Raw genomic sequence first — 115,343 nt, 5'->3', positions numbered from 1 at the left:
CGGCCCGCTCAAGCATTTGAATCACGTTACCGGGAGCCCATGCGGTAGCGACCAAACGCTCTTTTGCCTCAGCTCCGCTGGGCGACTGTTTGATCAACTCGATCACCGGATCGATATTCGCCAGCGCCACAGCCAAGCCTTCCAGTATGTGGCCCTTTTCTCTTGCCTTACGCAGCTCGAACACCGTGCGGCGGGTGACCACTTCGCGGCGATGACGAACAAACGCCTCAATCATTTCCTTCAGATTAAGGGTGCGCGGCTGACCATCTACCAGCGCCACCATGTTGATGCCGAACACGCTTTCCATCTGCGTTTGCGAGTACAGATTGTTCAGCACCACATCGGTATTTTCACCACGCCGCAACTCGATCACGATGCGCATGCCGTCCTTATCGGATTCGTCGCGCAGCTCAGTGATACCTTCGAGTTTTTTGTCCTTGACCAGTTCGGCGATCTTTTCAATCAGGCGAGCCTTGTTCACCTGATAGGGAATCTCGGTGACGATGATGGCCTGCTTGCCAGACTTATCGGTGTCTTCAATATGAGCTCGGGCGCGCATGTAAATGCGGCCGCGGCCGGTACGGTAAGCCTGAACAATACCGGCGCGCCCGTTGATAATGCCCCAAGTGGGGAAATCCGGGCCTTTGACATGCTCCATCAAGTCGTCAACGGTGAGTTCGCTGTCGTCGATCAGAGCCAGACAGGCATCAACCACTTCAGCCAGATTATGCGGCGGAATATTGGTGGCCATCCCCACGGCAATGCCTGAGGAGCCATTCACCAGAAGGTTAGGCACGCGGGTAGGCATCACCGCAGGGATCATCTCGGTGCCGTCGTAGTTGGGCACGTAATCGACGGTTTCTTTCTCCAGATCGGCCAGCAATTCATGGGCGATCTTGGACATGCGTACTTCGGTGTATCGCATGGCGGCGGCGCTATCGCCATCGATGGAGCCAAAGTTACCCTGACCATCAACCAGCATGTGGCGCAGAGAGAATGGCTGAGCCATACGGACAATAGTGTCGTAAACAGCAGAGTCCCCATGGGGGTGATACTTACCGATTACGTCACCGACCACGCGGGCGGACTTCTTGTAGGCCTTGTTCCAGTCATTACCCAGCTCGTGCATGGCGAACAGGACGCGGCGGTGTACCGGCTTGAGGCCGTCGCGCACATCCGGCAGTGCCCGACCGACGATAACGCTCATGGCGTAGTCGAGGTAGGACTGCTTTAGCTCGTCTTCGATATTGACCGGGGTGACTTCTTTAGCGAGATCCGTCATTGCTCTTTTATATCCCCTGAACAGCGTCGGCCAGGCCGGCCGGAAAGCGCAGAATCATACCACACTGCTGCCGCTGTAGGAGCGGCTTGAGCGGCGAAAACCTTTTGCCCTTGCCACCCCCCTTGCATGCCCCTGAAACATCGTCGGCAGTGACCTTCTCCGGCCCTGCCGCGCTGCTCGGGTGTGACGCCGCTTCACCCCTGACCCTCATTGGCTCGGTGCCTCCCTTAGGCGTGAACGCCACCATAATCCGCAGGGTGACTCAGCGTAGCGGGCACCCCGGAGGATTATGGCGGCGGTTGCGCCCGGGCACGGTGGCGCCGGTGGCAGGGGGTGGTTCGGCAAAAGATTTCGCCTCTGAAGCAGCCTGCTACGGGACAAAACCTCGCGACTGAAGCCTCTCCTACATATACTGCGCCCTCTACTGCCCCAACCGGAGCCACCATGACCGCCGCTGACCTGATCATCCATGCCCGCTGGATCATTCCGGTAGAAGGCACCGGCACCCTGAATAACCATGCCATCGTGGTCCGCGATGGCCTTATCGCTGATATTCTGCCCTCTGATCAGGTAGAAGGCCGCTGGCAGGCAGCTAAAGTGCTGCATCTGGGCCAGCATGCCCTGACCCCCGGCTTTGTTAACGCCCATACCCACAGTGCCATGAACCTGTTCCGCGGACTGGCCGATGATCTGCCACTGATGACCTGGCTGGAACAGCACATCTGGCCCGCTGAAGGCAAATGGATCAGCGATGAATTCGTCCACGACGGTAGCCGCTTCGCCTGTGCCGAAATGATTCGCAGCGGCACCACCTGCTTTGCCGACATGTACTTCTTTCCCGAGGCCATCGCCCGGGCAGCCAAGGAAGCCGGCCTGCGGGCGGTGCTTTTCTCGCCCCTGCTGGACTTCCCCACCCCTATGGCACAGGGACCGGATGACTATCTGCGACTGGCGCTGGCAGCGCACGACAACTGGCGCCATGAGCCACTGATCCAGATCGGCTTTGGCCCCCACGCACCCTATACCGTGTCGGACGCACCATTGCAGAAGCTGCTCACCTACGCCGAAGAGCTGGATCTGCCCATCATGATGCATATCCACGAAACCGCCGGCGAGATCATGATGGCCACCGCAGATGGGGGCGCCCGACCGCTGGATCGCCTGCATGGCCTGGGACTACTTGGCCCGCGCCTGTTAGCGGTGCACATGACCCAGCTGACCGATGACGAGATCTCCCTTCTCGCACAGACCGGCACGTCGGTGGTGCACTGCCCCGAGTCCAACCTGAAGCTGGCCAGCGGGTTCTGCCCGGTAGAGAAACTGCGCAACGCCGGCGTCAATGTGGCGCTGGGCACTGACGGCGCTGCCAGCAACAACGATCTGGATATGCAGGGCGAAATGAAGACCGCCGCCCTGCTAGCCAAAGCCGTGGCTCAGGACGCAGCCGCCCTGCCCGCCGCAGCCGCGTTGGAAATGGCCACTCTGGCAGGCGCCCGCGCGCTGGGCATTGATAGCCAGACGGGTTCACTGGTTATTGGCAAGCAAGCGGACATCATTGCCTTTGACTTGGGCGCGGTGGAGACCCAGCCACTGTATGACCCGGTGGCACAGATTGTTTACTCCGCCAGCCGCGCGCAGATCAGTCACACCTTTGTGGCCGGCCGGGCGTTGATGGAAAATCGCGTCCTCACCACCCTGAATGAAGCCCGGGTACTGCGCGACGCGCGCGCCTGGGGCGACCGTATCCGTGGAGAATCCGCATGAACCATAGCGCCCGCAACGTCGATGCCGCTGAGATTGCCAAATTTGAAGCGCTGGCAGAGCGCTGGTGGGACCCGAAGTCCGAGTTCCGTCCACTGCACGACATCAACCCCCTGCGCCTGAACTACATCGACGAGCGCGTCAGCCTGAAAGGTAAAAAAGTCATCGATATCGGCTGCGGCGGTGGTCTGGTGTCAGAAGGCATGGCCCGGCTGGGTGCCACCGTAACCGGCATTGATCTGGGCGAAGCCCCCTTGGCTGTGGCACGCCTGCATGCACAAAAGGACGGCATCGATGTTGAGTATCTGAATATCACCGCGGAAGAAGTTGCCGCCGAACGCGCCGGCCAGTACGACGCTGTTACATGCCTGGAAATGCTCGAACACGTGCCGGACCCCGGCGCAGTTGTTGCTGCCTGTGCCAAGTTAGTCAAACCCGGTGGACAGGTATTTTTCTCGACCATCAATCGCAATCCGAAGGCATTTGCACTGGCCATTGTGGGAGCCGAATACATCCTGCGCCTGCTGCCGCGTGGCACCCATGAATACGCCAAATTGATCAAGCCGTCGGAACTGGCGGGATGGGCTCGCGACGCTGGCCTGCAACTGAAAGACACCTGCGGCATGCAGTACAACCCGTTCACGGCCAACGCCAGCCTGAACCGCGATGTGTCGGTGAATTATCTGGTGCATTGCATCAAGGCAGAGGCGTAATGGTTGACGCCGTTTTCTTTGATCTGGACGGCACGCTGGTCGATACCGCGCCGGATTTTCACACCGTGCTGAATGCCATGCTGGGCGAAGCTGGCAAGCCCGCTCTTGGCTATGACAAAGTTCGTGCCCAAGTATCCAATGGTGCCCGTGCCGTGCTGCAAGCCGGCTTCGGCGGCAATCCCGGGGAGGCAGCGTTCGACAGCCTGCTAGCCGAGTTTCTGGATCGCTATGTGGATCATCTGACAGTGGGAAGCCAACTGTTTGCCGGCATGGACGAAGTGCTGGACAAGCTGGAAGCAAGCCATATTCCCTGGGGCATTGTCACCAACAAGCCGGAACGTTTCACCACCCCTTTGCTGGCAGGCCTGAAGCTGGCCAGCCGAGTTGGCCCCGTGATCTGCCCGGATAATGTGGCCGAGCGTAAGCCGCAACCGGAAGGGCTGCTAAAGGCTGCGTCAATGGTAGGAGTTCAGCCAGAGCGCTGCATTTATGTGGGCGATCACGAGCGCGATATCGCTGCAGGCCGGAATGCCGGCATGAGAACCATTGGCGTCCTGTTTGGCTATATTGGCGAAGACGAAGACCCGCAAGCATGGCGAGCAGATATGTATGCGGCGGATACCGCAGAGCTTGCTCAGTTACTGAACCTTTAATTCCCGGAAGAGCCATGACCGATATTCAGCAAGCGGCCACCAGCTACCAGTGCCCTGACAATGCCTTCAACGACCGCATCATCATGGTCACTGGCGCCGGTGACGGCATCGGCCGCGCCGCCGCATTGGCCCTGGCTAAACACGGTGCCACTGTAATTTTGTTGGGACGCACTCAGGAAAAGCTGGAGGCCGTGTATGACGAAATCGTCGCCATAGGAGCACCTGAGCCAGCACTGGCGCCGGTCAACCTGGAGGTAGCTCGCCCTGCGGACTACGAGGAACTGGCCGGTATGCTCGGCAACGCCTTCGGCCGATTGGACGGCATTTTGCACAACGCCTCGATTCTCGGTGAAATCACGCCTCTGGATCAGTACGGCTATGGCACCTGGGAGTCGGTAATGCAGGTCAACATCAATGCGCCGTTCTTTCTCACCCGCGCCTTGCTGCCCCTGCTAAAAGACTCCGCCGACGCCTCAGTACTATTCACCACTTCCAGTGTGGGCCGTAAGGGTCGGGCTTTCTGGGGTGCCTATGCGGTAAGCAAGTTCGCCACCGAGGGACTGATGCAGGTGCTGGCCGACGAACTGGAGAACGTGGCACCGATCCGGGTCAACTGCATCAACCCCGGTGCCACGGCCACCAAAATGCGCGCCATGGCCTACCCGGCGGAAGATGCCAGCAAGCTGAAGCGCCCGGAGGACATTCTCGCCCCATACCTGTACCTGCTCGGCCCAGCAGCAAAAGGCATCACTGGCCAATCCCTCAACGCCCAAATCTAGCAGAGGCCTCACCCCTACCCCCCGTTGCCTCGGTGTCTCACTTAGGCGTGAACGCCACCATAATCCGCAGGGTGACTAAGCGTAGCGGTCATCCCGGAGGATTATGGCGGCGGTTGCGCCCAGGCACGGTGGTGAAAGTGGGGCAGCAACCCAGAGACTAGCCAGCCGGCCATAGTGCCAAGGCTCAGCGACTCACCGGTCAATCGCCTGTATGCTGTGTTCACCTAGTGTATCGGGCTCAGCCCGAACGACCGGAGAGAATAATAATGAAGCACCTATCCGCGCTACTGCTGACCTTTGCTCTGCTGATCCCCGGAATCGTCACTGCCGAAAAGCAGCCTGCCTCATCGCTCACCCCAGAGCAGCTGGCCGAGTTCCAGCGCCTGTTGCCCGGCGTGGAGCTGACTCCAGAGCTGGTTCGTATGATGACCGACATTAGCCTGAACGCCGATATGCCGGTGAACGAGAGGCTCAAGGCGATTGCCAAACTGTCTGGCATCGACAAGCTGCCCGAGGGCCAGCGTCTGCGCCGAGTCATCTGCATCTGGGATATTGTCGGCCGGGCCGGGCCCATATTCGGGGCCGCCATGGAAGCCCGTGCTCAGGCGCTGGAGTTTGGCGTTGAGCTTGAGATGGTGCCCTACACTAACGAAACCGTAATGGTCGAAGAGTTCAAGGCTGGCCGCTGTGATGCAGCGTTGATGAGCGGCCTGCGCGCCCGTCAGTTTAATAAATACACCGGCTCTATTGATGCCATCGGCGCACTGCCGGATCGCGACCACCTGCATACCCTGTTTCAGGTAATCACTAATCCCCGCACCGCCAATAAAATGGTGCAAGGCGAGTACGTGGTGCTTGGTGTATTCCCCGCCGGCGCTGCCTATGTATTCGTAAACGACCGCTCCATCAACACACTGTCAAAAGCTGCCGGCAAGAAAGTTGCTGTGCTCGAGTATGACCCCATGCAGGCGAAGATGATTGCCGGCGTTGGCGCCACCCCCGTGAGCACGGATATCACCCGCGCCCCGGGAATGTTCAACAATGGCGTAGTGGACATTCTGCCGGCACCGTTGCTGGCGTACGAAATACTGGAGCTCTACAAGGGCATGACACCAAATGGCGGCATCATCAATTACCCGCTGGCGCAAATCACTATGCAGCTGATTGGTCGGCTGGATAAATTCCCCAATGAAGCCGCCCAGTTGATTCGTGAAGCTGCCTTTGAGCAATACCCCCGAGTGATTGAGTTGATCTCACGGGAAGAAGTGAAAATTCCGGAAAAATGGTGGATCGCGATTCCCAAAGAGGACATGCAGGAATACAGCAACATGATGCAGCAAGCTCGTATAAGCCTGCGCGACATGGACTATTACGATGCAGAAATGCTCACTCTGCAAAGACGCATCCGCTGCAAGTATTCGCCCGAGCGTGGCGAGTGCGTCAATCCCGTGGAATAACCACAGCTCGATCGAATTACCAAGGAAAGCAATCATGCTGAACAGACTGACCGCTCTGCTGTCACTTTTCATTCTAGCTGCAGCCACACATGCCGCGCCGACGGAAGAGCAGCTACGCGCCAAAGCCTATGACCAGACCCTGACCCTTGATGAGCGCATTACTGCAATTCGTCAGCTGTATGGTTACCCGAAAGAAAAACTGATCAAGCGCAAGATCTGCATCTGGGATATTGCCGGGCGTTCAGGCCCAATTTATGCGGCGGCGCAGGATCAACGTGGCCAGATCATGCAATACGGCGTAGATGTAGAAATGGTCCCCTACACCAATGAAACAGTGGTCGCCGAGGATCTAAAAAGTGGCATCTGTGATGCAGCGCTGATGACCGGCCTTCGTGCCCGCTTGTTTCATCGCTATAGCGGAACCATTGATGCGGTAGGAGCAGTGCCGGATGACAAGCACATGCACGTGCTGCTACAGGCAGTTAATTCTACGCGCAATGCGGACAACATGGTCAGTGGAGAATATGTGGTACTGGGTATTGCTCCCGCCGGGGCTGTCTATGTTTTTGTTAATGACCGCTCGATCAGCAGCCTCGCCAAGGCTGCCGGCAAAAAAGTCGCCGTACTTGATTACGACAAGGTACAGGCAGAAATGGTATCGCAGATTGGTGCCACACCGATTCTGTCTGACATCGTTTCCGCACCAAACAAGTTTAACAACGGTGTTGTGGACGTATTACCGGCTCCACTGGTGGCCTACGAAGTATTGGAACTGTACAAAGGCATGTCCCCGAATGGTGGCATCGTGCGCTTCCCGCTGACCCAGATGACCATGCAGATTATTGGCCGTACGGACAAATTTCCCAACGAGCTAGCCCAGTTGGTGCGCGAAGTTTTTCTGCAGAATTACGGTCTGATCATGGAGAGGCTCGGGGAAGAAACCGCCAAGGTTCCGGCCCATTGGTGGATTGATATCCCGGAGCGAGATCAGCGCGAATACGAAATCATGATGCAACAGGCGAGGCTGCATTTGCGGGAACGAGAATACTATGACCCTGAGATGCTGACCCTGCAGCGCAAGGTGCGCTGCAAGTTTGATGCGACACGATCAGAGTGTGTCAATCCAGTAGAGTAATAAAGAGCGGCTAAAGCCGCTCCTGACGAGTTTCCCGGCGGATTAGTGGAGCAGGTTTATCTCGTCCAGCCCGCCCCACATATCAACGCGGGAGTCGGAGAACAGATCCATCTCCGGCGCCAGCGCCTGAACATAACGATCGAAATAGAGGAACTGCTTCAGCAACAAGGCAAACTCCCGCGGAAAACGAATGCCGTGTTCTTCGCCAATGCGGATCAAGTCCATCAGCAGGCGATTCACTTCGCGGTCATTGCGGTCGCCTTGCACTAGAGTGGCCGGGTCAACGTTCATCAGCCGGTCCTGAAGTTTCTCGATATCGATGGTGAGCGCATCCACATCAACCGCTTCGCGGGTCATGCCCACCACCGCCATGGCCTCGGCAATCACCCGGTTGTCTCCTCGACCAATCCCATCGAACAGCTTGGCCATGGCCTCCCAGGTGGTTTTGCGCACCTTGCCGACGATGCCGAAATCGATAAAACCCACCCGACCATCTTCCAGCAACATCAGATTGCCGGCATGCACATCGGCATGGAAAAAGTCACATAGCATCAGACTGGAGAACCAGGTATTGAGCGCACCTATGAGAGCCTGAGCGGGATCCGGGGTGTATTTGCGCAGCACCTCGATATCGGTCAGAGGCACACCGAAGAAGCGCTCCATGGTCAGCACCCGACGGCTGGACAGCTCCGGGTAAGGTCGTGGTGCCACCGCCTGAGTGTTGCCGGTGGCATGAAGAAACTCGTTAAACTTGGTCAAGTGCTCGGCTTCCAGCTCGAAGTTGCACTCCTCCAGCATGGATGCCTGTAGCTCCTCAATAACCCCGGAGACTGCGGAGTGTGACAAGCCTGGTGCCAGTCGCTCAAGCATACGTGCGCCGAAATAGATGAAATTGAAGTCGGTCAACAACACGTTTTCCACATTGGGCCGCTGTACCTTGATAACCACCTCATCGCCATTGTGCAGTCGCGCTGCATGCACCTGCGCGATGGACGCCGAGGCAAGCGGCTTCGGATCTACCCAGGCGTAGAGGCTTTCCAGTGGTTTGCCGAGTTCCGCTTCCACAGTACGACGGATGTAGTGAAACGGCAGCCCCGGGGTGCGATCCAGGCATTTCTGGAACTCTTCCACATACTCATCTGGGAACAGCGACGGGGAGCTGGCGACAAACTGACCCAGCTTAATATAGGTAGTACCAAGGGATTCGCAGGTCTCCCGCAGCAGGCGTGGCAATGGCGGCCGCTCACCAAGCAGCCAGCCACCGCCGGTGCGGGCCAGCACCGACACGGTCTGCAGCATGCGCAGTCCACCACGGGCCGCCGTCAGTGCCAGACCGAAACCGGTACGGCCCTCCTCCAGCATGGTCTGGGTTTCACGTTGCCCGTTGGTCTTGCTCATCTTGTCCTCGCAGGTGGCACATCATAGGGGCGCAATTGTTACTGATACGTAACCGGCGTGCTATCGGACAACCGTCGCATATCGCTACCACCGTAACAGCCACGTTGCGTTTTGTAACCGCCGGCTTGTACCGACGCGGGCCATTGGGTAGTTTAGGCGACCTTAGTCTCGCCAGAACCACGAATAACAATAACCCGGAGAAGTCCCGATGACCCCGACCGCCTTTATGCCCTCCCCGATGGCAGCTACCCGCGCTGTGTTGCTGGGAGCCGCCCTGCTCGTTCTACAAGGCTGTGGAATCGTCTACAAATCCACGGGTGATGTCCTGATGGGCTTCGGCCGCTCAGAAATGCTGCCGCACATGATGGCAGACGATGACACCCGTATCGCCTGCGCTGCCGGCGAAGCCCAAACCCCGCTGCTTATGGCATTTGAGAGGGTTGGCTCTAATCCGGACAAGCTTGCCGTATTGATGTATGTGACCGCTGCCAGCTGCACTGACGAACTGTCACTGGAGCAGGAAATGCGTTACCTGCGTGCTGTTAAACAAGGCAACGTGGCGGAAGCACAGGATGCACGCATTCTGCAGAAACGTTACGCCGCTATATCTGCCAAGCGTCAGCTGGAATCATATAACCGCCTGATGTCCGCATTTAAGTACCCGAAAGATGGCGAGTGCCCGAAACTGAAGAAGGAGTTTGACCAGCTGGTATGGATGATCGGCATGGTAGGCGGCCTGCAGGCGCTGATGAACGACGGCATTGCCGATGGCTCCGTGGGTGTGCCGCGAGATATCGCTGCCAAGGTTGAGCGCGGCGTGTCCTGTTTGGACAATGACGAGTGGTGGGGCGCTCCGCGCGGCATCCGTGCATCTGTCTGGAGCATCCTGCCGATGCTGGCCCCCGCTAACGCTCAGCCATGGGAAGAGCTGCAAAAGGCCGCCGACGCTGGCTTCCGTAATGGTGTTCGTCTGGGCAGCGCCATGTATGCCATGGCCGCCTACAGCAAGGGTGACGATGAGCACCTGCGCAAAGCAATCCGTGACTTCGCCAAAAGCGACACGGTCAATGCGGAATACCGCATGATCGACACCATGGCTGCCACCATGATCAGCTCAATCTCTGATCGCCTTTGGACCGAAGCCACTGGCCGCCGCACTCCATTGGGAGGCTTGGGCACTTTCTGGGACGACGCAGCGAAAAGCCAGCCTTCCATCAATATTGACGACCTTCTTTGATTATTGTCGTCCTGTAATAGAGAGAACTGAACTATGCGTCACCGGAAATTTGTAGCCCTTGCTGCCGCCGCTGTACTCGGCTTGGCGTCACTGCCAGCCAGTGCCATGGAAAAGCGCACCCTGTGTATCTTCGATATCGTTGGCCAGTCCGGCGATACCTTTAACATGATGCGCGACTACCGCACTGCCGCGCTGGCCTGGGGTGTGGATTTCGACCTCAAGGTTCATACGGAAGAAAAGGTCGCCATGGAGGACCTGAAAGCGGGTCAGTGCGATGCCGCCGCCATCACAGGCATCCGGGCACGCTCTTTGAACGCCTATACCGGCAGTCTGGATTCGATCGCCACCCTGCCCACCTATCGGCATGTTCAGGAAGTGATCAAGATCCTTGCCAGTGGTCACCCGAAGATCAATGAGAAGCTGGTTAACGGCCCATTCGAGGTAGTCGGCATTGCCCCGATGGGAGCGGCTTACCTGTTCGTTAAGGACCGCACCATCAACAACGTCAACAAATTGGCAGGCAAGTCCATTTCGGTAATGGAATACGACACAGCCCAGGCAAAGATGGCTTCAAGGGTGGGCATGTCGCCGGTGCTGTCCGATATCACTAACTTTGCCGGTCGCTTCAACAACGGCAACGTGGATATCTGCTTTGCTCCCATGATGGCCTACTCGGCACTGGAACTGTACAAGGGCATGCAGCCCAATGGCGGTATTGTTGACTATGTATTGGGCCAGCTGACCCTGCAGGTTCTGACTCGTCACGAACTGTTCCCTGCGGGTTTTGGTCAGAAATCGCGGGAATACATTGCCGCCCAGTTCGATCAGGCCATGCGTATTGTTGAAAATGCCGAGAAGGAAGTGGATCAGAAATGGTGGATCCGCATCCCGGAGGCTGATCGCGTCCGTTACGACGAAATGATGCGCGAGTCCCGTATCGCCCTGCGCGATGAAGGCGTGTATGACGCCGACATGATGCGTCTGCTAATCGGTATTCGTTGCAAGCTCGACGCCTCGCGAGCCGAATGTGTAAACCGGCAGGAGTAAACACCTGCTGGCAATATACAGGCAATACGAAACGGGGCCCTTGGCCCCGTTTCTATTTGTACCTTCTGGTCAATGCCTGACTGCCTGTTTTTTAGCCATATTTGTCCTTTTCAGCCAGTTTTCGCGGTAGGCAAGCACAGCCGCGTGGCATAGAATCCGATTCACTGTGTCGCGTACATGCCGGACGTCCGGAAGTCGCGTCAATCCACCGCCGATATCCGGCCCCATAACAACAACCGGGAAGACCATGCATAAAAGCACTATTACCGTGGCCAACCGCTCTGCGGGTGAGTGGCTATCATCGCTCCCCACCATTGTCATCCTGCTGCTGACCATCTTTCTGGCGTCTGGCGAGATCATCCACTCCCAGCTACTAAAGATTGGTGAGACCTCATGGCAGGGTTATTTCGAACTGCGCAGTGCCGGCCTGGTCAGTGAGCCGACCTGTAATCGTGACCCGGATATCGAATCTGAAGTAGCGCGTGCTGTACGAGAGCAGACCGCTGCCATGGCTGATGACCCGCTGGCTGGTATTTTTGGCAGCGAAGTCGATGAAGGCGCCATCCGCCAGTCCCTGGAAAGCTCGCGTGAAATCTGCCGCGAGCGCTGGGAGTCTTATCAGCGGGTGCAGGAACGCGTTACCCCCGGGGTGATTGCATTCCGCAATCTGGAAACCGGCGTTGCCGCGGTTGTCACCGGTTTGGGCAACTACAAGCGCCTGCTGCTGTGCGTGCTGCTGCTGATCTGTGCGGCCACCACCACCCTGCAACGCCATCACATTTCTCTACGCCCGGTGCGTACCGCCAAGGATCACTACGTTGGCACTTCTGCACAACTACTAGCCAACCTGATGCTGCTGATGTCTGCCACCGTTTACCGTGGCCAGGAGCAGATAAGCATGGACCAGGGGGTGCAGGTTCATGACTTCTATCTGCACGTATTCTGGATCATGGGCTTCTCTCTGCTGTCAGTGATCAACCTGTATCAGTTGATCAAGCCGCCCAAGGATCTGGAGCAAGGTGGCGGCTGGGGCCATGCTTTCCTGACTATCCCGCTATACAGCTTTATGTGTTTGTCGGCTGGCGCTCAGTTCATGTCACAGGGGTATTACCACGGTATAAGCGTGTATCTGGGCATGATGATGGAACTCTCCACCATGTTCCTTAATCTGGCGCTATATATCTGGATCGGCATGATGCTGAAGCAGACGCGCATGGCTCAGCTGGCCTTCGATGTGCTGCGCCCCTGGAATATGTCGCCCGAGCTGATGTGTTTTGTTGTGCTGGCTCTGGCAGCCTTCCCCACCGCTTTCACTGGCGCTTCAGGTATCTTTATTATTGCCGCCGGTGCAGTGATCTATCAGGAACTGATTCGCGCCGGTGCCCGCAAGCAGCTGGCTCTGGCGGCCACCGCCATGTCCGGCTCCATGGGTGTGGTGCTGCGCCCCTGCCTGCTTGTAGTAATCATTGCGGCCCTGAACCGCAGCGTAACCACAAACGAGCTGTTCGATTCCGGCTTCAAGGTTTACGTGCTCAGCATTATCCTGTTCTTTATTGTTTCCCAGTTCTTCCGCACCCAGCCATCACGTATCGCGCCGTTCTCTGAAGCAGTACCGAAGAGCATCCGGGCGCTTGCTCCACTGGCTCCCTACGCGCTGATGATCATTGTAGTGGCTGTATTCTTCCGTGATGTTCTGGATCGCCGGACCGACGAATTCTCAGCCCCGATTATTCTGCCGCTGATGCTGATTGGCGTGTTGCTTTACGAAAAACTAAGCAAGCACGTTGTTCACATTGCCTCTTTGGCACTGCTGGCACTGATCGGCATCTCGTTTATGCGCATTTTCAACGGCACAGTTGAAGAGGCTGATGTAACCGGACTGGTAGTACGCAACCTGCTAATCCTCGGCATTCTGGCAAGCAACTACCTGTTCGACACCAAGCCACTAACCGAGAAGGTGGTTGGCGTCAATGACAGTGAAATTGGCAAGGGCATGGAAAGCTCACTGCGCCTGGCTACCAATGAAACCACCGGGCATATTGGCGCCCTGCTAATGCTGATGGCTCTGTCGGTGAGCACCGGCGGTATCATCGAGCGATCCGGTCTGATGGAAATGCTGCCGGAAACATTTGCCAACATCTGGATAGCGACCACTATTCTGGTTGTCACTATGGTAATCATCGGCATGATCATGGATCCCTACGGCGCCGTGATTCTGGTGAACGCAACCATCGCGCAGGTGGCATTTGCTAACGGCATTGATCCCCTGCACTTCTGGATGATTACTCTGGTGGCCTTTGAGCTTGGCTATCTCACCCCACCGGTGGCCCTGAACCACTTGCTGGCCAGGCAAGTGGTCGGTGATGATGAGGTTGAAAGCGCCAAAATCCCGCCGGGACAGGCCAGCTTCCTGCGCCGTCACGAGAAATACGCGCTACCGATCATTATCATGTTGTCTGCACTGCTAATTGTGTCTTATGCCCCACTCATGTCTGAAGACCTGCATGGTTGGATGTTCCAGAAGGCCACCTTCAGTGGTGGCCTGTAATTGACGGAGAGAAAGATGAGCGACACTTCAGGTAGAAAGCCGCAGCGCCCCACCGAGCCGCTGCCAACTCTGAAACCGTTCCTGAAGTTTGTCGCTTTTCTGGCGGTAGTGGTGCTTGTTATCGCCGCATCCGCCGCAGTCGTTGACCGAATGATCTACGGATAAGTCGATGAGTGATGAGCATAAAGACAAACGCCGCCACCCGCGTCTGATGCGCGAGGAGACACTAGCTGTGCGCCCTGTCAGTGACCCACTGGCAACATTGCAGCTCGAGGCACTGTACTGCTCAACCGTTGATATGTCCGCGTCTGGCCTGCAAGTTCGGCTTGACGAGCCATTGGACGAAGGCCAGCTGGTGGATATCTGGATCGCCCTGCTTGACGACCTCGGCACTTATCATCTCGATGGCCGGGTCAATTGGCTGCGTGATGGCAAAGAAGGACTGGTCGCGGGCATAGAAATCCTGCCAAGCAGCGAGAACCTGCGCGGCTGGGAAGACCTGTTTAACTGACCTCAAGCTGCTCGCGCAAAGCGGCAGCAAGACGGTTCAGCCGTTCTCGGCGAGAGCGCAGGTTAAATCGTTGCAAAAATCGGGTTGTCCAGCTCAGCACTGTCTTGGCATTGTCGCCGTGGCGGCGCGGAATGACGTGCAGATGAACGTGCGGGACATGCTGATTGGCAACCTTGCCGTCATTTACCAGAAGATTATGGGCGGCGACTGAGCTGTCCAGTTTTTTCTGAGCTGCCATCAAGTTTTCAGCTAGCATCAACAGATGCGCCGAAACACCCTCATCAAGCCCGCTGAGCTGCGCCGCATGCTGCCTGGCAATCACCAAAGCATGGCCATCACTAACCGGAAACAAATCAAGAATAATCATCGCCAACTCATCCTGATAGATGACACTGGCGGGCTCACTACCGTCAATGATGTTGCAAAATAAACAGTCACTCACTGCGGCTCTACCTGATCAGGTTGCTTTCGCTGAATCCGCGCCGCCAGCAGAACGGGCAGCAGGCTAACCGCTGCAGCTAACACCACCCACTTGCCAGCCCGCCAGAAAGAGCCGTCGTCCTGCACCAAACCATCGAACAACGCGACGATCCAGGCCGGCGCCAGCGATTCGTGCAATGGTGAAACTGGGGCCGGCACCAAAGCTACCAGCACAGGCAACATGGTGATTAACGTTCGCCATACCGGAGGAAGAAAACGGCTACCACGCCACAACACCCAGGCAGCGACCAGCAACGCCACCAGATACCAACTCCAAGCCACAATAAAACCCTGAGATGCCACGTTTACCTCACCCAGTTAATCAAGTGGTTTTCATAATCGTCGGGGTCGACCAGTACTTCTGAAATCAACTCTCCGCGCATGGAAATACCCAGTGCAACGACCGTATCCCTGTCGCCACTAATCAACGGATGCCAGGGCTCTAGCGGCCTGCCCTCATACAGTTGTCGATAGGCACAGGTTTCTGGCAGCCAACGCGAACGCTCCGCCAGAAACGCAGGCGTAACACGAAGGCAATCCGGCACCTTAACGCTGCGGTTTTCATAGTCGGTACAGCGACAGCGGTCACAATCCAGATAGCGGCAGGCCACGTCAGTATAGTGCAGCTCGCCAGTTTCTTCGTCTTCGAGCTTGATCACACAACAACGGCCACAGCCGTCGCACAGGGATTCCCATTCCTGAGCAGACATCTCCGCCAGAGGAATGCTCTCCCAGAAACGCTCACGCATCACGATTTTTCCGTGCCAACGGCAATGGCTCTTCATGGTCCTGCGGAGGCATTTGCAGAAAGAACCCCTGCTCACGAATCTGGGCGATAACTTTTGCCGCCTCAACGCGGGCCAATTTCTTTTCGGCACTGAGCAACAGGTCCATGCTGTGAACAGGGACTCCGAAGACTTTCAGCAGAGCTTCCGGCAGTTCACGCAAATCTTGATCACGGCGCACATACAGGTACATCCCCTCCCGTTTTGGGCTGCGAAAAATACTGCATAGCAAACGATGATCATCGATCACATCAAGTCTCCCAGACTGCTACCGATCAGGCTGGCACGCCAGCCCTCGAAGGGTTCGGGCAGACGCTCCGGATCCCGGGCCAGAGCTTCGATCCAGCGGCGTCGCGCTAACACTTCAGGGGCGAGCTGGTGAGCTTCCGCCAGCTTGTTGAAATAAGTCCGCAGCCGCTTGATCCGCTCACGAATGTGCGGCTCTGGCATGCCGGGCAAGGGCTCCGGCACCTCTCCCTGCTCTGCCTGCGCCAGCACCTCCAGTAAGGCGTCAGCAAAACGACGTAATGCCGACGGGTGCATGCCAGTCTCTGCCAGCTGGCCACGATGACTGGCACCGCGACTTGCCAGAGCAAGCATTTCCGCATCCTTGAGGATAAAGCTGCGCGGAATATCACGCTGCCGAGCGCTGGCATCGCGCCAGATGGCCAATTTACGCAAACGTCGACGCCCCTCGCCATCCAGCGAGGCCGCACCTTTCACCTGACGCCACAGATCTTCTTGATCGATACTGCGCTGGCAGTCGGCCACGAGGCGACCACATTCCTCTCGCCACCACTCCAGTCGCCCCTGAGCCTCAAGCCGATCATAAAGAATCTGATAGATACCGGGCAGGTACTCCACATCATGGGCAGCATATTCAAGCTGCTCGGCGCTAAGCGGACGCTGCAGCCAGTCAGTACGGGTGGCGGTTTTCGGCAGGCTAACACCCAATAGGGTTTCCACCAGCTTTTGGTAGCTGGTCTGCATATCATGACCACACAGGGCTGCACCGATCTGAGTATCAATTACCTCCGCTGGCTTGACGTTACAGCCAATACGCAGCGCCTCGAGGTCTTCCGAACATGCGTGCATAACCAGAGGCCGCAAAGCCAACAGGTCATGCATTGGCTGGGGACTGGTGGTGGTCGGGTCGATCAGGTGGCAACCGCGGCCGTCATTCACCTGCAGCAATGCCAGACGCGGCCAGAACGTGCGCTCACGCATAAATTCGGTGTCAATAAACAACCGCTCGCCAGCCTGCTGCTGGCTGGTGAGCTGCGTCAGCGCTGTGTCGTCTGCGATCCAGTGATACTTGCTCAAGGGGATACCCGCTTTACTCAGTCAGGGGCGCATTATACGCATATCCGATGACGCTGCGCCGACTCACAACCCCCTGACGGAGCCGGGATTCTCTGCTAACCTTGCGCCCCTGTCGACATCGCCCAAGGACACCCCATGACAATCAAACTGGTACTGGTCCGCCATGGCCAGAGCGCCTGGAACAAGGAAAACCGCTTTACCGGCTGGAAAGACGTTGATCTGACCGAGCAGGGTGTTGGTGAAGCACGCCGTGCCGGGGAGCTGCTTAAAGAGGCCGGGTTCGAGTTTGAGGTGGCCTACACCTCAGTATTGAAGCGCGCCATCCGCACCCTGTGGACCATCCTCGACGGCATGGATCAGATGTGGATTCCGGTAATTCGCAACTGGCGCCTGAACGAGCGCCACTACGGTGCCCTGCAGGGCCTGAACAAAGCCGAAACCGCAAAGGAGTTCGGTGAAGAGCAGGTGCTAATCTGGCGCCGTAGCTACGACATCCCGCCGCCGGCAATGGAAAAGAGCGACGAGCGTTATGCTGGCAACCAGCGTGTCTACCGGGACAATCTGAAAGAAGAAGAAATCCCGCTGACCGAAAGCCTGAAAGAAACTGTGGCCCGCTTTGTTCCTTACTATCAGAGCGAAATCGAGCCACAGATCAAAGCCGGCAAACAGGTTCTAATCGTTGCCCATGGCAATAGCCTTCGAGCTCTGGTCAAGCATCTGGATCAGATCTCTGAGCAAGACATCCTCAAACTCAATATCCCCACCGGCATTCCTCTCGTCTACGAGTTGGATGACAACCTCAAGCCATTACGCAGCTACTATCTGGGTGACGCAGAAGAAGCGGCAAAAGCCGCGGCGGCGGTTGCCAGCCAAGGTAAGGCCTGAACAACCAGGTACTTTGTAATGCGCTAAATGCGGGGCCTTTGCGGGCCCCGTTCCGTTTCAGGGAACTGGTCACTGACCCGGGTGGTCACAGAAACAGCCGCCAAGGTCAATTATGCCCTCGCCTCCCAAGGGCTCTGACGGTATTCTCTGCGCCAGAATAACAACAGGAACCCGACCATGAAAAAATCCGCTATTGCACTTATCTCCGCCATCCTGCCTCTGGCTCTGCTGACTTCCAGTCCGGCTAGCGCCGAGCCGATCAAACGCAAAATCTGCGTTTTCGATATTATCGGTAATGTTGGTCCGGTAATGGGAGCCATGCGCGACTGGAGTACAGCAGCCATCTCGTGGGGCCTGGAAGCTGAACTGGTGCCGTTTACCAACGAAGCAATCGCCGCCGAAGATCTCAAGGCGGGCAAGTGCGATGCGGCCTTGATTACCGGTATACGCGGCCGTGATTTCAACCAGTATTCCGGCACTCTGGACTCCATCGGCGGTATTCCGACCATGGACCATATGCGCATTCTACTGCAGGTAATGGCCCACCCGTCCTCAGCAGACAAAGTCACTACCAGCACTTATGGGCTAATGGGCATTGCCCCAGCTGGAGCTGCCTATCTTTTTGTAAACGATCGCGAGATCAATACCCTTGCCAGGGCTGCCGGCAAGAAGGTCGCCGTTCTGGAATATGACAAGACTCAATCAATTCTGGTGTCACAGATCGGCGCAACCCCGGTAGCTTCTGACGTCAGCAACTTTTCCGGCAAGTTTAACAACGGTGTGGTGGATGTGGTTGCTGCGCCGCTGGTGGCCTATACCCCACTGGAACTTTACAAGGGCATGACACCCAATGGCGGGATTATCAATTACCCGCTGGCACAGATCACCATGCAGCTTATTGCCCGCACGGATCGCTTCCCTGCGGAAATGATGCAGACGTCGCGTGAGTATTTCTTTAAGAATCTGGATGCCGTACTGGAAGGCCTGGCGAAGGAAGAAAAAAGTGTGGACCCGAAATGGTGGGTAGAAATTCCAGATGCGGACAAAGCGGGCTACGAAATTATGATGCAGGAAGCCCGTATCCAGATGCGCGATCTGGGGTACTACAGTAGTGAAATGCTGAGCTTACAACGTCGCATCCGCTGCAAATTGGAAAGCAGCCATGCCGAGTGCGTCAATCCGGTAGAGTAAGGCTGAGTTTCAGGAATGACTTGAGCCGCGAATGGTCTGAACGATCATTCGCGGCTCCGGCCTCCACTTATAGCCCCATCTGTTTGGCGATCACCTCGTTCATGATTTCGTAAGTGCCTCCGCCGATGGCTAAAATGCGATTATCCCGATATAGCCTCTCCACCACGGTGCCACGCATAAAACCACTGCCACCAAAGATTTGCACTGCATCGTAAGTCACACGATCAGACACTGTGGTGGCGAAGTTCTTTGCCATCGACACCTCCTTGATACAGTTCTGTCCCGCTGCCATTTTCGCCGCAACCCGATAGGTAAATTCGCGACTGGCTTCTAGTTGCGTGGCCATCTCCGCCAATTTGTGGCGAGTAACCTGAAACTGTGCCAATCTGCGACCAAACGCCTCACGCTCCTTAACGTAGCGGAGACATTCCTCCAGTGCGATCTGTGAGGTCATGTTGGCCATCACACAGAGCATCAATCTCTCAGCCTGAAAGTTGGTCATGATGCAGAAAAAGCCGCCGTTCTCCGGACCAATCAGGTTGGTCGCAGGCACTCGGCAATCTTCAAAGAAAAGCTCTGCGGTATCGCTGGCCCACCAGCCTGTCTTTTTCAGAGTGCGGCCCACGGTGAATCCTGGCATGCCCTTTTCAATCAGCAACAGACTGACCCCGCCAAAACCAGGCTCGCCAGTGCGCACCGCAACAGTATAGTAATCCGCGCGCACGCCGCTGGTGATGAAGGTTTTGCTGCCGTTAACGATGTAGTGGTCGCCATCCTTTACCGCGCGAGTGCGAAGGTTAGCCACATCGGAGCCGCCGCCCGGTTCCGTAATCGCCAGACAAGCAATCTTGTCGCCGCTGAGCACCTGCGGTACCACCCGAGCTTTCAGCTCTTCGCTGCCCCATTTGACCACTGGCGGCAAGCCGATATCGACGGAGCCAAGACTGGCTACAAGACCGCCGGAAGTGGAGCGCATCAGCTCTTCTGAGGCAACGATCTTCATGAAAACATCTTCGCCGCTGCCGCCATACTGTTCCGGATAACCGATGCCGGAAATACCCGCCTCTGCAGCTTTCTTGTACAGCTCACGGGGAAAGCTTCCGGCCTCTTCCCAGTCATCGATATGGGGCAGAATATCGCGCTCGACAAAGCGGCGAACGCTGTCGCGGAGCATCTGGTGGGTATCATTAAAGTAATCAAGCGTGGTGCTCATGGAGGTCTCCGTATACAGATTCTGCGACGGTACCAAGCGCTTGCTTGGTAAACAACCCCTGATGTGATTGTGGTCAGAGCTGTTGTGGGAGCAGGTTCAGTTGCGAGACCTTTTAACTGCCCTCACCTTCACCACCGTGCCCGGGCGCAACCGCCGCCATAATCCTCCGGGGTGCCCGCTACGCTGAGTCACCCTCCGGATTATGGTGGCGTTCACGCCTAAGGGTGATACCGAGCCAATTCTGGTCAGGGGTGAAGCGGAGAGGCTCACTACCTGACTAGAGGTTTTGCGATTGAAGCCGCTACTACAACTTACGTCGTGACTTCATCGCCTGAGCGAGAGTGGCGCCGTCGACGTATTCGAGGTCCCCTCCCATAGGCACGCCTTGGGCAATACGGCTGACACTGATCGAGGTGCCACGCACCATTTCCTGAATATAGTGAGAAGTGGCCTCACCCTCGACGGTGGTGCCAGTGGCCAGGATCAGCTCGCTAACCTCAGAAAGCTGCCGCTCCAGCAGGTTCAGACCGATCTCTTCCGGGCCAATTCCGTCAATCGGCGACAAGTGCCCGATCAAAACAAAGTAACGGCCACGATATTCGCCCGACTGCTCAATCGCCAAAACATCCGCCGGCGACTCCACAATACATACCTGAGCCTGATCACGACGCGGATCAGAGCACACAGGACATAAATCGTCCTCAGCAAAGTTTCTGCAGCGGGCGCAATGCTTCACACCCTGCATGGCCGCTTCCAGCGCCAGCGCAAGACGGCTTCCACCCTCGCGATTGCGCTCCAGCAACCAGTAAGTCATACGCTGGGCGGAGCGCGGCCCAACACCGGGCAGCACGGTAAAACCTTCAATCAGTCGCTGAACCAGCGGGCTGTGCTTCATCCATCAAACCCCGGTCAGAACAGCTTGAAGCCGGGAGGCAGAGGCATGCCGGCGGTCATGCCGGCCATCTTTTCCTGCTGCTGACGCTCGACCTTGCGCACTGCATCGTTCACTGCGGCAGCCAGCAAGTCCTCCAGCATTTCCTTGTCTTCGCTCATTAGCGATGGATCGATTTCTACCCGTCGCACATCATGACGGCCATTCATAGTGACTTTTACCAAACCTGCGCCGGCCTCACCGCTTACTTCCGCCTTGGCAATGTCATCCTGCATTTGCTTCATTTTTTCCTGCATGGCCTGAGCCTGCTGCAGAAGGTTGTTCATATCGAAATCCATGGAATATCTCCAGATCAAATAGCTGTCGGCTCGTCCGGCTGGATCGAATCCATATCAAGTTGTCCGCCAAACTCACGGACCAGAGCCACCACCACCGGGTCCTGACTGATCAACTGCCGGGTTTTAACCAGCTTTGCCTGCCGCGCTGCAGCAATTTGCTGAGCAGGTGTCTGACTGACACTACCCTGCCAGTCGGCCTGCAGCCTTACCCGGTTGCCCAGGGTTTGGCTAATTACCGCTGACAATTGTTCAAGCCGCTCAGCGGTGGCCAACGTCTGATGCCCCGGCTCCAGCACCAAAGTCCAGTTAAGGCCATCACGCTCCCCCAGAGCAGCGTGCTCGGCGAGGCTGCGCAGCATGCCCTCAATTGGCAAACCAGCCACCAGTTTGGCCCACCAGACGGCACCGTCAGTTTCGCCCTGCCGCGTTGCCGGTGCAGGCACCGCTGCCAGTTCGGGCTTTGCCGCCTGTTGCGGCGAGGACTGCTGCTGTGGCTGCGCTTGCAGGGCTGGTTGAGCCGGTACCGCCCGCAGTTCAGAGCGACCCGACTCAACCGGCTTTTTTGTCCCGCCGCCGCCTCCTGCGGGCACAACACCATCAGGGCGGAATAGCACCATGCGTAACAGCACCATCTCCAGGCCGGCACGAGGATTGGGTGCATCGGCAAGATCCCGGCGACCGCGCAAGGCGATGTCATAACCAAGCTGAACCTGCTCGGCAGTAAAACGAGATGCCAGAGCTGTAATGCGTTCGTCAGCCTGCCGCCCGGGCACTGCCTGAGACACGGCCAGTGCATGCAGCCCGCTGATAAGTTCATCCAGCAAGGCAAGCTCGTCGGGGGCCTGCTCTGCCACCTGATCGAGTGCCGCTAGCACCTGCTCCGCACCACCTTCAGCAAGTGACTCCAGCAGCGCCAGCACATGAGCACGGTCAACGCTGCCAAGCATGGAGCGCACCGCAGCCTCGGTAAGGGGGTTACCACTAAAGGCAATCGCCTGATCTGTCAGGCTCAGGGCATCACGCATGGAACCGCGGGCGGCCTGACCGATCAGCGCCAATGCTGGCGCTTCGAAACCTATCATTTCGCGTTGCAACAAATCCTGCAGATGGGCGGCAATGCGATCCGCCGCCAGCGCCTTGAGGTTGAACTGCAGACAGCGGGACAGGATGGTCACCGGCAGTTTTTGCGGATCCGTAGTGGCAAGCAGAAACTTCACATGCGGCGGTGGCTCTTCCAGAGTTTTCAGCAACGCATTGAAGGAATGCGCGGACAGCATGTGCACCTCATCGATCAGGTACACCTTGTAACGGCCCCGGGTAGGCGCGTACTGGACGTTATCCAGTAGCTCACGGGTATCCTCCACTTTGGTGCGGCTGGCCGCATCAACTTCAATCAAGTCGACAAACCGGCCCTCGTTGATCTCCACACAGGTGTCACAGACACCACAGGGCTGGGAGCTGACGCCTTGCTCACAGTTCAGACAACGGGACAGAATCCGCGCAATGGTGGTTTTGCCAACACCGCGGGTGCCGGTAAACAGATAGGCATGGTGAAGACGGTCATGGTCGAGCGCATTAACCAGCGCCCGAGAGACATGCTCCTGCCCAACTAACTCATGGAATGTGCGTGGCCGATACTTACGCGCCAGAACCTGATAACTCATCGCCGCCCCAAAGCCAGCATGAAAGGCCGTATCGTACCAGAATTCCGCACAGCAGAAATGGAGACAGCCCTGCCAGCCACACCCCGGCACACGACGTCACTGCTACCGTTGCTTCCTTCCGGACCTGGCGGAGTTCACAGCTGGTCATTGCGGGGGGACCGACAGGGCTGCCATAGAGCTCCCTTTCGGAGAGGGCGGCATTGTCGCGAAACGATGCCACCATTGCAAGACACCGATCAAAAAGCTCGGACCAGCTCCTCCCAGTCAGACAGGGCACGCTGACAAAAGTCCTGCGCTGACATGGGCCGACCGATCAAGTAGCCCTGAGCCTCATCGCAACCCAGCGAATCAAGGATGTCCAGCTGCTCTAGCGTCTCGACTCCCTCGGCCAACACCCGCATACCGAGGTGCCCCGTCAACTCGATAATCCCTGCTACAAGAACTCGCTGCTGACGATCAGACACCAGATTTTGAACAAACGACCGATCAATCTTGATGGTATCCACGGGCAATTGTCGCATATGCGACAACGATGAGTAGCCGGTACCGAAATCATCCAACGACAACCCGTAACCGCGGGCCCGCAGCCTACCCAGCACCCGCAGCGCATAATCAATATCCTGCATTGCCAGACTCTCGGTGATTTCGAACTCGAGCTGGGCCGGGGCTAATCCATAACTGGTGCGCACCGATTCAATACGATCGACCAGGTTTTCATCAAACAACTGCCTCGCGGACAGATTGATGGACAACACCATCGAATCACGAAGGTGTCCCCAGCCGGCCAAATGGCGACAGGCGTTTTCCAGCACCCAATAACCCAGCCGCAGAATCTGCCCGGTTTCTTCCGCCACAGGAATAAACTGATCCGGGGGAATCTGTTCGCCTTCCGGCGTACGCCAACGCAGCAAAACTTCCGCACCTGCCAACTGGCGACCATCAAGCTCCATGCGCGGCTGGAACACCAACGACAACTCCTCGTCCATGTTCATGCGCTTCAAGCGCGCGGCCAACTCGGCCACCCGATTGAATTCTGCCAACATGGACTCATGAAAAAAGCTATAGCGGTTTTTGCCGCTGCGCTTAGCTTGATACATGGCAAGATCTGCCTCACGCACCAATGTCTCCACATCAACACTGCTATCAACACAGGGGGCCAGACCAACGCTGCAGGACAGAGCAAATTCGATCTGGTCAAAACTGACTGGGCTACGCACCCTCGCCACCAGCTCCTCAGCCCAGTCGCGCATTTGCGCCGTTTCAATCATGGCTGGCATAAACAGCACAAACTCGTCACCACTTTGCCGCGCCACCACAGCATCCTCACCCGCCAGGCTTACCAGCCTTCTGGCAATAGCCACCAACGCAGTATCGCCGGCCTTATGCCCAAGAGTGTCGTTAACCAGCTTGAAATCATCCAGGTCGACAAACGCCAACATGCCAGTCTGGCCATTGGCCAACCGGGAACTGACCAGCTCGGAAAAGCAGCGCCGATTAGGAAGGCCCGTCAAAGCATCGTGACGAGCCATAAAATGTAACTGCTCGCGCTGTCGTTTGCGCTCGGAAACATCACGGATAATAGCCACCATCTGCTCTGCGTCACTTAGCGCCATGGGCGACACGACCATCTCAAGCTCAAGGGTGGTACCATCTTGAAACCGACCAATGCCCTCAGTCGGCTCTCGAAAGCGATGATGAAAATCCCGCAGCATGTCAGTGAGACTGATGTCCGTAGGGCGGATATGCTCCGGCATCAATTCAGTAACAGGCTGCCCCAGCAGCTCCGCCGCCCGCCTACCAAAAATTTTCTCGGCGCCGCGATTAAACCCAGTGATTATGCCGTTCATATCAGTGACCACCACACCATCGGAAATCTGGTGTAGCAGGACATCGGTCCACTCACGTAATTGCACTACCCGGCGACGACTGCGCAATACACGCAACAACGCCTTATGCTGACCTTCGCTGGCAAAATCGGCGCGCAGACGTTCACTCTGATACAAGGCCATAATCAGGCCACCACTGATCATCAGATAGAGCATCTGGAACGAAGAAAAGTGCCATACCCCCCAGTCGCTCTGCAGAGCCAAGGGCTGTGCAAGACAAAGCACCGCGAGCAACAAAGAGCCGGTGGCGGCTAACAAGAACCCTAACGGCTGGTTACGATCACGCGCTCTCCAGAAAAACATCGCTAAGAGAACATAAGCCGAACTAAGAAAAATGGTACCGGGCAGATCACGCCACTGGGACTCGCCCGGCTGGAAAACATGACTCCACACCAACCAGCCAAGCACCACAGGTAATAACCAGCGCAACGTAGCTGGCAGCACCCCGCCGCCAAGCAAGCGGACACCGCTAAACAGCAGGAAAGCTCGCACCAGCAGGTCGAATTCCACGTAAAGGGTCAACGGCATGGATGGCGGCAGGAAAATCATCAGTAGATGACGCAAGCCATCAAGGGTAAAGGCTGCAGATAGCCACAGGTAGCCTCGCCCTGCCCCGCCCCGGCCATAGCCATAGCAGACCAGCGCCAGCAACAACGCGCTGACTACCAGCCCATAGCGAATCACATCATGGAGCAGATCGGAGGGATACATCATCTACCTGATTATTGTTATGCCTCTAATAGTACATTCTTAGTCGCCTGCGACGCGACCCGCATTGCAGGGTTACACTGGTGGATAAAGTCACTCATTGCAGGGGAGCACATATGATCCGTATCGCCATCAACGGCTATGGCCGTATCGGCCGCTGTCTGGTTCGCGCCATTCACGAGCTGGGACTTCAAGAACAGATTTGTGTGGTGGCCATCAATGACCTCACCGACTTTGGCGTACTCGCTCACCTCACCCGCCATGACACTACCCACGGCCATTTCTCCGTTGCCGTTAAGCTGGATGGCGAACAGATGCATATCGGCGGTTGGACCGTGCAGATGTGCAAGGAGAAAGATCCGGCCAAGCTGCCATGGCAGCAACTTGGCGTTGATATCGCGGTGGAGTGCTCAGGAAAATTCAAAACCCGCGCTGCCCTGCAGGGCCATCTGGATGCCGGAGCCCGCAGGGTTTTGGCCAGCTTCCCGGTGGAAGATGCGGACCGTACCGTGGTCTGCGGCGTCAACGACAACACTTTACTGGCAAGCGACCTGGTTGTTTCCAATGCCAGCTGTACCACCAACTGTCTGGCGCCGTTGGTCAAGGTGCTGGATGACGCCTTTGGTCTAGAGCAGGGCCAGATGACCACCATCCACTCCTACACCAACGACCAGAACCTGATCGACAAGGCGCACAATGACTATTACCGGGCGCGCTCGGCCACCATGTCGATGATTCCCACCAAGACCGGAGCAGCCAAAGCAGTCGGCCTGGTATTGCCCCATCTGAAAGGCAAGCTGGACGGCATGGCTATCCGCGTACCCACGATCAATGTGTCGATGGTGGATTTGCATTGCCTGCTAAATCAGGAAGTCTCCGCGGAGGACATCAATCAGGCCATGCGTCAGGCGGCCGATGGACCGCTAAAAGGTATTCTGGGGGTCAATGAAGAGCCGCTGGTGTCATGGGACTTTAACCACAATCCGCTGTCCAGCATTGTCGACCTGGCCCAGACCCGGGTGATGGGCCGACAGGCCAAGCTTATGAGCTGGTATGACAACGAGTGGGGGTTTACCTCAAGGATGGTTGAACTGCTAATTAAAATGGCCTGAATCTGGCATGCCCCCCACACTGGCTGTCGGAGCGGGGGCAAAGGCACCTAGAAAAAGGGACTGTAATGATCCTCTTGGCCCGCTTGCCGGGCCTCCTGATGACGGAGCTGCATAACCTTTTCGATGGCACTCATCTGGCGGGCGTCATCCGCATCAATCATTACAAGATAGTTTCCCTCTGACTGAACAGCGTGCAGGTAGGGTTGGATATGATGGTTACCGGTTGAAATGCCCTGTATGCCCCCCAGCCATGCGCCAAAACAGGCACCGAAGGCAGTTGCGGCAATAATTGAACTGCTCCCCAGCTCGACACCCCATGGATCAATCGCGACCAGCGTCAAGCCGACAAACAGCCCGGCGAGCAGGCCATATATTGCGCCCAGAAAACCAAAATGGAGGATATCGGTCTCCTCGAACATGGTCGTGGTATGCACTCGAGCCTGCTCCAGAACGCCGCTATTGCGCCCCATCACATGAATACGGCCCTCACCTATGCCGGCCTCCTGCAGGTCCCGGCTGATGCCAAGCACACTGGCGAGCGAGCGGGTCGTGTAGTAGAAACGCTTCATTGCTGTACTCCCTGTTCAGCCATGATCTGGACTTTGATTCTGCGCCCGTAGCCGAGTGAATGAGAATCTTCGAGCCAGATTAATTAGCTATATTGGGAGAGTGCTGATAGCCGGTGGTTATTTATCAGAAGGAAGGGCCACATAAAAAAGGGCCCCATCAGGGACCCTTTTTACATATGGCGCACCCGGAAGGATTCGAACCTCCGACCCCCAAGTTCGTAGCCTGGTGCTCTATCCAGCTGAGCTACGGGTGCGTTTCTCGTCGACTGGCCAAGGCCATCGCAAGAGGCGCGCATTATTTCGAAAGCCCCTCACTGAGTCAAGCCGCAGCCGCGCTAAAAATGAGCGATCAGTCAGCGGTTTCCATCTGTTTTTGCAAATAGCTTTCAATTCCCACCAAATCAATCAGGCCAAGCTGGGTTTCCAGCCAATCCACATGATCTTCTTCGGAGCCCAGAATATCCTGCAGCAGATCCCGGGACACATAGTCCTTGACCTGCTCGCACCAGGCGATAGCCTCGCGCAGCAACGGGATCGCCTGGTGTTCCAGCTTCAGGTCGCACTCAAGCATTTCCCGGGTGTTTTCCCCGATCAGCAGCTTGCCAAGATCCTGCAGGTTGGGCAGGCCTTCGAGAAAAAGGATTCTTTCAACCAGCTGATCCGCATGCTTCATCTCGTCGATGGACTCTTCATACTCCTTGTCAGCCAACTTTTTCAGCCCCCAGTCCTTGTACATGCGGGCATGCAGGAAGTACTGGTTAATAGCCACAAGCTCATTGGCCAATGCCTTGTTCAAATACTCGATAACTTTCGTTTCACCGCGCATGGGCTGTCTCCCTGAATAATCCAGAGTGCATTGTGTCGGGTAGCTGGTGGAGGTTCAATTCAGGCCGGTTGCGGCCAGTAATGAACCGGACCTGCAAGTACGGCTCGTGTTGCCGGTGTGTGGCTGACAGATCGCTGCTCACGCAGCACCGCAGCCGCATGGACCAAGCATCTGCCACACTGGGCCCCGACCGCGAGCTGGTCGCGCAGCTCCTTCAGGGTATCGCAGCCGGACGCAGCCGCGGCGCGTATCTGGTGATCGGTAATTCCGCTGCACAGGCAAACAAACATGGGAAGTTCCCCGGCTTGGTGACAGGGGAATGATGATGGTAATGGGAATGATTTGCAATGCCTTTTATCGATCTGCTGGCCAAACAAGAGCCACTCCCTCTCACCGCCAGACATAAAAAAAGCCCCGCATTGCGAGGCTTTTTTTATGTCTGGCGGTGAGAGAGGGATTCGAACCCTCGATACGCTATTAACGTATACTCCCTTAGCAGGGGAGCGCCTTCAGCCACTCGGCCATCTCACCGGAAACTTGCTTACTTTCCTTAAAGATCCTGACAATTCGCTTTAAGAAAAGGCGGCAGCCTAAGCTGCCGCCGGCATAATACCATCTGGAAAAAAAATTCCCAGCGTTGATATCAGCTCTGATCACCATCTGCTGCTTTTTCGTTCTGAATACGCAGATAAATCTCTTCGCGGTGCACCGCGACTTCCTTGGGCGCGTTAACTCCCAAGCGTACCTGGTTACCTTTTACTCCCAATACGGTGACGGTAACTTCATCACCGACCATCAGGGTTTCGCCAACACGGCGGGTCAGAATCAGCATGGTTGGTCCCTCCGGGGTCCGTAGTCAATCGAGCGCAAACCCCACCTGCAAGGCCCGGTTCTCCGTGAATCCTTGGTACGGGACAACAACCCGCCCGAGCAAATGGGGCCCCGGATTATGGCAGAATTTGTTCGTAGTGTCTGCGGAACGTCAGACCGACGGCTTATCCAACTCGAATGCCGAGTGCAGTGCGCGCACTGCCAATTCCAGATACTTCTCGGCAATCACCACGGAGACCTTAATCTCAGAAGTGGAGATCATTTCGATGTTGACCCCTTCTGCCGCCAGCGTCTGGAACATACGGCTGGCCACGCCCGCATGGGAACGCATACCAACACCAACCAATGCAACCTTGGCAATCTTGTCGTCCGCCAGCACCTCACGAGCGTCCAGCTCTGCGGCAACTTGCTCAAGAATCTTCTTGGCCCGCACCATATCGTTGCGGTGCACCGTGAAGGTAAAGTCAGTAGCACCATCCGCCCCGATATTCTGGACGATCATGTCGATCTCAATATTGGCATCACCAATGGGGCCGAGGATCTTGTACGCAATTCCCGGGGTATCGGGCACGCCACGCAGGGTCAGTTTGGCCTCGTCACGGGTAAACGCGATTCCGGAAATAACCGGCTTCTCCATATCAACCTCTTCGTCGACGGTGATCAGGGTCCCTGGACCCTCCTGAAAACTGTGCAGCACGCGCAGCGGTACATTGTACTTACCAGCAAATTCTACCGAGCGGATTTGCAGGACTTTTGAGCCCTGGCTGGCCATCTCGAGCATTTCTTCGAAAGTAATGCGGTCAAGACGACGGGCACTATCCACCACCCGCGGGTCAGTGGTGTAGACACCATCCACATCGGTATAGATCTGACATTCGTCGGCATTCAGCGCTGCGGCAAGAGCCACGGCCGTAGTATCTGAGCCACCACGGCCCAGCGTGGTGATATTGCCGTGCGGGTCCACACCCTGGAAACCCGCTACCACAACCACCCTGCCCTGACTCAAATCAGCACGCATGGACTTGTCGTCAATATGCTCAATACGCGCCTTCATAAAGGAGCTATCTGTGGTGATCGAGACCTGTGAGCCGGTATAGCTGCGCGCGCCCAGACCAAGCTTGTGCAGTGCCATGGATAACAGGGCAATGGTCACCTGCTCACCGGTAGACACCAGCACATCCATCTCACGAGGAGTGGGCTCATCATGAATCTGCTTCGCCATACCGATCAGACGGTTGGTTTCGCCGCTCATGGCAGACACAACTACAACGATCTGGTTGCCATCGTCGACGAACCGTTTGATTTTTTCGGCCACTGCCTGAATACGTTCGACGGTACCGACCGAGGTGCCGCCGTATTTCTGAACTATCAGCGCCATAAGGTTCCACTTGGGGTCAGAAAAATGCGGCGCCACTCTACCATCAGTTGCACCCCGTTTGTAGGAGCTACAACTACGACTTGGAGGCAATCCAACCAGGAATATCCTCCAGCGCCTTGGGCAAGGCGGCCAGATCCGTGCCACCACCCTGCGCCATATCTGCCCGGCCACCACCTTTACCGCCTAGCTGCTCAGAGACATGCCGAACCAGCTCCCCGGCATTAAAGCGGTCCGTCAAATCCTTGGTGACACCAGCGACAATACTGATCTTGTCTCCTTCCGGTGCGGCCAGCAGGATTACTGCCGAGCCCAGCTTATCCTTGAGCTTATCCATGGCGGTTCGCAGGGTTTTGCCGTCCGCGCCATCCAGTTGGGCGGCCAGCACCTTCACACCATTGACCTGTTGCACCTGAGCGCTGAGGTCATTACCTGTACCAGAGGCAAGCTTCTGCTTGAGACGATCGACTTCCTTCTCCAGCTCACGACTACGGCCAACTAACTGCTCAAGACGCTGCGGCAATTGGTCAGGAGCTGCTTTCAGCAAGGCCGCACTGTCGCTGACCAATTGTGACAGACGCTGCACTTCCGCCAGCGCACGCTCACCAGCCACCGCCTCGATACGTCGCACACCAGCACTGCTGGCGCCTTCGGAAATAATGCGAAACAAACCGATATCTCCAGTACGTGCCACGTGAGTGCCGCCACACAATTCTTTGGAGAAACCATTTGCCCCCATTGTCAGCACGCGCACCTGATCATCATATTTCTCACCGAACAGGGCCATAGCCCCGGCCTTGCGGGCAGAGTCAATATCCATTAAATCCGTCGCAACAGCGGCATTCGCAAGAATCTGCCGATTAACAATCATTTCGATTTCGGCAATCTGCCCGGTAGTTACTGCCGCACCGTGGGAAAAATCGAAACGCAGATAATCAGCATTGACCAGCGAACCTTTCTGGCTTACATGCTCACCGAGCACCTGACGTAGTGCTGCATGCATCAGGTGAGTTGCCGAGTGGTTACGCATGATGGCATGGCGACGCTGCTCATCCACATGTGCTGCCAGACGATCGCCTAGCTTGATAACTCCCTGCTCAACAACGCCAATATGCAAATGGGCCTGCTGGCGCTTGCGGGTGTCGGCAACAACAAATCGACTGCCATCATTGGTGAGCACACCGGTATCACCAACCTGACCACCGGACTCCGCATAAAAAGGAGTCTTGGCCAGCACTACCATACCATCTTCCCCGGCACTCAATGCCTGCACTGCCTCACCATTACGGTACAAGGCAACAACTTCTGCCATATCAGCAAGACGATCGTAACCAGAGAAATCACTGACCGCTTCAACTTGCAGACGATCATTGTAGGTATTGGCAAATGCATCTGCCCCACGAGAGCGGCTACGCTGCTGCTCCATGCAAGCTTCGAACCCTTGCATATCCAAAGTCAGACCACGCTCCCGGGCAACATCGTTAGTCAAGTCCACCGGAAAACCATGGGTATCGTAAAGCGCAAAGACCACATCACCGGGAATCACTTTACCGGATAGATTAGCCACCGCAGCCTCAAAAACTTTCATACCTTCCGCCAGTGTCCGTGCGAACTGCTCTTCTTCCGCGAGCAATGCTTTTTCAATACGCGCCTGCGCATCTGCCAACTCGGGGTAAGCCTTCCCCATCTCAGCCACGAGAGCTTTACTCAACGTGTAAAAGAACGGTTTGTCCTGACCGAGTTTATGTCCGTGACGCAAAGCACGACGAATAATGCGACGCAGCACATAGCCGCGACCTTCATTGGACGGGATCACACCATCGCAAATCAGGAAGCAGGCGGAACGGATATGGTCAGCAATAACGCGTAAGGATTTTTCCTCCATATCCTTACAACCAGTAGCCTGTGCAGCCGCTTTGAGAAGCGCCTGAAAAAGATCAATTTCATAATTGGAATGAACGTGCTGCATTACCGCAGCAATCCGCTCAAGGCCCATACCGGTATCCACACTGGGCTTGGGCAACGGATTCATCTCACCATCGGGCTGGCGATCAAACTGCATAAACACCAGATTCCAGATTTCGATAAAGCGGTCGCCATCTTCCTCTGGCGAGCCCGGCGGGCCACCCCAGATTTCCTCACCGTGGTCGTAGAAAATTTCCGTGCATGGACCACAGGGGCCTGTGTCACCCATGGTCCAGAAATTGTCTGACGCATAGGGCGCACCTTTGTTGTCACCGATACGCACAATACGTTCGTGCGGTACCCCCATGTCGTTAGCCCAAATGTTGAAGGCTTCGTCATCACTGGCGTAAACGGTAACCATGAGCTTCTCTTTTGGGATATTCATCCACTCAGGCGCGGTAAGAAACTCCCAGGCGAAGCGAATAGCATCCTGCTTAAAGTAGTCGCCAAAACTAAAGTTGCCCAGCATCTCGAAAAAGGTGTGGTGGCGGGCGGTATAGCCAACATTCTCCAGATCGTTATGCTTGCCACCCGCGCGGACACAGCGCTGGCTGCTGGCTGCGCGGACATAGTCACGCTTGTCACGACCAAGGAAAAGATCCTTGAACTGATTCATGCCAGCATTGGTGAACAGCAGGGTCGGGTCGTCATGGGGAACCAGCGAGCTGCTGGCAACGACGGTGTGACCGTGTTTGGCGAAGTAGTCGAGAAAGGCCTGGCGGATGTCAGCACTTTTCATGGGATCAGGGGGTCCGGGCTGGCGAATTTAGAGGCGAGAGTATACCTGCCCGGGGGTTTTGCCTGCCAGTTCAAAGGCATATGGCCTTCAGATATCCTCCTCAGCCACATCAAGTGCATAAAAACACTGCTCGCCAGTGAACCCCCGGTATTGCAGGTAGCGGAGTTGGCGGGCTTTTTCCTTCTGATCGGCAACCGGCTTCAGACCGAAACGACGGGCTCGCAGGTTACGGGCCAGCTCGAACCAGTCGACCTCCAGGCTAGCGAGAGCCTGATCGATCAGTGCCGGAGTAATGCCGCGCTGCTTGAGGTCCTGGCGTAAACGCAACAGGCCATGGCCCCGCTCTATGGCGGACCGAATAAGTATGTCGAGATAACGGGATTCATCGAGAAAACGGTGCTCTTCGAGCCAGCTGAACAGTTCGGCGAAGTCGGCCTCAGCCTCCTCGCCGAACTTGCGTTTCAGTTTGCGGGTGAGCTCAGTGCGGGAGTAATCGCGCCGCCCTAACCAATCAAGGGCGGCACGGCGCAGATTAGACTGAAGCTCAGTCATCTGCCTCTACGACTTCTTCCGGAGCCCCCGCAGCGACCGGCACGGCCAATAACTGGGTCCGAATAGCTGTCTCGATTTCATCGCGCACAGCCTGATTTTCCTTAAGGTAATCACAGGCATTGGACTTGCCCTGCCCGATCTTGTCGCCTTTATAGGCATACCAGGCACCGGACTTATCAATCAGACCAAGCTGGACGCCCATATCGACGATCTCGCCCAGCACATTGATGCCGTGGCCGTACAGAATCTGGAACTCTGCCTGCCGGAACGGCGGCGCCACCTTGTTCTTGACCACCTTGACCCGGGTTTCATTGCCCGTGACTTCGTCGCCCTGCTTAACCGCACCGATACGACGGATATCCAAACGCACCGAAGCATAGAACTTGAGCGCGTTGCCGCCGGTTGTGGTTTCCGGGTTACCGAACATGACGCCGATCTTCATGCGGATCTGGTTGATAAAGATGACCAGACAATTGGCGTTTTTCACCGAACCGGTGATTTTGCGCAACGCCTGACTCATCAGACGGGCCTGCAGGCCGACATGGGAGTCGCCCATCTCGCCTTCGATTTCAGCCTTCGGCACCAACGCTGCCACCGAATCGACAATGATCACGTCAACCGCACCGGAACGCACCAGCATGTCGGTAATTTCCAGCGCCTGCTCGCCCGTATCCGGCTGGGAAACGATCAGATCATCGAGTTTTACGCCCAATTTCTCGGCATAGTCAGGGTCCAGTGCATGCTCAGCATCAACGAAGGCACAGTTGGCGCCCTGCTTCTGAGCCTGAGCAATAACCGACAGGGTCAGCGTGGTTTTGCCTGAAGACTCCGGGCCATAGATCTCAACAATCCGGCCCTTGGGCAGACCGCCAATACCCAAAGCCACATCCAGACCCAGCGAGCCGGTGGAGATAGCCGGGATGCGCTCACGCTTCTGGTCGCCCATACGCATGACCGAGCCCTTGCCGAACTGACGTTCAATCTGTGCCAATGCGGCAGTCAGGGCCTTGCCTTTGTTCTGATCCATGATGGAGTCCTTCTGCTGGTCGCAGTATTCCGATGAATGATGCGGATGAATAATGGCTGACAGCCATGACTACTGTCAATATGGACAGTATTATCCAAATCCGGAGGAAGATGGCAAGGGCTATCCGCCCATTCGCGCTATCAGCCCCTGCAGGGCACGGACGACAGTCTGCTCCCGCACTGCCTGTCGGTCACCGCTGAACAGAAATGACTCCGCTTCCGCATGACCCAGCTTTTGCCCCCAAGCTATCCACACGGTACCTACCGGCTTGTCCGCCGTGCCACCATCCGGCCCGGCAATACCAGACACCGCCACTGAGATATGCCCTTTGGAGCGCTGTATGGCGCCACGGGCCATTTCCAGCACTACCTCCTGGCTAACTGCGCCGCAACGATTGAGCAGATCTGAGGACACCCCAAGCATGTCCTGCTTGGCCTGATTCGAATAACTGACAAAACCCCGTTCAAACCAGGCAGAACTGCCTGCCACGGCGGTAATCGCTTCAGCGATCCAGCCTCCTGTGCAGGATTCGGCAGTCACTAACAAAATTTTGTGGCGTGCCAACAGGCGTCCGGCTCGCTCGGCGAGAACATAAATCTGGTTTTCCATGAAGCTCCCTTGCCAAGACTGAGATAACGAAGCTGGATCTTAAGAGCATCCTATGATGGATGTCTGACGCTCAAAGTTGTAGACCCTCAACCAAATGGCCCCACACCAAACAGCATCCGGTGCAAATGGAAGCTGAACAGGGCCCAGAGTACGACGCCCATAACTACGGCAAGAATATCGCGGCCAATGCCGGCCACCGGGTAATGCTTGCCACTGGCACGGTCACGCTTGCGATAAACGATGAAGCCGAACACTGCCCAGATGAGGAAACTGCCAAACAAAACCACTTCATGGACGGCGCCATTGGCGAAAAGGTGTGCCAACGCCCAGACTTTTGTGGCAAGCAGCATCGGATGGCCAATGCGTGCCTTGATACGTGTACCCGGAACATAGGTCGCAGCCAGCAGAATCATCACTGGCAGCATCAGCAGCGCAGCAAGGTGACGAGTCCACACCGGGCTGCTCCACAGCCAGGTTGGTTGCATGCGTGCTTCGCCATAACCAAGCACGATAAGCACCAAACCAACAATGGACACTAACCCGTAAAAGCCCTTCCACGGCAGTACGCCGATGCGGGCAACGGCGCCGGCACGCAAACCCGGAGCCAGCATGTTGGCGGAGTGCATGCCGAGAAACAGAATCAGACCAATGATTAGCAGCAACATGGCAACCTCATGGAGTAAAGGATAGCGCGCAGATTAGCAGGGGCCAGAGCACTCAGATACCCTCAGATGTACCCTTGGGGAAATTGTTTAGGGCCTGCCCCTCTACAGGATAGACTGGCGCTGCTTTAACAGCTCCCGCAATGCAGGCGGCTGATAGCTACGTTGCACAGTGATCGCGTAAAAGTTTTCCGTCACCGTAGGCAACGCCATGTATTCGGTTAACTCCAGACGTCTGATCTCATCGCGCACTACTACACGCGGCAGAATTGCCAGAGCACCACTATCCCGGGCCAGCAGACGCAGCATGGCCATATCATCTACCTCCGCCTGAATATCTGGCTCGAACTGATGACTGCTGCAGAACGCATCAAATCCGGCACGAATTTCGGAAGGTGGCCGGGGTAAGATCCAGCGCATATTTTCATAGCCTCTGGGGAAGCGGCCACGCGGCTTTTTACCTGCCGGCCCGACCACCGAGATTGGCTGGCGGGCAAGTACCTGACTCTGCCATATGCGCTTTGGGTTTACTGTGACGTTGATATTCGACAACACCACATCAAGGGTGTGGCTGGCGAGGCTGTCCAGCAGCTCGGCAATTCCCTGTGACTGCAACACCAAACGCACGCTCGGGTCTGGTAACAGGGGAGTCAGAAAAGCATCAACAAAATTTCGCGACATCGTGGACAATACGCCAACCCGGATGACCTGAACCTCTGGTGCCGTCCCACGCTGAACCAACGAGGCCAGCTCTTCCCCTTTGCTAAAAATGTCCTGCGCATAAGTCAGCACGCGCTGGCCCCACTCCGTCAAACGGAGGTTGCGCCCGTTACGGTCAAACAAAGGCTGCCCCATGGACTCCTCCAGCTGACGTATCTGCGAGGACAGGGCTGACTGCGATACATGTAGCTCTTGAGCTACCCGAGTCAGATTGCCCACGGTGGCCACGCGCCAGAAGTAATGCAGATGATGATAATTCAGACGACTCATAAAAGAACCCAATGTTCTTATTAATAGAACGATACATAAATTTATATCTATTTTACTAAAATAGCCATGAGCTCTAATCTAGCTCCGTCCGATCACGGAGTTAGTCATGATATCCAGCACACTCGTTTTACTGCTGCCGGTCCTGCTTTACCTGCTCGGCGCCGCCGGTGGCCGCCTATACGGCTGGCCGGTGTCCGCTGTCTGCGCCCTGCTGGCCTTGCTGGCATCGGCGGTAGCAGCGTTGCTGGCAGTGTCACAGCCTCTGTCGCCTTTACCGTGGCTGGCTGCGACCCCACTGAATCTGGTAATGAGTTTGCTGGTGAGCCTGATCGGCTTCATTGTCGTGCGCTTCTCCGTGGCCTATCTGGCAGGTGACGCGGTGGAGGCTCGCTACCGTAGCTGGCTGCAGATCTGCCTGGCGAGCGTCAGTCTGGTAGTGGTAACCAACCATCTGCTGCTGCTGGCACTGGCATGGAGCACCATCAGCATCAGTTTGCACCAACTGCTGGTGAGCTACCCGGACCGCTTTCGCGCCGTGCTGGCAGCACACAAAAAATTCATCTTTGCCCGGTTGGCAGAAATCTGTCTTATGGCGGCGGCCGTGCTGCTTTGGAAATACCACGACACTTTCCTGATCAGTGAAATACTATCCAGCTATGCAGGCACCGAGCCGCTGGCATGGCAGCAGCAGACCGCTGCGCTACTGCTGGCCATGGCGGCGCTAATCAAATGCGCCCAGCTGCCCGTGCATGGCTGGCTAATGCAGGTAGTGGAGGCGCCGACACCGGTTTCTGCTCTGCTCCACGCCGGCATCATTAATCTGGGCGGCTACTTGATGATCCTGATGGCCCCCCTGATCAGTGCCTCAACACCTGCCCGTTGGCTGCTATTGATTGTTGCCGGCCTGACCGCAGTGTTAGCAGCACTGATAATGATGACTCGTATCAGCATCAAGGTACGGCTGGCCTGGTCCACCAGCGCCCAAATGGGCCTAATGCTGGTGGAGTGCGCCCTTGGCCTGCATGAACTCGCATTGCTGCATCTGGTCGCCCACTCTTGCTACAAAGCCAACGCTTTTCTGGGCAGCGGCAATGCGGTACTGAACCACCTCGACCGAAAGCTTGCCGACAAAGCAACAGAACGCCTGGCTCTGTGGCTACGCAATCTGATAGTCAGCACTGCTCTCACCATCGCCCTGCTGTGGCTGCTTCCGGGGACGCTGTCTCCTGCAGAATGGAGCGCCTGGCTGCTGGTAATTATTGCCTTGAGCCTGTGGCTACCGGCGCAAACCGGCGGTCGGACACTGATCCGCAACACGGTTATCGCCGCCGCCTTGCTGCTTGCCTACCTTGCCCAGAAAGCCCTGTTTGCCAGCCTGCTACCGGCCAGCGCGGATGCCGGCTGGCCCGCTGCGATATGGACCATGACACTTTTTGTTCTGCTACTGGCCGGCTACGGCCTGCTCATCATGCAGCGCACGGCTATGTCATATCGCTGGCGTCAGTGGCTATTCGCGGGCCTATATCTGGATGAGTGGGTTACCCGAACCACCCTGAAACTATGGCCCATGAAACTGCCTGTTAACGCAGCTCGCAAGCCCGGCCACCTGAATTCGTCATGGAGTGAATAGCATGAGCGCCATAGCTGATAACAGCATCACCCCCATGGACGCACTGACCCAGGCCTGCGCTCGCATAGCGCCAAACTGGCCTCTGGAGCAACTGATCGCCGTCAACCCATACTGGAACTGGCGTGATCATTGCTATGCCGAGGCCAGCGCCCGGCTTGCCGCACTGGGGCATGTTCACTGTCTGATGCCGGCAGATTACTACCGCGCCTTGTGGCAGAAACCAGTGCAGGCACACCACCTGACACAAGCGGCCGGGGAGCTAGGTCTGGATCTGAGTGCGCAGCAGCTGCTGGACGCCCCAACCCCACCAGCGACACGCCACTGGTACAACATCAGTGACCTTGTTGACGCAGAACGGCCGACATCGGCAATGAGCTGGCACGAAGAAATCGTCCATCAGCTAAGTCAGTTTTGTGGTGATCTCTTGCAACAAAGCCATGGACAGCAGATCAACGCTGAGCATTTCTATCAAGCCTGGCTGGATGTCACCCGCGCCGACCGTGGTCTGGCAATTCTGATGGACGAGCCCCGCCTCACCGATGCCTTTGCCTCACTGCCTAACCGGGTAGAAGATCTGGTAGCGCAAGCCATGGCAGATCTGGCGCCAGATGCCGCGCAAATCGGCGACTATGGTGTCGCGCTGCTGCTCGATATCAACGGCTGGGCCTCAAGCCTGGCATGGCTGAACTGGCAGGCCTCTCTAGCGGGCCAAGAGAACGACGCCCTGATGGGATTGCTGGCCGCACGTCTGGCCTGGGACTGGATTCTTTGGAAGCTGCACCAGACTGACCACTGGCAGGCACGCTGGCACGAGCAATGGCAAACCCTGCCAGCCTTGCTTGCCCACCACAGCGCCCAACAGCAGATACTTCTGGTCTGGCAACGGGCGGCGGAAATCGCCACACAATCGCAGTTAATAGAACGACTGCAGAGCCCGGCGCCGGCAACAGATACTGGACGCCCGGCTCTGCAAGCCGCGTTCTGTATTGATGTACGCTCGGAAGTGATGCGGCGAGCTCTGGAAGCCCAGCATAGCGGGATCCAAACCATCGGATTCGCCGGGTTTTTCGGTCTACCTCTGGCCTATCGGCCTGGCGGCGGCGCCATGCTGCGGCCTCAGCTTCCAGGTCTTCTTGCGCCCACGATTGAGGTGGCCGAAGACAACGATGATGTACGGCTCAAAAAGGCAGGTCAGCGCAGCCAGTGGTATCGTTTTACCGGCAGCGCCCCCACCACGTTCACAGCGGTAGAGAGCGGCGGGCTGCTTTACCTGTTCAAACTGCTGCGCCAGAGCCTTTTTCCCGGCACGCCGACACATCCGGTAAACCACGTGGCACCGGATGCCCACTTTACACTGCGGCAAAATGGTCAGGTACTTGATCTACAAAGCAAGGCCAGTCTTGCCGCCGGCATTCTTGGCGCCATGGGCCTGACCACTGAACTGGCACCTCGGGTACTTTTGATCGGCCACGGCAGCACCAGCTGCAATAATCCTCAAGCAGCGGGACTGGACTGTGGGGCCTGTGGCGGGCAGACAGGAGAAATCAATGTCAGAGTGCTGGCCCAGCTGCTCAACGACCCGCAAGTACGGGATGCTCTGTTACAACACAACATCCGAATTGAATCTGACACCCGATTTGTCGCAGCGCTGCACAACACCACCACGGATGAAATCCATTGCTTCGCCCAACAGGCGGACGATTTGGATGAGTCCGTCAGCCAATGGCTGCATCGGGCAAGCGAGCAGGCGCGCCGGGAGCGCGCGCCGGCTCTGGGCCTCGCGGCGTCTGCGCCGATTCATAAAAGCGTACTCAAACGCAGCCAGGACTGGTCTCAGGTTCGGCCAGAGTGGGGCCTTGCAGGCAATCACAGTTTCATCGTTGCGCCGCGCCAACGCACACGACATCTGAATCTGAGTGGGCGTTCGTTTTTGCATGACTACAATTGGCAAGACGATACCAGCTTTTCACTGCTGGAGCTGATCATGACAGCCCCCATGGTGGTCACCAACTGGATCAACATGCAGTACAACGCATCCGTCACGTCACCAGGCAAGTTCGGTAGCGGCAACAAAGTTCTGCATAACGTGGTCGGTGGAAATCTGGGAGTGTTTGAGGGCAATGGTGGCGATCTGCGTATCGGCTTGCCACTGCAGTCACTGCACGACGGCAAGCAGTGGATACATCAACCCTTGCGGCTAAGCGTATTTATCGCAGCTCCCGAGGCGGCAATCATGGAGGTATATCAGCGTCACGAAACAGTACGCCAGCTGGTCGACAATGATTGGCTATACCTGTTCAGGCTTGGCGATGAAACGGGCCCCATTAGCAGACTTTATCGAAACTGCTGGTCTGAAGCTCCAGTAGATTCAGGCGCTGAGAATATACACCGTGTGGCCTAATGCCCAATGACAACCCGACATCTTGATGCCAGAAACCCGGAGCAGCGACAGCAAGCAATTACCCTGCTAGCCAGCGGAGCCGTTGTCGCCGTTCCCACCGAAACCGTCTATGGCCTGGCCGCAGATGCGAGCAATCCAGCTGCTATAGCACGTATTTTTTCCGCCAAGGGACGGCCAAGTGGACATCCTCTGATCGTCCATATCCATGACGCCGGGCAGCTGCCGCGCTGGGCCAACAGCATTCCCGAACAAGCATGGCGTGTTGCGGAGAAGTTTTGGCCTGGACCATTAACCCTGATCCTGCCAAGACATGCATCCGTGTCGCCAGCCATCACTGGTGGTCTTGGTTCTGTAGCTCTGCGGGTTCCCGGTCATCGCGTGTTGCGGGACATACTGAAAACATTGGATACCGGGCTGGCCGCTCCCTCCGCCAACCCCTACCAAGGCTTGAGCCCTACACGAGCCGAGCATGTACTTGCTGGCTTGGCGGGACGAATCGACGCCGTGCTGGATGATGGCCCCTGTGAAGTCGGTCTTGAATCAACCATTCTGGATCTCACTGGAGACACGCCGCGGCTTGTACGGCCTGGCCCCATCACCCGGGAAGCATTGGAAGTGGTGCTACAGCAATCCATTGAGAATGATAGTGGGCAGACAGCCGCACCCGGTAATGAACTGATCCACTATCGCCCCCGTACCCGGGCCTGCCGAGTAAGCGGCGAAAAAATTGCTGCCACCTTAGCTTGGTGTCAGCAACAGGGCCTGCAGGCTGGCGTAATCAGCTACTCAGACCTTTCGCCGGAACTTGATCGTCTGCCTGCCCTTTACCAGTTGATATGCCTGCCAGCGGATAAGGCTGGATATGCGCGTCAGCTTTATCACGCAATGCATGAGCTGGATGGCACGCAGGCGGACATTATTCTGGTGCAGACACCGCCAATCGAATCAGAATGGAGCGATGTTATGAACCGCCTACAGAAAGCCACTGACTTACTCAGCTCGATAACTTAATCCGTGCTGGCATCCTTTGCTGCGCCGCGAAGCGCCCGCGGCGTTGTCCCATACCAGCGTCGGAATGCTCTGGAAAATGCGCTCAAAGAATCAAACCCAAGCTGCTCTGCCACACGCCCCACCGATAGGGAATTATCACCAAGTAACTGGCGGGCGGCCTGCGCGCGCACCTCATCAAGCAGGTCTCGAAACTGAACCCCCTCATCACGTAGCAGGCGCTGCAACTTGCGCTCGCTCATGGCTAGATCACGGGCCACTTCCTGCAGTGGCATGACTGCTCCCTGATGCAGGCTGCGGGCAAGCAGGTTCTTCACTTTACTACCCATTTCTCCCTGCTGGCGTGACACCAGATACTCTTCGCATATGGCCGCACTTGCTTGCGCCACTTGCGGACTACTGGTCGGGAATGTACTTGACGACAGCCCTGACGCTTCCCCATATAGACCATCACTGTCCGCGGCAAATATAACCGGGCAGCGAAAAAACTTTTCGTAAGTTGGCAAATCAGCGGCACAACGATGCTGGAAAGTCACCCGCGAAGGCTGAGCGTCAGGCATTAACTGCCAGGCGGTCAGCAGAATGGCACCCAGCACAGCTTCAACGCAGGCATCGGCAAAACGGGGATAACCAGGGCGCATGCCAAGAACCAAGCCAACTTCCTGACCACCCTGATGCAGTCTCATATCAATGCCATCGCTGACCATGGAGGCAAACCGGGTCACCATTTCACCGGCTTGCCAAACCGTCTCACTGGCCATCGCCGCAACGCCTAGCGTATGAAAAGTGGTCATATTGACCTTCTCTGCCACCGCCAAGCCAAAAGCCGGATCGCCACTTTCCGTCACCGCCATCTCCCAAAGACGGGTCATATCAGCTACCGGAATGCGCTGGGCCGGGTGATTAACGAGGCTGTAATCAATACCCGCCCGCTGAAACAAATCATGGTCATTAACACCATATACCTTGAGTGCCCGAGCAATCGCCCCAGCCCAAGTAGCCATGGTTGTATTCTCAGCTAATGCCTTCTTATTAGCTCCGAGTTGTATTGTCGTCATCGGATTAATCTCTGACGTAAATGGCAAAACACCACACTCAACCGACGCCTATCCTTGCCATCGCACATCTGGTTCATAGAGCGTGCCTGACTTCGAACCCAACAGCATCAGGAGAACAAAAAAATGCTGACAAGCATTGTCAAACGACTAGCAGGCCCGGCCATTCTTGTGGCACTTGCTTCGCCTGCCCTGGCCGTGGATGGTCATGAACCTCCGGTTAACCCTTTTCTGGCTGACAGCCCGTGGCCGATCAGTCATCGTACCCCGTATGCGCAGGCCTCTAGCCCTCTGGACGGGCCAATTAGCGCCTCAGAGGTAGCAAGCCCGGACTATGTCAGCACCGGCATCACCAATATCACTCTGGCGACATCCTCCCCCTACCCACGTCCGTACAGGCTTTCCCGATTTCTCGAGAGAATCATGGGAAGCTACCTGGACAAACAGTGGGGCAAGCCCAGAGCCAGCTGGGGTTCCTCGTTTGGCCTCGTCTACAAGCTACGCGACAACAGGGTGGTGGATTCCATCAGCAAGCCCTCCGGAGCCAGTCTGGACAATTTCAGCAATGCTACCTCTGGCGCCTACACGCTGATCGACAAGGACAACACTTTCTTTACCGTAGATGGCATCACCGTACTGGCCTATCAGGATAAAGAACGCGGCAATATCGACTCAGGCATCAAGTTGCGCAGCTCATTCACATTACCCGCCAGCAGCCTGCGCGGAGATGCGAAGACGGATCCAATCGTTGGCATGAACATTCTTTGGGACGGCCGCCTCGCTCTGGCCACCAAACGTGGCACCGTGGCTGTGCTGAATCGCGACTTCTCCCAATTCTGGAGCGTCAAGCTGGGTCAGCCCACGGGAGGCCAAGCCGACGCCGGAGAAGAAGTGTCCAACTCGATTGCAGCGGACGAAAAAGGCGGCATTTATGTGGTCACCGAACGGGCCATGTACCGTGTGCAATGGACCGGCTACAACCTCAGCATGAACGAGTATGACGGTGCCTGGCGCGCCGAGTATGAAGCTGGCGAGGGGCAAAGCGCGGGACGACTGGGCAAAGGATCAGGCTCAACCCCTTCCCTAATGGGCAACCCGGATGATGCCGACCGCTTTGTGGTGATTACCGATGGCCAGGATCTTAGCCATCTTGTTCTGTTTTGGCGCGACGAGATCCCCAACGACTGGGAGCAACTACCTGGCACCAAAAGCCGCCGCATCGCCGCCCAAGTACCGGTAGATTTTGGTGATGCCTTGCGCGAGAGAACCGTTAGCGAGCAGTCGGTTCTGGTGCGCGGCTACGGCGCAGTAGTGGTCAGCAATGATTACCAAAACACCATTGAACCAGACCCTTCAAAATACCCGATTCTCGGGGGACTGCTGGAGAACCCGGCCATCGCCAACATCAATAACGCACTGTGGGTTACCCTCAGTCAGTTCCCTGAGTTCCAGCCTTGGGGCGTGCAAAAGTTCCAGTGGATCCCGGCAACCCGCACTCTGGAAAAAGCCTGGGTGAATATGAACACCAGCTGTCCCAATGGCATTCCCACCATGAGCGCCTCCACCAATACCTTCTACTGCATCGGTGCCTATATGGGATCCTGGACCATTGAGGGGTTGAACTGGACCACGGGCAAGCGACGCTTCACCAAGCTGCTTGGCTGGAATCCACTGTTTAACAGCTTCTATGCCGGCACTCAGATCGGTGTTAATGGCAGCATTATTAGTGGCACTACCCTTGGCGTTATGGCCATGGACGGTAAATGATCAATAACATCATATGAAGTGGAGCTGACTGACGGGCACTGACTCAGCGCCCGTCAGTCAGCCTTCGACATTCAAGGTGGCAATGAGCTGTTGGCCACTCTCTCCGCGATAAATCGCTTATCCCGCAAGCGCGCCTGCTTGTCAGTAGTAGTCAGACCCGTTGGATACTATGATTGGGCACCACCGCCATTGATGACAGCAAGGTCATGCAACAGCAGTTAGGCAGCTCAGGAATTCCCAACAGGCTTTATCGCCTCATTGATATGCCCCAAGTCGACCGGATGATATTTCTCGGGGCGGTGATCCTTGTAACGCCGATATGCCTCAGTATTGTCATAGCAACAGCTTTATACGCACTCCCGGAGCTGCTCACCCCTTCCTATGCGCGTTTCGTTTTGGGCATGTTTTTAGCCGACATTGTGCTGGTAAGCGGGGCCATCGCCTATGGCATTCACATCAGAAAATATGAACTCCAATCAGATCGTCTGGAACTATTTTTGATTGTCTGTTTTGCTGTGCCGATAATTGTCGCCGGCTGGCTTTCGGGCACACACTTCACTGTCGCTCTATTACTTCAGTACATCGGGCTGGCCATTGCCATGCCTATGGCCAATATCCGCAACATCAAGGCGTTATTCTTCATCATGCTGCTTTGCCTGATGATATTCTCAGTGATTGAGGTATTTCGTTTACTGCCCTATGCACCCATGATTAACCAGCCCCTGTATGACGGACTTAACAACCCTCATTGGGCGTGGTCAGTATTTATTTCCCTGTTTGCAGTTATGACTTCCAGCTTTTATCTGTTTGCACTGCTTGCCACAGAGCGCTGGGCCCAGCGTGAAAACCACCTGAAGCTGGACTCTATTACTGACTCACTGACTGGCCTGTTCAACCGCAGCTACCTTTTTTCCACTGGAACCAGTGAATTCACTCGCTCTCTGCGCATGGCGGATCAGGACCTGTCCTGCATTATGCTGGACATAGATCACTTCAAGTCCATCAATGACACCTATGGCCATGCGGCCGGAGATCATGTGCTCAAGCAAATTGCCACAAAGCTGACGCTCCAGGCCCGATCCTCCGACATAACAGCACGCTATGGTGGCGAAGAATTTGTTGTGCTGTTGCCACAATGCAGCCAGGACGAAGCGACAATCATCGCCGAGCGCATACGCACTTCCATTGAGCAGGCCCCGATAGAGCATGGCGACGAGACACTTTCAGTCACCGCGAGCTTCGGCGTTGCATCAAGCTGTGCACTGCCACAGGGGGCAACATTCGAGACACTGCTTCAGCAGGCAGACACGGCTCTCTACGAAGCAAAACGGGCTGGCAGGAACCAGGTCAGCCAGGCAATCCGCTGACCTCTGCCACCTCTAGCAGTGGGCGCCAAAGGCAATACAACTATTTTGGCGCGATAATTAAACATCACTTTTGCTTGCCATCCCTTTATAGGAAGCACTCTAGAGTGAGGCCAGATTCACGCAGACACGCTGATCAACTTCCAGCCACTTGGGTAGTCACGGGGATAACCACGCAACCACCGCCGATACAGCCAACGGCAAAGGAACCGCAGGGCAATGACTTGATGTCGCTGCCGGGAAAAATCACATCACTTCATCAAATGGGCCACGCTTACCTGCTGGTGGAAGCATGGCTACGTTTGCACACAGCCTGAGAGAAACATGCGCAACCCACACCTCATCAAGACAGACTTGATCAGGGCCGTGCTGCTGCCATGGCCATCAGGTGACGATCCGCGTTACCGAACATGCCGTCCGCTGCGGTGACTCGCTTGGCATAGTGCCCCACTCCCAGTTCATCAGTCATGCCCATACCGCCGTGGATCTGAATCGCCTCCTGCACAATCTTGCGCCCGCCCCGGCCTAACTGGGCTTTTATAGCATGCACCGCACGCGGCGCATCCTTATGACCTTCCGCAGTCTTCAATGTAGCCGCCAACAACAGCGACCGGGTTTGCTCCATGGCAATAAACATGTCGGTCATGCGATGCTGCAGCGCCTGGAATTTGCCAATCGGCACACCAAACTGCTGACGGGTTTTGCTGTATTCCACGGTCTGCTCCAGCAACACGGACAGACTGCCCACGCACTCTGCAGAAATTGCCAGCAGGGCTTCCTGCAACACGCTATCTGCTATGTCTGCTGCCTGATTCAGCTCACCGATTAGAAACTCATGGGGCACCAGTACATTGGAGAAACGCACCTCAGCACCCTGCCGGCCATCCACAGTGCGATGAGGCAAACGCTCAATGCCTTCGGCATTCGCGTCAACCAACATCAGCGACAAGCCATGACGATCGCCCACCGCACCCTCAGTACGTACCAGCACCACCAGCAGGTCGGCCTGGTCCCCATTAAGCACACACGCCTTGGTGCCATTAAGCACGATACCGTTGTCCTGGACTTCGCCAGACATGGCGGTGTTCTCCAGACTGAACACACGCTCGTATTCTTCCGCTGCAAACGCCAGCTGCAGTTTGCCTTCGATTAATGCCGGGATTTTTTCATCCTGCACCAATTCCCGCGCATGCCGCAGGAAGCCACCGCCCATCACTACCGTGGCGATATAGGGTGCCATGATCAGACCCTCACCCAGGCTTTCCAGCAACACCATGGTTTCGGTGACCCCCAGCCCGAGGCCACCGTGCTTTTCCTCAAACGGCACTGCCAACCAGCCTAGCTCGGCAAACTGCTGCCAAGTGGCCGCATCCAGTTTTACCAGCTGCTTATTCTGACGATGCTTTTCCACATCACTGTTAGCACGGACAAAACTGCGCGCAGAATCCGCCAACATCTGTTGCTCATCATTCATCTGAAAGTTCATATCCCTGCTCCCTTACAGACCCAGTACGGCTTTGGCGATAATGCCGCGCTGCACTTCATTGGAACCGCCATAGATGGAACAGGCGCGCGAATTCAGATAGTGCGGCATGGCGGTCATGGCGTACTCCGGCCCCAAGGGCGGCTGCTCCGCACCAGGCACCAGCGCCTGCGGCTGCCAGATCAACGCTTGCGCCCCCAGAGTCTCAATGCGCAACTCGGTGGCTTTTTGCAGCAACTCGGTGCCGAGGATCTTGGTCATGGATGCCAGAGCGCCGGGGTCCTTGCCGGAAGAAAGCGCTGACTTGATGCGCATCTCAGTAAACTCCAACGCCAGAATGTCAGCTTCCAACGACGCCATCTTATACTGCCAAACAGGATCATCCTTGAGGGTGCCATGCGTACCTTGCTGCTTGCCGGCCATAACGCGGATCTTTTCCAGCAACACATTGAGGCCTGGAGCATATGCCTGCCCGCCACGCTCAAACATCAGCAGATACTTCGCTACAGTCCAACCATCGTTTTCCCGACCAACGCGATTCGCCTGGGGCACACGCACATTGTCGAACCACACCTGGCACTGTTCCGGCACTTCATCCAGACCAACAATAGGCTCCACCGTGATGCCAGGGGACTTCATATCCAGCAACAGGAAAGTAATGCCCTGCTGCGGCTTACCATCCTTTTTCGTGCGCACCAGGGCAAACATACGATTGGCATGATGGGCGTAGGTGGTCCAAATCTTGGTGCCGTTGATGATGTAGTCATCACCGTCTTTTTCGGCAAAGGTTTTCAGCGATGCCAAGTCAGAGCCGGAGCCGGGCTCGGAGTAACCCTGACACCAGAAGTGCTCACCATTGAGAATCTTCGGCAGGTATTCCGCTTTCTGCTGCTCCGTGCCGCAGCCAATCAGGCACGGGCCACACATTAGCAGTCCCATCGGCACCAGCGGTGGCGTCTCCGCACGGACCAGTTCCTCAGCAAAAATTGCGCGCTGGCTAACACTCCAGCCGGTACCACCAAAAGCCTCCGGCCAATGCGGCGCCGCCCAGCCCTGCTTGTGCAGGATCTTCTGCCAGGCCATCGCCTCCTCAACCGGTGAGAACACCGACGTGACGAGCTTGCCAGCACGACGAATATCGTCCGTCAGGTTCTCCGCGAGGAAGGTTCGCACCTCATCACGAAAGAATTTTTCCGATTCAGGTATTTGCAGGTCCATGCCACTCTCCAACGTACCACCGTGCCGGCGGATGCTCTTTGTGGTCAGCATTCTAGGACGTCGGCGCAGTGGCCTGAATGACACAATGCACCGCAAATGGCGTGCATCAAGTCAAGCCCGCATAGATCACCGGATGGCAAGCTGGGGGCGCTGTGTACAGCTGTTTTCGGGCACAGCCGGCGCTATACCCGCCCATGCCCCTGAGCCACCGGCTGACGGTCGAACATGCCGCAGATCGGAGTGCCTTGGGCGCGCAGAATCGGCTCGATATCCCGGTGCACCGCGTGGTAGCGATAGAAGGGCACCCGCGGGAACAAATGATGTACGGAGTGCAGGTTTTGCCCCAGCCAGAACCACTCGAAGGGCTTCAGCCAGCGCGGAGCGATCAGACTATTGGTGTTCTGATAGCGCGCGGTATTCTGGTAGGGGATATGAGGGCGGTATGCAAACCAGTACGCGGTGAACATGCCTCCGAAGTAGTAGCCAAGCAGGATCACCCAAGCCAGCCCGGGGGCGGCAACAAGCATCAGCAAGGCGACGCGCCAGCCCACTGAAACGCTGACCTCAAGGCAGTACGTCAGGCGCTCCCTTGCGGTCGCATTCTGCCAGTGATTGACGACAAAGAAGGTGTTCTGCACCCAAAGGAACTTGATCGGCGTCATCGTCAGTCCCCGCAGACCGTTTCCCATGGCGCTGATAATAAAATCCGGGTCTTTGTCCGGCTGGTTGGTGTAACGGTGATGGGTAAAATGCTCCAGCCGATGCGATGCGTACGGCACGGCAATCAAAGGAGCCACCAGATACCCGCACAGATCGTTCAACCAGCGTAGCTCATCATGCTTGCCGTGGATATTGCCATGGGCCGCTTCATGCAATGGTGTGTAGGACATGTAGGTCAGGGCAGCCATTAGTGCAGTGGCAACCCATCCATTCAGCAGGCCAGCGACGAACAAGCCAAGGGTCGCTGTAACGCCAATCCAGACGACCGCCACCAGTGCGACTGTGGGCCAGCAAATCTGGCCCATATGTAACTTGGCCACCGCAATGGCCTCGCGGTTGAGGGCCTGGAGATCGTTGGACATGGCGTTTCCCTTTCTGGCATTGGTATGGTTTCACTGTGCCCCTCGGGCGATCTGGGTGACAGGGCAGTTCTGGCCAGTATGCTGACCTTTCTGGCCAGACACCGGCATCGCAGACCCGCTATGCCCTGCCCTGCCGCTGGGCTAGAATCGCTCACATGCCCGCATCAGGAAGCTTTCTTCACCCCGCCACCATTGCCCAAGTGATGGTCAACTTTGCCGCCAGTCTGGGCGTGGACAGTGACACCTGCCTGCTGGGCACCGGCATTAACGAAACCTTGCTCGAAGACAGCGATGCCCTGATTCCCCGCGAGCAGGAAATGCGACTCATCGAGAACATCATGCTGGCACTGCCGGACGAGCCAGCTCTGGGGTTTCGGCTTGGCCAGCAGTACAACGTTGCCACCTTCGGCATCTGGGGATTCGCCCTGCGTACCAGTCGGACACTCAGGGACGCTGCAGAAACTGCCATGCGTTACCTGCCCCTGAGCACCGCCTACTGCCGCATGTTCACCTTTGACGATGGTCAGTACTTTGGCATCGGCATGGACCCTTCGGATATCCCCCGCCATTTGCAGCAGTTCCTGCTGGAACGGGATCTGGCAACCGGCATCAATCTAGTGCGTGAGCTCAGTCTTGCCGGGCTGACCATTGCCCGAGCCGAATTCCAGGGCGACCCGCCGGCCTATGCCGACTTCGTTAAAACCGCTATTGGCGTAGCGCCGCACTATGGCCAGTCACGAAATGCAACGATGGTCTCGGTGGAGTCCGCGGACAAACCCTTGCCCACCTTTAATGGCAACCTGGTACGCATGCTGGAAGACCAGTGCCGCACACAACTCCAGCAACGACAGGTCGGCGGTTTGGCCGGTCAGGTGCGCCAGCACATCCTCGGCCGGCTGGGCCTGATAGCTACGGTGGAGGAAGTCGCCAGTGCACTGGCCATGTCACCACGCAGTTTGCGACGCAAGCTGGAGCAGGAAGGCACCAGCTTCCGCCAGTTGATTGAGGAAGAACGCCGCCAGACTGCCGAACAGATATTGGCGGGTTCTGACATGACACTGGATGAGCTGGCGATTCATCTGGGCTATACCGACACAGCCAGTTTCACCCGGGCATTTCGGCGCTGGCTGCACATGTCACCGGGTGAGTACCGTCGGCGTCACAAGGCCAGCTGACGGTTTACCCGTAGTATGCGGCCGGGATGACGGGCCTGACTCCTCAGCTGATGTGACACTGCCGCTCGGCTAACCGATCGGAGCCCCTTCCACACAAGACATGCCCGCCAACAGGCCCGCGTTGGCAGCGCTGGAGCGAGCCGATATCATCTGCCCTTCGTTGTCACGCATGCCCCCCGGCCGGAGCCTTGTATTGTCCGCAGATATCAGTAACCACACCCCTATGATGCAGCAGTACCTGCGCATCAAAGCTGAGCACCCGGATCATCTGGTGTTCTACCGCATGGGCGACTTTTACGAGCTGTTCTATGGCGATGCCGAAAAGGCTGCGCGGCTGCTGGATATCACCCTGACCTCCCGGGGCCAGAGCGCTGGCCGACCCATTGCCATGGCAGGTCTGCCCCACCATGCCGCCGAAGGCTATCTGGGCCGACTGGTACGGCTGGGCGAATCTGTGGTGATCTGTGAGCAGTTTGGAGACCCGGCTACCAGCAAGGGCCCCGTTGAACGGCGGGTTGCCCGAATCGTCACCCCTGGCACCGTCAGTGACGAAGCCTTGCTGGATGAGCGACGTGACACACTGTTATGCGCCGTAGCGGCAAATGGCGAACACTATGGCGCTGCATCGCTGGACCTGGCGGCTGGCAGATTGACCGTAACCCGGGTCGAGGGACGTGAAGCCCTGCTGGCCATTATCGAGCGACTGCAGCCTGCGGAACTGCTGTATGACGAGAGCGCCGCTTTGCCCGAATCGGTACGCAAGCGTGCGGGCGCACGTGCTCGACCAGTATGGGAGTTTGATCCGGACACCGCTCAGCGTTTGTTATGCAAGCAGTTTGGCACCCATGATCTGGCAGGTTTTGGCAACCCTTCAGCGCTGGAAATTGCCGCCGCCGGCAGCCTGCTTGGCTATGCTCGCGAAACACAGCGCAGCGCCCTGCCCCATCTCAATAGCATGTCGATTGAGTCCCATGACGATGGCATCCATATGGATGCAGCCACGCGCCGCAATCTTGAGTTGACACAAACTCTGGATGGTCGGGATAGCCACACTCTGGCGTGGGTTCTGGACAGTACCATTACCGCCATGGGCGCGCGCCTGTTGCGCCGCTGGTTACATCAACCGTTGCGCAAAAAAGCGCGCATCAATGAGCGTAGCGAGCGAATCGCCACGCTGCGCGAAGGCTGGCAGTTCGAAAATATCCGCACACTGCTTGATGACATCGGTGACATGGAGCGCATCCTTGGCCGGGTAGCACTACGCTCGGCAAGGCCACGGGATTTAACCCGACTGGCTCGCAGTCTTGCCGCCCTGCCCGCCCTGCAAGACGCTCTGCCGACCACTGGCTCGCTAGCTGTTTTGCGGGAAAAGCTGGGTGTTTTCCCCGAGCAATGTGAATTACTGCAAAAAGCCATCGTTGAAAACCCGCCCATGTTAATGCGCGATGGCGGGGTAATTGCCGAGGGCTATAACAGTGATCTGGACGAACTGCGCAGCATCAGCGAAGACGCTGGCAGCATTCTGGTAGACATTGAAGAACGGGAGCGTGCGCGCACCGGTCTTGCCACCTTGCGAGTGAAATATAACCGGGTGCATGGCTACTACATTGAGCTATCGCGCCGCGATGCCGAACAGGTGCCAGCAGACTATATTCGTCGACAGACGATGAAAAACACGGAACGTTTCATCACCCCCGAGTTGAAAACCTTTGAAGACAAGGCTCTGTCTGCTTCCAGTAAAGCGCTCACGCTGGAGAAAGCCCTGTATGAGGAGTTGCTTGATCGCTTGAATGAACGACTCGCTGACTTGCAACACAGTGCCGCAGGGCTGGCCGAGCTCGACGTACTGGCCTGCTTTGCCGAACGCGCAGAAGCCCTGAATCTGGTCCGCGCATCACTGGTGGGCGAGCCGATTGTGGAAATTATTGATGGCCGTCATCCGGTGGTTGAACAGGTACTGGAAGAAGCCTTCGTACCTAACAGTCTGCATCTGGATAACCAACGCCGCATGCTGATCATCACCGGTCCGAATATGGGCGGTAAATCCACTTATATGCGACAAACTGCTTTGATTGTGCTGCTAGCCCATATTGGCTGCTGTGTACCTGCAGCCAGCGCCAGTATCGGTCCCATCGACCGGATCTTTACCCGCATAGGCTCTGCCGATGATCTGGCCGGCGGACGCTCTACCTTTATGGTGGAAATGACCGAGACCGCCAATATTCTGAACAACGCCACCAGCAGATCGCTGGTGCTAATGGACGAGATCGGCCGCGGCACCAGTACCTTCGATGGTCTGGCACTGGCCTGGGCCGCTGCTACCCGACTGGCTAGCGAACAGCAGGCATTTACCCTGTTCGCCACTCACTACTTCGAATTGACCCGCCTACCGGATGAACTGACGACGGTGCGCAATGCCCACCTGACTGCCAGCGAACATGGCGATGGCATTGTCTTCCTGCACCGGGTTCAGGAGGGGCCTGCCAGTCGCAGCTACGGTCTTCAGGTAGCGCAGCTGGCCGGCGTCCCCGCCAGTGTGATCCGCGCCGCAAGGGCACGACTGGCGCAACTGGAAAGCGGTCAGACGATCTCCGTGGGTCCACAAGGCACGGTTTCCGCCGACACTCAACCGGCACAGGCGGACCTGTTCCACAGCTCACCATCAGCGCTGGAACAGCAGCTCAGCGAACTGGACCCGGACAACATGAGCCCCAGAGATGCCCTGCAAGCTCTTTACCAGCTCAAGGCGCTGCACCAAGATGTCTGACCACTGGGCAATATACTGATTTGCCTGCCCCCGGCACTGCCAGTAGACTAGCGCGCCTGAGGAAACACAGCCCCCGGAATTGAGCCCGATTGAGGACCAACAGATGACCTTTGTAGTAGGCGAGAACTGCATTAACTGCAAGCACACGGATTGCGTAGAAGTGTGTCCGGTAGACTGTTTTTACGAAGGCCCCAACTTTCTGGTAATTCACCCGGACGAGTGCATTGATTGCGCCCTGTGTGAGCCTGAGTGCCCGGTCAACGCCATCTTCTCTGAAGACGAGCTGCCGGATGATCAGAAAGAGTTCGTCGCCATCAATGCCGAGTTGGCTGAGACTTGGCCGAACATCACTGAAATGAAAGATGCCCTGCCAGATGCCGAGCAGTGGGATGGTGTGGCTAATAAGCGTGAAAAACTGGTTCGTTAAGCATTAGGATCTGGCCCTGCGAGGCCAATGGCTACTTCAATAAGCCCGTAAAAGAAAAAAGGGTGGCATCCTGCCACCCTTTTTTGTCGAGCATCCTTACCCGAATTGCGCTCAGTTGACCTCCATGTCTGCGATCCTTGCAGTTCCTTGTGAAGCACTCCCTGTACACGAAACCAGTCTAGCAAAGCCCGACACCCTGCGGATGCCCCAAAACGGGGGGAATAGGGCTAAAAAAACAAGATGGCGAGAGAAACTCCTTTGTTGTCAAAGGATTGGCTTATAAAGTGGGACAAGACAGGGCATTTTCCAAGCGTTTTTTCTGTGGTTATCCTACGCATTTGTAGGATATCTCTTACAAGATCATGGGTTAGCTTGTGCCTGATTGACGATTTTACATACCCGCCCGGGTTTTTACAGACCACTCCGGCACTACTGATCTAGGATGATTATGTGACAGCAAGTCATAGCAAAGAGGGACAGGCAGGATACCGGCCCCTCAAGAACCACCCGCCAGGCGCTCAGTAACGACCCTCGGCTGCCATAGGGCAGCCTGACACCCCGCTTCGACTTCACTCGCAGCGGGGTGTTTCATTTCCTGCCCCCCCAAGACTTCAGCTATCAACGCAGCTCCGCAGCGCCGCAAGGGCCTGATCGTGGGAGGCCTCGAGCCTGCCAAGCAGACTGGCGAGCTCCTCCTCTGCCGCAGCTGCCGCGCTGCGCTCCAGATCCACACAATGTGCTGTGACTTCAATCGCCCCCAGATTGCTGCTGCTCCCCTTCAGGCTGTGCGCTAATTGCCGAACCAGATTGCGGTCGCCCAGCTCCACGGCGTGGGACATTTCGGCAAGGCGCTTGGCAGTATCCCGCTCATAGGAATCCACCAACGTGATAAAGCCATCTGCCATGATTTCCTTAAGCTCCCTGACCAGTTCCCAGTCGAGAGACGCTGACGCGTTCATGCTGTCTCCTTGATTTCTCTTTCCATGATTTCAGTCTCTAGCTGAGCAAGCCTGCTGATACCGCCCGGTGATAATCCGCCTCGGTATCAAGATCCCACAACGCTGCCAGCATCGCGATCGACGCTCCATGATACTGCAAACGGGATTGCGTGCAGGCCTTCAGACAGCACAACGTCATGGCCAGCGCCTCGTGACCGCCAAAACGCACGGGATCAAGAAGATGATAATCATGCCAGCACTCAGGCTCGGCACTACCAATCAACCAATAGCCCCCATCTTCTGCTGGCCCCAGTACTACCGCAGCATCCTGCAATGCTGCAAAGCCTTGCTGCAGGTGTTGCGGCGCCAGTGCCGGGCAGTCAGAACCAATAAGCAGCACCCGCTGGTATTGTCGATGCAGATCGGCAATCGCTCGAACCATTCTCTCACCCAACCCGCTACCCTGTTGCACACGCACACTGACGCCGTAGCTGGCTGCCATTGCCGATAGCTCTGCTGATGGTGCTGCTGCGAAAAGAACACACGGATAACCGCTGTCTGTAGCGCTTTTCAGTGTCATGGCCAGCAGACGACGGTAGACATCCAGTGCCATCGCATCTCCCAAAGTGGCTGCCAGGCGAGTTTTTACTTGCCCGGCCAGTGGCGGCCGAGCAAATACCGCGACGACGGCAGACATGCAGGCCGAGTCAACCATCTGATGGCTCCGCTGCGTAGTAGTAACGATGTAACTCTTCAGCAGATGCGCCCCGAAAATAGCGCCAGCGTAACCACCACATAAAACTAACGGTGCGCCAGACACCATGACGCTGCCAACGCCGGCTATCAGTAGTGATTCTCTGTCGCAGACAAACAGGCCGCCCCAACCGTCGCAACCGAGCGCTGATTTCCACATCCTCCATTAGTGGCTGCACAGGAAAACCTGCAACCCTGTCAAACCAGCAACGGCTGATAAAAATACCCTGATCGCCAGTGGCGATAGCAGTGATCCGCGAGCGCAAGTTCATCATCGTGGCAACCAATCGCAAGCGCCAATCGGCGCCACTGAGCATCACATCAAAGCGTCCCCAGCCGCCACTCACCAGCTCGGGCAAACAACTTTTCAGTGTGTGGATTTCATCCCCTGCGAGATATGAATCGGCATGCACAAACCATAGCACGCGGCCTCTGGCACTGGCCGCACCAGCATTCATTTGCAAAGCTCTGCCTGGACTACTAGTCAACATTTGGTCGGTTAATGGAGTGGCCAAAGCAACCGTGTTGTCACGACTACCCCCATCCACAAGGATCAGCTCTGCACCCTGCGCTCGCCATGGCTGCATGCTCTGCAGCAGCCCGACGACACCCTGAGCTTCGTCTAAAGTTGGAATAATAATGCTAAGCCAGCACTCAGCGCTGTCCACACATCTCTCCGTCACCGTTATTACCTGCCATCAGGGTACTGCATAGAAGGTGACGGCAGAATACTGGCGGGTATAATGCGGATTGCCCTGCAATGCTCCCGTAGCTCATCTGGATAGAGCGTCCCCCTCCTAAGGGGAAGGTGGCAGGTTCGAGTCCTGCCGGGAGCACCATTTTACCGCGCTCAAAAGGCTATTTACTTATCCAGGGTGACGATACCTGTTGGAACCCGGACAGCCGTTCCCGCAAAGACCGCGCATCCTGCAAGGACACAAGCGCAACCGCTGACACACGCCACCAAACTGCGTCTGCGATATTCACCCGTGTTGTTGTGCTAGCCAATCCAGCCTTATCAAGCACTTGAGCAAACAGTTTGGCTTGATCAGATGACGAGAACGATGCCAGATTCAGACTGTATTCTCCGCCCTGCCGCATGATTCCGGAACCAGCATCCAACTCCGTTATCGGAGCAAGTGACTGCAGTGCCTGCATATCAACCGAACCTGCTTCTTGCCTGCCGGCACGGTAAGTCTGCAATGGATTCATGAGTGTAATGGCTTCAGTAATATCTCGCGGCTTAACAGTAATTCTTCCCTCAATCAGCACAACAAATTGATCGTTACTATCCACTTGCCCCCACAAGTCGGTACCACGAATACCAATGGTGGCCGTATTACCAAGCTGCAGATTCACGTCGCGCCGCCAGAGTTTGCTTAGCTCGGTGGTGGTGTAGCGAAATGCGCCGCGCACAACCTCCAGAGCACCTTGCAGAGAGTTCTCTGTATCCTCATTTCCCGTTGAAGACACAGTCATCAGGCCAACATTCAAAGTGGCCTCTGGACCAACCTTGACTCTCGCGTGATCGGGCATCTTGAGCCAGACCTTGCCGCCAGCCCCGGTAATAATCTGTTCACCTGAAAATATCGTGTCGCCTGGCGCCAAAGCGATGTTGGTTCCGTTTTTCTGGACCCACGCAGGGTACTGCAAGCCTTCAACCACCAACTCCGCAACTGCGACCGAAGACAAAGCACATAAGACCAAGATGGCGCATCGGATTAAAGCCATCACAGGCCTCCTGTAAACGTTCGGGAGGCAAGTTTATTGCATAGATGGGTGACTCAACTGTGAACGCAAAAGACTAAACAGCCCAGCTACTACTGATTAGCCCCGGGCCAGTCCGCGGGAATCCGGTAATAACCGCGATCTGTGCCATGAAAACGCTCCTGATCAGACACCCGCTGATAACGGCGCAGGGAAAAGTAGGGAATATCACGCAGGATCAGGTTGGCGATCCACGCCGGGATGTAACCACCCGGATCCAGCACCACTTCAAATGTGACGTGAACTTCACCAGGCTCCACGGGTGTAAAGCGCAGCATTCCTTTTAATGCTGGCATGCGTACATAACCCGCCTGAGGCTCAAGCAGGCTGTCATTTGCTTCATAGGACACCACTACGGTACCGGTATCTGGCTCCTGACTGATATGCAAATCCAGCGCAGCATCGCGGTTGCTGACTGGCCACGGCAATCGAGTGGTAACCCATATCTTGCGCTCAACACCGGATTCTCTGCTTATCTCCGATATGGAGGAAATCATGTGCATCCAGCTGACGACAAATTCATAGTCCTCAATCTGATTACCGATGGCGCGCAAGTCAGACATGGGCACCACCGCCTCACCGCGGAAGGTTTTAATGGATGAATCATCGTTGTGTGACATGTAGACCAACACACCGTCGCGGTCTGTCACCAGACGCCAATCACGCTCCTCCGCCTGAGCCGACAGGGGAGATAGCAGGAACGCGGCCAGCAAAAGCCATACTGATAGCCGACCTGTCATGTGTTCTCCTTGAAAAAGTGAGTGGCGCTGTGATTATGCGACGGTTGAGCATACCAGCGTAGTCCAGAAGCGCTCAAAGTGGACAAATAAAACCAAAACACAACAAATCAAAGATAGGGCTCTAAAATATGCGCCAGAGCGTACCGCACCCGGCGCAATGCGGACCATTCGGATATCAATGACGAATCCAGCCGGAGGGCGTGAACCTCTCGCATATCAAAACAGTGGTTCAGCTGGGCAGCCAGCCCTTCGCCATAGCACTCCATATCGAACTCAAAATTCAGCCGCAGACTACGGGCATCCCAGTTCCCCGAGCCAATCATCGACCAGCAGCCATCCACCGTCATCAGCTTGCCATGGTCAAAGGCACCACTGGAAAGACTCACCTCACACCCCCTGGAGACCAGCCACGGCAGAATATGCAGCGACGCCCAATGCACCACACGCAGGTTATTCTGCTGTGGCAACAGGATTCTGACCCGCACTCCGCGCAGGCAAGCCAGTTGCAATGCCATCTGAATGCTCTGATCAGGGACAAAATAAGGAGTCATAATGCGGATCTCTTGCTCCGCACTGCCAATAGCGGCCAGCAGAGTCAGACGCCGCTTCTCGAAATCTGCATCCGGCCCGGCGCTAATCCCTCTGGCCATCACCGCTCCCTGTACCGCCGGCCCCCGGTAGGCATCGTCAAGCAGCTCACCGGTGGTGAAGTGCCAGTCTGTGGCCACACTGTGCAGCAGGTGGCCCACCGCGGGGCCGCTGACGGCAAAGTGCAGATCATGAACGATGGGCGGCTTGGTCAAGTAGCCAGCGCGCAGATTCATCCCACCGGTAAACCCAAGGCAGCGATCGACCACCAGAATTTTGCGGTGGTTACGCATATTCAGATAAGGCATCCGCCAAGGCGCCAGGGAATACAGAAAGCGACCATGTGGGATGCCAGCATCTTGCAAGCGACGACGGATGGTGGGAAACGAATAGAGCAGCCCCATTCCATCTACCAGTACCCGCACCCGAACGCCGCGCTCACAGGCTGCCTGTAGAGCGGCGACCATGCGCCTTCCCGCCTCATCATTGCCAAAGATATAGGTGCACAGATAAACCGATTCTCGGGCCCCGTGAATAGCCTCAATCATGGCGGTCAGGGCCTCATTGGCCTGCAATACCCGAACGTCATTACCGGCAGTAAGAGGCAGCCCGGTAAGCCTCGCCACCAGACCAGCCAGAGACTGCATATTCCCTTGAGGTGGCTGCGGCTCCGCAGCCGGACGCCAACCACTGACAATGTCCAGCCGACCGCCGGTGAGCTGCCGAGCTCGGCGACGGATACGATTAACACCAATCATTAAGTACAAAACGAAACCGACAAACGGCACCAGCCAGACCAGTCCGGTCCATGCTGCCGCAGCGCGGGACTCTCGCTTGTGCAGAACAATATGGATGGTGGTCCCGGTGGCCAGCAGAACGCCGAGCACGGCCAGCAGACCGGGCCAGTACTGCTCCCACAGAAACGGAAGATCAAGCGGATCTGTTGCCGAAAGCAATTCCCTAAATCCTCCGCTCCTAATGGTCAGCAAAGCTTGCCGACAGGTGCTCCAGTGCCAGCAACGCTTCTTCCGGGCAAGAGACAATCTGATAACCGGCATGCCAGCGCCCGGTATCAGTAAAGTCCAACCATCGTTGATCTACCTCAAGCACAATGACATCCGTACCATGCATGGTCCAGGGCAGCTGCAGCTCGACGATACGGGCATCCCCCGACAAAGGCTGCCCTTGGCCGGAAACGCTTAAACCACGGATAGACAGGTCAATAATATGGCCAAAGGGCTCCGCCGCACCGGGCTCACGCACTCGGACGTTGACGTTCAGAGGACCCCGCTTTGAGCGATGCTTCATCCTTGACTCCTGAAGTCGGCAGACAACCAGTCTGCGTCAGCTTCAGGTACCATGCAATCGGAGGTGTCTATGTCACAGCAGGACGAAGATATTTTTCTGCGCGAAATGCGAGGCGTTAGGCGCTTGCCTGATGAACCCGTGGTTGTGACCCCTACGCGGAGCTCACCAACCCTGTCCCAGCTGGCCCGACGACAGGCCGCCGATAGTGACTTATCTGGTGCCCCACGGGAGCCCCTGAGCCTGCCAGAGCAGGTCACTGAAGTCGGCCCCCATGACCTTGTGGGTCTGAAAAAGAACGGTGTCCAGGAGGGTGTCTATCGCAAGTTACGACTTGGCAAATATGAGCCGCAGTCCCGACTTGACCTGCACCGGGTCACTCTGCGTGACGCCCGCATTCAGGTGATCGACTTTCTCAACACTGCCTATCAGCACGGCTTACGTACTGTACTAATCACCCATGGCAAGGGCCACCACAGCGTCACGCCCGGCCGCATGAAAAGTTATGTACTACACTGGCTGGAGGAGTGGGATCTGGTGCTGGCTTTCCATAGTGCCAAACCATGGCATGGTGGTGCCGGCGCCACCTATGTACTGTTGCGTAAAGCACCGGACGCCAGCCTGCGTAATCGCGAACAATATACCCAGGGGCGCTGAGCCTGCCACTCAGCGCCTCAGGCGATTCATGCCATTAATTGCGGCAACCCGGTAGGCCTCTGCCATGGTCGGATAATTAAATGTCGTCTCAAGAAAATAGTTAAGCGTATTGTTGGGCGCTGGCTGGCGCATAATCGCCTGACCGACATGAACAATTTCCGTAGCCTGATAGCCAAAGCAATGAATCCCCAACACGGCCAGCGTGTCACGGTGAAACAGGATTTTAAGCACTCCGACTTTTTCTGCAGTTATCTGAGCTCGCGCCAGATTACGGAAGAATGCCTGACCTACTTCATAAGGGACTTGCTGCCGGGTCAGCTCCTGCTCCGTTTTACCCACAGAGCTAATCCCAGGGATGGTGTAGATACCGGTTGGTACGTCTGTGACCTGATGCTGCGCGTCACCACAAATCATGCCAGCGCAGAAACGTCCTTGATCATAGGCTGCACTCGCCAGCGATGGCCAACCAATAAGATCACCCACCGCGTAAACGCCCTCACAATCAGTCTGATAGCGCTCATCAACGCGTAGATGGCCTCGGCCATCTGCTTCAAGACCAACACTATCCAGGCCTAGCCCATCGCTATTACCCGTACGGCCGTTAGACCACAGCAAAGCATCAGCGCGGATACTCTTGCCTGACTGTAGATGCAGCGTGACCCCCTGATCATCTGCTTCCACCTTGGCGTAATGCTCGTCATGGCGAATGGTGGCTCCCTGTTCCCGCAGGTGGTAGCTCAGGGCATCAGAAATTTCCGCATCAAGAAAATCCAGCAGATGGGAGCGGCTGTCCACCAGGTCCACCTGGATACCAAGACCGGCAAACATGGATGCATATTCACAACCGATAACACCTGCCCCATAGATAATCAGATGTCGCGGCGTTGAACTCATGCTCAAAATTGTATCGCTGTCATAGATACCGGGATGAGTAAAGTCCACATCCTTGGGGCGGTATGGCCGTGAACCGGTTGCCAGAACAATGTGCTTAGTCTCCAGTAGCCACTGCCTGCCACTGTCATCTTCCACGCGCACCCTGCCCGGCCCATCGAGCCGACCATGACCACTGAATACCGGAATGCGGTTGCGCAGGTAATAGTCAGTACGCACGCCGACCTGCGCATCAATCACTTCACGGGCACGGGTGACCATATGCTCCCAGCGATTCTCTACTGGGGCGCGCATATCCTGCAGCAGGGGGTTTCGGTGGTGCCGAATAACCTGACGGATCAGGTGGCGTAGCGCTTTAGAAGGAATGGTGCCGAGATGGGTGCAACTTCCACCAACTGTTTGCTGATTTTCGACGACGGCAACACGACGACCACTTTTAACGGCGCGCATTGCTGCGGCCTCGCCGGCGGGACCAGTGCCAATCACCACCAGATCCCAACCACCTGAGATATCCATAAACCACCCTGAAAAGTTGCTGTGAGGGGGTTATACCTCACAGCCGCTTACAGGGAAACCAGATCAAACGCGAGGCAAACGACGCAGACGACGACCGATCAACAGCATCACCGCCATCATCCACCAATAGCCGGCACTGCCGGTATTGGCCTCGCCCCCCGGGTACAGCACTCTGAACTCAGCGGATCTCTCGGCACCGCACTGATCCCGATAGCCGAGCACGAAACGATCATTGAACTGGCCAAGGCTGTCACGCGGGGTATAAGTCACGGTAATCACGCCAGCATCCTCGCGCACCACCAGACCGAGCCCATCGGGCACCCCCGACAGCAAGCCGAACTCCGGATCCACCGTGCCATAACCTTCGATACCGAATACCTGCGGAAGAAACTCAAAGCCCTCACCAGTATCCACCTCACGCAAAACAAAGGAGGCAAACTTAGGCGGTGTTTCCAACGTGATACGCGGTACCGACGCAGGGCCGCTTTCATCCAGAAGCTCAACCACACCATCGGGATCATTGATATCCAGAGTAAATACCTCGGTGCGGCCGGGCTTGGAACGAATGCTCTCGCTTTGCATTAGCGGACTAACGTTATCAAGAGTGACCGTAACTTCTGCACTGGTAGACGTGGTGAACTGACCTGACTCCTGATTGAAGACCATGAAGCTGTAAGGGAATACCACCTCAAGCCCGCCCTCTTCAAAGTCAGAACACTGCAGGGCATCAACAGGCTCAACCAGAACAATACAGCCTTCATCACCACCGGCGCCTGGTTCTCCGCCACAAGGGCCCGGATCCCGAGAAAGATCAGCCTCGCCAAGCTCTCGATCATCAATAAACAGCTCAACTCTGGAGCCATCCTCCGAGTCACTGCGGCCGCTAATGATCAGGCCGCCATCGTCAACGATAAAATCACCATCAGTGTCACCAGAGACGGCCTTAATCTGCAGCGCCGAACCACCGGTGGTCACAAACTCAACGGCATCCTCATCTAAATCTGACTCCGGATCAGGGTCACGGACGATCAGAGTCTGTCTGGCACTAGCAACAAACACATCATTGCTGTTGTAGACCACAGCACCAATCTCATAGACGCCAGGCTCAAGCACGTCGGCACTATTGTCGAACTGCCATTCACCGTCATACACCTTGCTAACGGTAAAGGTTCGCGAACCCCCATCCACAGGAACCACGATTGAGTTACTTGCCGTTACCGCAGGATTAGAGGGATCCAAGTCAATGGTACCTCGCAAAACCTCGTTGTCGACAAGCTCGTCAGCGACATCGGGGACACCATCACCAGCGAGATCATTGAACAACACATCAATCCGCACAACACGAGCAGAGTTGGTTTTATTGGATGTGCTGTCATCAATCGCTGTCGGAACCTGTAATTCATAGGCACCAATATCACAGCGACCGCCAGACTCACGGGATGTGCCGCGCAAATCAAGGGTTCGACAGGCAGTCGGACTATTATCTCCAGAGACCAGCTCTGCCGTATTACCCGCATCAATGATGAAAGGTCCTGCAGGATAGGTCAGCGGGTTATCCAAAGCCTCGGCAATAATGGGCAAATGCGGTGGAATATAACGATCATCGTCAAACTGCTCGCCTGCCAGCAAGGCACCATTCAATACATCAAGAATATCGGCACCATTCACTTCACTATTGGCTACATTATTATCAGACGACGCCGCCGTGCAGGTGGCTGGTGTTGGCGTAGAAAACAAGTTGTAGTAAAGGCGCTCAAATGCCTTGGCTCCAGTGGTGCACTCCCGCGAGCCTACATAGGCGCTATTCGTCAGAAATATTCTGCCGGAGTTATCGCCCAGCTCAATCACGCCAGCGCCTGCAGCAGCAGGCGCAACCGCATCCACCACTGTGCTATTAATAATGTAGACATTGACCCCGGAGTCCATCTGCTGCAGATCGATCGCGGCACCAGCAAGCGCATCATTCTCAACAAAGGTGCTATTGAGAATGCGGGCGCCACCGGCGAAAGGCAGATTTATATCCAGCGCACCACCAGCACCATTTGGCGCGGAATTACTGGAGAAGGTCACTCCATCAAAGACAACATCATGACCACGATTCTGACCAATCATGGAAAACACGCCGCCGTTAATACCGGCTTGATTACCGTGTGCGTAACTACGTCTCATGGTGAAAGTGCGGCTTAACTCAGCATTATAGTTGAGGTAAATCGCGCCGCCATTACCGAGTGCCTGATTGTCACGCAGCTCAACATTTTCAAGAGTTAGCGATGAGTTGGTAAAAATAGCGCCGCCGTTATCCGTTGTGTAGCCATCCGCAATGGTTAGATTACGCAGGGTTAGTAGCGAGGTCGCCTGGATGACACGGTGCTGATTGGCCGGCGCCGGAAGAATGACAGTCTTGCCCGGACCCTGACCTTCGATAACCACATTCGAACTGAAGATATCAAGCACAGCCTCAAGCTCAATATCCCCCTCCACATCGATAATAATCCGATCCTGCCCCGTCTCCCCTGAAATACAGTCGGGAAAGAAAAATGGTGATCGGTCGATGCTTACAAAAAGCGCTTCCCTGAGACTGCACTTCTTATTGTTCGAGTAGGGGTTTCCATCACCATCCAGAGCATTCAGGTCAGCAGAATCTTCCAGAGTGTTGACAATGATATCTGCGGCCTGAAGCTGTGCAGCAAACAGCAACACAGGCAAAGGCAGAAGAAAACGCATCCGCCGGAACAGCAACGACATTAGCGAAAGAAGAGCTACCCAACCGAACGAGCCCAGCGTTGTAATATCTTCTTTTTTGCTCAGGCCCGATGCCGCTTCAACTACAAGGTTTGAGTTCGCCGAGGGATCAGCCGCCGCGTAGGTGGGGCCATCCACTGCATCGGAATCAAGGTAATAACGGAACTGATCGACGCCATGGAATGACTCCAGCGGCGTATGCAGGATAAGTGGATAGCCAGCAGGGAAAATCATTTCCTCTTCATCCGCAAGCGGCAGCCGGTTTAAATAAACGCCTTCACGATCCGGCACCACAGTGACCCTGGTTTCTCCATCCGGGTTAGCAGGACTAACCAGACCACTAACCCAGTTAAGTGGTACTACATCAGTTTGCCTGGGTGGCAGGAAAAACTGGATACAGGCCAGCGGATCGGCAAGATCCCTACAGTCTATCACCAGATCCCCCACATCATTAGCAAGCACGTCGAGCAGTACTTCCTGCCCCTGCACGACCCTGAATTCCTCATCTGCACCCGCAGCAATCTGCAGCTCAACTGAACCTGCATCACAGCGCGGCTCTCGATTCAGGTCACGCTGATCTGTCGCTGCACAGACAAAGAAAACAGCATCTTCCGGACTACCCGCGCTTATCAGAGACGGTTCAATACGACCTGCCGCCGGTGCCGGCAGCGTAACGTCATTATTTGGCAAGAATCCTTGCAGGCCGTCATCAAAAGTCATTGGACGGCAGCTGGCAGCACCGGCGGGCGCCTCACAGTCAAAACGATCATCAAATGCGGGATTCAACGGATCCGTGATGGCGGGATTATTGCCCAGCAAGAGAGAGAAATCGACCAGACTGTAATCGAACGGTTCGCCGCTGAAGGGATCAAGGTATTCCGCATCAAGCGGTCCACAGGTAGGTGCACCTGCAGCGCCGGCACTGACAACATAAGCAATCTGCGCCAGGTCAAGGGTCAGATCACTACCCGCCGTGGCGGGGCCATCATCCGCCGCACAATCGCCGCCGATATTGCCTAACACTGCGGAGTTGTAAAGCTCGTCATAAAGCACGGTTGTTGTTGCGGCCGTACGATAAGAAAGCGCCGATCCGGCACTGGCATTATTAGCAACAATAGTGACGTTATTAAGACCGCTACTACGCTCATCAGTGGCTATACGGATGGCAGCACCATCGACCGCACTATTGTTATAAAAAGTACCATTGTCAGCAAAAATAGACGGCGCCTGGCCATCAAGATAGATTGCGCCGCCATCACCGTCCGCACTGTTACCAATAAAGTGGAAGCGACTGCCAGTAATCCCACCACGAAAAGTACTAGCCGAGGCAATGGCGCCACCGTTTACTGTCGCATGGTTATTCTCAAAGCGAGCACGGGAGAAACTCACGGTTCTGTTGCCATCCAGATAGATGGCCCCGCCATTCTCAGCCTCCCCGTCAGTAAGCAGTGACCCTTCGTTAATATTGACCGTCCCCAGAACAAGCATCAAACCACCATTCTGGCCTGCCGGCAAAGCACCAGCACCCACTACAGACATGAACTTAAGTGTCAACGTAGCACCGTTGCGAACCTCGAATACACGCCGATTTAGTGCAGCCTTAATCTGTACGTTTTTCTTCTCCTCACGATCGAAGGCATCTTCTCTCATTGGCTCAAAGGTAATTCCAGGATTCACCGCACGGCCATCGCGGTCCTGTCCACCACCTAACACCAGAGCACCGGCACATACCGCAATCGGGTCATCACAAAGCTGGTAAACTACCGCTGGATCTTCCGAGTCCGCGAGAACTGACTTGAGAAAAATAGTATTAGCGATGGTCCCGGCCGGACACTCGGCCTCGACCAGATATTCTGTATCGATTTCGTTTTCTACTTCAGGCAGATCTTCGGAAACCGCTTCATCATCACCCGCTTCTACTCTTACCCGGAAAACGATCTCTGCCTTATTCCCTTCACGAATTTTGCCCTCTGCAAAGGTCAGATCGTCTTCGCCAGCATCCGCATCATTAATTTCTGCAGGACTTGCAAATGGGAAGCCATCCGCCACATCCGCCTTCTCAGCACCATTAAGCAAGGTGCTGCCAGCCACATAGCTGGAGATATAACCTCTCCATGTTCCGGTGAGCGGGTCGATTACGGCGGGGTCTTCATGGGGGAACAGGAATTGCAACGTCACACCTTCAATATCACCACCGGCTTCATCGGCCTCGACAGTGATGCGGTACTCGAGCAGGTCACCCCGCTCCGCCACCAGTCGACTGCCGACCGGCAGAAAAGAGCCATTGTTACTGACGTTGCGAACTTCTTTGACAAACGATAGCTGGTTTACATCGCCGGGACTGGCCGCCAGGGTCACGCCGCGCTCATCCGACTCCACACCGCCAATGTAACCGCGTTGCGTGTTGATCGCATTTACGGCCTCGCGCACCGAGCACAGCCCGTCTGCGGCGACCAGATCACTGCGGGTGCCGATGTCATAGTTAGTGGCCGACGCAGCTGCGGACAGGGCCATAAGGGTAACAGCGACAAGAGAAACTGAACTGCGGTGGAACATGCTTCAACTCCGACCGTCACCGGCCTGTTCTGGTTGTTATTGAGTGAAATCCGACTATTAAAGCCTTACAGCACACAGAGTTAGCGAACACGAGTGTAGCCGTGGCGCCATTCGCCGGCTGTTATAGTTTTGTAAGGCTGTCAGCTCAGCCGCAGACTGCGGATAAAGGGAATGGTCAGGCGTCGCTGGTGAGCCATGGCCAGCTGATCTAACTGCGCTAATAGCGCGGCGATGGCTGCGGCCGAGCGGGTCGAACGGGCCAGCAGGTAGCGCGCCACATCATCACTCACCTCAAGGCCAGCCCCGCGCCCGCGCTGGCGAACCAGCTCAAGCAGGCCCTCATCTGCCAAAGGCACCACCCGCCAGACGGGGCCGGCGGCCAGTCTGGAGGTCAGATCAGCAAGCTGAAAGCCACTCTCGCCCGGCGGCTGCCTGGCTGACACCAGCAATGATCCGCCCGCCTCTCGAAGCCGGTTATAGAGGTGGAACAATGCCGCCTCCCAATCCGCCCTGCCCGCCAGCAGGTCAATATCGTCGATTGCCAGCACCCTGAACTGTTCAAGGCCTTCCAGCACATCCGGGGCAAGCGAAACCAGCTCTTGCGCAGCAAGGAAACACCCTGCGCCCCCTGCCTCGCGGACTTTGCCCTCGAGCAGATGGCTTCGCCCAGAGCCTGATTCGCCCCACAGATAAAGCTGTCCCGATTCAGTGCAGCCCAGCTCATCCAGGGCTGCCAGCAGAAGTGTATTGTCACCGGTGATGAAGGACGACAGGCTGCTGCCGGCACGCAACTTGAGCGCCAAAGGCAGCTGTGCAGGCGCAATCATTGGCGCAAATCTCCCTGCCAGCAGAATCTCAGCTGTAGAGGCTGATCCGGCTGGTCCTGCATAGGCTCATCTGCCGGGTAGAACGAACGGGCGCACTCGGTAAGCCGGCGCTCCAAGGCCAGCAAGGCACGGATTTGCTCGGCATCACCGCTAAAACTCAGCTCCAGCGTCAGGTTGCTACCGGCCAAGGCTGCCACGTTAACATCCCGGACTCCCGCCAGAGAGGCGATATGAGTGGTCACCTCCTGCCAGCCCTGCAGCGAGCTAACACCCTCAACCTGCAGAATATATGACTGAGCCTCTCCGGCACGAACCGTATACAGAGGCGCAATGCGACCCGTCACCCGGTCAATTAGCTCGGTCAAAGCCAGCTGCTCGGACTCGCTGCTGATTTCGCCGCTCTCCTGAAGCCTTCCCTGCTCCAGCAAGCGCCAGCGCAACTGCACCGTCGCCCCCGGATATAGCACCGCACTAACGTTATAGGCGCTCTGGTAACGGCTGGCGGCGCGGCGTAACACCTCCTCGAAGTGGCCACGGATATCGGCGGCACGAATACGACCCTGATCCTCAGCATCCATCAACGGTAGCCTCACTGGCAGGCCACGCTGCTCAGCGGCCTGAAGCAGTGCGATAGCGGCCGGATCCTGACTGCCATCAGCCAGAATTTCACCACCTGCGGTACGCTGCACTACCAGCCAGAGAAGAGTCTCCGGGCGAGTTGTGGTCCATACTGGCACCCCCGCCTGCTCAAGCTGTCGGAGCAGAATCGGCACATCAAAACGGATCAGCAGCTCAAGGTCCTCGCTATCAGATGACTCGTAAGAGAACTGCTGGAGCCAGCGTGATGGATCCCGTCGAACCACTTCCAGCCCCGCTTCGGCAGCGCCGTTTTTGTCACCAGTCAGGCGCACCAGCACCTGATCAAGGCCCTCTGCAATCGCCCGCTGGCGAACTTCAGGGGTACGATCCTCCACCGCCACCCGGACATCTCCCAGCTCCTGTCCCCAGGCCGGCGACAAGCTCCACAACAATCCTGCGATCAGTCCGAAACATGCGAACAGATATTTCATGTACCACCGCCTGCAATGACTAAGCGCGCCATTATCCACAACGCTGCCAGTGTATGCAGCCGTTGTACAAAAGATAGAGATCAAGTTTGTGGCCAAGTTGCCGCCTGATCAGAGCCATATCGGCAAAAAACGTTCAAATCAGGCATAACCCATGGCTCACAAAGGCGTTTCCGCTGCTAGAATAGCCGCCCTCGCCCAGCCGGAGTCCCCCATGACAGAGAAACGCCCCCTGAGCTACCGCGATGCCGGAGTCGATATTGATGCTGGTAACGCTCTGGTAAAACGTATCAGCCCGGTAGCCAAGCGCACTACCCGACCGGAGGTCATGGGCGGCTTGGGTGGATTTGGTGCCATGTGCCGTATTCCCTCCAAATACCGCAACCCGATTCTGGTATCTGGAACCGATGGTGTCGGCACCAAGCTACGCCTCGCCATGGAGCACAACCGCCACGACCATATCGGCGTCGACCTGGTTGCCATGTGCGTTAATGACTTGATCGTAGGCGGCGCTGAGCCGCTGTTCTTTCTCGACTATTACGCCACCGGCAAACTGAACGTAGAGGTTGCTGCCCGCGTGGTCGAGGGCATTGGACTTGGCTGCGAACAATCCGGTTGCGCTCTGGTGGGCGGTGAGACCGCAGAAATGCCGGGCATGTACGAGGGCGATGATTACGATCTGGCCGGCTTCTGCGTCGGCGTGGTCGAGGAAGAAAAGATTATTGATGGCAAGCGCGTTCAAGCCGGAGACAAGCTGATTGCCCTTGCTTCTTCTGGCGCTCACTCCAATGGCTACTCGCTGATTCGCAGGATTCTGGCGCAGAGCAGCCCTGCTGATGTGATGATCCACGGCAAGCCCCTTATCGAAGCGCTGCTTGAACCAACCCGAATCTATGTAAAAAACCTGCTGGCACTGATTGAACAAATCGATGTTCGGGCCATGGCACACATCACCGGTGGTGGCCTGCCGGAGAACCTCCCACGTGTCTTGCCACAGGGAGCTTCAGCCTATGTGGACACCGGCAGCTGGAACATGCCGGAACTGTTCCAATGGCTGCAGCGCGAAGGTCAGGTGGAAGATTTTGAGATGTACCGCACCTTCAACTGCGGAGTCGGCATGGTGCTGGTGATTCCCGAGGCGCAGGTAGATCAAGCGTTGGCGCTACTCGAGGCCTACGGAGAAAGCGCCTGGTTGCTGGGCGAAATTCGTGCCACTGAAGGCGAGGCCGAAGTCATTCTTAGCGGAGTCAGTGAGTGACCCACAGACTGGCAGTTCTGATCAGCGGCAATGGTACCAATCTGCAGGCCATTATCGACGCCATCGATGCTGGCCGCTTGTCTGCCTCAGTCGCCGTAGTGCTGAGCAACAAAACCAGTGCAGCTGGCCTGCAAAGGGCGATCCGTGCGGGGATCGCCACGATCACCCTGAACAAGGAAAACTACCCGGACCGGGCCGCCTTTGATCAGGCCATGATCGCCGAGCTTGATCGGTTTCAGCCGGACACCATCGTGCTGGCTGGTTTCATGCGCATCCTCAGCCCTGCTTTCGTGGCTCATTACAGCGGTCGACTAATCAATATCCACCCCTCCCTGTTGCCTCTCCACAAAGGCCTGCACACCCACTTGCATGCAATTCAGGCCGGCGATGCTGAGCACGGCTGTTCTGTCCACTTCGTTAGCGATGAACTAGATGGCGGCCCGATAATCGCCAGGGCCCGTGTGCCCGTGCTGGAGAACGATAGCGAAGAAACCCTGTCCAAGCGTGTACAGGCCCGGGAATATGAGCTTTACCCCCGGGTGTTGGAGTGGCGTGCCACTGGCCGCCTGACGCTAGAACCACGGGGAGTACAGCTTGATGGCCAACCAATACCCTCTGAAGGCTTCGATCTGGATCAGCTGCCTGCTGAGCTTGCTACTGCCCCTGCAAACTCACGCCGGTCCTGAGCAGTCTTTCAATCAGGAATTTCGTCTGTCTACCAGTCAGGCCCCCGTGTCAGTAACAGCGGAACGTCGTCTGCGGCAAATTGATGACACCACCTGGCAGATGGAGGTTGAAGCCGGCAATCTACTTGGCCGAATTCGGGAAGTGACCCGCTTTAGCTGGCACCAATGCACCCCCCAAACCACCCGTTACAGCTACCTGCGCGAAGGCCTTGGCCAGAAACGCGAGGCGACGCTGACTCTTGACCGCAGCACGGGCATGGCGCTGTCGACACGCTCTAACGGCAAGGTGCGCGAGTACCCGATCAGCAGCACCACAACAGACAAACTGTCCCAGACACTCGCTCTGCAGTGCATGCTGCAGCGCGGCGATCAGGATCTGGTAGTAGATGTGGCCGATGAAAAAGGTCGAGAGCAGGAGCGTTACAGCCGTGACGGCGAGGAGGTTTTGCAGACGCCGGCCGGCCAACTACGTACCGTTCGGCTACTGAGAGAGCAAGATGAGGAGCAAGGGCGCCAGACTTGGCTATGGTTTGCCACCGATCACAATTTCTCACTAGTGAAACTGGTGCAAGAAGAAGACAATCAGCGACACGAAATGGTGATCCGGTCTCTTTAATGCGCACTTTTATATTGCCTTTGCTGATTCTCGCCGGCGCCGCCGGCGCCGATCCCTTGCAGCCTTTTGAGGCTGAGTTCCGTCTGCATGTCAGCAGAATCCCGACCACTATTAAAGCAACGCTGGAGCTGGGACCGACGGACCAGTCGGACGAATACCGAATGCAAATGGAGAATCGCTCCTTTCTGATCAAGAACCGGGAGCAAAGCTTTTTCAGCTGGAATGATTGCGCCCCCAGAAGCAATCGTTATGAGCACCAGTTTCGCGGCTTCGGCATTCGTCGGGAGCACAGCATGACCTTCAACTGGGACAGCCAGGATGTGCTTTTCGATGATGGTCAAGAGCAAGGCCATTACCCGATCGAGCCAGACACTCTGGACGAACTGACCATGCTACTCAAAGCCCAATGTCTACTAGCGGAAGGGGAAAAGGAGTTCACCTTGAGCGCTGCCTACGGAGACAAGGTGCGCAGTCACACCTTTATGGTCACTGGCGAAGAAACTGTGTCTACACCGGCTGGCGACATTGACACCATCGTCATCGAAAAAAAACGCAAGGCAGATAGCCAGCGACGCACCATATTCTGGGTAGCACCTTCGCTGCAGTACATGCTGGTGAAAGCCCGTCATGTGGAAAACCGGGCACTATTCGGCGAGCTATTGATGATACGTTATGACGGCCCCGCCCCGCTTGACCCGGCCGCCGCGAAAGAACCGGAGGAGTCCAAAGAAGACTCTCCTCCCACGTCGTAATGAGGTCTTGCGCAGCCGGAACAGGACTCTGTCAGGCTTTCGGCAATGTTACCCCCTGCTGCCCCTGGTACTTGCCGCCACGGTCCTTATAAGACACCTCACAAATCTCATCCGACTCAAGGAACAACATTTGCGCAACACCCTCGTTGGCATAGATCTTTGCCGGCAGCGTCGTGGTGTTGGAGAACTCCAGCGTCACATGCCCTTCCCACTCAGGTTCCAGCGGCGTCACATTAACGATAATGCCGCAGCGCGCATAAGTAGACTTGCCAAGGCAGATCGTCAGCACATTACGCGGAATCCGGAAGTACTCAACAGTACGCGCCAGCGCAAAGGAGTTTGGCGGAATAATGCAGTACTCACCGCGCACATCGACGAAGCTCTTTTCATCGAAGTGTTTAGGGTCAACCGTGGCCGAATGAATATTGGTAAACACCTTGAATTCATCTGCGCAGCGCACGTCGTAACCGTAACTCGACACGCCGTAGGAAATCACCTTACCGCCATCCACGCCCTGTCGAACCTGCTTTGCCTCAAACGGCTCGATCATTCCGTGTTGCTCCGCCATACGCTGTATCCAGCGATCTGACTTGATACTCATGATGAATCCCTCAGTCTGGTTGTGCCCGTCAGATTACCTACGGCAAGGGGCGCATCTTAACCGCAGCGGCAGGGGCCTGTCAGTGTTCCATCTTGACCCGCGGAAAGGCCCTCTGGCCGACGCCGATTAGTGACAGCCTTGCAGCCATACGCCGGGCCACCTGTCGATAGCCCTCGGCCTCAGGACTATCCGGCTCGGCCACCACCGTCGGAGCACCACCGTCAGCTTGCTCTCGAATAGCGCGTGACAGAGGCAGACTACCAAGCAGTGCGGTGTCATAACGCTCGGCCACTCTGGCGCCACCACCCTCACCAAAAATATGCTCAATATGGCCGCAATTACTGCACACATGCATAGCCATGTTCTCGACAATGCCAAGCACGCGAATATCCGTTTTGCGAAACATTTCAATGCCCTTGATGGCGTCCAGCAAGGCAATGTCCTGCGGGGTGGTCACCACTACAGCACCAGCCACTGGCACTCTTTGGGCCAGCGTCAGCTGAATATCCCCCGTTCCCGGCGGCATATCGATGATCAAGTAATCCAGATGGTCCCACAGGGTCTGCTCGACCAGCTGCAGTAATGCACCGCTAGCTTTGGGGCCACGAAATACCACCGGAGTACCTTCATCAATCAGGTAGCCCATGGACATGGTCTGTAGGCCATGGGCCTGAATCGGAATAAAAAGCCTGCCGTCCTTTACTTGAGGCCGCTGACCCTCCGGCACGCCGAGCATCAGTGGCAGACTGGGGCCAAACACATCCGCATCAAGCACTCCCACGCGAGCACCTTCCGCCTGCAGCGCCAGCGCCAGATTGACCGCGGTGGTAGATTTCCCCACCCCGCCCTTGCCCGAGGACACGGCAATGATGTTACTAACTTGATCGAGGGTCGCCATATTCTGCTGGGCGCGGTGCGGCAAGACCTGCCAGTCGACCCGAAGGTGCAGCGGCACTCCTCCCAGCACGGGCGCCAACGACTCGCTGATCTGAGCCTGATAGCGGGCCCGCTGACTGTCACAGGGGAAGCCAAGCCTAACTTCCAGAAATACACCGGCCTCAGCCACATCCAGCCGATGCACGCTGCCCGCGCTAATCAGATCTGTAGCCAACTCCTGCGGCACGATAGTCGCCAAAGCCTGTCGTATTACCTGCTCACTGATCGCCATACTTCCTCCTGGAAACCGGCGACATGATAGGCCGACGGACCGGCGACGTCACCGACCCGATAAGGACCCCGTGCAGCAGACAGTCTTATTCGGCACAATCACATCAATGTCCATCGGAGATATTTTCATGCGTCTTGCCCTGCTTGCCTCATTTTGCCTTGCTCTATTGACAGGCTGCGATAACCAGATCGCCAACAGCACCCCCGCCGAGACTACTCCGGCACATATTGAAGTACAGGGTGTCGCCGAGATCAGCGCCGTGCCAGACCGCTTTAACCTGCATGCCAAGTTCAGTGAGGTCGGCACTGATGTGGCGGCCATGAAAATAAAGCTGGATCAGCAAATGTCAAAAGCGTTGGCCGCTGCCCGCGCTCTTGGCATTGACGACAAAAAAATTCAGGCCAGCTCCCTGAATGTGCAACCAGAATGGCAATGGCAACCGGAACGCAAACTGATCGGCCAGCGGGTATGGCGGGATGTGCGGGTCAGTGTCGATGGTATGGATAACTATATCCAGTTGCTTGACCGCTTCACCGCCCTGTCCCCGAGTGAGCTGCAACAAGCTGGCGCCGAAGTCGCTGATCTGGCCGCCCTGGAGGATCAGGTGCTACAACAGGCGGTACACAATGCCCGTCATCGTGCTGATATTCTTGCAAGGGCGGCCGGCCGCGAACTGGGGGAGGCTCTGATGATTATTGAGCAGGGAACACAGCTACCAGGCCCACAACCGCTGCGCGCCATGGCCATGGAATCTCAGGCGGACAAGTCCCGCTACAGTGCCGGCGAAGTCACCTTACATAGCCAAGTGATGATACGTTTCCTTCTGGACTGATTTTACCGTGGGGTCTGCCATGAATGATCTGGGCACCATATCCGGCGCAGCACTAAACCAGTATCTGGTTAGCGCCCGTGCTGCTGGCGTTGACCCATCAAAGGGTCTGCTGCACTCCGGCATCGCTCCGGCACTGGCGGACGACCCGGAAGCGAGGATTCCCGGAGAGCAATTTGAAAGGCTTCTTATCTGGTTGATTGAGACCTCCGGCGACCCACTTTTCGGACTGCATACTTCCCAGTATGTCCAACCCGGCTCTTACAGCGTGATGGGCTATATCGCAATGAGTGCCTCGACCCTGTTCGAGGCGTTGTCCAAGGTAGCCCTGTACGAAAAACTGGTAGGAGATATGGGCGTCACGGAAACGCTGGTGAACGAAGGGCTGGTTGAAGTTCGCTGGATATGCCGCCACCAAAAGCAGCCCGCGCGCCGCCATCTGATCGAAAATGTTCTCGGTTCCTGGGTGCTGTACTCACGCTGGCTGACGGATAATTCGAATCTGTCTCCCGAGCTGGTCATGCTTGAGCACGGAGCACCGGAGGATCGCCGCCTACGCGAAGACTACCGCAGGATATTTGGCTGCGAGGTGCGCTTTGACCAGCCTTGCTCAGCAATCATTTCCTCGCCAGTCTCCCTGCAGCACCGCCTGCGCCAACCTGACCCGCAGCTGCACTCCACATTGGAAGCCCATGCGGCGCGCAAGCTGCAGTCCCTGGGCATTGAAACCACTCTGACGCAGAAAGTACGCAACCGCATCCTGTCGTCACTGACCGAACGGTTGCCACGCAAAGAGCAGGTTGCGGAAGATCTGGGCCTTAACGTCCGCACCCTTCACCGGCGCCTGCAGGATGAGGGCACCAGTTGGCAGGATATCCTCGATAACCTGCGTCAAGAGCTGGCCAGAACCTACCTGCGTGACACCTCCATGGCACAGACCGAAATCGCCGAAAGACTGGGATATTCAGATATCCGCTCTTTCCAGCGCAGCTTCAAGCGCCATCACCAGATGACCCCTGGAGACTATCGAGACCAGAACAAATCATTACCAGCCTCAAAAAACCTGTCAGACAAAAGTGGATGATCAGAACCGCTTAGTCGCTATACTCCGGGCACTGTCACATTAACAGGTGCCCCTATGAAACGCGCCCTGAAGCAACTTGAAAGAGCCATTGATCAAGCCACCACCTACGAAGAGTGGCGTGAGGCCTGCCTTGAACACGACCGCCTGTCCGGCGCCGACAGCTGGAAGGAAATAGACCGCTCTCAACATTATGACTATGAGTTGATTCGCAACCGTCTGGCACAGATCCGTCAGGCCCGCGAACGTAACGACGTCAACAAGCTGGTATTCCATTTGCACGAGGGCTTGCATGGCAATCTGGGCAATATTTCCAACCCTGCTCTGTACAGCCATGCCCGGGTTGGCACCAAACGGCTGATAGAGCGTTATCTGGCGGAAGTCACCGCCGCTCTGGACTACCTGTGCGACAACGAGTTCGAAGGGCTCCCCTTCAAGGAAAAGCTGGATTTTTTCCAGACCACGGGGCAGGCCTTTGGGCAAAGTTGCCTGATGATGTCTGGTGGCGCGGCGCTCGGCTTGTTCCATATTGGTGTCGCCAAGGCACTGTGGGAACAGGGTCTGCTGCCACCAATCATTTCCGGCTCTAGCGCCGGCTCTATTATTGCCTCAGTTGTCGGCACCCATGACGACTCGGAACTCCTCACCAAGCTGGAGCCGGAAAACATCTATCTGGAAGCATTCAAGGTAGTGGGCTGGGATGGCACCTTGCGCGGCAAGCCGGTGCTGGATGGCAACTATCTGGAAGCCTGTCTGGAAGAAAACATTGATGATTTGACCTTTGAGGAGGCATATCGCAAGACTGGCCGGGAAATTAATATCACCGTCAGCCCCTACGACCGCCATCAGCATGCTCGCCTGCTCAACTGGCGCACCTCCCCTAATGTGCTAATTCGCAAGGCTTCACTGGCCTCCTGCGCAATTCCTGGAATCTATCCGCCGGTGACCCTGTGGGCAAAGAATATTGATGGCGAAAAGGTGCCCTATATTCCCAGTCGCAAATGGGTAGACGGTTCCATCAAAGACGACCTGCCAGTTCACCGACTGGCACGTCTGTATGGCGTCAACCATTCGATTGTCAGCCAGACCAACCCTCATGTGGTGCCCTTTCTGGCCCGCAAGGGTGGCGGCCGCATGCTGCCGGCACTGGGTAATCTGGCGCTGCGCAACTTCACCATGAATGCGCGCTTTGTTTTGAATCTGGCCCAGCGACAGGTGCAGTCAAATGACCTTGGCCTGATCCTCGACAAGGCAGAGTCCATTCTCAAACAGAAGTATTTCGGCGACATCAACATCATACCGCCGCGACAGGCAACCAATATCCTCAAAGTGCTGCGCAACCCCTCTGTGGAGGATGTACGGGACTTTATTCGCAGCGGCGAAAAAACCACTTGGCCGAAGATCGAGCTGATCCGCAATACCACTATGATCAGCCGCACTTTCCGTAGCTGCCTGCAGCGCCTTGACCGCATCGAAACGGAGAAACTGCGCCACCTGCGCCTGATTCGCAAAGAGGGGTAAATCCTTAAAGCACACTTTGTATACCACTCGTCGGGACCCCCATTCCGGGGGGTTGTGATGGAGCATGCTCACATCTAGGATCAGAACATAGTCTTAGACGGGAGGCGTGGCGTGCAAGGACTGTGCGCAACGACACGAAATCACCAAAGACACGGGGGCGGCGGCAGGCTGATCCCCCCGGGGTATTCGTGTTATCTTTTCCCTCAGGTCCACGGAGGGTCCTGACCATGATTTCTCGCTTACGTCGTTATCATACTGACAACCCCCTTGCTTTCCGCCTGATGGGCGCGATCTTGCTGATTAGCTCGGTGATCACTCTTGTAGCAATCCTGTTGCTACTGGCGCGCGAGTTCGATCAGGGCCTGTCTGACATGGAGCGTAATCTCGAGCAGGTCGAGCTGACCACTCTGCCCGGAATCACCCGCAGTCTGTGGAATTTCGACGAGGAGCAATTGAGTGTGCAACTTGAAGCTCTGTTGCGCCTGCCAGAAGTTACCGGCGCAGAAGTACAGTGGCAGGACTGGAATGGTCAAACTCGCAGTCTGCTGGTTGGCGATCCACGGGGCAGCGCAGAGAGCCAGCGCACCAACAGTTATCCGATCATTTATCGTCGCCGTGATGGCACTGCAGAACCGCTCGGCGAGCTGTATATCCAGCTAAGCCGTGATGCGCTGTATCAGCGAGTTGGCGAACATGCCCTTTTTATCATTCTGTTTCAGACCATTAAAACTCTGGTCATCGCCGCAGTAATCATGCTTTTGATGCGTCATATGCTTGGTCGCCATCTACGCGCCATCGCCCGATATGCCCGCGAACTGTCTATCACCAAACTGCACCACCCGCTGGAACTGCCGAGGCAAAATCTGCAACGAGATGAACTGCAGGATATCGCTGACGCTATCAACGAAATGCGCGAGACTTTGCGCAGTGACATAGTCCGCCGTGAACAAACCGAAGAAGCACTTGATGCGGAGAGACTTGAGCGCGAACGAAACCAGGAACAACGTATTCGAGCTGAAAGTGCCAATCAGGCGAAAAGCGAATTTCTCGCCACCATGAGCCACGAAATCCGCACTCCCATGAACGGAATTATCGGCGTACTCGATCTGCTGGCAAACAGCGACTTAAATGAAAGACAGCGCCATTATGTTGAGCTAATGCAGCACTCCGGCGACAATCTTATTGCCGTCCTAAACGACATTCTGGACTTCTCAAAGATCGAAGCTGGCCAGTTGTCACTTGAGTCGGCACCAGTCGATATCCAATCACTCACTGAAGATGCGATTAGTGCTTTTGCTGGTGTGGCCAGACAGCAGTCTCTCGATTTGATTATGGACGTCACCGTAAGCCAGTTTCGATGGGTATATGGTGACCCGGTACGGCTCCGGCAAATTCTGCTGAACCTGATTAACAATGCGGTCAAGTTCACCCGCGAAGGCCATGTACTGGTACGCGTCACGGAGCAGCAACTGGGCAGCGGACAACGTGGCCTGCATATTGAAGTTCAGGACACAGGTGTCGGCATTCCCGTTGACCAGCAGGAGCGCATTTTTGAAGTATTCACTCAGGCCGACCAGTCTACTGCCCGTCGCTTTGGCGGCACCGGTCTGGGACTGGCAGTATGTCGCCGATTGACCGAGCTGATGTCCGGCGAGATTGGCGTCATCAGCGCACCGGGTGAAGGCTCGTGCTTCTGGCTCGACCTGCCTTTGCCAGCCTATAGCACTGCTTCGTCTGAGCCCCATCAGCCGTCGCTGCGCAATATTCTTTTACTGACCCGTTCGGATGCGGAGCAGCGCGCTCTGCAGCATATGCTTGAGCATGCTGGCGCCACGGTGACCACTGGCACGGACCTGTCCCATATCGAAATGGCCGAGAGCTTCGATCATGTACTGGTGGACAGCGCCTTGGTACTTGCAGCTGACGCACAGACACGTCAACGCCTGCAACACTGGCGCAGCAAAGTTACCCTGCTGGCGAGCATCGACCAGAGCACCGATGGCTATCCTATTCTGAATAAACCGGTCACCCCCACCGCGCTCGGGCAATTCCTGAATGACAGTGCCATGGCTGGTCAAACGGTACCGACCAGTCAGATAAGCGAGCATAGCCGCTTTGATCACCTCAGTGTGCTGGTTGCGGAAGATAACGACGTCAACAGAGATGTTATTCGTGCCATCCTGGGCGCTCTGCGCATAGCTCCAGTGCTGTGCCGCAACGGAGAGGAAGCCACCGCTGCCTACCGGGCTGCCGGCGGAGCTTTTGATCTGGTATTAATGGACTGCGAAATGCCAGTAATGGACGGCATTACAGCGACGGAAAAAATTCGCGAAATAGAAACTCGCGCAGGCCTGCCGCGCACCCCCGTGGTCGCCTTGACAGCTCACGTGCTGCAGGAGCAGCGCGACAAGATGCAGCAAGCCGGTATGGACCAGTTCCTCAGCAAGCCGGTGCGCAAGGATGCCGTGCAGAAACTGTTATCCGAATTGGGGCTGGAAAAGCGCCTGCAGCTGGTAACTTCCGAGGTGCGTCGGGAAAAGTAGTCCACTCCCCTCCCACATGCTTCTTGCCCCCGCCAGAGGCTGAGCTGATAATGCCGACCGAATTTCGGGAGACCCATTATGAGCATTGAAGCCGGCAAGGTAGTGCAATTCCACTACGACCTGTTTATCAACGACACACAGATTGAGAGCTCCCGTTCTGGCGAGCCTATGGCCTACCTGCATGGCTCACAGAATATCATCAGCGGGCTGGAAACAGCTTTGGCTGGACACGTGACCGGCGATCATGTTGAAGCCACCATTGCCCCGGAACAGGGTTATGGCCTGCGTGAAGATAACCGTGTCCAGCGAATATCGGCCAAATACCTGAAGCACGCCGGAAAACTGAAGCCCGGGATGCAGGTTCAAGTGAGCACTGATCAAGGGCCACGACTGGTTACGGTGGTCAAGGTAGGACTGAAGTCGGTCGATGTCGATGGCAACCACCCGCTCGCCGGCGAAACCCTGCGCTTTGTGGTTGATATCGTTGATGTTCGTGATGCCACGGCGGAAGAAAAGTCCCACGGCCACGCTCATGGTGTAGGTGGCCATCACCACTAAGGCAGAACCTATGGAGCGGGTGAAGGGAATCGAACCCTCGTCTTAAGCTTGGGAAGCTTCTGCTCTACCATTGAGCTACACCCGCTTTCGGCGCGATTGTGGAGCAGCACCGGCATCCGGTCAATCAGCTTTCAATAGTGCCGTTTGTCTGCCGTAGCCTTGTGCTACAGCGCAACAGGTTTATGCTCTTTGCCTTTCCTGACGCGGAGTACTCATGCCTGCAAAAACGGCCTTCATTACTGGTGGCACCGGCTTCCTCGGCGGCCATGTCATTGCTCAGTTGAAAGCAGCCAACTGGCGTGTTGTGGCCCTGCACCGCCCGCAATCAGACCCCGCAGCACTCAAGCAGATCGGTGCCGAACCGGTAAGCGGGCAGCTTGATGACTCATCCAGCCTTCTCGCAGCCATGCCGGAAATGCCCGACGCGGTGTTTCATATCGCCGGCAACACCTCAATGTGGAGCCGTAACAACGAGCAGCAAAGTCTCGACAATGTAACCGGCACTCGTAATCTTGTTGATGCCTGCCTGCGCAAAAATGCCGGTCGCTTTATCCATACTTCATCGATATCCGCATGGGGAGTTCAATCCAGAAAGATCGATGAAAGCACTCCCTCCAATGCCGCTGGCGATTGGATTAATTACAACCGTACCAAGTATGAAGCAGAGCAGCAGGTGCGCGCCGGTATCGCTCAGGGGCTTGATGCTGTGATTCTAAACCCCTGCGGCATTATTGGTGCCGGCGACAGGCATAACTGGTCACAGATGATCAGCCTTATTGATCAAGGGAAGTTGCCCGGCGTGCCCCCCGGCAGCGGCAATTTCTGTGATGTCAGAGAAGTGGCCAAGGCACACCTGAGCGCCTTCGACAAAGGTCAGCTCGGCGCCAACTATATTCTCGCCGGTATTGAGGCAAGCTTTCTTGAGCTGGCTCGCACCATTGCCTTCCTGCTGGATCGCAAAGCCCCCAGGCGGACCGTTCCCAAATCAGTGTTACGCCTCGCCGGGCATATCTATCCGTTAATCTCGCTAATCACCGGTAAGGAGCCTGACTTGACGCCAGAAAAAGTGGCCCTGATTACCAATCGGGTAGCAGCTGACGGCAGCCGCGCAGTACGGGAGCTGGGCTTCAATGATCAGGTGCCGCTGGAAGAAATGCTTACACAGTGCATCAGCTGGATGCGCGCTGAAGGACTACTCAATAGCCCCTGAAGCAAGACAATTTTTGGCCTCACGGAAAAGCAGTATCAACCTAACGATATGCCTGCCAGACGCGGAAGCGACGATTCTCGGCCAGCACCTCAACCCGGGAAAAGGCCTTATTAAGCCAGACCTCATAGGGCAACCCCTGGTTGGCCACAAGTATCAGACGCCCTCCATCCTTCAGATAGCGGGGCGCCTGCATAATCAATTGCTCGCTGATCGTGGTAGTGCGCTGTAAGCCATCATGAAAAGGGGGGTTGGTGATAATCTGATCAAATCGGCCGGTCACGGGCTCATACAGGTCACCTGCTAGCACATGAGCCTGCAAACCATTGGCATGCAATGTTTCCCCTGTTGCGGCAACCGCAGTGGCACTGACATCAACGGCGGTGACGGTCAACTCTGCGCGCGCCAGCGTGGCGCTCAGCACGCCAGCACCGCAACCTATATCCAACGCCGAGCCAGACAGCTTTTTCTGCGCCAAAACCTCTAGCAGCAGTGCGCTGCCATCATCCAGGCGACCATGACTGAATACCCCGGGGTAGCTCACTATCTGCAAGCCATCAAAGCCCCATTGGCGGCGCTGGCTATCCAGTGAAAACGCCGCCGGACGCAGACGAGCACTGAAAAGCTTGCAGTGGCGAGCACTATCTTCGGCGATCACCGTATCCGCACAGCTCGCCAGATCCGTGGCACCACCTTTAATACCACCGCCGGTAGGACCCACCAACCAAACCAACAACGGCTGACTAATCTGGCCGGCCAGCGAGGCCAGTATCAGACGCAGTCGATCACGGGACTTTGGCAGGATAATTACCACCAGATCTGCTTCTTCTGGCAACACGGGCAACCAGTCAGGCTGCCGACCGGGCAGGCTACTGTCATCACTGTGCAACTGCAGACTGCGCGCCGGCAGGCTGGCAAGGCCAGCATCATCCGCCTCCACGATCAACACGTGATGATCCGCCAGCGTCGCTTCATGGCGCTGCAGCAGGCGCGTGGTATTTTCCATGATCGGTTCCGTAACCAGTTTCAGATGCGGCAGTATACCGACAGAGGTCGCCGCCGACAGCCGGACGACCTACACTGGGCCAATGCAACAACCAGACAAGAAGAATGATCACCATGCGACTGTTGACCTTACTGCTGTGCACAATCTGCTCCGCCTCGCTGGCGCAAACCGATGACTGCCGGGCATGGCTTGACCAGCAGCAAAGGGCTCTTGATGAGCGCGGTATTGTTGACGCCGGCAGCATGCGCATTGATGGCCACCCCCATCTGCGCGCTAACCGCTGGCTCGCCTTTCTGCATCAGCAAGCAGTTGGCGATGCATCACAGCAGCTATGGCTGGAAATGGCAGCCAACGAGGCATTGCAGGGCTGGCACGCGGAGCTATCTCGATTATATGGCCATCAGCAGTGGCGGGATCAGTTAGAGTCCTGCATACACAAACTGACCGGTCTGAGCGGTTTCTACGGCGTGCCCGAGCCCCAGATCCCGGACAGCTATGCCAGCTGGCAACGGGTAGTTGGCCTCTATCCCGTTGCCAAGATCGTTGCCGCGCCCAGCATCAAGCGTTACCGACGCGATATGAACCAGCGCTTTCAGCGCCCTGCCCGACTGCCGATCCGTCATTACCTGCCCGAATCGTTTCGCGGCAACCTGCCAGTGCCCCGTGATCTGGCGCCGAACGGGTTTGATCTGCCATTACCTAAAGGAGCCACTGGCAACGCCCTGTTTTCTCACTACGCGCCGGTGCTAAGCATCGCTGACCCCAAGGACGTCAACCAACCAGGCCAGGTTTTTCTGGACAATGGCCAGCCTGGTGTAGACATCACCAAGCCCACGGTCTATCAATGGTTCAGCTGGACCCGTTACCGCGGCCACAAACTTCTACAGCTGAATTATCAGTTCTGGTTTAGCCGACGCCCTGCTGCCGGGCTGCTTAACCTCTATGGTGGTGAGCTCGACAGCCTGATTTGGCGGGTAACACTTAAGCCCGATGGCAATGTGTTGTACTACGACTCAATTCACGGTTGCGGCTGCTATCACAAGGTTTTTACCGTCGCCCGTGGCCTATATCCAGACAACAGCCTCTCTGATCCACCTCTCTTTTACCCACATCCGGTGGCCAATGCCGGCAAGGAACGGATCAGCCTTCTGCTTGAAGCAGACACCCATTATCTGGTGCGGGTAAGCGCCTACAGTGCCGAAGGCGAGCAACAGTATTACCAGCAACATAACGCCAACGTGCTACGAGCCTTACCGGATCGTCGGGGTGGCTATGGCAGCCTTTTCGATCAGCGTGGTCTGGTAGCGGCGTCAAAACGACGGGAACGTTTTCTACTTTGGCCACTTGGCATCCCTTCTGCAGGAGCAATGCGCCAACCAGGTCAGCATGCCACGGCCTTTATTGGCCGGCGTCATTTTGATGATCCCACTCTGCCGGAAACCCTGTTTGGAAAATAAAAATAACAACTGATCATGGGACAATCGTCATGGCCCGGCGTTACCATGAAAATCACTGTATAGCGCGGAGTCCACATCCATGTTGCGTCAATGCCTGATTATTGCAGCGTTATTGCCCTGGCTTGCCAGTGCTGCACAAGGGCAGCAGGCAACGCTTTTTGCCAAGGCGCTGGAGGCCGCTCGCGAGAACCAGTGGGAAATACTGGAACAGTATCAAAAGGAGCTGGGCGACAACTTTATCTTGCAGGACTATCTGGATTTCCATCGACTGCGCACCGCTCTGCAAGACGCTCCGCTAGACGATGTTCGTGGCTATCTCACCAAGTATGCAGAGTCGCCCCTATCCGGAAGCATGCGCCGAATGGCCATGGAATATTATGCTCGACAACAGGACTGGGGAAACTTTCAGGCGGTCAGCAGCGGTGTTCCCAGAGAATTGCCACTGCGCTGTTATTACTATCAGGCGACGCTTGATAAGCAGCGCGACATTGCCTTGCAAGGGGCAAAGCAATTATGGCTAAGCGGGCAGTCCAGACCAGAAAGTTGCGACCCCCTGTTCAATAGCCTGAAAGCGGCCGGCGAGCTTGATGACAATGCTATCTGGCAGCGTCTGATGCTAGCCGCCAAAGCTTCTAACGGCGCATTGGTGCGATACCTGCGCAACGAACTGAATAGCCCCGAGTGGCAATCACGAGCAGATATCCTGCTGGATCTGTTTAGCCAACCGGATCAGGTTCGCTATCTGCAAACCGGCGAACAGCATGCCGAAATTGCCACATTGATACTAACGCGACTGGCGGAACATCAGCCCGAAGAGGCGCGGCGACAGCTGCCCATGCTGGCCCGGCGCTTTGCCTTGAACAAGGCACAACGCAAACAAATCAGCGATCAGATTGCCTGGTTCTCAACCATCCGTGACCTTCCAGAAAACCGTGTCTGGCTAGATAACTATCTGGCGGACGGCGGTGAGCCACGTCTGCTTGAGCAGCGCGCCCGCCGGGCCGTCATAGAACAGGACTGGGATGCTGTTGCTCTTTGGATACAGCGGTTGCCCGCCGACCAGCGTGATAGCGCTCGCTGGCGCTACTGGCTGGCCCGTTCCCATGAAGCTCGTGACGACGAGGAAATGGCGCAGCGCTACTACCGGTTGGCTGCAGGCGCCCGCAGCTTCTGGGGCTTTTTAGCCGCCCAACACTTGCAGCTGCCAGCAGCACTGAATCAACACCCGACGCCGAGCGAGACCGCTGAGCTGAGTGAGCATAGCCGGTATGTGTTGCAACGTGTCAGTCTGCTGCTAGGCGCCGGCGAAGCAGGCCACGCCAGTGACGAGTGGCGACGGCTGCTGCGCCAATTGGACGATAGCGACCAACGCGATGCACTGGCCCAAACCGCTCTCGACCGCGGCTGGCCCCACTTGGCCATTGAAACTGCGCTGTATACCGGCAAGCGGGATATTCTCGACTGGCGTTTTCCTGTGGCCGAGCAATCGCACTTCTCCAGTGCTGCGGAAAAGCACCAAATCGATAGCTGGCTGTTAATGGCGGTAGCTCGCAGAGAGAGCGCATTTAATCCTCAAGCTCGCTCTCCAGTTGGTGCCATGGGGCTTATGCAGCTAATGCCTGGCACAGCCAAAGACATGGCAAGACAAAGCGGCACAAACATTAGCGACACTGCTGAGGTTTTTGATCCGGCATTGAATATTGATCTGGGCAGCGGCTACCTGGCCGGACTGCTAAAACGCTATAACAACAACAGGGTACTGGCGCTGGCCGCCTACAATGCTGGCCCACATCGAGTGGATGGCTGGCTCGACGACCACGATACCCCATTCGATGTGTTTATCGAATCGATCCCGTTTTATGAAACTCGCGAATATGTTCAGGCGGTACTGGCATACCGGGTGATACTATCCCGTCACCACCCGGACCAACCGCTACTGGCGCTCTTGGACGAACGGGAAACCGCCCGCCCCTATACGCCCATGCAACTGGCAACTAATCAATCAGAACCCTAGACAGCGCAAAAACCTATAGAGAGGCAAGCATTTCCAGCGTTGGCGCATACCAGTAACTACCAGTCTGCGGTGCAGAGTAGTAGGTCAACTGGTCGCGGATTCCATCTTCCGTCATGCCGTACATACGCCGTAGCAAATAGTCGAAACGCTCAACCTCACAGCTGAAGGCAAGAAAGTACAGACCATGTTGGCTACTGCCTCCCCAAGGCACGGAGCGGCGCCATATTTTCTGCGGCACACCATCGTGATCCGTATCTGTACGGCCCACATGGGCGTCTTGCGGCATGCGCTCATCATCGAATTCCACCGCATCTACCTTGGTGCGGCCGAATACGTTTTCCTGCTCCGCCACCGACAACTTATTGAATGATGCCAGATCGTGGCGCCATAACTGGGCGAAGACAAAACTTCCTCCAGCACCAGCCTGCCCTTCAGGCAAAAGCGCTGCACGTAATGCTGCCTCGCCTTCAGGATTGCCAATACCATCGACAAACCCGGTCAGATCACGCATATCGTGGTATACAAAGCCATCCTGCTCCAGCTGCAAAGTAAACACCGGATCAAGATGTTCGCGAAACGCCATGGCAATATCGAACAGATCACTGCGATGATCGGCTTGCAACCAGACAAACAAGTCCGCCTGGGTAGCCGGCACCACGCCATCCAGTGAGAAATCCACAAAGCCGACAGGCACGCCCAGCTGCTGACAAAGCGCCGGACCAAAGGCAAAAACAGTCTTCACACTACCGCTTTCAGCGCCAACCACTGCCTTCAGCGCGAGCCTGGCTGCCTCATCTGTGGTGCCGGGGCGACGGATAAACTCAAGAAAAAGATGCTGACGGCTATTACGATCAAAAATAGCTGGCTGAAACGCTGTCACCATGAATCTCCGTGCTAATCAGGGGGCGCCACCATAGCACAGCCGCGCGCCCTTATCAGTCAAGCAGACTGCCTGGCACGCATATACTCTCGCCAACCGCCAAACTCCGTAATGTCCTCTGCGTCCTGAATACCACCCTGCTCACAGATAAACCCGCTAACCATGGAGCCATCCTCCAGCTCGATGCGGCCGATCCCGAGTGGCGAAGGGATGCCCGCCACGAAGCTTCCGAAACGGTCCTCCGGCACTGACCAGACCTCAACTTCAATGGCACCACCAGTGACATCCCGGACCATAGCAGGTCGAAACGGTGGCCCGCCGGGCAATGCATAAAGACGATAGCCAATGGCGCTACGAGTAGCCTTTACCAACCAGGCATCCCGACTAGTAAGCTGATGATTAAGAGGCATGCCAGAAAGATGAGCGCCACATACTGCCACTTGAATACGCCCCGGCACCGCCAGCGGGGTGCGGTCTCGTAGCCGATGACCACAAGCCCCCATAGGCTGATCACGGCCAGCAAGCCAGCGCTGAGCCAACGCAAGTAGACTTTCATCAAAAAAGGCAGGGGCAGACAGGGTTATTCCGAATGGCAAGCTTTGCCCGGTAAAGCCCGCCGGCACCGACACCGCTGCCAAATCCAACAGGTTCATAAAGTTGGTGTAGTAGCCCAGTTCACTGTTCCGTACGATCGGATCCTGCGCAACTTCGCTGATGCGAAAATGGCGACCCGCCGTAGGCGTCAGCAACACATCAATCTGTTCAAACAACTCCGCAGCCTGCGCCCTCAGAGCTGCCAGACGGTATTCAGCTCGAAAATACTCAGCGGCCTTTCTCGCGCCACCGCCACCAATAATTTCAGCAATCACCGGCAAAACCGTCTCAGGACGCTGTTCAAGGGTCTGCTCGGCGGCCAACCAACGCTCCGTTACCCAAGGGCCTTCATAAAGTAAAGCCGCCGCTTCAACGAATGGCGCGTAATCAATTTCAATTATGCTGGCACCCAACTCACGCCAGTGATTCAGGGTTTGCTGGAAAGCAGCCTCATACTCACCTGAACCAAAAAACTTTAGCTGCGCAGACTGTGGCACGCCAATACGAAGCTGATCAGTATTAAACGCTTTGCACTGCCCATCACGGCTATACGGATCAAGCGGATCGGCGCCATCAAGGACTGCACTGATCCTTGCGCCATCGAGCGGATCAATCACAAACAGAGAGGGACAATCGAGGGTCCGACAGGCCGGCACAATACCATGACAGGACCAGCGCCCCCGGGTTGGCTTAATGCCGATAATATTATTGAATGCAGCAGGGACACGGCCGCTGCCAGCAGTATCCGTACCCAACGCGAAGGTCACTTCGCCAAGAGCCACTGCGACAGCAGAACCAGAGCTGGAGCCGCCACTGATTAAGGCAGGGTCAAAAGCGTTGCGGGTAGTGCCAAATGGTGAACGGGTGCCGACCAAGCCGGTAGCGAACTGATCCATATTGGTTTTGCCGATTGGAATCGCCCCAGCTTCAACCAACCTGTTAACGATCGTGGCGGTTTCTGTTGGCAGCCTGTCCAGCCCTTTACAGGCAGCTGTGGTTGGCACCCCCGCCAGATCAATATTGTCCTTCACCGCAAAGGGAATACCGAACAACGGCAGGGTATCTGGGGAATGGCCATCCAAACGATCAAGAATCGGCTTGAGCTCACGATTGTCGAGCAAGGTGATCCACACATTGAGATCAGCATGGGCGTCAATACGTGGCCGAAGCTGGGCCACAAGGGAGCGTGGCGTTAAAGTTCCTTGCCGATAAAGGTGGTGTAGTTCTGTCACTGACATTTTCACAAAATTTCCTCCCTGATCACCAGCAACGCTTGACCCGTTGCAAGGGACGTGCCGGGTTCACACAGCAAGCGGAGAACCTCTCCACTAACCGTGCTATGCAATGGGATTTCCATCTTCATTGACTCGATCACTGCCACCACATCACCCTCTTTAACCTGATCCCCTGGCTTGACGGTTAATTGCCAAAGGCTGCCAGGAACACTGCTGCTCACTGCATATTCGCCGTCATCAAGCACCGTTTCAGCGCTATCAGGAGCGGCCTCATCAATTACCGTCAGGTCCTGCCCTGCCGCCGCCCAACGCTCGCGCTCGGCCTCAAAGGAGGCCTGCTGATGATTCTTGAAAGCAGCGATGCCGTCCGCCTCGCGGTGCAGAAAATCGTTGTATTCACGCAGGCTGAACCGGGTTTCCTCAATTTTCAGGGAGACGCGGCCGCGGGGAAAATCTTCCCGCCACTGCATCAACTCTTCATGGGAAACCGGATAAAAACGAAGCTGATCGAAAAAACGCAACAACCACGGCGAGTCTTTTGCAAACTCCGCTGTTTGCTGCCAGGTATTCCACATTTGAATAGTGCGGCCAACAAACTGATAGCCACCTGGCCCCTCCATGCCGTACACACACAGGTATGCACCCCCGATACCTACCGCGTTTTCCGGGGTCCAGGTACGAGCCGGGTTATATTTTGTGGTTACCAAGCGATGGCGTGGGTCCACAGGCGTTGCCACCGGGGCACCGAGATAGACGTCCCCAAGACCCATGACCATATAGCTAGCGTTAAAGAATATCTCTTTGACCTTCTCTATATCGTCCAGACCGTTAATACGACGGATAAACTCCAGATTACTTGGGCACCAGGGTGCATCGCTGCGCACGGATTGCATGTACTTCTCAATTGCCAGGCGACACTGCTCGTCATCCCAGGAGATCGGCAAATGAACAATTCTCGATGGAACCTGCATGTCTTCAATTGCTGGCAAGGCTGCCTCGCCCTGTTGTAGCAGTGTCAACAGGCGTTGCTGCGGTAAGCGTGAATTGTCGTAATGCACCTGCAATGATCGAATCCCGGGGGTTAGCTGCAATACACCGGTGATATTCGCCTGCTGCAACCACTCCATCAGCGCATGGACACGAAAGCGCAGATTAAGGTCAAGCACCTGAGGGCCGTACTCCACCAGAATGTTGTCATCACCAGAAGCGCGGTAGACAACAGCAACCTGGCCGTCGCGCTCACTGACCGTTGCCAACACCGGGTCACTGCGACCTATGTTCACTTCCACCGGAGCCTGCTCCAGCAAGGAGGCAATACTTTGCCCCTGCTGACGCTGTAATGCTTCAGCACTGGCCTGATCCACCGCCACGAAGCGAATTCGATCGCCAGCGCGCAGCTGCCCGAGCATCCACAGATCCGCCCGGATAATTGTCACAGGGCAAACAAAGCCGCCAAGACTGGGACCATCTGGCCCCAGAATAACCGGCATATCTCCAGTAAAATCCACCGCCCCTACGGCATATGCATTGTCGTGGATATTAGATGGGTGCAATCCTGCCTCGCCGCCGTCAGTACGCGCCCATTGTGGCCGTGGGCCAATCAGGCGAATACCGGTACGACTGGAGTTGTAATGCACCTCCCACTCGGTGTCGAAAAAAGTATCGATATCCTCGGGAGTAAAGAAGTCTGGCGCACCATGGGGGCCGTATATAACCCGAATGGTCCACTGGCTATTCAGTGCAGGGCGCAGCGCCATGGGAACACTACCTGATGCTGCAGTAGCCTCCCTGCCGGGATGGAGCACATCGCCATTGCGCAAGGCCCTCCCTCCATGACCTCCAAAGCGACCCAGCGTGAAGGTACTGCGAGAGCCGAGATACTCAGGCACATCGATACCTCCGGCAACGCATAGATACGTGCGACTGCCTGCACCCTTAACAGAGCCAAAACGCAACTCCGCGCCGGCCGGAATTTTATGTACTTGCCAGTTTTCCAGCGCTTCGCCATTACAGTGCGCTTGCATATCAGCACCGCTAATAACCACCCGGGTAGCAGAGCGAAAGTGAAGCCGCGCACCTGTCAGGGTCATCTCCAGCCCGGCCGCACGCTCGTCGTTACCGAGCAACCGATTGCCGAGACGTAAACTCAGCTCGTCACAGGGACCCGAAGGCGGAACGCCAACATCCCAGTAGCCCGTGCGCCCCGGCCAATCTTGCACCGTGGTCATGGTGCCTCCATCCAGCACATCAATGGCGGAGGAAGTGAATGGAAAGTCATTCAGAAATGCGGTTGTCTGCGTGCCCTCACGAAAGCTGTCACAAACAACCACCTGCCTTAACCAGCGCAGATTAGTCTCAATCCCCTCCAGTCGGGTGTATTCCACAGCGCGGCTAATGGCCGCCAAAGCCTCATCACGATCTGGCTGATGAACGATAAGCTTGGCAAGCATAGGGTCGTAAAAAGCAGGCACTTCAAGACCGGCAGTGACCCAACTATCCACCCGAATGTCTTCCGGGAACGTTACTTCGGTAAGTAACCCGGCAGATGGTTGAAAGTTCTTACCCGGATCCTCTGCGTATAAACGCACCTGAATGGCATGCCCCTGAGACTGATAAGCGAACCCGTCTAAAAAACTGCGATCACCTGCAGCAAGGCGAATCATCCATTCGACCAGATCCACACCGGACACCATCTCAGTGACGCCATGTTCGACCTGCAGGCGAGTGTTCACCTCAAGAAAATAGAACTTTCCCTCCGTATCGTCATAAATAAACTCAACGGTGCCCGCATTACGGTAGTTGACAGCCTCACCAAGTCGGACGGCAGTGGCCCACATGGCCTGACGTATTGGATCCGGCAAGTTTGGTGCGGGAGTTTCTTCAACCACTTTCTGGTTACGCCGCTGCAGGGAGCAGTCACGTTCCCCAAGCGCCACCACCGTACCCTGACCATCACCGAAGATCTGTACCTCAATATGTCGAGCCCGCTCAACAAACTTTTCCAGGAACAATCCATCATTACTGAAATTATTACGACTGAGTCTTTGTACCGAAGCAAATACCTCGCGCAACTGCTCTGCATCGTAACAACGCTGCATGCCAATGCCGCCCCCGCCAGCAGTGCTTTTAAGCATCACCGGGAAGCCGATTGCAGCAGCGCGGGCTACCGCGTCCTCCACGTCCGTCAACAATCCAGATCCGGGCAGCAACGGCACACCACTCTGCTCAGCCAAAGCCCTCGCCGTATGTTTCAGACCAAACGCCGAGATTTGCTCAGCACGAGGACCAATAAATACAATTCCAGCCTGCTCGCAGGCAGCAGCAAAATCGAGATTCTCACTAAGAAAACCGTAACCAGGATGAATCGCCTCAGCGCCAGTCTGTTTAGCCGCCGCAATTACCTTATCAAAGGACAAATAGGTGTCTGCCGCCAATGCCTCGCCGAGACATATAGAATGACTGGCCTGCTGCACATGTAACGAGCCAGCATCAGCGCGACTATAAACGGCTACCGACTCCACTCCCATTTTCTTCAGGGTTCGCTGGATGCGGACACTGATGGCGCCACGATTGGCAATCAGCACTTTTCCGAACATGACCATTTTCCTGTTCGCCGGCAGGCCGTCCCGCCGTTATTATTCTGCTCGCCGGGCCGTCCCGGGAGTTTGCTATTTTAATCCCAGATCAGCACTTCGATCGGCGTTGGGTTATAGGCATTGCATGGGTTGTTCAACTGAGGACAGTTAGAAATCAACACAATCACGTCCATCTTCGCCATCAGCTCTACATACTTGCCCGGCGCACTGATCCCGTCAGCGAACGTCAGCCCACCTTCGGGCGTTACTGGCACATTCATAAAAAAGTTTATGTTGTGTGTAATGTCTCGCTTATCCATACCAAAATGTGGATTCTGCATCAGCGCTAGCAGATAGCTGTCACGGCATGCATGCATACATTTCTTTTCAAGAGCATACCGAACTGTATTACTTTCCGTCGCACAGGCTCCGCCCAAGGTGTCGTGCCGGCCGCAGGTATCCGCCGTAATCTCCAACATCTCACGCCCTTCGGACGAAATCAGTCTGGTTCCGGCAGTGAGATACAGATTGCCCTGATGACGAATGGTATCCATGGCACTGTAGCGCTCGGCAGGGTCGGCAGCACTATAGAAGAGAGTGTCTGCAGCCTGATTACCTTCCAAGTCCAGAATACGGAAAGTCTGACCAGACTTAACCACCTGCATCCAGTAATCACCGGCCAGCACCACTTCTCGATAGCTGGCATTCTCAGGGCTAAGTTGGCTTTCAAGAATCATCAGCGGCCCCCTCCATGGTGATGACAATGGCCATGGTGATAATGCATGTTATTCAGAAAGCCCCGCTGGTTTTCATCACAGCTATCGCGGCAAATATCTGTGTCAGAAAGCGGCATTGCTTGATATATCTGATAGCGTACCGGCCGTGCGGGCCACTCCGCACAGAGATTGAGCGGATGCGGACAGGTGTGCATCACTACCAGAGTATCCATCTCGAAACGCAAATCGATATGGGATCCAGCAGAACAGCCCTCAGCAAGCGTCAGATTGCCTTCTGCATCGGCCACTACCTTACTAAATAGATTCAGGTTGGCGACAATATCCCGACGCCCGAGGCCGTGTTTAGCCAGTTCAATCAGGAACCCGTCTCGGCCGCTGCGATGCATGGCATTGCCAGCTTGCTGATAGGTTTTTCGCCCCCAGCGAGACTCCACCAGCTGGCTATCACAGGTCCCGCAGACTCCATCATGCCAGCCAGCGGTATCTTCTGTTATAGAACATAGTACCCGACCCATATCCGTGTAAATGCAATGCCCGGCACCAAGACGGAATGTATGCTGGCATTTCAAAGTATCGGGAATATTAATTCGCTCCAGCAGCTGCTCCGCGTTATACATCAACATGCCAACATTGGTGCCACCGTGTTCGTCAACAAGGCGAAGAACTTGACCTCGGCCAACCCGAAAAGACCAGTGGCAACCACCGGGAATTACATCTTCATAAAGCATCTCATTGTTCATTACTTTGCTCCCGCCAACAGCATACTGGTTTGCGCGACCTCGCTGGCGATGCTGTCCTGTGTGGATTGGTCTGCGTGCTTAAGTGGCAAGTCATAGGTAATCGTAGCGCCGTAGGCGTTCGGCGCCTGAGCATCACGGCGTATTTTGTCGAATACCATTAAGCGGGTACCAAGTGAGAACCCTTCTTTAAGATCGTGGGTGATCATAAATACCGTCACGCCGGTTTCCCGCCACAGCTTCAATACCAGATGGTGCATATCAGCGCGAATCCCAGGATCCAGAGCACCAAATGGTTCGTCTAGCAACAGCACTCGCGGCTTCATGATTAGTGCCTGAGCAATGGCCAACCGCTGCTGCATGCCACCAGACAGCTCCGCAGGATAACGAGACAGCGCATGACCAAGCCCAACCGCATCCAGCAGTTCTTTTGCCTCACGGCGAATGACTTCGCGACGAGCTCCAAAGGATTTGCCTATCCAGCGACTGGATTTCAACTCCGCTCCTAGCATGACATTGTCAACGACGGTGAGATGGGGAAATACTGAGTAGCGCTGAAAAACCACTCCGCGATCTTCTCCGGGCTCGTCAGGGAGCGGCTTGCCATCCAGCAGTATCTGCCCGCGACTTGGGGTTTCTTCACCAAGAAGCATGCGTAAGAAGGTGGTCTTGCCGCAACCGGAAGTACCTACCATCGTGCAGAATTCTCCGGCCTCAACACTAAAATCAAGACGCTCCAGAACGATGTTGTCCCCATATTGTTTACCGACCTGCTTCACCTCTATCAGCTTCATGCCTCGCCCTCCTGCTGACCATGGAACCAGGGGAACATTTTTCTCGACAACACACGCAGACCGATGTCCATAAGCCAGGCCAGCAAGGTAATCCAAACCACATAGGGAAGGATCACATCCATGGCCAGATAGCGACGCACAAGAAAAATTCGGTAGCCAAGGCCATCGGTTGAAGCAATCGCCTCTGCAGCGATCAGGAACAACCAGGCTGCACCCAGAGATAGACGCAATGCAGCCAGCAACCTGGGCAACAATTGCGGCAGCACGACGCGCAGCATCAGGTGCCAACTATTGCCCCCAAGGGTCTGTAATTTGATGAACTGCTCCCGTGGCATATCCAGCACTCGCTGGGCCATATCCCGGATCATCACCGGTGCTGTTCCAATCACGATCAGCACCACTTTGGATAGCTCCCCCAAGCCGAAGACGATGAAAAGAATTGGCAGAATGGCCATCGGCGGCACCATGGAAATGGCCGCCACTATGGGACCAGCCAAGGCGCGAAAATACGGAAGGGTTCCAAGTAGAATACCAACCATAAGGGCCAGGCCCGCGGAAACACCGAGCCCCGTGGCAAGCCGCTTCAGGCTGGCCTGGGTGTCGGACCACAGCAGATAGTCCCCGGAGCGCACATCTTCTGTGAAGCCTAGCCGCTGCACAGAGTCAACCATTGCCGTGAGGCCCGGCAATAGCTTGTCGTTCGGGTTTTCCGCCAGTCGCGCATCAGAAGCGTTAAGGTAAATGAGCAGCAACACAATGAACGGAAGCAAGCCCAGCACCGCCGCAAGGGGTTTAGAAGGTGAGAGATTAATTAGCCTCATGCCTCACCTCGCGGGTGATCAGCGACGGTTCTATTGGCCCCAAATATTGCCATGACCTTCCTCCTTCGGCGCGCACGCCAGTTACACGGATGGACGGAAACGTTTCGGTGATGCAAGTCTCCCGGGCTTTTATCCCGCCGTGTAACCCTCCCGGAGGAAAGGCCGGCAACTCTCGGACCAGACATCGCAATAGCGATCGGAACCCTAGCTGCTCTGCGCATCACCCGGCGGCTTAAATTCCGCACCGCCGCGTTGTCGGTTTTGGTTTTGCAGATTCCATGCCACCCTGAAAAGCCCGCAAACTCTTGCACTTGTCCTGACAGGGATGAACACAGCATCTGGATACATGACTGGCTACGCACCATGCATGCGCAGCCGCACCATTACAGGGCAAGCAACTCTCGCAGAGCGCTGAACAATTGTTTCATTGCCGCAGGGTCACGACCGGGCCCTCCTGCACAATGCCCCCAATCACTGTCTATGGGTTGATATATGGCGGCAGGCATTCGCATAGCATCCGCTTTAGCCTCGTCGGCCAGAAAGTACTGATCAGTCAAGCAAGGCATTATCAACGTCGGCATCTTTAGGGCGGCCAGAGCTGCATTGATATCGCCTTTAAACAAGCCATTGTCACTGATATCAGCCCGCGCCCACATATCAAGCACAGACAACAGGTCATGGTGATTCATGGTCAGATGATCCTCCTCCCAGAATTGCAGTAGCTGATCAATCGACTCAAAACCCAGTTGGCGAAACAGTCCGTCGCCCAGAAAACGGGGACCATAGGCCCGGCTGGCATAAACTCTGGCAAAAGCGCGCAGTCCATCAACCGGCTTTGCCCCATTACTGCAGTGCGGATCTGCCTGCAGGGCAGCCTTCAACCCCAACAGGAAAAGCAGATTGTGTGGATAACATTTCACCCCGCTGCACCAGGCAGCCACCCTTGCTACCCGATCCGGATAAAAGCAGCCCCACTGCAGACTCTGCATGCCACCCAGAGACCAACCAGCCACCAGCGCCAGCCGGTAATCGCCGAATAACAAATCAAGCATGCGCCGCTGAACCAGCACTTGGTCCGCCAGACTAATAGCCGGGAAGCTCGCGCCATGCTGACTATTCCCGGCATTGGATGGCGAGATTGACTCTCCTGCTCCCAGCATGCCCGGAATAATCAAACACCAATGCTCGTCCATCAGCGGACTGTCGCCATTGGCCAGCGGCAAATTGCCTGCCATTGCACCACCGTAATACCCGGGCAGCAGGATAATGTTGTCTTTTGGTGCATTCGGCACGCCTCGCTGCAGATAGCGGAGTCGAACGTCCTGCAGGACAGACCCCATCTGGAGCTCCACATGTCCAATGCTGATTTCCTTATCAATCCATTGTTTTGAATGCATTTTTTTATCCTCAGCCTGACTTCAGATGGGCCACGCCGTGACCTTTTACATACACACTGGCATGTATATTGGATGGAAGATCCGTGCCAGCGGTGCAAGCCGCTATTTGTCAACGTTCTGGAGAGTGAAATCATGTCCTCGGCAGCCAGCCAACACCCAGTCGCAATTCGCCTCGCCGACGCCGGCGTCAAGTATGCAATGGCCAGCTATGTTGATATCCATGGGCGCATCAAAGGGAAACTGGTGCCACTGAGCCACTTCGACAACATGCTTAAAGGATCGGAGCTTTATACGGGAGCCGCCCTTGACGGCGTGCCACAGGACATTAGTGACAATGAAGTGGCAGCCATGCCGGATCCGACCACAGCAACACAATGCCCGTGGAACCCGGACCTGGCCTGGTTTGCCAGTGATCTTTATCTGGATGGCAAACCATTTGATGCCTGTTCAAGAGTAATTCTAAAGCGCCAGACAGAAGCCGCTGCGCAAATGGGGTACACCTTTAACCTTGGCATTGAAACAGAGTTCTTTCTGTTCCGTGACCAGGCCAATGGGGATTTTGGTCCGATCAGCGACCGCGACAATCTGGGCAAGCCCTGCTACGACCCTTGCGCACTAATGGATAACCTGCCCATCGTTGATGAGCTTGTCACCGCAATGAACAAGCTGGGCTGGGACGTATATTCTTTCGATCACGAAGATGCCATAGGCCAGTTTGAAACTGATTTCACCTATACCGATGCCTTGAATATGGCAGACCGGTTTGTCTTTTTCCGCATGATGGCGAATGAAATTGCACGCAAACACGGTGCTTTCGCCAGCTTTATGCCCAAGCCCTATGCCGATCGCACGGGTAGCGGTGCTCACTACAACATGTCTCTGGCGGATATCAATACAGGCAAAAATCTGTTTATCGCTAACGGCGATGACCTGCATGACGTGGGCGTGTCACAACTTGCCTACCACTTTATTGCGGGCGTTCTCAAACATGCCAGAGCGATCTGTGCAGTGATCGCACCGACGGTGAATAGCTACAAAAGGCTGGTCAGACAAGGGTCTATGTCTGGCTCCACATGGGCTCCGGTGTTCTGCTGCTATGGCAGTAACAACCGTACCAACATGATCCGCATCCCCGGCGCTGGTGGCAGGGTCGAATGCCGCGCCGCGGATATCAGCTGCAACCCTTACTTGGGAGCGGCCATGATTCTGGCCGCAGGCCTTGAGGGCATCCGCGAGAAAATGGACCCAGGCAGACCCCATCGCGAGAACATGTACAACTACAGCGATGAAGAAATTGCCTCACAAAACATACAGTTCCTGCCGCAAAGCCTTGAAGAAGCCATTGAGGCCTTCGAAGCCGACCCTCTGTCACGAGAGGTATTTGGTGAAGGCATGTTCAATAGCTTCGTGGATTTCAAAAAGGCGGAGTGGCGCAGTTATCACAACACCGTGTCTGCATGGGAAATAGAGCGCTACCTGAAGATGTTCTGATTCTGGCTCGTAAATTGCTAGATAACACGCGTAACCATACTGGAGGTTGACCATGAAAGTTTCCATCATCACCCGCCTTAGCGCCGCCCTACTGGCCGGCGTTATGTTAGTAGCCGCCCCCGCGGCAATTGCCGCCGAAAAGAAAAAATTCACCATCGCCTGGACGATCTACGCTGGCTGGATGCCGTGGGAGTATGCAGACAAGTCTGGAATCATGGATAAGTGGGCCGCCAAGTACGGCATCGAAGTAGATATCGTGCAGATCAACGACTACATTGAATCCATCAACCAATTCACCGCCGGCCAGTTTGATGCCGTGGTCTGCACCAGCATGGACGCCCTGTCCATTCCATCAGCCAGCGGCGTTGATACTACCGCGTTAATTGTTGGTGATTACTCCAACGGTAACGACGGTATCGTCTCCAAGACCGCCAAGTCGGTAAAGGACCTGAAAGGCAGCAAACTCCACTTGGTAGAACTGTCCGTGTCCCACTACTTGCTGGCCCGGGCGTTGGACAGCGTCGGACTGCGCGAACGTGACGTCACTCTGGTCAACACCTCCGATGCCGATATCGTATCCGCCTATCAGACTAAAGATGTCACCAGTGTAGTGACCTGGAACCCGCTGCTCGACGACGTCGCGGCCACACCGGGCTCCACCAAGATCTATGACTCCAGCCAGATTCCAGGTCATATCAAGGACCTGACCGTAGTCAACACTGATACCCTGAAGGCCAACCCGGCACTTGGCAAAGCCATGGTCGGTGCCTGGTTTGAGATGATGGCTATTCTGGAAAGCGATACTGTCGAAGGGCAGAAAATGCGCGCCTCCCTTGGCGAAGCCTCCGGCACGGATCAGGCCGGCTACGAAGCCCAGCTGGCTGGCATGAAGATGTTCTGGAAGCCAGCTGACGCCGTTAGCTTCGTAAAAAGCGAACAGGCATTTTCCGCCATGGAAGCAGTACGCCAGTTCTCCTTTGGACACGGCCTGCTGGGCGAAGGTGCCACAGATGCTGATTTTGTCGGCATCAGCTTTCCCGATGGCAAAAGCATGGGTGATCAAGGCAACCTGAAACTGCGCTTCGATACCAGCTATATGGAAATGGCCGCGCAGGGTAAACTCTGAGGCCTGATCTACCAGCGGGGGCCATGCCCCCGCTTTATCGAACTGTCAGGCAGAGCATGAGACGCAGCAAAGAAGATGCGGAAAAAACCCGTCAGAAAGTCATTGAAGCAGCTCTAAAACTGTTCAGCCGTAATGGCTATTCTCAAACCACTCTTGCCATGATTGCTGCCGAAACAGGGTACAGCCGCGGCCCCATCTATTGGCACTTCAAGAACAAGGATGAGCTATTTCAAGCTATTCTCCGCTACTCGCAAACGCCGCTACAGCAGATGGTAGACAAAGCGGCCAGTGAAGCTGACCCAAGGCGCGCCATAGATGACTTTGTTGCTGAATGGTTCCGCCTGCTAATTGAAGATCGTGCTTACCGACAATCCTTTGAAATCCTTCTCAATAAAACAGAGCTGACCGATGTAATGGCAAAAACCATTCGTCGTGAAAGGCAGCTGAGTAAAACCATCGTTACCACACTGGGACGACGCATCGCGGAGCTTAAGCAAAGCTCAGACGCGGAAACGGAGGGCTTGCTGTGCTACACCTTCCTTATGGGTATTACTCAAAGCTGGCTATTTTCACCGAAACTGTTTTCTCTGGCAGAAGCTCGACCACTGTTCTGTACCCGCCTGATGGTCATGCTTGGCCTGCCTGCAGCGAGCAGCGGGCCGTCTTTTCCGGCCAGGTAACATCTTGAAACAGCTTGCAGGGCCACTTCTGGCGCAGTCGGGGGGGTGAGTTTCTGTCCATGTTCGGCGCCGTTGTTTACACTTTCACCCTGATTTCACTGCATACGAGTACCCATGAGCCCTTGGCTTGGTCTGGACAAACTGGTTTTCGCTTTCGCCCGTCTGATCCTCAATCTATATACCCGCGCCACCGAACAGCTCGACGATCTGGACGCTCTGGGCGTGTACCCGGACACTCCGGTGGTCTACGTGCTGCGCGATGCGGCAATGAGCGACATACTGGTGGTGGAGCGTGAAACCAAGCGGATGAAGCTACCTTCGCCGTTGGCGTCTGTGGATTTTGCTGACCAACATCTGCGCCGGCGTAGTTTTGCCATTTACCGTCGGCCAATATTTGGCCGTGACCGGGTCAGTGCCAGCCCTCAGCGAATGGAGCATCTGATTAGCGCATTGCGCAAGGATGCCACTCTGGACGTTCAACTGGTGCCGGTTTCGGTTTTCTGGGGACGGCGCCCGGAAAAAGAAAACTCTCTCTGGAAGATCATTTTCTCGGACAACTGGTCAGCGCCAGGCTTCCTCAAGAAAATTGTCATCGTTCTCACTCAGGGCCGCCAGCTGTTGGTCCACTTCAGCCAACCAATGTCACTGCGGCAGCTGGTTGAGGAAAGTGATGACGACCAGCGAGTGTCACGTAAGGCCCAGCGTATCCTGCGAGTCCATTTCCGGCGTCAGCAAGAAGCCATTATCGGCCCTGACTTGTCGCACCGCCGGACTCTGGTAAACACCTTGGTGGAGAGCGCTCAGGTGCGCGCAGCTATTGAGCTCACCGCCAAAGAGGAAAATACCAGCGAAGCCAAGCTAGTAGCGCGAGCGCGCAGCTACGCCCGGGAAATCGCTGCTGATTACTCCTACACCGTCATCCGCTTCCTTGAAGTACTGTTAAACTGGGTCTGGAATCAACTCTACGACGGCATCCGGCTATACAACATCGACAAACTACGCCAGGTAGCCCGCGAGCATGAAGTGATCTATGTGCCCTGCCACCGCAGCCATATTGACTACCTGCTGCTGTCTTTCGTCGTTCACCGCAACAATCTTGTACCGCCACATATTGCCGCCGGTATTAACCTGAATATGCCCGTGGTCGGCAGCATCCTGCGCCGTGCCGGCGCCTTCTTTATGCGCCGAACATTTAAGGGCAACCCTCTGTACTCGGCAGTATTTAACGAGTACCTGCACACCATGGTTACCCGCGGTTTCTCCATCGAATACTTTGTCGAGGGCGGCCGCAGCCGGTCAGGCAGGATGCTGCAACCGAAAACCGGCATGCTGGCAATGACTGTGCGCAGCTTTCTGCGGGATGCCAATAAGCCAGTCGCCTTTGTGCCCGTCTATATCGGCTATGAAAAAGTCATCGAAGCGCGCTCCTACATCGGCGAGATGCACGGAGCAAAAAAGAAAAAAGAGTCATTGTTTGGCTTGATCTCATCGTCTCTCTCGTTGCTGCGTAGTCATTTCGGCGAGGTCCATGTCAACTTTGGCGAGCCGCTTATTCTGTCCGACTTTCTTGATCAAAGCGCTCCCGACTGGCGCACCCAGAAGAGTATTGGCGACAGCTCCCCGGAGTGGTTCAAGCAAAGCATCAGCCAACTGGGTGATGCGGTAGTAACCGGCATTAACAGTGCTGCAGTGGCCAACCCGGTCAACCTGCTAAGCCTGGCGGTACTGGCCACCCCGAAACACACCATGGACGAGGAGCAGTTACGCCGCCAGTTGGCGCTGTACCTGACCTTGCTGAGCGATGCCCGCTTTTCACCCAATACTGCCATTGCCGAGCATGACCCACAGGCGATAATCGATTACGGCATCGAGCACGAGTTCCTTCGGCGCATAGAACACCCGCTGGGCTCGCTGGTGAGCACTGACCCGGTCACTGCTCTGCAGATGACCTATGTGCGTAATAACAGCCTGCATCTGTTCATTCTGCCGGGCATGATCAGTGCGCTGTTCGATAATGCTCGCCGGATAGAACTAGGTCAGCTGTACCGACTGGTTAACCTGCTTTATCCATTCTTCCGCACTGAGTATTTCCTACCATGGCAGTCGGGAGAACAGCTTGATGCCATGACAGACAGCACCATTGCCGTACTGGAACAGCAGGGGCTGATCAGCCGCGAGGGTGACTTCCTCAAAGGCGCGCCACAGCATTCCATGGAGGCGGACCTACTGGACCATCTTGGCCAGACGGTGCAACAGGCTCTGGAGCGCTTCTCTTTGACTATTCGGGTGCTGGTCCAGCACGGCAGCGGCGTTCTCGACAATGAGCGACTTGAAGAGCTTGCCTATCAGACTGCCCAGCGCCTTTCGCTGCTGCATGAATTCAACTCACCGGAGTTTTTCGACCGCAACGTGCTGCGGAACTTTATCAATCAGCTGCGTCTACATGGGCTGGTGCGCAGCAATGACGCTGGCATGCTGGAGTTCGATGATCGCCTGCAGGCACTGGATGACGAGGCCAGTCGAATTCTCAGCGTCGAGATCAATCACACCATCCTGCGTATTACCCGGCTATCCATTCCCGCCTCTTGAAGAACGTGGCTGCCAGGCTGGGTGGCAGGGATAGATATCGAAACGCACGGTTTTGCCCGTCAGGGAAGAAGCGGGCGTATGTCCAGCCAGTGGCGGCGCCCGTAACGGCCGTTTCACCACCACCCGGCGCCGCGCTGCAGTCATTGCTGCTTGCAGCAGCAGTGCCTCCGATGCAGCACTGTCAGAGCCGCACAGCCATTGCAGCCAGAGCAGTTCTTTCTTGATCGCAGCAGATTTGTCACGCTCAGGAAACATGGGGTCGAGATACACAACCTCAGCCACCCGTGGATGCTCTGTCAGCCAGGCCACACTGTCCTTGTTAACCAGCGCCATCCGTCCCGCCAACTCGCGACTACGTGCCAGACCATCCGCCAACAGCGCCTGTAGTACCGGCTGCCGCTCCAGCATGGTGACTTGCCAGCCGGCTCTGGCCAGCAGCGCAGCATCCCGCCCAAGACCGGCGGTGGCATCAACCAGCATGCCGTTGTCACTAATCTTGCCAACCGCCCGTACCAGACGCTCGTGACGCACTCTGTCAGCCGCCAGTCTGTAGCCCAGCTGACCTCCATCAAAGTCGACGCATAGTGGCGTCTCATGCCCGTCAGGGCGCCACATAGCCAACCGACCATCCGTGACCCCGAGCAGCATGTCGGCACCCGCCTGAGCGGCGGCCTCTTCATCCACCACACTCAGCGCACCGACATCCGGCGCTCCGGGCAAGGTGGCGAGCTTCACAGGAAAAAGACCAACAGCACCAGACCAAGCAGCAGTCTGTAAATCACAAACGGCAACATGCCCAGCTGATTCACCAGGCGGATAAAAAATGCGATGGTCAGATACGCCACCACGCCACTGGTCATGGTCGCCACCAGCAGCTGCAGCATGGAAAAAATCTGCGCTTCGGAAGCCAGCTCCGCAATCATCAGCACCACTGCCCCCAGGATCACCGGAATCGACAGTAGAAAGGAGAAGTTGGCCGCATCTTCCCGATGCAATCCCAGCAACAGTGCCGCCGTGATGGTAATGCCGCTGCGCGAGGTGCCAGGTATCAGTGCCAGCACCTGAGCCAGACCAATCAGGGTGGCAACCCCCAGCCCCACCGCCGCCAGTGAAATGCGCTGACTACCCCGCCGGTCGGCAACCCATAACAGTGCGCCGAACAGCAGAGTGGTAGTGGTAATCACTGCCACTGAGCGAGCATGCTGTTCGAGCATATCCTTGAACAGAAAACCTGCGATTACCGCCGGCAGTGTTGCCCAGGCAAGCAATAACGCCAGTTTCAGGTCGGGGTTCATCTGGCGCGTCTGCACCCCTTGCAAAGCGCCAATGGTCATTCGACCAACATAGCTACGGTAATACCACAGCACAGCCATTAAGGTACCGATATGCACTGCCACATCAAAGGCTAGCCCCTGATCCTGCCAACCCAGCAGCTGGGCCGGCAAAATCAGGTGCGCAGAGCTGGACACCGGGAGAAACTCCGTCAGGCCCTGAATGACGGCAAGCGCCAGCAGCTGCAGCCACTCCATTTACTGATCTTCCCTGGCTGTCAAAGCGTAACCTTCAATAAATTCAGGAGGCATACGCCGCGGTTTACCAGAATCAATCGCCACACATACCCAACGGGTGCGGCCGCGCAGCAACGTCATGCCATCCGTAAGACGACGAACCTGGTAGCGGCGCACCATGCTGATGCGATTATCGTTCTCGACAATCCATGTGCCGATTTCCAGCCGATCGTTTTCAAATGCCGGCGACAGGTATTCCAACTCAGTATGACGGGCCACCATGCCGCGATTCAGTTGCTGATATTGCTCCCAGCCCAACCCCAGTGCCCGAGTGTGATCCCATGCGGTATGTTCCAACCAACGCAGGTACTCGACGTTATTGGCATGCCCCATCACATCAATGGCAGAAGCCGGCACTGTCATGCCAAGAATATGCGGATTGGGTAGATCCCATCCCGAAGGCTTGCTCATCGTATTGCTCCCTGAATAACCCGGTCGCGCAAATAGACCGGCCGCGCCTGTTCGGCCACCACGCCGGCGCCCTGGGCACGTTGCTGAGCCGCCAGCGCCGCCACGGAAGAGGCTCGGGGCAGCAGTTCAGCCTGCCAATCTCCCAGCATGGGCCAGGCGGCTCGCAGCGCAGACAGGTAAAGCTCGCCACTGCCTGCTCCTCGCCATTCACCGGCTGGCAGCGACGGCAGCTGGGTGGGCGCTGCGAGACAGTCCTGCAGCAGAACTTCCAGTACACCCTGATGGCAGCGATAGCCAGCCAGATAAAGTTCGCTCATGCGCGCATCAAAGGCGATTAGCCAGTCGCCATCGCCATATTTCCCGGCTGCCGTATGGGCAGCTGCCGCAAGAGTGGAAATACCTATCACGGGCAAGTCGGCAGCAAAACCCAGGCCCTGAGCCACGGACACTGCCACACGCACACCGGTAAAGGCACCGGGGCCATGGCCAAAGCCGATGGCATCAAGCTCACCGAGCTTCCAGCCAGCCTCTGCAAGCAGCGCCTCTACCATTGGTAACACCCGCTCAGTCTGGCGCCGCGCGGCTGCCTCAAAATGCTCACGCACCTCACCGTTATGCCACAACGCGACCGAACAACTGTCGGTAGCGGTTTCAATTGCCAGCAGTTTCAAGGTTGCCCCGATTCTCGATATAACGAAAAAACCGTTCCACCACTTCAGGCTTCCGGGTTCGTGTCATGCTCGGCAGGCTATCAAGAAAAAGCTTACCGTAGCTCTTGTCGATCAGTCGCGGATCCGCGATGACCAGCACTCCATGATCATGAATATCACGTATCAGCCGGCCGGCGCCCTGACGCAGTGTCAGCACAGCCTGTGGCAGCTGATAATCACGAAACGGATTGCCACGCTCACGTTTGATCCTTTCTATACGCGCCGCAGCAACCGGGTCTCCCGGTGAAGCAAACGGCAGTCGATCAATTATGACACAGCTGAGGGCCTCGCCCCTTACGTCAATACCCTCCCAGAAACTGCTGGTGCCAAGCAGCACTGCGTTACCATGCTCCCTAAACTCCTCCAGCAACTGTCGGCGCCCCGCCTCACCCTGGACCAGCAAAGGATACTCAATCTGGCCACGCAGCAGCTCGGCAGCCTCGCGTAATGCCCGATGACTGGTAAACAGGAAAAAAGTGCGGCCCCGAGCAGACTCAATAACCGGTACCATGTTGTCCACTAGCCTGCTGGTGTAGTCAGGCATATCCGGGGTGGGCAGATCCTCTGGCACGTAGAGCACCGCCTGCCGGCGAAAATCAAACGGACTTTCCAACCGCAATGTGGCGGCATCTGAAATACCCAGCCGTTCAATAAAGTGGCTGAAATTCCCCGCCACCGACAGCGTCGCCGAGGTAAAGATCCAGCTGCAGCGCTGCTGGGCACGATGGGCATCAAACATTTCCGCCACGGACAGCGGCGTGGCATGCAACAGGAAGGCACGCTTGAAGGTCTCAAACCAAAACACCAAATTGTCGTCATGACCACTTTGAAAACGCTGCAGGCTGGCCCGCTGCTCACTAGCACGGCGATGGCAGGACTCCATACCACGGCTGCTGCGGCTGTAAGGCTCGAGAAACTCCTCCAGGGCGAGCAGCGTCTGTGCCAGAGCCTCCATGGCTTTGATTACTTCTGCAATGCTGCTAACCGCCGACCAGGTTTCCTTGCGGCCGTCGTGGCCAAGAGCAATACGCAGGTCCGCAGCACTACGCTCCAGCGCACTGGTATGTGCTGACAGGCCCTGCACATCCACCGAGCTGTGTGCCGCTTCGCTCATTGCATCACTACATAGCTCCTGCAACTGCCTGGAGCTCAGAGTTGAACCAAAAAAAGTGGCTGCCACATCAGGCAGCTGATGAGCCTCATCAAAAATGACCGCATTGGCCGCAGGCAGCAGCTCCGTCACCCCCTCACCTTTCAATGCTGCATTGGCGAAGAACAAGTGGTGATTAACCACCACGAGATCCGCCTCCTGAGCTTCCTGACGAGCGCGCATCACCGGGCAGTTAGTTACTTCGGGGCAGTCCTGACCAAGACAGTTCTCCGCCGTACTGGTTACCCAAGGCCAGACAGGTGCATCTTCGGGAATTTCCCTTAGCTCGGCGATATCGCCACTGGCGGTGCGTGCCGCCCAACGGGCCACAACTTGCATCTGCAGCGCAGTGTCTCGGGTCTGAAAGCGCGCCTCTTCGAGGTGTAACTGCAGCCGGTAAGGACATAGGTAGTTGGCCCGCCCCTTGAGCAGCGCCACCCGCCTGTGCACGCCGAGCGCCTTCAGCACAACCGGTAGATCACGAAAAAAAAGCTGCTCCTGCAGACTCTTGGTACCAGTGGAAATAATAGTCGGGCCATCAGCCAGCAACGCGGGCACTAGATAAGCCAGGGTTTTACCGGTACCGGTTTCCGCCTCAACCACCAGCGCAGATGAGTCAGACAATGCCTGTTCCACCGCCTTGGCCATTTCCAGCTGCGGAGCTCGCGGGGCAAAACCGGGGATTAGACTGGCGAAACGCTCGTCATCGCACAGCACACGTTCAACACGACTCAAATGGGCTCTCCTGAACTGGCGCGAAGCATAGCAATCACATCACAACAGGGCCATGGCAACGACGCTATCAGCGCCGCCAGTGATGCCTGCAGCGGACTGTCAGAGACAGGAGAAATGAGGGCTGGTGGGAGAAACAGGTAAATGTGACTTTGATCACACTGGGGACAGATATAGGTAAACATAAAAAACCCCGCCGAAGCGGGGCCTTTTATCAGACCAGAGAAGTATTACTTCTTGGCCGGACGACCGCGACGGGCTGCTTTCTTGGCCGGAGCCTTGCGAACTGCCTTTTTCTTGGCAGCTGCTTTACGCGGGGCTTTCTTGGCAGCTGCTTTACGCGGCGCTTTCTTGGCTGCGGCTTTACGGGCCGGAGCTTTCTTGGCGACACGCTTCTTAGCTACACGCTTCTTAGCGGTGCCTTTGGCAGCAGCTTTCTTGGCCTTGGCAGCAGCCTTCTTAGCAGCAGCTTTTTCCTTGGCAGCGGCTTTCTTGGCAGCAGCTTTCTCTTTAGCAGCAGCTTTACGGGCAGCTACTTTAGCGCGGGCAGCAGCCTTTTTAGCGGCAGCTTTTTCCTTGGCAGCAGCTTTACGAGCTGCAACTTTGGCTTTGGCTGCAGCTTTCTTGGCAGCGGCCTTGGCTTTGCGCTCAGCGGCACGATGTGCGGCTTTCAAGCGCTTGGCCTCACGGCTAGCGGCAGCTTTCGCTACGCGCAGCTCTTTGCGCAGGTCAGCCATGGCTTCGCGCAGGGACTTAACCTGAGCTCGCATGGTAGCCATACGGGCCTTGGCAGCAGCGGTCAGCTTGCCTTTGGCAGAGTCGCGCTGTGCTTTCAGCTTGGCACTGACAGCAGCGATCTTGGCCTGCTGTTTTTCCACTTTGGCTTCTACTGCTGCCATTGCCTTGTGGGCGGCGGCGGCGGCCTGCTCTTTCATTTTTACCTTGTTATCAACAGTAGCCTTAACTGCTGGCTTTGCTGCCTTACGTTTCGGGGCGGCTTTCTTTTTGGCTCGAGCCATGACTGATCTCCTAAGCTATAGCGTTGTTTTTACTGCGACCGAGGCAAAAAATAGCATAAAAAAAAATCAGGTGGTACATAATTTGTCCACTGCGCTATTTCTTCCCTGACGGATTTGCGCAAAACAATTGCGGCCATACTTTGCAAACCGTCTCTTTAAGGCATTATTCCGAACCTCTCTGAGAAACTATTTCGCTATTTTTTGCGGGTAAAAAAGCGTTGATAGGGATTTCATCTGCGTTATCAGAACGCGTCGCAGAGCGATATCAGCAGGTGCAACAGAATAAATCGGCAGGTGTCCTGAAGCCCGCTGATCACAACACACAGCGATCAGACAGGCGGCAGTTACGGGATCGGCGGGCAACATCAAGAGCAGCGCAAGCGAAAAAGTGTTACCGCCGTAACACTTTTTCCAGAAATCGATCGACGCCTGGCAAAACCATCTGAAGCAGCAACTCAGGGTCGGAATAGCCATTTAAGGGACAAAAAAAGGAGGCCGAAGCCTCCTTTTATTACCCAGGAACCCTTATTCGCTTCATGCTTTCAAGGCCGCCAGCACCTTGTCACGAATATCATCCATGGAGCCGACGCCGGCAATCCGCACATAGCGGGGAGCTTTTTCGCCTGCTTGTGCTGCCAACCCCTGATAAAAGTCCACCAGCGGACGGGTCTGCTGCTGATAGACCTCAAGACGCTTACGCACCGTCTCCTCCCGATCATCATCACGCAGAACCAGATCCTCACCAGTCAGGTCGTCTTTGCCTTCCTGTTTGGGTGGATTGTACTTAAGGTGATACACACGCCCGGAAGCCGGATGCACGCGCCGCCCGGACAAACGCTCAATGATTTCCTCGTCATTGACGTCCAGCTCAACGACAAAATCGATGTCGACGCCAGCTTCAACTAACGCCTGAGCCTGCGGAATAGTGCGTGGAAACCCATCAAACAAAAAACCTTTGGCGCAGTCATCTGCGCTAATGCGCTCTTTGACGAGGCCGATAATAATGTCATCAGACACCAAACCACCGGCATCCATGACTTGTTTCGCGGCCACTCCCAAAGGAGTGCCAGCCTTGACTGCTGCGCGCAACATATCCCCGGTGGAAATTTGCGGGATACCAAATTTCTGCATGATCAGTTGGGCCTGGGTGCCTTTTCCGGCGCCTGGCGCACCGAGCAGGATGACTCGCATAGATGACTCCGACTTGAATCCCGGGGCCGAATGGCGCCGGGTTGCCCACAAAAAAGGGGGGAACTCTACCGTGCCGTAGACCGCCGGACAAGGCGGTCTACGTCTGTGCTAATGCTATATTCTTACTTACTGACTGCTGAAAGGTTTAGCCGGGCAGCAAGCTGGCCTGCCTCGCCAGTTAGCGCCACCCTTTCTGCGCTCTCTACTGCCCCCTCGATACCAGCGCTAGCACGATCGCTGTAACGGGCCCCCGCCTCCAGCTGGGTCCCAGGGGTCGGCATCTCCTGTAGCCAATTCTCTGGCAACACAGAGACAGTCATCGGGAAGCCATCCGCCAACACCCTCACAGCGGCCAAAGGCTGACCCACGTCACCCGGGCGGCGCAGGAACACAAACAGGGTTCCTCCGGCCTGTACCCGGACATCAGCATCCACCGTGACAGTAATACCCTGATAATAAAGCTGTGACTGCAGCTGGCGTTGAGCGTCTGCCACCATTTTTTCCAGCAGTGGCCTTGCCTCACCCTCGCCATGACGGTTTAGCAATGCCTGCCAGGCCGGTAATGCCCGAGCATAGTCACGACTTTGCATGGCAGCAGAGGCCAACAACGTTAAGGCGCCATCATGGTCAGGGTGACTACGGAGAACATCATCCAGAATCGCGCTGGCCTCCGCATCCAGCTTGCCGCCGTTCTGTTCAATCAGACTGCGCGCCAGCAACAAGCGCGGGTCGAGTTCGTCACCAGCCAGCTCCACGGCCTTTCTAGCCGCCGTTACCGCGACCTTGGGGGCCTCCATTTCTGCATAGACCAACGCCAACACATACCAGCCCTCTGCCGATGGCGTAAGGTGCAACTGCCGCTGCAACACTCGAGCGAGGGACTGTAACGGCACATTCGCTGCCAACTGTGGATCCGGCTCCCCTGCCACCACCTGACGAGCAAACTCGCGATATTCGCGCCAGTCTGACAGCCATCGATCAGTGTCCTTGTTAAGGCCAACCCCGATATATAGAAGAGCACCGACAGCCATCACCGCGGCCGTTAGAGAGATGGCCGGCATGGCAATGGTCACAGCCTGCTGCCTGGCCTCATGGCGCCAAAGCACCCATAACAGGATGGCCACCACCACACTGGTCAAGCCTATAAGCAGATAGAGCATCACAGCACATCCTCACCACGGGCGATACGTCGGGCCCGGCGCATTTGCAGCCCAACCAGCAAGGCACCTCCAAGCATGGCCAGCATAGGCCCTAGCCAGAGAATCAGGGTCTGCGGTGTCAGCGGCGGCTCATAGTTGACGAAATCACCGTAGCGCTCGACAAAGTAATCGACTATTTGCTCGTTACTGCGGCCATCACGAATCATGCTGGCAACCTGCTCGCGCATATCCTGAGAAATTGGCGCATCAGAATCTGCAATCGCCTGATTCTGGCACTTCGGGCAACGCAGCTGCACCAATAGTTCTCGGAAACGATGTTCGTCTGCAGCGGAATCAAACTGGTAGATATCTTCCACTGCCCCTGATGCCAGTGGCCAACAAAATAAAACAAGCAGCAACAACCGCTTCATCACTGCGCCTCCTGTTCCCACACCGGGGCAAAGCGCTGCTGCCAGGATCGGTCATTCAGTTCACCGACATAGCGCAGCACCACTTCCCCTTGAGGATCAATAACAAAGGTTTCCGGAGCACCGTACACCCCGAGATCAATTCCATAGCGACCACTCTCATCAACAGCCACTTCCATATACGGATTGCCCAGCGAGGCCAGATATTCACGGGCCTTGTCAGGCTCATCCTTGTAGTTCAGGCCGACAATACGGATGCCCTGCTCGGCAAGCTTGATGAGATAAGGATGTTCGACATAGCAGGTGGGACACCATGTGGCCCAGACATTCAGCAGCGTCCAGTGGCCAATAAACAGTTCATTACTAACCTCGGTGCCACGACGCATCAGTGACGGCAGCTGCATTTCCGGCAGCGGCTTGCCGGCAAGCGCAGTGGGCAGCTCCTCCGTATCACGGCCCAGACCTGACGCCAGAAGAACAGCCAACCCCAGAAAGGCAAGCAGCGGCAGAAACATCCACAGGCCTTTACGCGACTGCATCGGTTTCCTCCTGTTTACGCGAGCGATAGCGGCGGTCCGTCGCTGCCAAAAGGCCACCGATGCCGAGTAATAAAGATCCGATCCACAACCAGCCGATACCAGGCTTGTAATAAATACGCACAGCCCAGGCCGTATCATCAATCGGTTCGCCCAACGCGACATAAAGATCACGCCACAAATTGGAGTGAATGGCCGCCTCAGTCATGACCTGACCACTGGCCAAATAAGTACGCTTTTCCGGATGCAGCGTGGTTACCAGTCGACCATTGGATGTGACCGGAACAATGCCACGAACTGCGTTGAAATTCGGTCCAGCCCGATCGACCACTTGAGCAAAGGTAAATTCATAACCGGCCACAGTCGCCACATCCCCAGGGAGCATACGCAGATCACGCTCTGACTCGCGGAAGCTCACTTGTGTGACACCGGCTACAATAATTGCCAAACCAATATGGCCAAGCACCATACCGTAATAGGCTCGAGGCAAACGCCGTGCACCGGCAAACAGGCCGCTGCGGAATGCAAGTGCTTTTTGTGCCCAGTCAACGATATGTGCAAGCAGCACATAAACCACCAGCACCACTGCCAGCACAGCAACAAACGGCAGCTCACCGCCACTGATCGCGACCAAGACCACTCCCAGTACAATGCTCACCGGCACCAACCACAACAGTCGTTTGAGTAATGCACGGCCTTCCTGCTTTTTCCAGTTGCTGGACATGCCCGGGACCAGCAACATCATCAGCACCATGGTCAGCGGTACAAAAAATGCGTTGAAGTAAGGCGCCCGAACAGAAATTTTAATATCCAGAGCTTCGCCAAGCAGGGGAAACAAGGTCCCCATCAGCACCACAAAGGTAGCCGTCAGCAGAATCAGGTTATTGGCTAACAAGAAACTGTCGCGGGACAGGAACTCAAACCCTGCACGATGGCGCAGCACCGGTGCACGTACCGCAAACAACGCCAGCGAACCACCTACAACAATAACCAGAAAAGCCAGAATAAATGCACCGCGTGCAGGGTCATTGGCAAATGAATGGACAGAGGTCAGCACCCCGGAGCGCACCAGAAAAGTACCAAGCAGGCACAGGGAGAATGCGGTGATCGCCAGTAACACGGTCCAGGCCCGGAACAGGCCCCGCTTTTCAGTAACCGCAAGAGAGTGAATCAGGGCCGTACCGCAAAGCCATGGCATCAGCGATGCGTTCTCTACCGGATCCCAGAACCACCAGCCGCCCCAGCCCAATTCGTAGTAGGCCCACCACGAACCCAGCGCAATACCGATACTGAGGAAGGCCCAGGCAACGGTGGTCCATGGCCGCGCCCAGCGCGCCCAAGCCGGGTCCAGCTTGCCAGCGATCAACCCGGCGATGGCAAAGGCAAAGGCAACAGAAAAACCTACGTAGCCGGTGTACAGCATCGGCGGATGAATAATCAGCCCCGGATCCTGCAGCAAGGGATTCAGGTCACCACCATCGAGGGGGAACCAGGGAAGATTTCGGTCAAACGGGTTGGAGGTAAATAGCATAAAGCACAGGAACCCGATGCCGATCATACCCATGACCGCTAAAACCAGCGCGTGAATATCTTTCGGCACGGCGCCGCGCAGCAGCGACACCAGCAGGCCCCATAGCGAGAGAATCCAAACCCAGAGCAACAACGAACCCTCGTGGCCACCCCAGATCGCTGAAATCCGGTAGCCAAGGGGAAGCTTGCTATTAGAGTGACCCGCCACATAGCTGATGCTGAAGTCGTGGCTATAGAATGCCCAAGCCAACGCCAGCAAACCAACCGTCAACAATAGCCACTGCAACATGGCCGCTGGGCGAGCAACCGCCAGCATCCAGGGTTTACCAGTGGTATAGCCGTAGACCGGCACAAAGGATTGAAGAACAGCAAGCGCAAGCGCAAGCCAGAGACAGAAGTGGCCCAATTCAGCGACCAAGGGATTCTCCGGGACTTTCGAGGGGCCTTAGGATGGTCAAGGTGCCGCCTCAATGCAAGCCCGGAAGCGACGCACCGGTCACTGAGCTGTAATAAAAGCTGCTCAACATTGAGCCCCGACACAGTGGGCCGACGCTGCCGACTTGTTGGGCTTGTCACAATTGGTAATGCCTATAATTGCCGCGACCGTACGGGCCTTTGCTATGATGGCCGCCGAATTCCCCGATCTGGATACCTTAGTGACCAACCAACGACAGTCCTCCTACACCAAAGATGAATTACTGGCATGCGGCCATGGCGAGCTTTTTGGGCCAAACAACGCGCGTTTACCACTGCCAAACATGCTGATGATGGACCGCATCACGCACATTAGCCGCGAGGGCGGCAAGTATGGCAAGGGTGAGATTATTGCTGAACTGGATATCGCTGCTGACCTTTGGTTTTTCCAGTGCCACTTCGAAAGCGACCCGGTAATGCCGGGCTGCCTGGGCCTGGATGCCCTGTGGCAACTGGTCGGCTTCCACTTGGGCTGGTTGGGCCATCCGGGACGCGGACGTGCCCTGGGCGTTGGCGGGGTAAAATTCAGTGGTCAGGTACTGCCCACCGCAAAGAAACTTACCTATCACCTCGACATCAAACGCATCGTCGCCCGCGGCCTGATCCTTGGCATTGCTGATGGCCGGGTCAGCGTC

The 115,343-nt window shown here is 56.2% G+C and carries 100 protein-coding genes, 4 tRNA genes, 1 other RNA gene and 1 riboswitch (2 of these 106 running past the window's edge); of the genes, 41 read left to right on the top strand and 64 right to left on the bottom strand.

Features of this window, described 5'->3' with window-relative positions:
- Nucleotides 1-1,282: the 5' end (the start) of a DNA gyrase subunit A gene (gene gyrA, locus J1C54_RS02715; protein ID WP_229144289.1), read on the bottom strand. Its footprint begins 1,400 nt before the window's first position; the window shows 1,282 of its 2,682 coding nt (coding positions 1-1,282); its start codon is at nt 1,280-1,282; its stop codon lies beyond the left edge, outside the window.
- A 444-nt stretch (nt 1,283-1,726) separates the two neighbouring features.
- Between gyrA and J1C54_RS02710 the strand changes: the two genes are divergently transcribed.
- The 6 genes from J1C54_RS02710 to J1C54_RS02685 all read left to right on the top strand — a co-directional run bounded on the left by J1C54_RS02710 (nt 1,727) and on the right by J1C54_RS02685 (nt 7,780).
- The gene (locus J1C54_RS02710) at nt 1,727-3,046 is read left to right on the top strand and encodes a TRZ/ATZ family hydrolase (RefSeq protein WP_229144288.1); all 1,320 of its coding nucleotides are present in this window, start codon (nt 1,727-1,729) and stop codon (nt 3,044-3,046) included.
- The gene (gene ubiG, locus J1C54_RS02705) at nt 3,043-3,756 is read left to right on the top strand and encodes a bifunctional 2-polyprenyl-6-hydroxyphenol methylase/3-demethylubiquinol 3-O-methyltransferase UbiG (RefSeq protein WP_229144287.1); all 714 of its coding nucleotides are present in this window, start codon (nt 3,043-3,045) and stop codon (nt 3,754-3,756) included. The genes J1C54_RS02710 and ubiG overlap by 4 nt, the downstream gene beginning before the upstream one ends.
- A complete protein-coding gene (locus J1C54_RS02700; RefSeq protein ID WP_229144286.1) occupies nt 3,756-4,409 on the top strand; it encodes an HAD-IA family hydrolase in 654 nt (217 codons plus the stop codon). The genes ubiG and J1C54_RS02700 overlap by 1 nt, the downstream gene beginning before the upstream one ends.
- Nucleotides 4,410-4,423: 14 nt before the next feature.
- Nucleotides 4,424-5,188 carry a YciK family oxidoreductase gene (locus J1C54_RS02695; RefSeq protein ID WP_229144285.1) on the top strand — a complete coding sequence of 255 codons (765 nt, stop codon included), beginning with the start codon at nt 4,424-4,426 and terminating at the stop codon, nt 5,186-5,188.
- A 266-nt stretch (nt 5,189-5,454) separates the two neighbouring features.
- Nucleotides 5,455-6,645, top strand: a complete 1,191-nt coding sequence (locus tag J1C54_RS02690) for a putative solute-binding protein (protein ID WP_229144284.1) — start codon at nt 5,455-5,457, stop codon at nt 6,643-6,645.
- Nucleotides 6,646-6,679: 34 nt separating this feature from the next.
- Complete coding sequence (locus J1C54_RS02685) at nt 6,680-7,780, top strand: putative solute-binding protein (protein ID WP_229144283.1); 1,101 nt, start codon at nt 6,680-6,682, stop codon at nt 7,778-7,780.
- A gap of 42 nt (nt 7,781-7,822) precedes the next feature.
- Here the strand turns inward: J1C54_RS02685 and J1C54_RS02680 are convergent, their stop codons facing one another.
- Nucleotides 7,823-9,178, bottom strand: coding sequence for an AarF/ABC1/UbiB kinase family protein (locus J1C54_RS02680; protein ID WP_229144282.1), 1,356 nt, complete (start codon nt 9,176-9,178; stop codon nt 7,823-7,825).
- Nucleotides 9,179-9,386: 208 nt separating this feature from the next.
- On the opposite strand from J1C54_RS02680, the gene J1C54_RS02675 reads away from it, so the two are divergent.
- From J1C54_RS02675 to J1C54_RS02655, 5 genes are all read left to right on the top strand, one after another.
- A complete protein-coding gene (locus tag J1C54_RS02675) occupies nt 9,387-10,415 on the top strand; it encodes a hypothetical protein (protein WP_229144281.1) in 1,029 nt (342 codons plus the stop codon).
- Between the two features lie 33 nt (nt 10,416-10,448).
- On the top strand, nt 10,449-11,462 hold the full coding sequence (locus J1C54_RS02670) for a putative solute-binding protein (RefSeq protein ID WP_229144280.1): 1,014 nt from the start codon (nt 10,449-10,451) through the stop codon (nt 11,460-11,462).
- 247 nt (nt 11,463-11,709) lie between these two features.
- On the top strand, nt 11,710-14,010 hold the full coding sequence (locus J1C54_RS02665) for a TRAP transporter large permease subunit (RefSeq protein WP_229144279.1): 2,301 nt from the start codon (nt 11,710-11,712) through the stop codon (nt 14,008-14,010).
- 15 nt (nt 14,011-14,025) lie between these two features.
- Nucleotides 14,026-14,175 (top strand): hypothetical protein, encoded by a 150-nt coding sequence (locus J1C54_RS02660; RefSeq protein WP_229144278.1) that lies wholly within the window; start codon nt 14,026-14,028, stop codon nt 14,173-14,175.
- 4 nt (nt 14,176-14,179) lie between these two features.
- Nucleotides 14,180-14,521 carry a PilZ domain-containing protein gene (locus J1C54_RS02655; RefSeq protein ID WP_229144277.1) on the top strand — a complete coding sequence of 114 codons (342 nt, stop codon included), beginning with the start codon at nt 14,180-14,182 and terminating at the stop codon, nt 14,519-14,521.
- Here the strand turns inward: J1C54_RS02655 and J1C54_RS02650 are convergent.
- The 5 genes from J1C54_RS02650 to rnd are packed head-to-tail and all read right to left on the bottom strand — an operon-like array spanning nt 14,514 to nt 17,109.
- Entirely contained in the window at nt 14,514-14,963 is a 450-nt protein-coding gene (locus J1C54_RS02650; RefSeq protein ID WP_229144276.1) for an HIT family protein, read from the bottom strand. The genes J1C54_RS02655 and J1C54_RS02650 overlap by 8 nt on opposite strands.
- Nucleotides 14,960-15,304 (bottom strand): hypothetical protein, encoded by a 345-nt coding sequence (locus tag J1C54_RS02645; RefSeq protein WP_229144275.1) that lies wholly within the window; start codon nt 15,302-15,304, stop codon nt 14,960-14,962. The genes J1C54_RS02650 and J1C54_RS02645 overlap by 4 nt, the downstream gene beginning before the upstream one ends.
- Nucleotides 15,305-15,306: 2 nt before the next feature.
- On the bottom strand, nt 15,307-15,750 hold the full coding sequence (locus J1C54_RS02640) for a YcgN family cysteine cluster protein (RefSeq protein ID WP_229144274.1): 444 nt from the start codon (nt 15,748-15,750) through the stop codon (nt 15,307-15,309).
- Nucleotides 15,743-16,036, bottom strand: coding sequence for a YcgL domain-containing protein (locus J1C54_RS02635; protein ID WP_229144273.1), 294 nt, complete (start codon nt 16,034-16,036; stop codon nt 15,743-15,745). Before J1C54_RS02635 ends, J1C54_RS02640 begins: the two co-directional genes overlap by 8 nt.
- Nucleotides 16,033-17,109, bottom strand: a complete 1,077-nt coding sequence (gene rnd, locus J1C54_RS02630; RefSeq protein WP_229144272.1) for a ribonuclease D — start codon at nt 17,107-17,109, stop codon at nt 16,033-16,035. The genes J1C54_RS02635 and rnd overlap by 4 nt, the downstream gene beginning before the upstream one ends.
- Nucleotides 17,110-17,244: 135 nt before the next feature.
- Between rnd and gpmA the strand changes: the two genes are divergently transcribed.
- Together gpmA and J1C54_RS02620 are read left to right on the top strand one after the other, a co-directional pair.
- Nucleotides 17,245-17,994, top strand: a complete 750-nt coding sequence (gpmA, locus tag J1C54_RS02625; protein WP_229144271.1) for a 2,3-diphosphoglycerate-dependent phosphoglycerate mutase — start codon at nt 17,245-17,247, stop codon at nt 17,992-17,994.
- A gap of 177 nt (nt 17,995-18,171) precedes the next feature.
- The gene (locus J1C54_RS02620; RefSeq protein ID WP_229144270.1) at nt 18,172-19,185 is read left to right on the top strand and encodes a putative solute-binding protein; all 1,014 of its coding nucleotides are present in this window, start codon (nt 18,172-18,174) and stop codon (nt 19,183-19,185) included.
- A 67-nt stretch (nt 19,186-19,252) separates the two neighbouring features.
- Here the strand turns inward: J1C54_RS02620 and J1C54_RS02615 are convergent, their stop codons facing one another.
- From J1C54_RS02615 to J1C54_RS02590, 6 genes are all read right to left on the bottom strand, one after another.
- Nucleotides 19,253-20,398 (bottom strand): acyl-CoA dehydrogenase family protein, encoded by a 1,146-nt coding sequence (locus J1C54_RS02615; protein WP_229144269.1) that lies wholly within the window; start codon nt 20,396-20,398, stop codon nt 19,253-19,255.
- Nucleotides 20,399-20,702: 304 nt separating this feature from the next.
- Complete coding sequence (gene recR, locus J1C54_RS02610; protein ID WP_229144268.1) at nt 20,703-21,293, bottom strand: recombination mediator RecR; 591 nt, start codon at nt 21,291-21,293, stop codon at nt 20,703-20,705.
- A gap of 14 nt (nt 21,294-21,307) precedes the next feature.
- On the bottom strand, nt 21,308-21,628 hold the full coding sequence (locus J1C54_RS02605; protein ID WP_229144267.1) for a YbaB/EbfC family nucleoid-associated protein: 321 nt from the start codon (nt 21,626-21,628) through the stop codon (nt 21,308-21,310).
- A gap of 14 nt (nt 21,629-21,642) precedes the next feature.
- Nucleotides 21,643-23,292, bottom strand: a complete 1,650-nt coding sequence (gene dnaX, locus J1C54_RS02600; RefSeq protein ID WP_229144266.1) for a DNA polymerase III subunit gamma/tau — start codon at nt 23,290-23,292, stop codon at nt 21,643-21,645.
- Between the two features lie 67 nt (nt 23,293-23,359).
- An RNA gene (gene ffs / locus J1C54_RS02595) (signal recognition particle sRNA small type) lies at nt 23,360-23,456 on the bottom strand.
- A gap of 72 nt (nt 23,457-23,528) precedes the next feature.
- Nucleotides 23,529-25,892, bottom strand: a complete 2,364-nt coding sequence (locus tag J1C54_RS02590; RefSeq protein WP_229144265.1) for a bifunctional diguanylate cyclase/phosphodiesterase — start codon at nt 25,890-25,892, stop codon at nt 23,529-23,531.
- A 110-nt stretch (nt 25,893-26,002) separates the two neighbouring features.
- Here J1C54_RS02590 and gap point away from each other — a divergent pair, with 110 nt between their 5' ends.
- A complete protein-coding gene (gene gap, locus J1C54_RS02585) occupies nt 26,003-26,998 on the top strand; it encodes a type I glyceraldehyde-3-phosphate dehydrogenase (RefSeq protein ID WP_229144264.1) in 996 nt (331 codons plus the stop codon).
- Between the two features lie 47 nt (nt 26,999-27,045).
- Here the strand turns inward: gap and J1C54_RS02580 are convergent, their stop codons facing one another.
- The 13 genes from J1C54_RS02580 to J1C54_RS02520 all read right to left on the bottom strand — a co-directional run bounded on the left by J1C54_RS02580 (nt 27,046) and on the right by J1C54_RS02520 (nt 37,143).
- The gene (locus J1C54_RS02580; RefSeq protein WP_229144263.1) at nt 27,046-27,567 is read right to left on the bottom strand and encodes a hypothetical protein; all 522 of its coding nucleotides are present in this window, start codon (nt 27,565-27,567) and stop codon (nt 27,046-27,048) included.
- Between the two features lie 177 nt (nt 27,568-27,744).
- Nucleotides 27,745-27,821, bottom strand: a tRNA-Arg gene (locus tag J1C54_RS02575).
- Nucleotides 27,822-27,916: 95 nt separating this feature from the next.
- Complete coding sequence (gene bfr, locus J1C54_RS02570; protein ID WP_229144262.1) at nt 27,917-28,393, bottom strand: bacterioferritin; 477 nt, start codon at nt 28,391-28,393, stop codon at nt 27,917-27,919.
- A gap of 59 nt (nt 28,394-28,452) precedes the next feature.
- Nucleotides 28,453-28,683, bottom strand: a complete 231-nt coding sequence (locus J1C54_RS02565) for a bacterioferritin-associated ferredoxin (protein ID WP_229144261.1) — start codon at nt 28,681-28,683, stop codon at nt 28,453-28,455.
- Nucleotides 28,684-28,833: 150 nt separating this feature from the next.
- A tRNA-Ser gene (locus J1C54_RS02560) sits at nt 28,834-28,924 on the bottom strand.
- A gap of 112 nt (nt 28,925-29,036) precedes the next feature.
- Nucleotides 29,037-29,225, bottom strand: a complete 189-nt coding sequence (csrA, locus tag J1C54_RS02555; protein WP_229144260.1) for a carbon storage regulator CsrA — start codon at nt 29,223-29,225, stop codon at nt 29,037-29,039.
- 150 nt (nt 29,226-29,375) lie between these two features.
- On the bottom strand, nt 29,376-30,602 hold the full coding sequence (locus tag J1C54_RS02550; protein ID WP_229144259.1) for an aspartate kinase: 1,227 nt from the start codon (nt 30,600-30,602) through the stop codon (nt 29,376-29,378).
- Nucleotides 30,603-30,675: 73 nt separating this feature from the next.
- Complete coding sequence (alaS, locus tag J1C54_RS02545; protein ID WP_229144258.1) at nt 30,676-33,303, bottom strand: alanine--tRNA ligase; 2,628 nt, start codon at nt 33,301-33,303, stop codon at nt 30,676-30,678.
- An 87-nt stretch (nt 33,304-33,390) separates the two neighbouring features.
- Nucleotides 33,391-33,855 carry a regulatory protein RecX gene (locus J1C54_RS02540; protein WP_229144257.1) on the bottom strand — a complete coding sequence of 155 codons (465 nt, stop codon included), beginning with the start codon at nt 33,853-33,855 and terminating at the stop codon, nt 33,391-33,393.
- Nucleotides 33,848-34,882 carry a recombinase RecA gene (recA, locus tag J1C54_RS02535; protein WP_229144256.1) on the bottom strand — a complete coding sequence of 345 codons (1,035 nt, stop codon included), beginning with the start codon at nt 34,880-34,882 and terminating at the stop codon, nt 33,848-33,850. Before recA ends, J1C54_RS02540 begins: the two co-directional genes overlap by 8 nt.
- Nucleotides 34,883-35,002: 120 nt before the next feature.
- Complete coding sequence (locus J1C54_RS02530) at nt 35,003-35,491, bottom strand: CinA family protein (RefSeq protein WP_229144255.1); 489 nt, start codon at nt 35,489-35,491, stop codon at nt 35,003-35,005.
- Nucleotides 35,492-35,577: 86 nt separating this feature from the next.
- Complete coding sequence (locus J1C54_RS02525; protein ID WP_229144254.1) at nt 35,578-36,156, bottom strand: NnrU family protein; 579 nt, start codon at nt 36,154-36,156, stop codon at nt 35,578-35,580.
- A 102-nt stretch (nt 36,157-36,258) separates the two neighbouring features.
- On the bottom strand, nt 36,259-37,143 hold the full coding sequence (locus tag J1C54_RS02520; protein WP_229144253.1) for a LysR family transcriptional regulator: 885 nt from the start codon (nt 37,141-37,143) through the stop codon (nt 36,259-36,261).
- A 106-nt stretch (nt 37,144-37,249) separates the two neighbouring features.
- On the opposite strand from J1C54_RS02520, the gene J1C54_RS02515 reads away from it, so the two are divergent.
- From J1C54_RS02515 to J1C54_RS02505, 3 genes are read left to right on the top strand one after another with little or no spacing between them, the layout of a single operon-like run.
- A complete protein-coding gene (locus tag J1C54_RS02515) occupies nt 37,250-38,773 on the top strand; it encodes an NADH-quinone oxidoreductase subunit L (protein WP_229144252.1) in 1,524 nt (507 codons plus the stop codon).
- A gap of 1 nt (nt 38,774) precedes the next feature.
- Nucleotides 38,775-41,174: a YbcC family protein gene (locus tag J1C54_RS02510; RefSeq protein ID WP_229144251.1), complete on the top strand. Its 2,400-nt coding sequence runs from the start codon at nt 38,775-38,777 to the stop codon at nt 41,172-41,174.
- A 6-nt stretch (nt 41,175-41,180) separates the two neighbouring features.
- Nucleotides 41,181-42,185 (top strand): L-threonylcarbamoyladenylate synthase, encoded by a 1,005-nt coding sequence (locus J1C54_RS02505; RefSeq protein ID WP_229144250.1) that lies wholly within the window; start codon nt 41,181-41,183, stop codon nt 42,183-42,185.
- On the opposite strand, the gene J1C54_RS02500 is transcribed toward J1C54_RS02505, so the two are convergent.
- Nucleotides 42,182-43,240 (bottom strand): AraC family transcriptional regulator, encoded by a 1,059-nt coding sequence (locus J1C54_RS02500; protein ID WP_229144249.1) that lies wholly within the window; start codon nt 43,238-43,240, stop codon nt 42,182-42,184. The two genes, J1C54_RS02505 and J1C54_RS02500, sit on opposite strands and share 4 nt — an antisense overlap.
- A 123-nt stretch (nt 43,241-43,363) precedes the next feature.
- Here J1C54_RS02500 and J1C54_RS02495 point away from each other — a divergent pair, with 123 nt between their 5' ends.
- Nucleotides 43,364-45,004: a hypothetical protein gene (locus J1C54_RS02495; RefSeq protein WP_229144248.1), complete on the top strand. Its 1,641-nt coding sequence runs from the start codon at nt 43,364-43,366 to the stop codon at nt 45,002-45,004.
- 401 nt (nt 45,005-45,405) lie between these two features.
- Entirely contained in the window at nt 45,406-46,371 is a 966-nt protein-coding gene (locus tag J1C54_RS02490; protein WP_229144247.1) for a GGDEF domain-containing protein, read from the top strand.
- A 355-nt stretch (nt 46,372-46,726) separates the two neighbouring features.
- On the opposite strand, the gene J1C54_RS02485 is transcribed toward J1C54_RS02490, so the two are convergent.
- The 3 genes from J1C54_RS02485 to J1C54_RS02475 form a co-directional block, all read right to left on the bottom strand.
- Complete coding sequence (locus J1C54_RS02485) at nt 46,727-47,854, bottom strand: acyl-CoA dehydrogenase family protein (RefSeq protein WP_229144246.1); 1,128 nt, start codon at nt 47,852-47,854, stop codon at nt 46,727-46,729.
- Between the two features lie 12 nt (nt 47,855-47,866).
- Nucleotides 47,867-49,069 carry an acyl-CoA dehydrogenase family protein gene (locus J1C54_RS02480; RefSeq protein WP_229144245.1) on the bottom strand — a complete coding sequence of 401 codons (1,203 nt, stop codon included), beginning with the start codon at nt 49,067-49,069 and terminating at the stop codon, nt 47,867-47,869.
- Nucleotides 49,070-49,251: 182 nt separating this feature from the next.
- On the bottom strand, nt 49,252-50,151 hold the full coding sequence (locus tag J1C54_RS02475) for a fatty acid desaturase (RefSeq protein ID WP_229144244.1): 900 nt from the start codon (nt 50,149-50,151) through the stop codon (nt 49,252-49,254).
- A gap of 155 nt (nt 50,152-50,306) precedes the next feature.
- On the opposite strand from J1C54_RS02475, the gene J1C54_RS02470 reads away from it, so the two are divergent.
- From J1C54_RS02470 to fdxA, 3 genes are all read left to right on the top strand, one after another.
- Nucleotides 50,307-51,326, top strand: coding sequence for an AraC family transcriptional regulator (locus tag J1C54_RS02470; protein ID WP_229144243.1), 1,020 nt, complete (start codon nt 50,307-50,309; stop codon nt 51,324-51,326).
- 223 nt (nt 51,327-51,549) lie between these two features.
- Nucleotides 51,550-54,093, top strand: coding sequence for a DNA mismatch repair protein MutS (mutS, locus tag J1C54_RS02465; protein WP_229144336.1), 2,544 nt, complete (start codon nt 51,550-51,552; stop codon nt 54,091-54,093).
- A 103-nt stretch (nt 54,094-54,196) separates the two neighbouring features.
- Nucleotides 54,197-54,520 carry a ferredoxin FdxA gene (gene fdxA, locus J1C54_RS02460; RefSeq protein WP_229144242.1) on the top strand — a complete coding sequence of 108 codons (324 nt, stop codon included), beginning with the start codon at nt 54,197-54,199 and terminating at the stop codon, nt 54,518-54,520.
- 611 nt (nt 54,521-55,131) lie between these two features.
- On the opposite strand, the gene J1C54_RS02455 is transcribed toward fdxA, so the two are convergent.
- The 3 genes from J1C54_RS02455 to J1C54_RS02445 are packed head-to-tail and all read right to left on the bottom strand — an operon-like array spanning nt 55,132 to nt 56,879.
- On the bottom strand, nt 55,132-55,479 hold the full coding sequence (locus tag J1C54_RS02455) for an Hpt domain-containing protein (protein WP_229144241.1): 348 nt from the start codon (nt 55,477-55,479) through the stop codon (nt 55,132-55,134).
- Nucleotides 55,480-55,516: 37 nt separating this feature from the next.
- Nucleotides 55,517-56,173, bottom strand: a complete 657-nt coding sequence (locus J1C54_RS02450) for a TIGR04282 family arsenosugar biosynthesis glycosyltransferase (protein WP_229144240.1) — start codon at nt 56,171-56,173, stop codon at nt 55,517-55,519.
- Complete coding sequence (locus tag J1C54_RS02445) at nt 56,166-56,879, bottom strand: TIGR04283 family arsenosugar biosynthesis glycosyltransferase (protein WP_229144239.1); 714 nt, start codon at nt 56,877-56,879, stop codon at nt 56,166-56,168. The genes J1C54_RS02450 and J1C54_RS02445 overlap by 8 nt, the downstream gene beginning before the upstream one ends.
- 94 nt (nt 56,880-56,973) lie before the next feature.
- Between J1C54_RS02445 and J1C54_RS02440 the strand changes: the two genes are divergently transcribed.
- Nucleotides 56,974-57,050 (top strand) — tRNA-Arg (locus J1C54_RS02440).
- Nucleotides 57,051-57,069: 19 nt separating this feature from the next.
- Here J1C54_RS02440 and J1C54_RS02435 read toward each other — a convergent pair.
- The 4 genes from J1C54_RS02435 to J1C54_RS02420 all read right to left on the bottom strand — a co-directional run bounded on the left by J1C54_RS02435 (nt 57,070) and on the right by J1C54_RS02420 (nt 60,614).
- Nucleotides 57,070-57,942 (bottom strand): SPOR domain-containing protein, encoded by an 873-nt coding sequence (locus tag J1C54_RS02435; protein WP_229144238.1) that lies wholly within the window; start codon nt 57,940-57,942, stop codon nt 57,070-57,072.
- 89 nt (nt 57,943-58,031) lie between these two features.
- Nucleotides 58,032-58,718 carry an START domain-containing protein gene (locus J1C54_RS02430; protein WP_229144237.1) on the bottom strand — a complete coding sequence of 229 codons (687 nt, stop codon included), beginning with the start codon at nt 58,716-58,718 and terminating at the stop codon, nt 58,032-58,034.
- Nucleotides 58,719-58,825: 107 nt separating this feature from the next.
- Nucleotides 58,826-60,262: a phospholipase D-like domain-containing protein gene (locus J1C54_RS02425; RefSeq protein ID WP_229144236.1), complete on the bottom strand. Its 1,437-nt coding sequence runs from the start codon at nt 60,260-60,262 to the stop codon at nt 58,826-58,828.
- A gap of 19 nt (nt 60,263-60,281) precedes the next feature.
- Nucleotides 60,282-60,614 (bottom strand): hypothetical protein, encoded by a 333-nt coding sequence (locus J1C54_RS02420; RefSeq protein WP_229144235.1) that lies wholly within the window; start codon nt 60,612-60,614, stop codon nt 60,282-60,284.
- 69 nt (nt 60,615-60,683) lie between these two features.
- Here J1C54_RS02420 and smrA point away from each other — a divergent pair, with 69 nt between their 5' ends.
- On the top strand, nt 60,684-61,268 hold the full coding sequence (gene smrA / locus J1C54_RS02415) for a DNA endonuclease SmrA (protein WP_229144234.1): 585 nt from the start codon (nt 60,684-60,686) through the stop codon (nt 61,266-61,268).
- Between the two features lie 9 nt (nt 61,269-61,277).
- On the opposite strand, the gene sthA is transcribed toward smrA, so the two are convergent.
- The 4 genes from sthA to J1C54_RS02395 all read right to left on the bottom strand — a co-directional run bounded on the left by sthA (nt 61,278) and on the right by J1C54_RS02395 (nt 69,870).
- Nucleotides 61,278-62,675, bottom strand: coding sequence for a Si-specific NAD(P)(+) transhydrogenase (gene sthA, locus J1C54_RS02410; protein ID WP_229144233.1), 1,398 nt, complete (start codon nt 62,673-62,675; stop codon nt 61,278-61,280).
- A gap of 63 nt (nt 62,676-62,738) precedes the next feature.
- Nucleotides 62,739-67,973 carry a choice-of-anchor Q domain-containing protein gene (locus J1C54_RS02405; RefSeq protein ID WP_229144232.1) on the bottom strand — a complete coding sequence of 1,745 codons (5,235 nt, stop codon included), beginning with the start codon at nt 67,971-67,973 and terminating at the stop codon, nt 62,739-62,741.
- Nucleotides 67,974-68,113: 140 nt separating this feature from the next.
- Nucleotides 68,114-68,800, bottom strand: coding sequence for a DnaA regulatory inactivator Hda (hda, locus tag J1C54_RS02400; RefSeq protein WP_229144231.1), 687 nt, complete (start codon nt 68,798-68,800; stop codon nt 68,114-68,116).
- Nucleotides 68,797-69,870, bottom strand: coding sequence for a DUF2066 domain-containing protein (locus tag J1C54_RS02395; protein WP_229144230.1), 1,074 nt, complete (start codon nt 69,868-69,870; stop codon nt 68,797-68,799). Before J1C54_RS02395 ends, hda begins: the two co-directional genes overlap by 4 nt.
- A gap of 211 nt (nt 69,871-70,081) precedes the next feature.
- On the opposite strand from J1C54_RS02395, the gene purM reads away from it, so the two are divergent.
- The 4 genes from purM to J1C54_RS02375 are packed head-to-tail and all read left to right on the top strand — an operon-like array spanning nt 70,082 to nt 73,179.
- Nucleotides 70,082-71,125, top strand: coding sequence for a phosphoribosylformylglycinamidine cyclo-ligase (purM, locus tag J1C54_RS02390; protein ID WP_229144229.1), 1,044 nt, complete (start codon nt 70,082-70,084; stop codon nt 71,123-71,125).
- Entirely contained in the window at nt 71,122-71,811 is a 690-nt protein-coding gene (gene purN, locus J1C54_RS02385; protein ID WP_229144228.1) for a phosphoribosylglycinamide formyltransferase, read from the top strand. Before purM ends, purN begins: the two co-directional genes overlap by 4 nt.
- Nucleotides 71,723-72,427, top strand: a complete 705-nt coding sequence (locus J1C54_RS02380) for a DUF3108 domain-containing protein (RefSeq protein WP_229144227.1) — start codon at nt 71,723-71,725, stop codon at nt 72,425-72,427. Before purN ends, J1C54_RS02380 begins: the two co-directional genes overlap by 89 nt.
- Nucleotides 72,427-73,179 (top strand): DUF3108 domain-containing protein, encoded by a 753-nt coding sequence (locus tag J1C54_RS02375; RefSeq protein WP_229144226.1) that lies wholly within the window; start codon nt 72,427-72,429, stop codon nt 73,177-73,179. Before J1C54_RS02380 ends, J1C54_RS02375 begins: the two co-directional genes overlap by 1 nt.
- 31 nt (nt 73,180-73,210) lie before the next feature.
- On the opposite strand, the gene dcd is transcribed toward J1C54_RS02375, so the two are convergent.
- A complete protein-coding gene (gene dcd, locus J1C54_RS02370; RefSeq protein WP_229144225.1) occupies nt 73,211-73,780 on the bottom strand; it encodes a dCTP deaminase in 570 nt (189 codons plus the stop codon).
- Nucleotides 73,781-73,859: 79 nt separating this feature from the next.
- Entirely contained in the window at nt 73,860-74,948 is a 1,089-nt protein-coding gene (gene apbC / locus J1C54_RS02365) for an iron-sulfur cluster carrier protein ApbC (RefSeq protein ID WP_229144224.1), read from the bottom strand.
- Nucleotides 74,949-75,075: 127 nt separating this feature from the next.
- Between apbC and J1C54_RS02360 the strand changes: the two genes are divergently transcribed.
- The 5 genes from J1C54_RS02360 (at nt 75,076) to J1C54_RS02340 (ending at nt 81,480) form a co-directional block, all read left to right on the top strand.
- Nucleotides 75,076-75,780, top strand: a complete 705-nt coding sequence (locus tag J1C54_RS02360; protein ID WP_229144223.1) for an SIMPL domain-containing protein — start codon at nt 75,076-75,078, stop codon at nt 75,778-75,780.
- A 19-nt stretch (nt 75,781-75,799) separates the two neighbouring features.
- Complete coding sequence (locus tag J1C54_RS02355) at nt 75,800-76,861, top strand: AraC family transcriptional regulator (RefSeq protein WP_229144222.1); 1,062 nt, start codon at nt 75,800-75,802, stop codon at nt 76,859-76,861.
- Nucleotides 76,862-76,915: 54 nt separating this feature from the next.
- A complete protein-coding gene (locus tag J1C54_RS02350) occupies nt 76,916-78,379 on the top strand; it encodes a DUF3336 domain-containing protein (RefSeq protein WP_229144221.1) in 1,464 nt (487 codons plus the stop codon).
- Nucleotides 78,380-78,606: 227 nt separating this feature from the next.
- Entirely contained in the window at nt 78,607-80,922 is a 2,316-nt protein-coding gene (locus J1C54_RS02345; protein WP_229144220.1) for an ATP-binding protein, read from the top strand.
- Nucleotides 80,923-81,000: 78 nt separating this feature from the next.
- Nucleotides 81,001-81,480 (top strand): peptidylprolyl isomerase, encoded by a 480-nt coding sequence (locus J1C54_RS02340; protein WP_229144219.1) that lies wholly within the window; start codon nt 81,001-81,003, stop codon nt 81,478-81,480.
- 11 nt (nt 81,481-81,491) lie between these two features.
- On the opposite strand, the gene J1C54_RS02335 is transcribed toward J1C54_RS02340, so the two are convergent.
- Nucleotides 81,492-81,565: transfer RNA gene (locus J1C54_RS02335), tRNA-Gly, on the bottom strand.
- A 129-nt stretch (nt 81,566-81,694) separates the two neighbouring features.
- Between J1C54_RS02335 and J1C54_RS02330 the strand changes: the two genes are divergently transcribed.
- The gene (locus J1C54_RS02330; RefSeq protein ID WP_229144218.1) at nt 81,695-82,690 is read left to right on the top strand and encodes an SDR family oxidoreductase; all 996 of its coding nucleotides are present in this window, start codon (nt 81,695-81,697) and stop codon (nt 82,688-82,690) included.
- Nucleotides 82,691-82,730: 40 nt separating this feature from the next.
- On the opposite strand, the gene J1C54_RS02325 is transcribed toward J1C54_RS02330, so the two are convergent.
- The gene (locus J1C54_RS02325) at nt 82,731-83,693 is read right to left on the bottom strand and encodes a methyltransferase (protein ID WP_229144217.1); all 963 of its coding nucleotides are present in this window, start codon (nt 83,691-83,693) and stop codon (nt 82,731-82,733) included.
- A gap of 113 nt (nt 83,694-83,806) precedes the next feature.
- On the opposite strand from J1C54_RS02325, the gene J1C54_RS02320 reads away from it, so the two are divergent.
- The gene (locus J1C54_RS02320; RefSeq protein WP_229144216.1) at nt 83,807-85,150 is read left to right on the top strand and encodes a hypothetical protein; all 1,344 of its coding nucleotides are present in this window, start codon (nt 83,807-83,809) and stop codon (nt 85,148-85,150) included.
- Between the two features lie 79 nt (nt 85,151-85,229).
- Entirely contained in the window at nt 85,230-87,164 is a 1,935-nt protein-coding gene (locus tag J1C54_RS02315; protein ID WP_229144215.1) for a transglycosylase SLT domain-containing protein, read from the top strand.
- Nucleotides 87,165-87,177: 13 nt separating this feature from the next.
- Here J1C54_RS02315 and J1C54_RS02310 read toward each other — a convergent pair whose 3' ends face one another.
- The 8 genes from J1C54_RS02310 to J1C54_RS02275 form a co-directional block, all read right to left on the bottom strand.
- On the bottom strand, nt 87,178-88,047 hold the full coding sequence (locus J1C54_RS02310; RefSeq protein ID WP_229144214.1) for a Dyp-type peroxidase: 870 nt from the start codon (nt 88,045-88,047) through the stop codon (nt 87,178-87,180).
- A gap of 56 nt (nt 88,048-88,103) precedes the next feature.
- Entirely contained in the window at nt 88,104-89,876 is a 1,773-nt protein-coding gene (gene atzF, locus J1C54_RS02305) for an allophanate hydrolase (protein ID WP_229144335.1), read from the bottom strand.
- A gap of 2 nt (nt 89,877-89,878) precedes the next feature.
- A complete protein-coding gene (gene uca, locus J1C54_RS02300) occupies nt 89,879-93,469 on the bottom strand; it encodes an urea carboxylase (protein ID WP_229144213.1) in 3,591 nt (1,196 codons plus the stop codon).
- 77 nt (nt 93,470-93,546) lie between these two features.
- Nucleotides 93,547-94,185, bottom strand: a complete 639-nt coding sequence (locus J1C54_RS02295; RefSeq protein WP_229144212.1) for an urea amidolyase associated protein UAAP2 — start codon at nt 94,183-94,185, stop codon at nt 93,547-93,549.
- Complete coding sequence (locus tag J1C54_RS02290; protein ID WP_229144211.1) at nt 94,185-94,925, bottom strand: urea amidolyase associated protein UAAP1; 741 nt, start codon at nt 94,923-94,925, stop codon at nt 94,185-94,187. The genes J1C54_RS02295 and J1C54_RS02290 overlap by 1 nt, the downstream gene beginning before the upstream one ends.
- Complete coding sequence (locus J1C54_RS02285) at nt 94,925-95,716, bottom strand: ABC transporter ATP-binding protein (protein ID WP_229144210.1); 792 nt, start codon at nt 95,714-95,716, stop codon at nt 94,925-94,927. Before J1C54_RS02285 ends, J1C54_RS02290 begins: the two co-directional genes overlap by 1 nt.
- Nucleotides 95,713-96,537, bottom strand: a complete 825-nt coding sequence (locus J1C54_RS02280) for an ABC transporter permease (RefSeq protein ID WP_229144209.1) — start codon at nt 96,535-96,537, stop codon at nt 95,713-95,715. The genes J1C54_RS02285 and J1C54_RS02280 overlap by 4 nt, the downstream gene beginning before the upstream one ends.
- Nucleotides 96,538-96,653: 116 nt before the next feature.
- A riboswitch (guanidine-I (ykkC/yxkD leader) is annotated at nt 96,654-96,756 on the bottom strand.
- Nucleotides 96,757-96,920: 164 nt separating this feature from the next.
- The gene (locus J1C54_RS02275) at nt 96,921-97,934 is read right to left on the bottom strand and encodes an alpha/beta fold hydrolase (RefSeq protein ID WP_229144208.1); all 1,014 of its coding nucleotides are present in this window, start codon (nt 97,932-97,934) and stop codon (nt 96,921-96,923) included.
- A gap of 132 nt (nt 97,935-98,066) precedes the next feature.
- On the opposite strand from J1C54_RS02275, the gene glnT reads away from it, so the two are divergent.
- The 4 genes from glnT (at nt 98,067) to plsB (ending at nt 103,820) form a co-directional block, all read left to right on the top strand.
- Nucleotides 98,067-99,425, top strand: a complete 1,359-nt coding sequence (gene glnT, locus J1C54_RS02270) for a type III glutamate--ammonia ligase (protein WP_229144207.1) — start codon at nt 98,067-98,069, stop codon at nt 99,423-99,425.
- 52 nt (nt 99,426-99,477) lie between these two features.
- Nucleotides 99,478-100,551 carry a putative urea ABC transporter substrate-binding protein gene (locus J1C54_RS02265; RefSeq protein WP_229144206.1) on the top strand — a complete coding sequence of 358 codons (1,074 nt, stop codon included), beginning with the start codon at nt 99,478-99,480 and terminating at the stop codon, nt 100,549-100,551.
- A 56-nt stretch (nt 100,552-100,607) separates the two neighbouring features.
- Nucleotides 100,608-101,231, top strand: a complete 624-nt coding sequence (locus J1C54_RS02260; RefSeq protein ID WP_229144205.1) for a TetR family transcriptional regulator — start codon at nt 100,608-100,610, stop codon at nt 101,229-101,231.
- Nucleotides 101,232-101,345: 114 nt separating this feature from the next.
- Nucleotides 101,346-103,820 carry a glycerol-3-phosphate 1-O-acyltransferase PlsB gene (gene plsB, locus J1C54_RS02255; protein WP_229144204.1) on the top strand — a complete coding sequence of 825 codons (2,475 nt, stop codon included), beginning with the start codon at nt 101,346-101,348 and terminating at the stop codon, nt 103,818-103,820.
- On the opposite strand, the gene J1C54_RS02250 is transcribed toward plsB, so the two are convergent.
- The 11 genes from J1C54_RS02250 to J1C54_RS02200 form a co-directional block, all read right to left on the bottom strand.
- Nucleotides 103,800-104,555 (bottom strand): class I SAM-dependent methyltransferase, encoded by a 756-nt coding sequence (locus J1C54_RS02250; RefSeq protein WP_229144203.1) that lies wholly within the window; start codon nt 104,553-104,555, stop codon nt 103,800-103,802. The genes plsB and J1C54_RS02250 overlap by 21 nt on opposite strands.
- Nucleotides 104,552-105,349 carry an undecaprenyl-diphosphate phosphatase gene (locus J1C54_RS02245; RefSeq protein WP_229144202.1) on the bottom strand — a complete coding sequence of 266 codons (798 nt, stop codon included), beginning with the start codon at nt 105,347-105,349 and terminating at the stop codon, nt 104,552-104,554. The genes J1C54_RS02250 and J1C54_RS02245 overlap by 4 nt, the downstream gene beginning before the upstream one ends.
- Nucleotides 105,350-105,799, bottom strand: coding sequence for a thioesterase family protein (locus J1C54_RS02240; protein WP_229144201.1), 450 nt, complete (start codon nt 105,797-105,799; stop codon nt 105,350-105,352).
- Complete coding sequence (gene tsaB / locus J1C54_RS02235) at nt 105,796-106,470, bottom strand: tRNA (adenosine(37)-N6)-threonylcarbamoyltransferase complex dimerization subunit type 1 TsaB (RefSeq protein WP_229144200.1); 675 nt, start codon at nt 106,468-106,470, stop codon at nt 105,796-105,798. Before tsaB ends, J1C54_RS02240 begins: the two co-directional genes overlap by 4 nt.
- Nucleotides 106,451-108,394: an ATP-dependent DNA helicase gene (locus J1C54_RS02230; protein ID WP_229144199.1), complete on the bottom strand. Its 1,944-nt coding sequence runs from the start codon at nt 108,392-108,394 to the stop codon at nt 106,451-106,453. Before J1C54_RS02230 ends, tsaB begins: the two co-directional genes overlap by 20 nt.
- 227 nt (nt 108,395-108,621) lie before the next feature.
- Entirely contained in the window at nt 108,622-109,410 is a 789-nt protein-coding gene (locus J1C54_RS02225; RefSeq protein ID WP_229144198.1) for a hypothetical protein, read from the bottom strand.
- Between the two features lie 534 nt (nt 109,411-109,944).
- Nucleotides 109,945-110,601, bottom strand: coding sequence for an adenylate kinase (gene adk / locus J1C54_RS02220; protein ID WP_229144197.1), 657 nt, complete (start codon nt 110,599-110,601; stop codon nt 109,945-109,947).
- 122 nt (nt 110,602-110,723) lie between these two features.
- Complete coding sequence (locus tag J1C54_RS02215; RefSeq protein ID WP_229144196.1) at nt 110,724-111,761, bottom strand: cytochrome C biogenesis protein; 1,038 nt, start codon at nt 111,759-111,761, stop codon at nt 110,724-110,726.
- The gene (locus tag J1C54_RS02210) at nt 111,761-112,171 is read right to left on the bottom strand and encodes a cytochrome c-type biogenesis protein (protein WP_229144195.1); all 411 of its coding nucleotides are present in this window, start codon (nt 112,169-112,171) and stop codon (nt 111,761-111,763) included. Before J1C54_RS02210 ends, J1C54_RS02215 begins: the two co-directional genes overlap by 1 nt.
- Complete coding sequence (locus J1C54_RS02205) at nt 112,171-112,707, bottom strand: DsbE family thiol:disulfide interchange protein (protein WP_229144194.1); 537 nt, start codon at nt 112,705-112,707, stop codon at nt 112,171-112,173. Before J1C54_RS02205 ends, J1C54_RS02210 begins: the two co-directional genes overlap by 1 nt.
- Nucleotides 112,694-114,652 (bottom strand): heme lyase CcmF/NrfE family subunit, encoded by a 1,959-nt coding sequence (locus J1C54_RS02200; RefSeq protein ID WP_229144193.1) that lies wholly within the window; start codon nt 114,650-114,652, stop codon nt 112,694-112,696. Before J1C54_RS02200 ends, J1C54_RS02205 begins: the two co-directional genes overlap by 14 nt.
- Nucleotides 114,653-114,857: 205 nt before the next feature.
- Here J1C54_RS02200 and fabA point away from each other — a divergent pair, with 205 nt between their 5' ends.
- On the top strand, nt 114,858-115,343 hold the 5' portion of the coding sequence (gene fabA / locus J1C54_RS02195) for a 3-hydroxyacyl-[acyl-carrier-protein] dehydratase FabA (RefSeq protein ID WP_229144334.1). The gene runs 69 nt beyond the window's last position; only the first 486 of its 555 coding nucleotides appear in the window; its start codon is at nt 114,858-114,860; its stop codon lies off the right edge, out of view.

Source organism: Alcanivorax sp. 1008 (genome assembly GCF_020667895.1).
Lineage (GTDB): Bacteria > Pseudomonadota > Gammaproteobacteria > Pseudomonadales > Alcanivoracaceae > PGZG01.
Note: the sequence above shows the minus strand (reverse complement) of the source record. Positions and strands in the feature narration are given on the sequence as shown.

Bases quoted from the DNA above. Each gene is read 5' to 3' on its own strand.
- gpmA (WP_229144271.1), top strand. From the start codon at position 17,245: ATGACAATCAAACTGGTACTGGTCCGCCATGGCCAGAGCGCCTGGAAC.
- J1C54_RS02350 (WP_229144221.1), top strand. From the start codon at position 76,916: ATGAAACGCGCCCTGAAGCAACTTGAAAGAGCCATTGATCAAGCCACC.
- J1C54_RS02330 (WP_229144218.1), top strand. From the start codon at position 81,695: ATGCCTGCAAAAACGGCCTTCATTACTGGTGGCACCGGCTTCCTCGGC.
- J1C54_RS02315 (WP_229144215.1), top strand. From the start codon at position 85,230: ATGTTGCGTCAATGCCTGATTATTGCAGCGTTATTGCCCTGGCTTGCC.
- recA (WP_229144256.1), bottom strand. From the start codon at position 34,882: ATGGATCAGAACAAAGGCAAGGCCCTGACTGCCGCATTGGCACAGATT.
- J1C54_RS02395 (WP_229144230.1), bottom strand. From the start codon at position 69,870: ATGAAATATCTGTTCGCATGTTTCGGACTGATCGCAGGATTGTTGTGG.
- bfr (WP_229144262.1), bottom strand. From the start codon at position 28,393: ATGCGCGGTGAAACGAAAGTTATCGAGTATTTGAACAAGGCATTGGCC.
- J1C54_RS02580 (WP_229144263.1), bottom strand. From the start codon at position 27,567: ATGAAGCGTTTCTACTACACGACCCGCTCGCTCGCCAGTGTGCTTGGC.
- csrA (WP_229144260.1), bottom strand. From the start codon at position 29,225: ATGCTGATTCTGACCCGCCGTGTTGGCGAAACCCTGATGGTCGGTGAT.
- J1C54_RS02275 (WP_229144208.1), bottom strand. From the start codon at position 97,934: ATGCATTCAAAACAATGGATTGATAAGGAAATCAGCATTGGACATGTG.
- J1C54_RS02455 (WP_229144241.1), bottom strand. From the start codon at position 55,479: ATGAACGCGTCAGCGTCTCTCGACTGGGAACTGGTCAGGGAGCTTAAG.
- J1C54_RS02215 (WP_229144196.1), bottom strand. From the start codon at position 111,761: ATGCTCTATCTGCTTATAGGCTTGACCAGTGTGGTGGTGGCCATCCTG.
- J1C54_RS02295 (WP_229144212.1), bottom strand. From the start codon at position 94,185: ATGATTCTTGAAAGCCAACTTAGCCCTGAGAATGCCAGCTATCGAGAA.
- J1C54_RS02430 (WP_229144237.1), bottom strand. From the start codon at position 58,718: ATGACAGGTCGGCTATCAGTATGGCTTTTGCTGGCCGCGTTCCTGCTA.
- J1C54_RS02205 (WP_229144194.1), bottom strand. From the start codon at position 112,707: ATGCAGTCGCGTAAAGGCCTGTGGATGTTTCTGCCGCTGCTTGCCTTT.
- J1C54_RS02240 (WP_229144201.1), bottom strand. From the start codon at position 105,799: ATGAGCAAGCCTTCGGGATGGGATCTACCCAATCCGCATATTCTTGGC.
- J1C54_RS02680 (WP_229144282.1), bottom strand. From the start codon at position 9,178: ATGAGCAAGACCAACGGGCAACGTGAAACCCAGACCATGCTGGAGGAG.
- J1C54_RS02675 (WP_229144281.1), top strand. From the start codon at position 9,387: ATGACCCCGACCGCCTTTATGCCCTCCCCGATGGCAGCTACCCGCGCT.
- adk (WP_229144197.1), bottom strand. From the start codon at position 110,601: ATGCGAGTCATCCTGCTCGGTGCGCCAGGCGCCGGAAAAGGCACCCAG.
- J1C54_RS02525 (WP_229144254.1), bottom strand. From the start codon at position 36,156: ATGTTGCTGCTAATCATTGGTCTGATTCTGTTTCTCGGCATGCACTCC.
- J1C54_RS02475 (WP_229144244.1), bottom strand. From the start codon at position 50,151: ATGTCCAACGATCTCCAGGCCCTCAACCGCGAGGCCATTGCGGTGGCC.
- J1C54_RS02285 (WP_229144210.1), bottom strand. From the start codon at position 95,716: ATGAAGCTGATAGAGGTGAAGCAGGTCGGTAAACAATATGGGGACAAC.
- J1C54_RS02260 (WP_229144205.1), top strand. From the start codon at position 100,608: ATGAGACGCAGCAAAGAAGATGCGGAAAAAACCCGTCAGAAAGTCATT.
- J1C54_RS02210 (WP_229144195.1), bottom strand. From the start codon at position 112,171: ATGAAGCGGTTGTTGCTGCTTGTTTTATTTTGTTGGCCACTGGCATCA.
- J1C54_RS02640 (WP_229144274.1), bottom strand. From the start codon at position 15,750: ATGCGTGAGCGTTTCTGGGAGAGCATTCCTCTGGCGGAGATGTCTGCT.
- J1C54_RS02615 (WP_229144269.1), bottom strand. From the start codon at position 20,398: ATGAGCACCACGCTTGATTACTTTAATGATACCCACCAGATGCTCCGC.
- J1C54_RS02690 (WP_229144284.1), top strand. From the start codon at position 5,455: ATGAAGCACCTATCCGCGCTACTGCTGACCTTTGCTCTGCTGATCCCC.
- J1C54_RS02620 (WP_229144270.1), top strand. From the start codon at position 18,172: ATGAAAAAATCCGCTATTGCACTTATCTCCGCCATCCTGCCTCTGGCT.
- J1C54_RS02480 (WP_229144245.1), bottom strand. From the start codon at position 49,069: ATGGACCTGCAAATACCTGAATCGGAAAAATTCTTTCGTGATGAGGTG.
- J1C54_RS02565 (WP_229144261.1), bottom strand. From the start codon at position 28,683: ATGTTTGTTTGCCTGTGCAGCGGAATTACCGATCACCAGATACGCGCC.
- J1C54_RS02670 (WP_229144280.1), top strand. From the start codon at position 10,449: ATGCGTCACCGGAAATTTGTAGCCCTTGCTGCCGCCGCTGTACTCGGC.
- plsB (WP_229144204.1), top strand. From the start codon at position 101,346: ATGAGCCCTTGGCTTGGTCTGGACAAACTGGTTTTCGCTTTCGCCCGT.
- J1C54_RS02660 (WP_229144278.1), top strand. From the start codon at position 14,026: ATGAGCGACACTTCAGGTAGAAAGCCGCAGCGCCCCACCGAGCCGCTG.
- J1C54_RS02605 (WP_229144267.1), bottom strand. From the start codon at position 21,628: ATGGATTTCGATATGAACAACCTTCTGCAGCAGGCTCAGGCCATGCAG.
- J1C54_RS02495 (WP_229144248.1), top strand. From the start codon at position 43,364: ATGCTGACAAGCATTGTCAAACGACTAGCAGGCCCGGCCATTCTTGTG.
- J1C54_RS02695 (WP_229144285.1), top strand. From the start codon at position 4,424: ATGACCGATATTCAGCAAGCGGCCACCAGCTACCAGTGCCCTGACAAT.
- J1C54_RS02530 (WP_229144255.1), bottom strand. From the start codon at position 35,491: ATGGAAAACCAGATTTATGTTCTCGCCGAGCGAGCCGGACGCCTGTTG.
- J1C54_RS02405 (WP_229144232.1), bottom strand. From the start codon at position 67,973: ATGTTCCACCGCAGTTCAGTTTCTCTTGTCGCTGTTACCCTTATGGCC.
- J1C54_RS02420 (WP_229144235.1), bottom strand. From the start codon at position 60,614: ATGAAGCATCGCTCAAAGCGGGGTCCTCTGAACGTCAACGTCCGAGTG.
- J1C54_RS02280 (WP_229144209.1), bottom strand. From the start codon at position 96,537: ATGAGGCTAATTAATCTCTCACCTTCTAAACCCCTTGCGGCGGTGCTG.
- J1C54_RS02245 (WP_229144202.1), bottom strand. From the start codon at position 105,349: ATGGAGTGGCTGCAGCTGCTGGCGCTTGCCGTCATTCAGGGCCTGACG.
- dnaX (WP_229144266.1), bottom strand. From the start codon at position 23,292: ATGAGTTATCAGGTTCTGGCGCGTAAGTATCGGCCACGCACATTCCAT.
- J1C54_RS02380 (WP_229144227.1), top strand. From the start codon at position 71,723: ATGGCCAACCAATACCCTCTGAAGGCTTCGATCTGGATCAGCTGCCTG.
- glnT (WP_229144207.1), top strand. From the start codon at position 98,067: ATGTCCTCGGCAGCCAGCCAACACCCAGTCGCAATTCGCCTCGCCGAC.
- J1C54_RS02710 (WP_229144288.1), top strand. From the start codon at position 1,727: ATGACCGCCGCTGACCTGATCATCCATGCCCGCTGGATCATTCCGGTA.
- J1C54_RS02505 (WP_229144250.1), top strand. From the start codon at position 41,181: ATGACAACCCGACATCTTGATGCCAGAAACCCGGAGCAGCGACAGCAA.
- apbC (WP_229144224.1), bottom strand. From the start codon at position 74,948: ATGGCGATCAGTGAGCAGGTAATACGACAGGCTTTGGCGACTATCGTG.
- fdxA (WP_229144242.1), top strand. From the start codon at position 54,197: ATGACCTTTGTAGTAGGCGAGAACTGCATTAACTGCAAGCACACGGAT.
- J1C54_RS02225 (WP_229144198.1), bottom strand. From the start codon at position 109,410: ATGGCTCGAGCCAAAAAGAAAGCCGCCCCGAAACGTAAGGCAGCAAAG.
- J1C54_RS02345 (WP_229144220.1), top strand. From the start codon at position 78,607: ATGATTTCTCGCTTACGTCGTTATCATACTGACAACCCCCTTGCTTTC.
- J1C54_RS02685 (WP_229144283.1), top strand. From the start codon at position 6,680: ATGCTGAACAGACTGACCGCTCTGCTGTCACTTTTCATTCTAGCTGCA.
- uca (WP_229144213.1), bottom strand. From the start codon at position 93,469: ATGTTCGGAAAAGTGCTGATTGCCAATCGTGGCGCCATCAGTGTCCGC.
- recR (WP_229144268.1), bottom strand. From the start codon at position 21,293: ATGAAGCACAGCCCGCTGGTTCAGCGACTGATTGAAGGTTTTACCGTG.
- J1C54_RS02265 (WP_229144206.1), top strand. From the start codon at position 99,478: ATGAAAGTTTCCATCATCACCCGCCTTAGCGCCGCCCTACTGGCCGGC.
- sthA (WP_229144233.1), bottom strand. From the start codon at position 62,675: ATGGATATCTCAGGTGGTTGGGATCTGGTGGTGATTGGCACTGGTCCC.
- J1C54_RS02520 (WP_229144253.1), bottom strand. From the start codon at position 37,143: ATGAGTCGTCTGAATTATCATCATCTGCATTACTTCTGGCGCGTGGCC.
- J1C54_RS02320 (WP_229144216.1), top strand. From the start codon at position 83,807: ATGCGACTGTTGACCTTACTGCTGTGCACAATCTGCTCCGCCTCGCTG.
- J1C54_RS02500 (WP_229144249.1), bottom strand. From the start codon at position 43,240: ATGACGACAATACAACTCGGAGCTAATAAGAAGGCATTAGCTGAGAAT.
- J1C54_RS02490 (WP_229144247.1), top strand. From the start codon at position 45,406: ATGTTTTTAGCCGACATTGTGCTGGTAAGCGGGGCCATCGCCTATGGC.
- J1C54_RS02510 (WP_229144251.1), top strand. From the start codon at position 38,775: ATGAGCGCCATAGCTGATAACAGCATCACCCCCATGGACGCACTGACC.
- J1C54_RS02540 (WP_229144257.1), bottom strand. From the start codon at position 33,855: ATGACTGAGCTTCAGTCTAATCTGCGCCGTGCCGCCCTTGATTGGTTA.
- J1C54_RS02470 (WP_229144243.1), top strand. From the start codon at position 50,307: ATGCCCGCATCAGGAAGCTTTCTTCACCCCGCCACCATTGCCCAAGTG.
- ubiG (WP_229144287.1), top strand. From the start codon at position 3,043: ATGAACCATAGCGCCCGCAACGTCGATGCCGCTGAGATTGCCAAATTT.
- J1C54_RS02590 (WP_229144265.1), bottom strand. From the start codon at position 25,892: ATGATGTATCCCTCCGATCTGCTCCATGATGTGATTCGCTATGGGCTG.
- hda (WP_229144231.1), bottom strand. From the start codon at position 68,800: ATGATTGCGCCTGCACAGCTGCCTTTGGCGCTCAAGTTGCGTGCCGGC.
- J1C54_RS02700 (WP_229144286.1), top strand. From the start codon at position 3,756: ATGGTTGACGCCGTTTTCTTTGATCTGGACGGCACGCTGGTCGATACC.
- smrA (WP_229144234.1), top strand. From the start codon at position 60,684: ATGTCACAGCAGGACGAAGATATTTTTCTGCGCGAAATGCGAGGCGTT.
- J1C54_RS02340 (WP_229144219.1), top strand. From the start codon at position 81,001: ATGAGCATTGAAGCCGGCAAGGTAGTGCAATTCCACTACGACCTGTTT.
- J1C54_RS02655 (WP_229144277.1), top strand. From the start codon at position 14,180: ATGAGTGATGAGCATAAAGACAAACGCCGCCACCCGCGTCTGATGCGC.
- J1C54_RS02325 (WP_229144217.1), bottom strand. From the start codon at position 83,693: ATGGAAAATACCACGCGCCTGCTGCAGCGCCATGAAGCGACGCTGGCG.
- J1C54_RS02515 (WP_229144252.1), top strand. From the start codon at position 37,250: ATGATATCCAGCACACTCGTTTTACTGCTGCCGGTCCTGCTTTACCTG.
- J1C54_RS02485 (WP_229144246.1), bottom strand. From the start codon at position 47,854: ATGAACTTTCAGATGAATGATGAGCAACAGATGTTGGCGGATTCTGCG.
- purM (WP_229144229.1), top strand. From the start codon at position 70,082: ATGACAGAGAAACGCCCCCTGAGCTACCGCGATGCCGGAGTCGATATT.
- J1C54_RS02360 (WP_229144223.1), top strand. From the start codon at position 75,076: ATGCGTCTTGCCCTGCTTGCCTCATTTTGCCTTGCTCTATTGACAGGC.
- J1C54_RS02310 (WP_229144214.1), bottom strand. From the start codon at position 88,047: ATGGTGACAGCGTTTCAGCCAGCTATTTTTGATCGTAATAGCCGTCAG.
- atzF (WP_229144335.1), bottom strand. From the start codon at position 89,876: ATGTCAGTGACAGAACTACACCACCTTTATCGGCAAGGAACTTTAACG.
- J1C54_RS02435 (WP_229144238.1), bottom strand. From the start codon at position 57,942: ATGGCTTTAATCCGATGCGCCATCTTGGTCTTATGTGCTTTGTCTTCG.
- J1C54_RS02290 (WP_229144211.1), bottom strand. From the start codon at position 94,925: ATGAACAATGAGATGCTTTATGAAGATGTAATTCCCGGTGGTTGCCAC.
- J1C54_RS02450 (WP_229144240.1), bottom strand. From the start codon at position 56,173: ATGGTTGACTCGGCCTGCATGTCTGCCGTCGTCGCGGTATTTGCTCGG.
- J1C54_RS02375 (WP_229144226.1), top strand. From the start codon at position 72,427: ATGCGCACTTTTATATTGCCTTTGCTGATTCTCGCCGGCGCCGCCGGC.
- mutS (WP_229144336.1), top strand. From the start codon at position 51,550: ATGATGCAGCAGTACCTGCGCATCAAAGCTGAGCACCCGGATCATCTG.
- alaS (WP_229144258.1), bottom strand. From the start codon at position 33,303: ATGAAAAGTGCTGACATCCGCCAGGCCTTTCTCGACTACTTCGCCAAA.
- dcd (WP_229144225.1), bottom strand. From the start codon at position 73,780: ATGAGTATCAAGTCAGATCGCTGGATACAGCGTATGGCGGAGCAACAC.
- gap (WP_229144264.1), top strand. From the start codon at position 26,003: ATGATCCGTATCGCCATCAACGGCTATGGCCGTATCGGCCGCTGTCTG.
- J1C54_RS02665 (WP_229144279.1), top strand. From the start codon at position 11,710: ATGCATAAAAGCACTATTACCGTGGCCAACCGCTCTGCGGGTGAGTGG.
- J1C54_RS02355 (WP_229144222.1), top strand. From the start codon at position 75,800: ATGAATGATCTGGGCACCATATCCGGCGCAGCACTAAACCAGTATCTG.
- J1C54_RS02550 (WP_229144259.1), bottom strand. From the start codon at position 30,602: ATGGCGCTGATAGTTCAGAAATACGGCGGCACCTCGGTCGGTACCGTC.